This window comes from Planctomycetota bacterium, assembly GCA_033763975.1.
In the GTDB taxonomy this organism is placed as follows: domain Bacteria; phylum Planctomycetota; class Phycisphaerae; order Phycisphaerales; family UBA1924; genus RI-211.
The window spans coordinates 1-114,775 of sequence record JANRJM010000017.1 but is presented as its reverse complement, the minus strand read 5'-3'; the positions used below and the strand labels follow the sequence as shown (position 1 = coordinate 114,775).

General features: G+C 71.6%; 99 protein-coding genes and 2 tRNA genes (1 of these 101 cut by a window edge). 64 read left to right on the top strand and 37 right to left on the bottom strand.

Annotated elements, in window-relative coordinates:
- The 7 genes from SFY69_11060 to odhB all read left to right on the top strand — a co-directional run.
- Window positions 1-1,424, top strand: the 3' portion of a protein-coding gene (locus SFY69_11060) for a helix-hairpin-helix domain-containing protein (protein MDX2132578.1). The gene continues 163 nt to the left of window position 1, outside the view; only the last 1,424 of its 1,587 coding nucleotides appear in the window; the start codon falls outside the window, past its left edge; its stop codon occupies window positions 1,422-1,424.
- The gene (locus SFY69_11055; GenBank protein ID MDX2132577.1) at window positions 1,421-2,956 is read left to right on the top strand and encodes a hypothetical protein; all 1,536 of its coding nucleotides are present in this window, start codon (window positions 1,421-1,423) and stop codon (window positions 2,954-2,956) included. The genes SFY69_11060 and SFY69_11055 overlap by 4 nt, the downstream gene beginning before the upstream one ends.
- On the top strand, window positions 2,953-3,954 hold the full coding sequence (locus tag SFY69_11050) for a hypothetical protein (protein MDX2132576.1): 1,002 nt from the start codon (window positions 2,953-2,955) through the stop codon (window positions 3,952-3,954). The genes SFY69_11055 and SFY69_11050 overlap by 4 nt, the downstream gene beginning before the upstream one ends.
- A gap of 94 nt (window positions 3,955-4,048) precedes the next feature.
- Entirely contained in the window at window positions 4,049-17,293 is a 13,245-nt protein-coding gene (locus tag SFY69_11045) for a secretin N-terminal domain-containing protein (protein MDX2132575.1), read from the top strand.
- Window positions 17,290-17,820 (top strand): hypothetical protein, encoded by a 531-nt coding sequence (locus SFY69_11040; GenBank protein MDX2132574.1) that lies wholly within the window; start codon window positions 17,290-17,292, stop codon window positions 17,818-17,820. Before SFY69_11045 ends, SFY69_11040 begins: the two co-directional genes overlap by 4 nt.
- Before the next feature lie 119 nt (window positions 17,821-17,939).
- Window positions 17,940-20,735, top strand: coding sequence for a 2-oxoglutarate dehydrogenase E1 component (locus tag SFY69_11035; protein MDX2132573.1), 2,796 nt, complete (start codon window positions 17,940-17,942; stop codon window positions 20,733-20,735).
- 42 nt (window positions 20,736-20,777) lie between these two features.
- Complete coding sequence (gene odhB / locus SFY69_11030; GenBank protein MDX2132572.1) at window positions 20,778-22,043, top strand: 2-oxoglutarate dehydrogenase complex dihydrolipoyllysine-residue succinyltransferase; 1,266 nt, start codon at window positions 20,778-20,780, stop codon at window positions 22,041-22,043.
- A 29-nt stretch (window positions 22,044-22,072) separates the two neighbouring features.
- On the opposite strand, the gene SFY69_11025 is transcribed toward odhB, so the two are convergent.
- The 6 genes from SFY69_11025 to ndhC are packed head-to-tail and all read right to left on the bottom strand — an operon-like array spanning window position 22,073 to window position 25,937.
- The gene (locus SFY69_11025) at window positions 22,073-22,588 is read right to left on the bottom strand and encodes a low molecular weight protein-tyrosine-phosphatase (GenBank protein ID MDX2132571.1); all 516 of its coding nucleotides are present in this window, start codon (window positions 22,586-22,588) and stop codon (window positions 22,073-22,075) included.
- Window positions 22,585-23,583: a hypothetical protein gene (locus tag SFY69_11020; protein MDX2132570.1), complete on the bottom strand. Its 999-nt coding sequence runs from the start codon at window positions 23,581-23,583 to the stop codon at window positions 22,585-22,587. Before SFY69_11020 ends, SFY69_11025 begins: the two co-directional genes overlap by 4 nt.
- Window positions 23,584-24,249, bottom strand: a complete 666-nt coding sequence (locus SFY69_11015) for a hypothetical protein (protein ID MDX2132569.1) — start codon at window positions 24,247-24,249, stop codon at window positions 23,584-23,586. It abuts the gene before it with no gap.
- 25 nt (window positions 24,250-24,274) lie between these two features.
- A complete protein-coding gene (locus SFY69_11010) occupies window positions 24,275-24,964 on the bottom strand; it encodes a hypothetical protein (protein ID MDX2132568.1) in 690 nt (229 codons plus the stop codon).
- Window positions 24,965-24,995: 31 nt separating this feature from the next.
- The gene (locus SFY69_11005) at window positions 24,996-25,502 is read right to left on the bottom strand and encodes a DUF2752 domain-containing protein (protein ID MDX2132567.1); all 507 of its coding nucleotides are present in this window, start codon (window positions 25,500-25,502) and stop codon (window positions 24,996-24,998) included.
- Between the two features lie 33 nt (window positions 25,503-25,535).
- Complete coding sequence (gene ndhC / locus SFY69_11000; protein MDX2132566.1) at window positions 25,536-25,937, bottom strand: NADH-quinone oxidoreductase subunit A; 402 nt, start codon at window positions 25,935-25,937, stop codon at window positions 25,536-25,538.
- Window positions 25,938-26,224: 287 nt separating this feature from the next.
- On the opposite strand from ndhC, the gene groL (SFY69_10995) reads away from it, so the two are divergent.
- From groL (SFY69_10995) to acpS, 9 genes are all read left to right on the top strand, one after another.
- Complete coding sequence (gene groL, locus SFY69_10995) at window positions 26,225-27,940, top strand: chaperonin GroEL (protein ID MDX2132565.1); 1,716 nt, start codon at window positions 26,225-26,227, stop codon at window positions 27,938-27,940.
- A gap of 25 nt (window positions 27,941-27,965) precedes the next feature.
- The gene (locus SFY69_10990; protein MDX2132564.1) at window positions 27,966-28,178 is read left to right on the top strand and encodes a hypothetical protein; all 213 of its coding nucleotides are present in this window, start codon (window positions 27,966-27,968) and stop codon (window positions 28,176-28,178) included.
- Between the two features lie 62 nt (window positions 28,179-28,240).
- Complete coding sequence (locus SFY69_10985) at window positions 28,241-28,975, top strand: VTT domain-containing protein (protein ID MDX2132563.1); 735 nt, start codon at window positions 28,241-28,243, stop codon at window positions 28,973-28,975.
- A 4-nt stretch (window positions 28,976-28,979) separates the two neighbouring features.
- The gene (gene groES / locus SFY69_10980; GenBank protein ID MDX2132562.1) at window positions 28,980-29,270 is read left to right on the top strand and encodes a co-chaperone GroES; all 291 of its coding nucleotides are present in this window, start codon (window positions 28,980-28,982) and stop codon (window positions 29,268-29,270) included.
- Window positions 29,271-29,369: 99 nt separating this feature from the next.
- The gene (gene groL / locus SFY69_10975; protein ID MDX2132561.1) at window positions 29,370-30,995 is read left to right on the top strand and encodes a chaperonin GroEL; all 1,626 of its coding nucleotides are present in this window, start codon (window positions 29,370-29,372) and stop codon (window positions 30,993-30,995) included.
- A gap of 164 nt (window positions 30,996-31,159) precedes the next feature.
- Complete coding sequence (gene dnaJ, locus SFY69_10970; GenBank protein ID MDX2132560.1) at window positions 31,160-32,308, top strand: molecular chaperone DnaJ; 1,149 nt, start codon at window positions 31,160-31,162, stop codon at window positions 32,306-32,308.
- A gap of 29 nt (window positions 32,309-32,337) precedes the next feature.
- On the top strand, window positions 32,338-32,868 hold the full coding sequence (locus SFY69_10965) for a nucleotide exchange factor GrpE (protein ID MDX2132559.1): 531 nt from the start codon (window positions 32,338-32,340) through the stop codon (window positions 32,866-32,868).
- Window positions 32,869-32,891: 23 nt separating this feature from the next.
- Window positions 32,892-33,347, top strand: coding sequence for a zinc ribbon domain-containing protein (locus SFY69_10960; GenBank protein MDX2132558.1), 456 nt, complete (start codon window positions 32,892-32,894; stop codon window positions 33,345-33,347).
- A gap of 28 nt (window positions 33,348-33,375) precedes the next feature.
- Complete coding sequence (gene acpS / locus SFY69_10955; GenBank protein ID MDX2132557.1) at window positions 33,376-33,768, top strand: holo-ACP synthase; 393 nt, start codon at window positions 33,376-33,378, stop codon at window positions 33,766-33,768.
- A 45-nt stretch (window positions 33,769-33,813) separates the two neighbouring features.
- Here the strand turns inward: acpS and SFY69_10950 are convergent, their stop codons facing one another.
- Both SFY69_10950 and SFY69_10945 read right to left on the bottom strand, forming a co-directional pair.
- Complete coding sequence (locus SFY69_10950; GenBank protein ID MDX2132556.1) at window positions 33,814-34,866, bottom strand: hypothetical protein; 1,053 nt, start codon at window positions 34,864-34,866, stop codon at window positions 33,814-33,816.
- A 59-nt stretch (window positions 34,867-34,925) separates the two neighbouring features.
- Window positions 34,926-35,780, bottom strand: coding sequence for an SPOR domain-containing protein (locus SFY69_10945; protein ID MDX2132555.1), 855 nt, complete (start codon window positions 35,778-35,780; stop codon window positions 34,926-34,928).
- 96 nt (window positions 35,781-35,876) lie between these two features.
- On the opposite strand from SFY69_10945, the gene SFY69_10940 reads away from it, so the two are divergent.
- Window positions 35,877-37,337, top strand: coding sequence for an AMP-binding protein (locus SFY69_10940; GenBank protein ID MDX2132554.1), 1,461 nt, complete (start codon window positions 35,877-35,879; stop codon window positions 37,335-37,337).
- A gap of 102 nt (window positions 37,338-37,439) precedes the next feature.
- A complete protein-coding gene (gene fsa / locus SFY69_10935) occupies window positions 37,440-38,087 on the top strand; it encodes a fructose-6-phosphate aldolase (protein MDX2132553.1) in 648 nt (215 codons plus the stop codon).
- Window positions 38,088-38,197: 110 nt separating this feature from the next.
- On the opposite strand, the gene SFY69_10930 is transcribed toward fsa, so the two are convergent.
- Entirely contained in the window at window positions 38,198-38,668 is a 471-nt protein-coding gene (locus tag SFY69_10930) for a RidA family protein (GenBank protein ID MDX2132552.1), read from the bottom strand.
- A gap of 577 nt (window positions 38,669-39,245) precedes the next feature.
- On the opposite strand from SFY69_10930, the gene SFY69_10925 reads away from it, so the two are divergent.
- The gene (locus SFY69_10925) at window positions 39,246-40,280 is read left to right on the top strand and encodes a prepilin-type N-terminal cleavage/methylation domain-containing protein (protein ID MDX2132551.1); all 1,035 of its coding nucleotides are present in this window, start codon (window positions 39,246-39,248) and stop codon (window positions 40,278-40,280) included.
- Window positions 40,281-40,447: 167 nt separating this feature from the next.
- On the opposite strand, the gene SFY69_10920 is transcribed toward SFY69_10925, so the two are convergent.
- Together SFY69_10920 and SFY69_10915 are read right to left on the bottom strand one after the other, a co-directional pair.
- On the bottom strand, window positions 40,448-42,631 hold the full coding sequence (locus SFY69_10920; protein MDX2132550.1) for a hypothetical protein: 2,184 nt from the start codon (window positions 42,629-42,631) through the stop codon (window positions 40,448-40,450).
- 99 nt (window positions 42,632-42,730) lie between these two features.
- Window positions 42,731-43,375: a hypothetical protein gene (locus SFY69_10915; protein MDX2132549.1), complete on the bottom strand. Its 645-nt coding sequence runs from the start codon at window positions 43,373-43,375 to the stop codon at window positions 42,731-42,733.
- Between the two features lie 108 nt (window positions 43,376-43,483).
- Here SFY69_10915 and SFY69_10910 point away from each other — a divergent pair, with 108 nt between their 5' ends.
- Complete coding sequence (locus SFY69_10910; GenBank protein ID MDX2132548.1) at window positions 43,484-46,600, top strand: proline dehydrogenase family protein; 3,117 nt, start codon at window positions 43,484-43,486, stop codon at window positions 46,598-46,600.
- A gap of 40 nt (window positions 46,601-46,640) precedes the next feature.
- Here SFY69_10910 and SFY69_10905 read toward each other — a convergent pair whose 3' ends face one another.
- Window positions 46,641-47,153, bottom strand: a complete 513-nt coding sequence (locus tag SFY69_10905; GenBank protein ID MDX2132547.1) for a DUF1801 domain-containing protein — start codon at window positions 47,151-47,153, stop codon at window positions 46,641-46,643.
- A 41-nt stretch (window positions 47,154-47,194) separates the two neighbouring features.
- Window positions 47,195-48,058, bottom strand: coding sequence for a hypothetical protein (locus SFY69_10900; GenBank protein MDX2132546.1), 864 nt, complete (start codon window positions 48,056-48,058; stop codon window positions 47,195-47,197).
- A 94-nt stretch (window positions 48,059-48,152) separates the two neighbouring features.
- Here SFY69_10900 and SFY69_10895 point away from each other — a divergent pair, with 94 nt between their 5' ends.
- Window positions 48,153-49,304: a DNA topoisomerase IV subunit A gene (locus SFY69_10895; protein ID MDX2132545.1), complete on the top strand. Its 1,152-nt coding sequence runs from the start codon at window positions 48,153-48,155 to the stop codon at window positions 49,302-49,304.
- Between the two features lie 88 nt (window positions 49,305-49,392).
- On the opposite strand, the gene SFY69_10890 is transcribed toward SFY69_10895, so the two are convergent.
- Window positions 49,393-50,178 (bottom strand): hypothetical protein, encoded by a 786-nt coding sequence (locus SFY69_10890; protein ID MDX2132544.1) that lies wholly within the window; start codon window positions 50,176-50,178, stop codon window positions 49,393-49,395.
- Window positions 50,179-50,895: 717 nt separating this feature from the next.
- Between SFY69_10890 and SFY69_10885 the strand changes: the two genes are divergently transcribed.
- Window positions 50,896-52,998, top strand: a complete 2,103-nt coding sequence (locus SFY69_10885; protein MDX2132543.1) for a hypothetical protein — start codon at window positions 50,896-50,898, stop codon at window positions 52,996-52,998.
- Between the two features lie 24 nt (window positions 52,999-53,022).
- Here the strand turns inward: SFY69_10885 and SFY69_10880 are convergent, their stop codons facing one another.
- Window positions 53,023-53,733: a PhoU domain-containing protein gene (locus SFY69_10880; protein MDX2132542.1), complete on the bottom strand. Its 711-nt coding sequence runs from the start codon at window positions 53,731-53,733 to the stop codon at window positions 53,023-53,025.
- 111 nt (window positions 53,734-53,844) lie between these two features.
- On the opposite strand from SFY69_10880, the gene eno reads away from it, so the two are divergent.
- Complete coding sequence (gene eno / locus SFY69_10875) at window positions 53,845-55,155, top strand: phosphopyruvate hydratase (protein ID MDX2132541.1); 1,311 nt, start codon at window positions 53,845-53,847, stop codon at window positions 55,153-55,155.
- Between the two features lie 157 nt (window positions 55,156-55,312).
- On the opposite strand, the gene SFY69_10870 is transcribed toward eno, so the two are convergent.
- Both SFY69_10870 and SFY69_10865 read right to left on the bottom strand, forming a co-directional pair.
- Window positions 55,313-56,353 carry an MlaD family protein gene (locus SFY69_10870; protein ID MDX2132540.1) on the bottom strand — a complete coding sequence of 347 codons (1,041 nt, stop codon included), beginning with the start codon at window positions 56,351-56,353 and terminating at the stop codon, window positions 55,313-55,315.
- Entirely contained in the window at window positions 56,354-57,247 is an 894-nt protein-coding gene (locus tag SFY69_10865; protein ID MDX2132539.1) for an ABC transporter ATP-binding protein, read from the bottom strand. It abuts the gene before it with no gap.
- Here SFY69_10865 and SFY69_10860 point away from each other — a divergent pair.
- The 13 genes from SFY69_10860 to SFY69_10800 all read left to right on the top strand — a co-directional run bounded on the left by SFY69_10860 (window position 57,246) and on the right by SFY69_10800 (window position 74,567).
- On the top strand, window positions 57,246-57,845 hold the full coding sequence (locus SFY69_10860; protein MDX2132538.1) for an NUDIX hydrolase: 600 nt from the start codon (window positions 57,246-57,248) through the stop codon (window positions 57,843-57,845). The genes SFY69_10865 and SFY69_10860 overlap by 2 nt on opposite strands.
- 16 nt (window positions 57,846-57,861) lie before the next feature.
- Window positions 57,862-58,851 carry a hypothetical protein gene (locus SFY69_10855; GenBank protein MDX2132537.1) on the top strand — a complete coding sequence of 330 codons (990 nt, stop codon included), beginning with the start codon at window positions 57,862-57,864 and terminating at the stop codon, window positions 58,849-58,851.
- A gap of 85 nt (window positions 58,852-58,936) precedes the next feature.
- Window positions 58,937-59,854, top strand: a complete 918-nt coding sequence (locus SFY69_10850; protein MDX2132536.1) for a rhomboid family intramembrane serine protease — start codon at window positions 58,937-58,939, stop codon at window positions 59,852-59,854.
- Window positions 59,851-61,089 (top strand): tRNA guanosine(34) transglycosylase Tgt, encoded by a 1,239-nt coding sequence (locus SFY69_10845; GenBank protein MDX2132535.1) that lies wholly within the window; start codon window positions 59,851-59,853, stop codon window positions 61,087-61,089. The genes SFY69_10850 and SFY69_10845 overlap by 4 nt, the downstream gene beginning before the upstream one ends.
- Before the next feature lie 58 nt (window positions 61,090-61,147).
- Window positions 61,148-61,636, top strand: coding sequence for a preprotein translocase subunit YajC (gene yajC / locus SFY69_10840; GenBank protein ID MDX2132534.1), 489 nt, complete (start codon window positions 61,148-61,150; stop codon window positions 61,634-61,636).
- A gap of 48 nt (window positions 61,637-61,684) precedes the next feature.
- A complete protein-coding gene (gene secD, locus SFY69_10835; protein ID MDX2132533.1) occupies window positions 61,685-65,116 on the top strand; it encodes a protein translocase subunit SecD in 3,432 nt (1,143 codons plus the stop codon).
- Window positions 65,117-65,133: 17 nt separating this feature from the next.
- Window positions 65,134-65,853, top strand: coding sequence for a LysM peptidoglycan-binding domain-containing protein (locus SFY69_10830; GenBank protein ID MDX2132532.1), 720 nt, complete (start codon window positions 65,134-65,136; stop codon window positions 65,851-65,853).
- Window positions 65,850-66,899 carry an NAD-dependent epimerase/dehydratase family protein gene (locus tag SFY69_10825; GenBank protein ID MDX2132531.1) on the top strand — a complete coding sequence of 350 codons (1,050 nt, stop codon included), beginning with the start codon at window positions 65,850-65,852 and terminating at the stop codon, window positions 66,897-66,899. Before SFY69_10830 ends, SFY69_10825 begins: the two co-directional genes overlap by 4 nt.
- 47 nt (window positions 66,900-66,946) lie before the next feature.
- On the top strand, window positions 66,947-67,918 hold the full coding sequence (locus SFY69_10820) for a UDP-glucuronic acid decarboxylase family protein (protein MDX2132530.1): 972 nt from the start codon (window positions 66,947-66,949) through the stop codon (window positions 67,916-67,918).
- 90 nt (window positions 67,919-68,008) lie between these two features.
- Entirely contained in the window at window positions 68,009-68,623 is a 615-nt protein-coding gene (locus SFY69_10815) for a hypothetical protein (protein MDX2132529.1), read from the top strand.
- Window positions 68,624-68,801: 178 nt separating this feature from the next.
- A complete protein-coding gene (locus SFY69_10810; protein MDX2132528.1) occupies window positions 68,802-70,970 on the top strand; it encodes a DNA topoisomerase VI subunit B in 2,169 nt (722 codons plus the stop codon).
- A 31-nt stretch (window positions 70,971-71,001) separates the two neighbouring features.
- Complete coding sequence (locus tag SFY69_10805) at window positions 71,002-74,085, top strand: FAD-linked oxidase C-terminal domain-containing protein (GenBank protein MDX2132527.1); 3,084 nt, start codon at window positions 71,002-71,004, stop codon at window positions 74,083-74,085.
- Window positions 74,082-74,567, top strand: a complete 486-nt coding sequence (locus SFY69_10800) for a GNAT family N-acetyltransferase (GenBank protein MDX2132526.1) — start codon at window positions 74,082-74,084, stop codon at window positions 74,565-74,567. Before SFY69_10805 ends, SFY69_10800 begins: the two co-directional genes overlap by 4 nt.
- Window positions 74,568-74,586: 19 nt before the next feature.
- Here SFY69_10800 and SFY69_10795 read toward each other — a convergent pair whose 3' ends face one another.
- A complete protein-coding gene (locus SFY69_10795) occupies window positions 74,587-74,820 on the bottom strand; it encodes a CDGSH iron-sulfur domain-containing protein (GenBank protein MDX2132525.1) in 234 nt (77 codons plus the stop codon).
- Window positions 74,821-74,873: 53 nt separating this feature from the next.
- Complete coding sequence (locus SFY69_10790; GenBank protein ID MDX2132524.1) at window positions 74,874-75,800, bottom strand: AAA family ATPase; 927 nt, start codon at window positions 75,798-75,800, stop codon at window positions 74,874-74,876.
- 44 nt (window positions 75,801-75,844) lie between these two features.
- Between SFY69_10790 and SFY69_10785 the strand changes: the two genes are divergently transcribed.
- Complete coding sequence (locus SFY69_10785; GenBank protein MDX2132523.1) at window positions 75,845-76,795, top strand: hypothetical protein; 951 nt, start codon at window positions 75,845-75,847, stop codon at window positions 76,793-76,795.
- Window positions 76,792-77,187: a metallopeptidase family protein gene (locus SFY69_10780; GenBank protein MDX2132522.1), complete on the top strand. Its 396-nt coding sequence runs from the start codon at window positions 76,792-76,794 to the stop codon at window positions 77,185-77,187. Before SFY69_10785 ends, SFY69_10780 begins: the two co-directional genes overlap by 4 nt.
- 37 nt (window positions 77,188-77,224) lie before the next feature.
- Here SFY69_10780 and frr read toward each other — a convergent pair whose 3' ends face one another.
- Together frr and pyrH are read right to left on the bottom strand one after the other, a co-directional pair.
- Complete coding sequence (frr, locus tag SFY69_10775) at window positions 77,225-77,794, bottom strand: ribosome recycling factor (GenBank protein MDX2132521.1); 570 nt, start codon at window positions 77,792-77,794, stop codon at window positions 77,225-77,227.
- 188 nt (window positions 77,795-77,982) lie between these two features.
- Entirely contained in the window at window positions 77,983-78,741 is a 759-nt protein-coding gene (gene pyrH / locus SFY69_10770) for a UMP kinase (protein ID MDX2132520.1), read from the bottom strand.
- Window positions 78,742-78,833: 92 nt separating this feature from the next.
- On the opposite strand from pyrH, the gene SFY69_10765 reads away from it, so the two are divergent.
- The 9 genes from SFY69_10765 (at window position 78,834) to metG (ending at window position 89,646) form a co-directional block, all read left to right on the top strand.
- Entirely contained in the window at window positions 78,834-79,817 is a 984-nt protein-coding gene (locus tag SFY69_10765) for a VWA domain-containing protein (GenBank protein ID MDX2132519.1), read from the top strand.
- The gene (locus SFY69_10760) at window positions 79,814-81,043 is read left to right on the top strand and encodes a hypothetical protein (GenBank protein ID MDX2132518.1); all 1,230 of its coding nucleotides are present in this window, start codon (window positions 79,814-79,816) and stop codon (window positions 81,041-81,043) included. The genes SFY69_10765 and SFY69_10760 overlap by 4 nt, the downstream gene beginning before the upstream one ends.
- Window positions 81,040-81,837, top strand: coding sequence for a MotA/TolQ/ExbB proton channel family protein (locus SFY69_10755; GenBank protein MDX2132517.1), 798 nt, complete (start codon window positions 81,040-81,042; stop codon window positions 81,835-81,837). The genes SFY69_10760 and SFY69_10755 overlap by 4 nt, the downstream gene beginning before the upstream one ends.
- Window positions 81,834-82,268 (top strand): biopolymer transporter ExbD, encoded by a 435-nt coding sequence (locus SFY69_10750; protein MDX2132516.1) that lies wholly within the window; start codon window positions 81,834-81,836, stop codon window positions 82,266-82,268. The genes SFY69_10755 and SFY69_10750 overlap by 4 nt, the downstream gene beginning before the upstream one ends.
- Complete coding sequence (locus tag SFY69_10745) at window positions 82,265-82,684, top strand: biopolymer transporter ExbD (GenBank protein MDX2132515.1); 420 nt, start codon at window positions 82,265-82,267, stop codon at window positions 82,682-82,684. Before SFY69_10750 ends, SFY69_10745 begins: the two co-directional genes overlap by 4 nt.
- A complete protein-coding gene (locus SFY69_10740; GenBank protein ID MDX2132514.1) occupies window positions 82,668-85,391 on the top strand; it encodes a hypothetical protein in 2,724 nt (907 codons plus the stop codon). Before SFY69_10745 ends, SFY69_10740 begins: the two co-directional genes overlap by 17 nt.
- Entirely contained in the window at window positions 85,388-88,177 is a 2,790-nt protein-coding gene (locus tag SFY69_10735; protein ID MDX2132513.1) for a hypothetical protein, read from the top strand. The genes SFY69_10740 and SFY69_10735 overlap by 4 nt, the downstream gene beginning before the upstream one ends.
- Window positions 88,174-89,169 carry a hypothetical protein gene (locus tag SFY69_10730; GenBank protein ID MDX2132512.1) on the top strand — a complete coding sequence of 332 codons (996 nt, stop codon included), beginning with the start codon at window positions 88,174-88,176 and terminating at the stop codon, window positions 89,167-89,169. The genes SFY69_10735 and SFY69_10730 overlap by 4 nt, the downstream gene beginning before the upstream one ends.
- A 72-nt stretch (window positions 89,170-89,241) precedes the next feature.
- On the top strand, window positions 89,242-89,646 hold the full coding sequence (metG, locus tag SFY69_10725) for a methionine--tRNA ligase subunit beta (GenBank protein MDX2132511.1): 405 nt from the start codon (window positions 89,242-89,244) through the stop codon (window positions 89,644-89,646).
- Window positions 89,647-89,670: 24 nt separating this feature from the next.
- On the opposite strand, the gene SFY69_10720 is transcribed toward metG, so the two are convergent.
- From SFY69_10720 to SFY69_10710, 3 genes are read right to left on the bottom strand one after another with little or no spacing between them, the layout of a single operon-like run.
- Complete coding sequence (locus SFY69_10720) at window positions 89,671-90,606, bottom strand: hypothetical protein (protein ID MDX2132510.1); 936 nt, start codon at window positions 90,604-90,606, stop codon at window positions 89,671-89,673.
- Window positions 90,603-91,076, bottom strand: a complete 474-nt coding sequence (locus tag SFY69_10715; protein ID MDX2132509.1) for a hypothetical protein — start codon at window positions 91,074-91,076, stop codon at window positions 90,603-90,605. The genes SFY69_10720 and SFY69_10715 overlap by 4 nt, the downstream gene beginning before the upstream one ends.
- On the bottom strand, window positions 91,073-91,699 hold the full coding sequence (locus SFY69_10710) for a sigma-70 family RNA polymerase sigma factor (protein ID MDX2132508.1): 627 nt from the start codon (window positions 91,697-91,699) through the stop codon (window positions 91,073-91,075). Before SFY69_10710 ends, SFY69_10715 begins: the two co-directional genes overlap by 4 nt.
- Window positions 91,700-91,784: 85 nt before the next feature.
- Between SFY69_10710 and SFY69_10705 the strand changes: the two genes are divergently transcribed.
- From SFY69_10705 to SFY69_10680, 6 genes are all read left to right on the top strand, one after another.
- Window positions 91,785-92,090 (top strand): DUF4286 family protein, encoded by a 306-nt coding sequence (locus SFY69_10705; GenBank protein MDX2132507.1) that lies wholly within the window; start codon window positions 91,785-91,787, stop codon window positions 92,088-92,090.
- Window positions 92,091-92,135: 45 nt separating this feature from the next.
- Window positions 92,136-92,771: an RNA polymerase sigma factor gene (locus SFY69_10700; GenBank protein MDX2132506.1), complete on the top strand. Its 636-nt coding sequence runs from the start codon at window positions 92,136-92,138 to the stop codon at window positions 92,769-92,771.
- Window positions 92,768-94,003 carry a hypothetical protein gene (locus SFY69_10695; protein ID MDX2132505.1) on the top strand — a complete coding sequence of 412 codons (1,236 nt, stop codon included), beginning with the start codon at window positions 92,768-92,770 and terminating at the stop codon, window positions 94,001-94,003. The genes SFY69_10700 and SFY69_10695 overlap by 4 nt, the downstream gene beginning before the upstream one ends.
- A gap of 126 nt (window positions 94,004-94,129) precedes the next feature.
- Window positions 94,130-94,417, top strand: coding sequence for a bL35 family ribosomal protein (locus SFY69_10690; protein MDX2132504.1), 288 nt, complete (start codon window positions 94,130-94,132; stop codon window positions 94,415-94,417).
- Window positions 94,418-94,495: 78 nt separating this feature from the next.
- Window positions 94,496-94,873 carry a 50S ribosomal protein L20 gene (rplT, locus tag SFY69_10685; protein ID MDX2132503.1) on the top strand — a complete coding sequence of 126 codons (378 nt, stop codon included), beginning with the start codon at window positions 94,496-94,498 and terminating at the stop codon, window positions 94,871-94,873.
- An 80-nt stretch (window positions 94,874-94,953) separates the two neighbouring features.
- On the top strand, window positions 94,954-95,634 hold the full coding sequence (locus SFY69_10680) for a site-2 protease family protein (protein MDX2132502.1): 681 nt from the start codon (window positions 94,954-94,956) through the stop codon (window positions 95,632-95,634).
- Here SFY69_10680 and SFY69_10675 read toward each other — a convergent pair.
- Complete coding sequence (locus tag SFY69_10675) at window positions 95,631-96,707, bottom strand: agmatinase family protein (protein ID MDX2132501.1); 1,077 nt, start codon at window positions 96,705-96,707, stop codon at window positions 95,631-95,633. The genes SFY69_10680 and SFY69_10675 overlap by 4 nt on opposite strands.
- Before the next feature lie 73 nt (window positions 96,708-96,780).
- On the opposite strand from SFY69_10675, the gene SFY69_10670 reads away from it, so the two are divergent.
- Genes SFY69_10670 through galK form a run of 3 tightly spaced genes read left to right on the top strand, consistent with a single transcriptional unit; the run spans window position 96,781 to window position 100,032 of the window.
- Window positions 96,781-97,983: a hypothetical protein gene (locus tag SFY69_10670; GenBank protein MDX2132500.1), complete on the top strand. Its 1,203-nt coding sequence runs from the start codon at window positions 96,781-96,783 to the stop codon at window positions 97,981-97,983.
- Between the two features lie 37 nt (window positions 97,984-98,020).
- The gene (locus SFY69_10665) at window positions 98,021-98,815 is read left to right on the top strand and encodes a hypothetical protein (GenBank protein MDX2132499.1); all 795 of its coding nucleotides are present in this window, start codon (window positions 98,021-98,023) and stop codon (window positions 98,813-98,815) included.
- The gene (gene galK / locus SFY69_10660; protein MDX2132498.1) at window positions 98,812-100,032 is read left to right on the top strand and encodes a galactokinase; all 1,221 of its coding nucleotides are present in this window, start codon (window positions 98,812-98,814) and stop codon (window positions 100,030-100,032) included. Before SFY69_10665 ends, galK begins: the two co-directional genes overlap by 4 nt.
- On the opposite strand, the gene SFY69_10655 is transcribed toward galK, so the two are convergent.
- Window positions 100,029-101,969, bottom strand: coding sequence for an oligopeptide:H+ symporter (locus SFY69_10655; GenBank protein MDX2132497.1), 1,941 nt, complete (start codon window positions 101,967-101,969; stop codon window positions 100,029-100,031). The genes galK and SFY69_10655 overlap by 4 nt on opposite strands.
- A 111-nt stretch (window positions 101,970-102,080) precedes the next feature.
- Window positions 102,081-103,364 (bottom strand): amidohydrolase family protein, encoded by a 1,284-nt coding sequence (locus tag SFY69_10650; protein ID MDX2132496.1) that lies wholly within the window; start codon window positions 103,362-103,364, stop codon window positions 102,081-102,083.
- Window positions 103,365-103,543: 179 nt separating this feature from the next.
- Here SFY69_10650 and SFY69_10645 point away from each other — a divergent pair, with 179 nt between their 5' ends.
- The 3 genes from SFY69_10645 to SFY69_10635 are packed head-to-tail and all read left to right on the top strand — an operon-like array spanning window position 103,544 to window position 105,556.
- Window positions 103,544-104,593: a hypothetical protein gene (locus SFY69_10645; GenBank protein MDX2132495.1), complete on the top strand. Its 1,050-nt coding sequence runs from the start codon at window positions 103,544-103,546 to the stop codon at window positions 104,591-104,593.
- A 2-nt stretch (window positions 104,594-104,595) separates the two neighbouring features.
- Window positions 104,596-105,162 (top strand): RNA polymerase sigma factor, encoded by a 567-nt coding sequence (locus SFY69_10640; protein ID MDX2132494.1) that lies wholly within the window; start codon window positions 104,596-104,598, stop codon window positions 105,160-105,162.
- Window positions 105,155-105,556: a hypothetical protein gene (locus SFY69_10635; protein MDX2132493.1), complete on the top strand. Its 402-nt coding sequence runs from the start codon at window positions 105,155-105,157 to the stop codon at window positions 105,554-105,556. Before SFY69_10640 ends, SFY69_10635 begins: the two co-directional genes overlap by 8 nt.
- Before the next feature lie 23 nt (window positions 105,557-105,579).
- Here SFY69_10635 and SFY69_10630 read toward each other — a convergent pair whose 3' ends face one another.
- The 3 genes from SFY69_10630 to SFY69_10620 form a co-directional block, all read right to left on the bottom strand.
- Window positions 105,580-106,446 (bottom strand): pseudouridine-5'-phosphate glycosidase, encoded by an 867-nt coding sequence (locus SFY69_10630; protein ID MDX2132492.1) that lies wholly within the window; start codon window positions 106,444-106,446, stop codon window positions 105,580-105,582.
- 132 nt (window positions 106,447-106,578) lie between these two features.
- Window positions 106,579-106,971 (bottom strand): HU family DNA-binding protein, encoded by a 393-nt coding sequence (locus tag SFY69_10625; GenBank protein ID MDX2132491.1) that lies wholly within the window; start codon window positions 106,969-106,971, stop codon window positions 106,579-106,581.
- A 197-nt stretch (window positions 106,972-107,168) separates the two neighbouring features.
- Window positions 107,169-107,924, bottom strand: coding sequence for an endonuclease/exonuclease/phosphatase family protein (locus SFY69_10620; protein MDX2132490.1), 756 nt, complete (start codon window positions 107,922-107,924; stop codon window positions 107,169-107,171).
- Between the two features lie 53 nt (window positions 107,925-107,977).
- Between SFY69_10620 and SFY69_10615 the strand changes: the two genes are divergently transcribed.
- Window positions 107,978-108,184 carry a hypothetical protein gene (locus tag SFY69_10615; GenBank protein ID MDX2132489.1) on the top strand — a complete coding sequence of 69 codons (207 nt, stop codon included), beginning with the start codon at window positions 107,978-107,980 and terminating at the stop codon, window positions 108,182-108,184.
- 65 nt (window positions 108,185-108,249) lie between these two features.
- Here SFY69_10615 and SFY69_10610 read toward each other — a convergent pair.
- Window positions 108,250-108,310 (bottom strand) — tRNA-Ser (locus SFY69_10610).
- Window positions 108,311-108,578: 268 nt separating this feature from the next.
- Between SFY69_10610 and SFY69_10605 the strand changes: the two genes are divergently transcribed.
- Together SFY69_10605 and SFY69_10600 are read left to right on the top strand one after the other, a co-directional pair.
- Window positions 108,579-109,253: a DUF433 domain-containing protein gene (locus tag SFY69_10605; protein ID MDX2132488.1), complete on the top strand. Its 675-nt coding sequence runs from the start codon at window positions 108,579-108,581 to the stop codon at window positions 109,251-109,253.
- Window positions 109,253-109,678, top strand: coding sequence for a hypothetical protein (locus SFY69_10600; protein ID MDX2132487.1), 426 nt, complete (start codon window positions 109,253-109,255; stop codon window positions 109,676-109,678). Before SFY69_10605 ends, SFY69_10600 begins: the two co-directional genes overlap by 1 nt.
- 113 nt (window positions 109,679-109,791) lie before the next feature.
- Here SFY69_10600 and SFY69_10595 read toward each other — a convergent pair.
- Window positions 109,792-109,866: transfer RNA gene (locus tag SFY69_10595), tRNA-Met, on the bottom strand.
- Between the two features lie 122 nt (window positions 109,867-109,988).
- Between SFY69_10595 and SFY69_10590 the strand changes: the two genes are divergently transcribed.
- The gene (locus SFY69_10590; protein ID MDX2132486.1) at window positions 109,989-111,011 is read left to right on the top strand and encodes a DUF481 domain-containing protein; all 1,023 of its coding nucleotides are present in this window, start codon (window positions 109,989-109,991) and stop codon (window positions 111,009-111,011) included.
- Between the two features lie 64 nt (window positions 111,012-111,075).
- Entirely contained in the window at window positions 111,076-111,510 is a 435-nt protein-coding gene (gene mscL, locus SFY69_10585; GenBank protein MDX2132485.1) for a large-conductance mechanosensitive channel protein MscL, read from the top strand.
- Between the two features lie 89 nt (window positions 111,511-111,599).
- Here the strand turns inward: mscL and SFY69_10580 are convergent, their stop codons facing one another.
- The 5 genes from SFY69_10580 to SFY69_10560 all read right to left on the bottom strand — a co-directional run.
- Window positions 111,600-112,379, bottom strand: a complete 780-nt coding sequence (locus tag SFY69_10580; protein MDX2132484.1) for a hypothetical protein — start codon at window positions 112,377-112,379, stop codon at window positions 111,600-111,602.
- A complete protein-coding gene (locus SFY69_10575; GenBank protein ID MDX2132483.1) occupies window positions 112,372-113,517 on the bottom strand; it encodes a ferric reductase-like transmembrane domain-containing protein in 1,146 nt (381 codons plus the stop codon). Before SFY69_10575 ends, SFY69_10580 begins: the two co-directional genes overlap by 8 nt.
- Complete coding sequence (locus SFY69_10570) at window positions 113,514-113,669, bottom strand: hypothetical protein (GenBank protein ID MDX2132482.1); 156 nt, start codon at window positions 113,667-113,669, stop codon at window positions 113,514-113,516. Before SFY69_10570 ends, SFY69_10575 begins: the two co-directional genes overlap by 4 nt.
- Window positions 113,666-113,905 (bottom strand): hypothetical protein, encoded by a 240-nt coding sequence (locus SFY69_10565; GenBank protein MDX2132481.1) that lies wholly within the window; start codon window positions 113,903-113,905, stop codon window positions 113,666-113,668. Before SFY69_10565 ends, SFY69_10570 begins: the two co-directional genes overlap by 4 nt.
- A 572-nt stretch (window positions 113,906-114,477) precedes the next feature.
- Window positions 114,478-114,775 (bottom strand): helix-turn-helix domain-containing protein (locus SFY69_10560; protein ID MDX2132480.1); only part of this gene is annotated, 298 nt, incomplete at its 5' end.

Sequence of the window (114,775 nt, the reverse complement as noted above, 5' to 3'; positions counted from 1 at the left end):
TGCGATCACTCGCGTGGTCGGGCGTGCGGGGCGCGCTCGCCGAGGTGCAGTCCCAGCGCGATGCGATCCTCGACGGCGGGTCGCCGCAGCTCACCAGCGAGTGGGTGCTGTGGGAAGAGGGCGGGCGCCGCGGCGTCGTTCGCCTGCTGGAGATTTCGGACACGCCCGGTGATGTCGCCGCGAGCGAGAACGCGCGACTCGATCTCAACCGCGCCGACGCCCCCATGCTCGCGAAACTGCCCGGCGTTGGCGAGGACCTGGCGCGGGCGATTGTCGCGGCACGCGGCGCGGCGGGGTTCGCCTCGCCCGCGTCGCTCGGGGCAGTCGCGGGCGTCGACGCGCGGGCCTTCTGGGGCGTTTCGCCCGGCGCAGAGGGCGAAGAAGGCGAGGAGTCGAGCGACGGGCGCGACAGCGGCGGCGGGCGCACTTCGGCCCGCGACGACGCGGCGGCGACCGGCGACGGCGCCCCGGACGACTCGGCGCAGAACCCAGACGGGCGCGGGATGCGCCACCTCGTGACGACGTTCGCCTTTGATCCCGACACGTGGGTGGGCATCTCACGTGAAGGGCGGGGCGAGCGCGGGCGCGAGCGGGTGCACGCGTCGGCGGGGTGGAGCGACGAGGTTCGCGACGAGCTGAAGGGGCAGGTGTCGTCGGCGTGCCTCGACGCCCTGGCGCTCGTGCTGTCGCGAGGCAAGCTCGCGAGCGAGAGCGATGTTGTCGCGGCGATGATCGCCGCCGGCGTCGCGACGGAGACCTGGGCCGAGGTGCTCGATGTCGTCACGACGACCGACAACGAGTTCCGCCTGGGAACGGTGGACGTCGGCCGCGCGCCGCGCAAAGTGCTCGGGTGCATCCCCGGCTTTGACGAGAGCGCGGCAGATCGGGCCGTCTCCGTGCGACAGGGGCTCACCGCCGAGACGCTGCGATCGCCCGTCTGGCTGGTGACGCAGAGCGTGCTGACGCCCGAGGCGTTTGCGGCGGCGGCCCCGTGGGTGACGTCCCGGTCGATGGTGTGGCGCGTGCGGGTGGAGGCGTCGATCGAACGCGCGGGCGAGCGCGAGGGCGACGCGGCGCGCGTCGAGCGCCAGGCGGAATGGGAAGCGGTGATCGACGCCGCGGGTGATGAGGCGCGATTGGCCGACGTCGTCGACGTGACGCACGTGCCGGCGCAGATCCGCCGGGCGCGCCCGGCGCGCGCGGGCCGCCCCGAGCCGTCGAGCGAGCGCGCCCCCGAGCCGCCGTCGCCCGGGCGCGAGCCGGCCAAGGCCGACGACCGCCCGCCGGGCGCGCGGGAGGAGAAAGATCAAGCGCCGGAGAATCGTCCGGTCGATGTCGCGGACGGGGGCGCGCCCGAGCAGCCGGCGGGGCCCCCCGCGAAGCAGGATCGGCGGATCGGACGGTGGCGGGGAGGTTCTCGATGATGGGCGGCGCGCGCGACATGTCGCTGGTCGAACTGGACGGCGGACGCCTGACGGCGGTCGGCGTCCGCCTGAGCACGAACCAGGTGGATGTACGCGTGTGGCACGCGGCCGACCGCCCGGCGCACGTGAAGGCGGACAGCGCGCAGGAGGTCGGACAGTGGGTGCGCGACGAACTGCGCAAGGCCGAGGTGCCGCTCGGGCGCGTCGTGCTGGTCATCCCGAGAAATGACGTCGTTCTGAAGCCGCTGATGTTCCCCGCGCCGGCGGACGGCCCGCTACGCGAGAGCGACCTGGGCGGGATGGTGCGCCTGCAGATGTCGCGCCAGTTGACGGTCACGACCGAGGACACGCCGATCGACTTCGTCCCGCTGCGCAGCGCCGGGACGGGCGTCGAGGTGCTCGCCGGTGCGCTGCCGGCCGAGCGGCGTGCGTGGTGGGACCAGATGGCCGGGGCGGCGGGGATGGGTGTACGCCGGATCGCGCTGCGCTGCCTGGGCGTGGGCGCGATCTTGGGCGACCTGTCGGACCGGCGCGACGGCACGATCCTGGGCGTGGCGGTCGGCGCCCACGCGACCGACCTCGTGCTCGTCGAACGCGGCGGGGTGGCGATGGCGCGGGCGATCGACCTGGCGCGTCCCGATGGCGAGGGCGGGTTCGAAGCCTTCGCGGAGCGCATCAGCGTCGAGGCGCGGCGCACGCTCGGCAGCTTCCGCGCCGGGCGAGCCTCGTCGGGGGTCGAGGGTGTCTTCGTCATGGGCGAGGGCGAACTGTGCCATCGCGTCGCGCGGTTGTGCGGGGCGGCCCTCGACTCGCCCGGCCAAAGCGTGGGCCCGGGCGTGCTGGTCCGCGTTCCCTCGGCGATGCCCGAAGCGATGCGATCGGACTGCGCGGCGTTGCTCGGGCTCGCGCTCGAGACGGTCCAGGGACGCGTCTCGCTCGACTTCGCGAACCCCCGGCGCGCCCCGGACACGCGCGCCCGACTGCGACAGGCGGCCCTGGGCGGCGTGCTCGGGCTCATCGTGCTCTGCGGCGCGGGGTACGTCTGGGCCGACCGCGAACTGGGATCGATGCGGTCGACGCTGGGGGTGCTGCGAACGCGCGAGGCCGGGCTGCGCCGTGAATCCGAGAAACTGGCGCGCGAGAGTGCCCGCGTCGCGCACGCCGAGCGGTGGAAGGACGCGCGGGCGGACTGGCTTTCGCACATCGCGCACGTGACGGGGACGATGCCCGAACCCGGCCCGGCGGTGCTGGACGACCTGAGCGCCCGCGCCAAGGGCGACGGGGTGTACGCGCTCGAGGAGAAGAAGTCGTTCCCGTCGGGGAAGTGGTCGTCGCGGGTGGACGTGACGATCGATCTGGACGGGACGATCTCCGGGCGTCAGGTCGGGGCCGACCTGCGCGAGACGCTGCTGAGCCGCGGCGGGTACACGGTCGAGACGCCGACGGCGGACGTGCCCGAGCGGTTCCGGCTGGTGCTGCGGACGCGGTCGGCGACGGCGCCGGCGACGGGCGGAAAGGACGGTGCGCCGTGAAGATTCCCCCGGTGGTGCTGAAGGCCGGCGTGCCGCTGGTGGTCGCGGCGGTCCTGTGGATGGCGGTGGACTCGGTGTACCTGTCGCCGCGGGCGGCCCTGCGGCGCGACCTGGCGTCGATCGAGTCGTCGATCTCGTCGCTCGAGCGGACGCTGGACTCAGGGACGCAGGTGCGAGAGCGTGCGCGGGCGATGGGCGCCGGGCTGCTGGGGGTCGAGGCCGACGACGTGAGCGCGCGGTTCCGCGACGGGCTCGCGCGCCTGGCCGAGCAGCACGGGCTGCGCGGGGTGACGGTGGACACGGCGCGCCCGCAGGACGCGAGCAACCCGCTGCTGGGCGTCAAGGGCGTGCCGACCTCGCTGAAGCGCGATCTGCGCAAAGACGCCGACTTCGCGATCATCCGGGGCACGGTGCGGGGCACCGGCCCGTACGAAAAGGCGATGGCGACGCTCGCGGCGCTGCAGTCGCAGGCGTGGGTCGCGCGCGTCGAGGGCGTGACGCTGCGCGCCAGCGGCAAGCAGCGCGACGTCGTGGAACTGCGCGCCGAGGTCTCGACGATGCTCGCCCCGGCGATCGCGCGGCTCGGCGGCGTGGGCGCGTTCGAGCCGACGATCGAGCCCACGCCCGAGGCGCTCGCGAGCGCGGCGGTGCTCGTCGCGGGCAAGAACGTCTTCCGCAAGCCCGCGCCGGCGGCGCCCGACGCGCCCCCGGAGATCATCGCGGTCGCGCCCGTGACGCCGGCGCCACCGCCGCCCGTCATCGCGTTCGCGCCGTACGAGGACTGGCACTTGCACGGGGTGTTCGAGGGGCGGCTCGGGCCGAGCGTGCTGCTCGTGAACACAAAGACCGGCGCGAAGATGACCGTGGGCGTGGGCGGTGCGGTGCTTGACGCGGTGTTCGTCGAAGGGTCGGGCGAGCGCGCCGTGTTCGAGATCGGTGGGAAGCGGTTCGAGGTGACCAACGGACAGACACTCGCCGCGCGTCGTCCGCTCGGGTGAGGTAGACTGCCGGGTGGTGTCGCGGGCGATCGCGCTCGTTGGCGTGGTTCATTGCCGGGTTCCGTACGGGGAACGCGCAGACAGGGAGGTACCGATGCCCCGTGGAAAGGCTTCTCGGGTGGTCGTCGCCGCCGCGATGCTGAGTGTCGCCGGGTGGCCGATTTCCGTGTTCGCGCAGGACGCCGTGCCGGCGCCCGAACCCCAGCCGCCGGCGGATCTTCCCGCGAGCCCGGACCCGGTGCCGCCGGTCGACGGAGCGTCCGCCGCGCTCGCCGCCGCACCCGTAGCCGAGCAGCCCGGAGCGGCCCAGCCCGCGGACGCGACCGCCGAGAAGCCCCTCGACAAGCCCCTCGACAAGCCGGTCGAGCAGCCGGCGCCGAAGGCCGCCGGCGGGCCGCGCGACGGGGTGAAGTTCAACTTCAAGGACGCGCCGGTCGACCAGGTGCTGGACATCTTCGCGCGCGAGAGCGGCGTGCCGGTGATCTACGAGGCCGCCATCCCGCAGGGCTCGGTCACGTTCGTCAGCGGGTCGTCGTACACCTTCGGCGAAGCGCTCTCGATCCTGAACCTGAACCTCGCGCGGTTCAGCGTGCACCTGCGCCACGAGGGCAACTTCCTGTACCTCGCGACGCTCGCCGATTCGATGAAGCGCGCCGGCTCGCGCCCGGTCGACGAGAACGGTCTGGCGGCGATGACGCCCGACCAGATCGTGACCGTCAGCATCCCCCTGGAGAACGCGAAGGCCGACCAGGTCGCCGAGCAGGTGAAGGCGATGATCGGGCCCTTCGGGGGCGTGGTCGCGATCCCGGCGCAGAACCTGCTGATCGTGGTCGAGAGCGTCGGGCAGGTGCGGCGCATCCGCGAGGTCGTGGAGTCCATCGACGCGCGCCGCCCGGCCGACGCGGCGTTCCGCCTCTTCCCGCTCAAGCACGCGTCGTGCGACGCGGTGCTCAACGCGCTCAGGGGGTTGATCTCCGAGAAGCGCAGCACGGTGATCGTCGACAAGGACGGCGGGCAGCGCGTGGTGCAGGACCAGTCCATGCAGGGGCTGAACCTCGCGTCCGACCCGCGGACGAACTCGATCGTGGCGGTGGGGCCCGAGGCGAAGATCAAGCTGGTCGAAGAGGTCATCAAGCTGCTGGACGTGCCGGAGGGCACGGGCATCGCGTCCGCCGGCGACCCGGACTCGGGCGTCGAGCTGCGGACGTTCTCGCTGGTGACGGTGACGCCCGACGAGGCCGCCCGCCACGTGAACGCGCTGTTCGCATCGCTGGACCCCAAGCGCCGCCCGGCGGTGCTCCCGCTGGCGAGCGCGGGGAAGATCACGCTCGTAGGGTCGAAGGGGTTCGTCGCGCAGGCGTCGATGCTGCTGAGCGAACTGGACCCCGGGGCCGCGGCCGGGGGCGGGGGCAACGCGGAGCGGCTCGCGTCCATCGTGCGCCTGACGAACGTGACGCCCGCCGTGGCCGAGGGGCTGCTGACGCGCCTTGGCACGCCCCGCGTGCAGCAGACGGTGAAGGTGGCGCCCGGGCCCGACGGCACGTCGCTGATCGTGATGGGTCCGGAGCCGGACGTGCGGGGCGTGGAAGACCTGCTCCGCGCGATCGACGTGCCGGGCACGACGCCCCGCGACGTGCGGCTGGTGACCATCTCGCGCGGCGAGCCGGGCGCGATGCTCGAGCGCGCGCAGACGCTGTACAAGGAGAGCGGGCGGGCGGAGCGCGAGCCGGTGACGGCATCGCTCGACGCCTCGTCACGCACCGTCACGCTCGTGGGCTCGCGCACCGCGCTGGGCGAGTTCGACGCGATCCTCTCGCAGCTCCAGGCGACGACGGGTTCCACCACCGAGTCGCGGCGGTACACGCTGCAGCGGGCGACACCGAGCAGCGTCGCGGGGAAGGCCTCACGCCTCGCGCGGGCGATGCTCGCGCCCTCCGACGGCGGGGCCTACGCCGAGCCGGCGTTCGACGCGGCGGACGAACTGGGCATGCTCGTGGTCCGCGCGCAGCCCTCGCAGTTCCAGGTGCTCGACGCGCTGATCCGCCAGCTCGACGCGGCCGAGGCCGGCGGGCAGGACGTGCGGGTGATCCGGCTCAGCGGGGCCGAGCCCCAGGCGCTGCTGGCGCGCGCAAAGAAGCTGTACGAGACGCGCGTGCCCGGGTCGGGCGAGGCGGGCGCGCCGGCGGTGGGCGTGGAGTTCGACACGCGCACGGGCAACGTGGTGCTGAGCGGGCGCCCGGCGGACGTGCGCGTATACGCCGAGTCGCTGGCGCAGGCGCAGCAGCTCGTGCCGCCCGCGCGGACGACGCGGGTCATCGACGTGCGGAACACCGACGCGAAGACGATCGTCGAGTCGGTGCGGGAGATGGTGAAGAGCGCCGACCCGATCGACCCCGCGCGCGCGGTGCCCGAGCCGACGATCCAGGTCGTGGAGCGGACGAACTCGCTGCTCGTGACGGCGGAGGACGCGCAGCACGGCCTCGTCGGCGATTTCATCGCGCGCCTCGACCGCCCGGACGAGCAGGTGCTGCCCGCGCTCAAGCTGCTGCAGCTGCGCACGGCCGACGCGCCGGCGATCGCCGGGATGCTGACCGAGCAGTACGGCAAGCGTCCGCAGGCCGAGCGCCTCGCCAAGCCCGTCGAGGTGCGCGCCGACGCGACGACGAACACGCTGATCGTGTCGGCGCACGAGGACCTGTTCGCGGAGATCAGAGCGTTCGTCGAGGAGATCAACAAGGAGAAGCGCGACCAGCCCGAGCGCGTGACGGAGCTCTTCCCGCTGAAGGTGGCGAAGGCGACCGACGTCGCGACGGCGATGGACCGGCTCTTCCCCGAGCCCCCGATGCCGGTCGACCGGCTGGGGCGCCCGCAGCCCTGGCTGCGCAAGCCCAAGGACGTGTTCGTCTCGGCCGAGCCCAACAGCAACGCGCTGATCTTGGACGCCTCGCCCGAGCGGATGGAATCGCTGAAGGAACTCGCCGAGAAGCTGGACCGCGTGGAACTGCCGCCGCAGGCGGTGCTGCGGACGTTCCGCGTTCCGACGCAGAGCCTGGAGGCGGTCTCGCGGACGCTGCAGAGCATGGCGTCGCGGGGCGTGCTGACCGAGATCGCCCAGCCCGGCAAGCCGCCCGTGCAGGTGCTCATCGAGCCCGAGCCCAAGAGCGGCACGCTGATCGTCGCCGGCGACGCGAAGACGTTCGAGACGGTCGAGAAGCTGCTGAAGGACCTGTCGCTGGTGCCGATCGAGAAGTCGCTGCGGATCTTCCCGGTGGTGGCAGAGAAGGCCGGCGGCGTGCGAGAGCGCGCGGTCAAGATCTACGACGCGCAGGTGGCGCAGGTGCCCGGGGCGACGCCCATCGAGGTGACGGTCGACGAGACCAGCAACTCGCTCATGGTCGTCGCCGACGCCGAGAGCATGCAGCGATTCGCGCGCGTGATGGACGAGCTGAACCGCCAGGCGGGCCCGGCGCGCGAGGTGCGCCTGATCGACCTGAAGGTGGCCAAGGCGCCCGACGTCGTGGGCTTCCTGCGCGATCTGGTCGAGTCCAGCGAGTCGTTCACCATGCGGGGCGGCGCCTCGCCGGTCTTCGAGGTCATCGAGTCAACCAACCAGATCATGGTCGCGGCCCAGCCGTCGCAGATGCTGGTGATCGAGTCGCTCGCCCGCAGCCTCGATTCCAAGGCGGGCGGCGAACGCCCGCCCATGCGGATCATCCGCCTGCGCTCGACCGACGCGGCCAACCTCGCGTCGGTCCTGCAGCGCTCGTACGACGGACGCACGCCCGACGATCGCGGGCGCCGCCCGGTGACGATCGAGGCCGACCCGGCGACCAACACGCTGATCGTGTCGGCCCACGAGGACGTGCTGCCCGAGATCGAGGCGATCGCGACGCAGCTCAACGAGACGCAGGCGGCCGACGCCGAGGGGCGCGAGATCCGCATCTTCCCGCTGAAGGTGGCGCGCGCCGAGGAACTCGCCCAGACCATCGACCAGATGTACCCCGACCCGCCGATCCCGCTGGACCCGCGGACGCGCCAGCCCCGCCCGGACCTGCGACCGCCGCGTGAGGTGGTGGTGCGTGCCGACCGGGCGACCAACTCGCTGATCGTCGACGCGCCGTCGAAGCGCCTCTCGGGCTTCGAGCAGTTGGTGAAGAGCCTCGACCAGGCCAAGCTCTCAGACTCGGTCACGGTGCGGACCTACCGCGTGCAGCGGGCCGACCTGGCGGCGTTGTCGAGCACGCTGCGGGCGCTCGCGTCCGAGGGTGCGCTGGGCAACGCGGGCAGCATCGGCCCGGTGACGATCTCGACCGACGCGCCGACGCGCACGCTGATCGTGAGCGGGCCCGCGCCGGTGTTCAAGGCGGTCGAAGAGGTGCTGGCGAAGGTCGACGTCGGCGCGGACCTGCCCCCGACCGACATGAAGCTGTACGCGCTGACGGCCGCGCGGGCCGATCGCATCGCGACGATCGTCGAGCGCGTGCTGACGACGCGGGCGCGCGAGATGCGGGCGCTGGAGGGCAAGGCGGTGCCCGAGGGCGAGCGCCTGGTGGAGGTCGCGTCGGACGCGTCGTCGAACACGATCATCGTGTCGGCCCCGGCGCCGGTGCTTGCGGTCGCCGACGGCATCATCAAGGCGCTGGATCAGCAGTCTGTCGCGAGCGCGACCGAGGTACGCGTCTTCCGCCTGCAGAAGGGAGACGCGTCGGGCGTCGCCGGGGCGCTCACCACGGCCCTCAAGGCGCAGGACAAGCCGGGCGCATCGCCCGCGACGGTTTCGGCCGAGCCGGCGAGCAACACGGTGGTGGTCGTCGGCACGAGCGAGCAGTTGGACCACGCGGCGAAGCTGGTGGAGCAGCTCGACGCGAGCGTCGACCGCGAGGGGCTGGGCGTGCGGTCGATTCCGCTGAAGTTCGCGCGGGCCGAGGTGCTGGCGCCCGTGCTGGAGGGCGTGCTGGCGCGCGAGTCGGCGCTCGACCGGATGCCCGACTGGATGCGGGCGCAGGTGCTGTCGCGCGGGACGCCCGAGCCGCCCCGGGTGCGGGTGGTGGCCGACCCGCGCCTGAACGCGCTGGTGGTGAGCGGGCCGCGTTCGGTCGTGGACATGGCCGAGGACGTCGTGCGCGAGCTGGACGTGAGCGGCGCGGGGGCCGAGCCGTCGCGCGCGGTGCGGGTGATCACGCTGCGCAACGCCGACGCGCGGGAACTGTCGCAGAGCCTGGAGGCGATCTTCAAGGACGCGCCGGGGGGCGACCTGCCGCCGGTCATCCGCGTGGACAGCGCGAGCAACGCGCTGGTCGTCCGCGCGAGCGACGCGCAGATGAAGACGGTGGAGGAGTTGGCTTCGACGCTCGACGCCGCGGCGGTCGCGTCGAGCCGGCAGATGCGCACCATCGCCGTCGATCCGTCGCGTGTCGACGCCGAACTGCTGGCCCGCACGCTGCAGCGCCTGATGGAGCAGCAGGGCGGCATGAAGGTCGAGGTGATCTCGACCGAGGACCTGCTGAAGCGCGCCCGCCCCGCGGGCGAGGCGCCCGCCAAGCCCCGCACCATGGACGATCGGGGGTCTCGACGGCGGGGAGTGAGCGCCACCGTCGGCGCGGTGCTGGCGTCGATCATCGGCAACCCGGGCGCACTCGAAGCGCCCGCCACCCCGGCCGAGGACTTCCTGCCCGGCGATGCGCGGGGCGACGAGTTGCCGAATGAGCCGGCCGACGAACCGGACGCGGCACCGGACGATCAGCCTTCCGAGCCGCCGCCCGCGCCGGTTGCTCCTGCCGCGCCGGACGACACCGCCCCGACCCCGCCCGACGCGTTCGATGCGGAGAGCGGGCTGACGATCGCGGTCGACAAGTCCACGAACAGCATCATCGTCGTGGGCTCGCCCCGCCAGACCGACCGGCTGCTGCAGTTGGCGCGCGCGCTGGAATCGCAGTTGCCTGCCGAGCCCGTGGGCGTGCGCATCGTGCCGACGCCCGCGAGCCTCGACGCCGAGCAGATCGCCCAGACGCTGCGCCAGACGGTCTCGCAGATCGGGCGGATGTCGCCCGGCAACGCGGGCGGCTTCACGGGCCCGGTCAGCGTCGCGGTCGATCCGGCCGGGTCCTCGCTCATCGTGCTGTGCAACGACACCGACTTCGAGACCGTCGGCACGCTGCTCGCCACCTTCAGCGCCACGCCCGCCGGCGGGAAGGTCACGATCAAGGTCTACCCGCTCGCGAACATCACGGCCCAGCGGGCCATCCAGTCGGTGCAGGACCTGTTCTCGAACGCGCCCCGCGGGGCGCAGGCCCGGCGCGTGCGCGAGGTCGAACTCTCCCTCGCCGGCGAGGACGGCGTGGTCTCGGGCCGGCTCGACCCCGCGCTCGTGCGCCTCGCCAGCGACCCCGGCGGGGCGGGGCTCATCGTCGCGGCTCCCGACGAAGCGATTCCCGTCATCGACCGCCTCATCGCCACCATCGACCAGAGCCCCGTAGAAGGACGCCTGGCGATCCGGCGGTACGACGTCACGCACGCCAAGGCCGAGGAACTCGCCCGCACGTTCCAGACGCTTTTCGATGCGCAGCGCCAGGGCGCGGGGGGCGAGATCCCGCAGGCGCGGTTCATCGCCGAGCCCCGCACCAACACGCTGCTCGTGACCGCCAGCGAGGGGCAGCACCGCGAGGCGACGGCCCTCCTCAAGCAGGCCGACGCGGCCCTGACCGATCCGGACCAGGAACTCGCGATCATCACCCTGCGCCAGGCGGCGCCCAGCACCGTGCGCCGCATCGTCGACGAGGTCATCGGCGGGCGCGACCCGGGCCGCAAGGAGCGCGTGCAGATCGCCGGCGACGACGGCTCGAGCGTGCTGGTCGTGCGCGCGTCCAAGGATGACCTGGCCGAGGTCCGCGCGATCATCGCGCAGGTGGACCAGGCCGAGACCGGCGGGCTCCCGCTGCGCTCGATCAAGCTCGAGCGGGCCAACGCCGCCGAGGTGGCCCGGGCGCTGCAGCAGTTCTTCCGCGAGCGTGCGTCCGGGCGCGCAGGGGCCCGGGGCGTGAACCGCGTGGCCGTCGTGGGCGACACGCGCACCGGCACGATCATGGTCTCGGCCCCCGACGAGGAGTTCGAGCAGGTCAAGGAACTCGTCAGGACGTTCGACACGCCCGCGCCGTCGCAGGACCTCGTCTTCAAGGTCGTCACGCTCAAGCACGCGCGCGTGAGCGAGGTCTCGAACACGATCAAGACGATCGTCGACGAGATGCGCTGGGAGACGATGTGGGGCCCGCGTGAGGGCGACGAACGCGTGCAGGTGCACATCGAGACCAACGAGCGCACCAACAGCGTGGTCATCGTCGGGCGGGGCGAGACCATCGCCCTGGCCGAGAAGGTCATCGCGACGCTCGACCTGCCCGACGCCGAGCGCGCCGCCGTCACCGTCCGCAGCGTGAAGGTCCGCGGCGCGGACCTCACGGCCCTGCGCACCGTGCTGCAGCGCGCCTTCGCCACGCCCGGCTGGCGCTCGTGGCAGGGCCCGGACCCCGAGGCCATCACTGTTGAGATCGACCGCACGCAGCGTTCGCTCATCCTCGTCGGCAAGGCCGAACGCGTGAAGCAGGCCGAGGCGTACGTCACCGCCCTCGACGCCGGCCCGGAGGGGGGCAACCTCGCGGTCGAGAGCATCACGCTCGAGCACGCCCGCGCGGACCGGGCGGCGAACAGCCTGCGTCAGTTCTTCGCCGACCGCGCCCGCGCGCAGGGCATGGACCAGCCGGGCGTGAGCGTCGTGGGCTCGGCCGACGGCAACGTCATCATCGCCTCGGGCGAGCCCGACAACCTCGCCGTGCTCAAGGACCTGGTCGCGCAGATCGACCAGCCCGACGGGGGCAAGGACCGCCGCGTCGACGTGATCGTGCTGCGCAACGGCACCGCGGCGGACGTCGCGAACTCCCTGCGCGCGATGTTCGCACGCGGCACGCGCGAGGACGAGCGCGTCGTCATCACGCCCCAGCCGTCGACCAACGCCGTGATCATCTCGGCCCCGGCGGGCGTCTACCCGGAGGTCGTCGCGCTGCTCCAGCAGTTGGACGCCGCCCCCAAGGCCGAAGAGACCAACATCGAGACCGTGGCCCTGACCAGCGCCCGGGCGCAGGACGTGGCGCAGGCGCTGCGCACGGCGTTGCCCGCGAACGTGAAGGTGACCGTCACGCCCGTGGTGCGGAGCAACTCGCTCATGCTCACGGGCTCGAAAGAGGCCATCGCGATCGTGCTCGACCAGATCAAGAAGATCGACACCGAGCCGGTGCGCTCGGGGCTCGTCTTCCGGCGGTTCAAGCTCGTGGCGGCCGACGCGAGCGAGGTCTCGTACACCGTCGACCAGCTCCTGCGGGCCCGCCCCAAGAGCCCCAACGAGCCCTCCCCGAGCATCGACTACGCCCGGGCCGACAACACGCTCACGGTCTACGCCCCCGCCGACCAGATCGAGGAGATCGAGACGATCGTCCGCGAGCTCGACCAGGCGCCGGCCGAGGAACGCACGACCGAGTTCGTGAAGCTCAAGTTCGCGAACGCCACCCAGGCCGCCGGCGCGCTCCGCGTGTTCTACGGGCGCTTCGCAACGGAGGCCGCCTCTCCCGCGGCCCGGAACGTCACGATCCTCCCCGACGCGCTCTCGAACTCGCTGGTCATCCGGGCGGACGCGACGCAGTGGGAGGGCATCCGCGCGCTGCTCGCCAAGCTCGACACCGAGGAATACGACACGACGCGCCAACTGGCGGTCATCCCGCTCGTGCACGCCGACGCGACGAGCGTCGCGCGGGCGCTCAACGAAGGCCTGCGCGCCCCGCTCGAGGAGCAGCTCCGCCAGGCGCAGGTGCGCGACGCACGCGCCCGCGCCGGCCAGGGGCAGCGCCCGGGCGACCAGCGCCAGGAGCCCACCGTGCTGGTCGACGCCGAGGGCGTGCCCACCGTCTCGGCCGAGGTGCAGACCAACTCGCTGATCGTCTTCGCCGGCGGGCGCGAGCTCGAGCGCATCCGAGAGATCGTCCGCCAGCTCGACGTCACCGGCTTCGCCGACATGCCGACCCCGCGGATCATCCCGCTCAAGACCGGCAAGCCCTCCGCCGTCGCCGCCACGATCCGCGACATGTACCTGAACCGCCCGGGCACGGAGCGTGCCGGCGGCCCGCGCGCCGTGGTGATCATCGGCGACGACTCCACCGGCGCGCTCATCGTCCGCGCCGACGACGAGAAGTTCGCGCAGATCAAGGTCCTCGCCTCGACGCTCGAGCAGCAGGGCGAGGCCGGACGCGTCGCCCCGCACGTGCTGCGGCTCAAGCACATCGCCGCCGGACGCCTCCGCCAGACCATCCTCGCGACCTTTACCGAAACGGCCCGGTCGCAGGGCGAGACCATCGCCGTCGAGGTCGATCGCTCCGGCAACGCCCTCGTCGTCGCGTGCAGCCCGCGTCTGCTCGAACAGGTCCGCGCGATCGTCGAGGAACTCGACCGCCCCGTCGGCGGCGCTGAGCCCGGCGAGACCGCCGTGCCCGGCCTGGGCCAGACCGTCACGATCATCGATGTCGCGAACAACGACCCCGCCGACATCCGGCGCGTGCTGGTCGAGATGGGCGTGACGGCCCAGCAGCCCGCCGACCGGCCCGGCGTCGTCTCCGAGGCGGTCACCATCACCGTGCTGTCGTCGCGGCGCGCGATCGCCGTCGTCGGCGCACCGGGCGACGGGCGCGCGGTCGAGGCCGTCGTCCGCGCGATCGACGGCGCCCCGCTCGATCCGCAGCAACTCGTGATGGTCGTCCCGGTGAAGGTCGCGTCCGCGCAGACCCTCGCGGCGACGCTCAACGCGATGCTGAAGGTCGAAGACCCCGCGTCCGGCGTCACGGGCCCGGCCCGCGCGCTTGCCGAGCAGGTCCGGCGCCTGCAGATGGTGAAGGCGGGGGTCGATCAGCCCCAGCACGCGGTGGACCTCACCAAGCCCGTGCGCGTCCTGGCCGACGCCACGTCCAACTCGCTCATCATCGCCTCGACGCAGGGCAACATCGACGCCCTGCGCGAAGTGGTGAAGGCGCTGGACACGCTGGCCGGGGGCGACGCGGTGGTGATGCGGATCTTCCCGCTCGAGAATGCCGGCGCCACGCGCCTCAAGACCGTGATCGAGCAGCTCTTTGCGCAGGGCGAGGCGCTGCGTCGCCTCCCGGGCACGCAGCGCGCCGGCGTGCCCCCGACCGCGACGGGCCAGGCCCTCGCCGGGGAAATCGCGATCTCCGTCGACGAGCGCACGAACACGATGATCGTCGCGGGGCGCGAGGAGGCCGTGGCGCTCGTCGAGGTGCTCGTCAAGGATCTCGACTCCGACCGCGTGAGCAAGTGGGTGGAGCCGGTGGTGATCGCGCTCAAGCACGCCGACGCGCCCCGCCTGGCGCAGACGCTCAACGACGTGCTGGTGCGGGGCGTCAACACCTCGCCCGAGGCCGCCGGGCTGCAGCGCCAGTTCGGGCGCCTCCGCGTGGCGCAGGATGGCGCGCCCGCCGGCGCGGCACCCGTGGCGGCCGACCTCTTCGCGCCCGTCACCGGGCTCACCGTCACGCCCGAGCCCGCGATGAACGCGCTCATCGTCGTGGGCACGCCCGCGAACATCCAGGTCATCCGCGCGATGGTCGCGCAGCTCGACGTCGCGGGCGCGTCCGCCGCCAACAGCGTGCGGTTCTTCCCGCTCCGCTACGCCGCCGCCGATCGCGTCGCGGGCGTGCTCCGCGATGTCTTCCGCCAGCGCGCCGACCTGGCGCAGGAGCGCCCCGAAGACCGGCTGATCGTGACGACCGACGTGCGGACCAACGCGCTCGTCGTCTCCACCAGCGAGCGCGGCTTCTCCATCGTCGAGGGCCTGCTCAAGAACCTCGACGGCGAACAGACCAACTTCTCCGTCGGCCTGCACGTGCTCCCGGTCTCCAGCGGCGACGTCCGCCAGCTCGCCCCGCGCATCGAACGCCTCATGCGCGAGCGCATCCAGGCGGCGGCGCAGTCCGGCGGCATCCGCAACCCGCTCGACGCGTTCAGCATCGAGCCCGACACGGTGAACAACCTGCTCATCGTGTCGTGCAGCGACGAGAACCTCGTCGTCGTGAAGGAACTGCTCGCCGCCGTGACCGCCGGCAGCGACCGCCTGGCGCAGGGCGAGCGCGTGGACGTCGTGCAGCTCTCGCGCGCCCGCGCGGCCGAGGCCGCCCAGTCGCTCACGCAGCTCTACGTCGAGAAGGAGAACGAGCGCCGGGGCCAGGGCACCGTGCGCGTGGTGCCCAACGAGCGGCTGAACGCGCTCATCGTGAGCGGGTCGGAGCAGGACATCGTCGAGCTGCGGGCGCTCGCGAAGAAGATCGACTCGGTCGAGGTGGCGCAGCGCCAGCAGATCAAGTGGATCGAGCTCAAGAGCGCGAACGCCGGCGAGGTCGTCCGCCTGCTGCAGAGCGTGCTGGCCGGGCGCCCGGTGAGCGGCGGGACCAGCCCGGAATCGCGCCGGCAGGCGACGCGTCTGCAGTTCCTGCGAGACCGCATGCGATCCGACCTGCTCGGGCAGCGCGCCACCCCGCCCAGCGAGGCCGACATCGACGGCGCGATCAAGGACCTCGTGACGCTCAACGCCGATGCGCGGACGAACTCGGTGTGGATCACCGCACCCGAGCCGATGACGCAGCTCATCTCCGAGATGATCGAGGACATCGAGCAGTCCAGCGCGGGCGCTCGGAAGATCGAGCAGTTCCGCCTGCTGAACGCCGACGCCGTCCGCATGCGCGACCTGCTCCGCGACATCTTCCAGATGCGCCAGCAGGGCGACGCGCTCGTGCTCGTGCCGTCGAACTTCGGGGACGACCCGTCCGCGCTGGCGGGCGAGGGGCTCTCGGGGTCCGGCGTCACGCCCGTGCCCGACGAGCGCATGGCCCTGTCCATCGCGGTCGACCAGCGGACGAACTCGCTCATCGTCTCCGGCACGCCCGAGTACCTCGACCTCGTGCGCAAGGTCGTCGTCGAGCTCGACTCCATCAGCGCGAACGACCGCGAGCGCCGCGTCTACCAGCTCCGCAACGCGAAGGCCAAGGAGATCGAGCTCACGCTGCGGTCCTACTTCCAGGGCGAGTCCGACAAGGAGCGCCTCGTGCTCGGGGCCGAGCGCAGCGGGTCGCTCATGCGGCGCCTCGAGGAGGAAGTCACCGTCGTGGGCGACGAGTCCAGCAACAAGCTGGTCATCTCCACCTCGCCCCGCTACATGGAGTCGGTCCTCAAGATCGTCGAAGAGCTCGACCAGACCCCGCCGCAGGTCATGATCCAGGTGCTCCTCGCCGAGGTCTCGGTCGATTCCAGCGAGCAGTGGGGCATGGACGTCACCGTCGGGCCCTTCGGGGGCGAGGGCTACCGCGTGGGCTCGACCGCGCAGGGCGTCGGCGTCGCCACGGCCATCGGCGTGCCCAACCTCTCCGTCACCAGCGCCGACTTCGGCATCCTCATCCGTGCGCTCGAACTGCAGGGCAAGCTCGAGATCCTCTCGAACCCCCAGGTCCTCGCGAACAACAACAAGGAAGCCACCATCAAGGTCGTCGAGGACATCGGCCTCGCCGGCCAGACCCAGCGAGGATTCGGCTCCGACACCATCGTCTCCACCGTCGAACGCAAGGACGTCGGCATCACCCTCAAGGTCACGCCCTCCATCTCCGCCGACGGCTTCGTCCGCATGGAGATCGCCCCCGAGATCTCCTCGCTCACCCAGCGCACCACCCAGATCAACCGCGACCAGACCGCCCCCATCATCACCAAGCGCACCGTCGATACCGTCGTCACCGTGAAGGACGGCCAGTCCGTCGTCATCGGCGGGCTCATCCAGACCGCCGACGAGCAGCGCCGCTCCAAGGTGCCGCTCATCGGCGACATCCCGTTCTTCGGCATCCCCTTCCGCACGAAGCAGAACACGCAGACCAAGACCGAACTGCTCGTGATCCTCACGCCGCGCGTCATCCCGAGCGACACCGCCAACACCGACGAACTCGTGCGCGACGTGACCGAGCAGACCGTGCAGCAGCTCAACGACCCCACGCGCGTCGAGGAGTTCCTGGAGCGCATCCGCCAGGAAGTGAAGCAGCAGCGTGAGAAGCACGGGTACGTCGCGCCCCGTCGCCCGCCCGAGCCCGACGCGGGCGAGGGCTCGCCCGAACAGCCGCCGGACCCCGCGCCGGGCGATCCGCCCGCGCCCGGTGGTGGCTACGAGCCGCTGCGCACGCCCGTCGAGCCCCCGCCGCGGTCGGTCCTCATCCCCGGCGGCTCTCGCGCCACGCCCCCCGCGGGGACGCCGCGATGACCATCAACGTCTCGCCCGCCCCCGCGCCCCGCGCCGCGCGCCCGTCGCTCGTGCTGGCGATGTTGGCGATGATCCTCGTCGGGTGCCAGTCGGCCCCGAAGAAGGGCCCCGCGCGTCCCCCGCCCGCGGACATCCAGCCCACCCAGGTGCTGCCGTACTTCAGTTTCTTCGAGGACACCAACGGCAACGGCTACCTCGATTCCAGCCGCGTCACCATCTACCTCTTCTCGGACGCGTACAGCGATGCCTCGATCATGGTCCCCGGCACGCTCTCGCTGCGCCTCACCACGCGCGACGGGCGCGTGATCCGGGAATGGAAGTACACCGAGGACGAGACCGCGCGCCTCGTGCGACGCGGGCCGGTCGGCCCGGGATTCGTCTTCGTTCTCTCCCTGCTCGATAACGGCGGGACGGACGTCATCGACGATCTCAAGGGCGAACTCGTGGCCGAGATCCGTCTCGCCGACGGGCGTCCGCTCTCGTCCGTCTCGAACTCCGTGCGGATCGGGCGTTCCGGCCGCCCATAATCCACGCGGTCCGCCCCATGCCGGGGCCCTGAACATCCGATCCGGATGCCTACCATCGCGCCGATCCGCCTCCCCCAGGAACGGTCTTTGTGCGGGGCGGGCGGCATGCAGGAAGGCCCATGACCTCCTCCCAGAACACTCCCGCCCCCGCGGCGGTCCGTGCCGTGCCCGCGAGCATCAACTCGTGGAGCGCCGATTACCTCGAACAGGAGTACGCCCGGTTCCGCGCTGATCCGGAGTCGCTCTCCGCGGATCTCCGCGCGTTCTTCCAGGGGTTCGACCTCGCCCGTGCGGGCGCTCCCGCAGAAGCGTCCGGCGCGCCCGCGCCCGGTGGCGGGATCGACGCGCTCCGCGTCGCGTACCGCTCGCTCGGGCACCTCGCCGCCAACATCAGCCCCCTCGCCGCGCCCCCCGCCCGCCCCAGTGAGCTCGACGCGGCCCGCGCCGCCCTCGGCGACGGCGCCCGCACCGCCATCGACGCGCTCGAGCGTGCGTACTGCGGGTCTATCGGCGTGGAGTTCATGCACTGCGAGACTCGGTCCGAGCGCGACTGGTTCGTCGCCCGGTTCGAGGGTGAGCAGCCGACGATCGACGCGGACGAGCGCCGGCGGATCCTCGATGATCTCACGCGCGCCGAGGTCTTCGACCGGTTTCTGGGCAAGCGCTACCAGGGCAAGAAGCGCTTCAGCCTCGAGGGCGGCGAGTCCGTGATCCCGCTGCTCCGCGCGATCTCCACGCGCGCGGGCGAGCTCGGCTGCGAGGAGATCATCCTGGGCATGGCCCACCGCGGGCGGCTCTCCGTCCTCCGCAACTTCCTCGGCAAGGACCTCCAGCGTCTGTTCACCGAGTTCGAGGACTCGTGGGCGGGCGGCGAGAACGAGGGCGGGGGCGACGTCAAGTACCACCGGGGCTACTCGGGCGATCACGTCCTGCCCGACGGGCGGCGCGTGCACCTCTCGATGCTGAACAACCCCAGCCACCTGGAGAGCGTGAACCCGGTGGTCCTGGGCAAGTGCCGCGCCAAGCAGGACCGCGTGGGCGACACCGAGCGCCGGCGCATCGCCTCGCTGCTGATCCACGGCGACGCGGCGATCGCCGGGCAGGGCGTCGTCGCGGAATGCCTGGTGATGAGCCGCCTCGACGGGTACGCCGTCGGGGGCACGCTGCACATCGTCATCAACAACCTCGTGGGCTTCACCACCGACCCGACGGACTCGCGCTCGACGCGCTACTGCACCGACATCGCCAAGTCGATCAGCGCGCCGGTGCTGCACGTCAACGCCGACGATCCGGAGGCCGTCGTGCGGGCCGCACGCATCGCGGCCGAGTACCGCCACGAGTTCCGGCGCGACGTGTTCATCGACCTGGTGTGCTTCCGCCGGCACGGGCACAACGAGCAGGACGAGCCCACCTACACGCAGCCCCGCCTGTACGAGGCGATCCGCGCGCACCCCGGAACGGCCGAGGTGTACCGGCGCCGCCTCATCGGGCAGGGCGTCGTGACCGAGGCCGACGCCGGCGCCCTGGCCGACGCGGTCCAGAACGAGATGGACGCCGCCCAGACCGCGGCCAAGAGCACGCCGATGAACCCCGTGCCCCCGCCCGGCGGAGGGGTGTGGGAGGGCTTCAACGGGCGGTACGACTTCGCCTCGCCGGACACGGGCGTTCCCGCCGCGGCGCTCGCCGAGGTGTGCGCCGCGCTCGGGCGCGTGCCCGAGGGCTTCGCGGTGCACTCCAAGCTCAAGAACCTGCTCGCGTCGCGGGCCGCCCTCGCCAAAGGCGGGCGCGTGGCGCACGCCGACGCCGAACTGCTGGCGATCGGCACGCTGCTGCTGGAAGGCCGCCCGGTGCGCCTCTCGGGGCAGGACAGCCGGCGCGGGACGTTCACGCAGCGCCACGCGGTGCTGCGCGACGAGCGCACCGGCGAGCGGTACACCCCGCTGAACCACGTGCGCAGTGGGCAGGCCCGGTTCGACGTGTGGGACAGCCCGCTGAGCGAGTTCGGGGTGATGGGGTTCGACTACGGGTACAGCCGCGGCTCGCCCGGCACGCTGGTGCTGTGGGAAGCGCAGTTCGGCGACTTCGTGAACGGCGCGCAGGTGATGATCGACCAGTACCTCGCGTCGTCGGAGGTGAAGTGGAGCCGCTGGGCGGGGCTCACGCTGCTGCTCCCGCACGGGTACGAGGGGCAGGGGCCCGAGCACAGCTCGGCGCGCCTCGAGCGGTTCCTGCAGTTGTGCGCCGACGACAACATGGAAGTGGTCTACCCCTCGACCGCGTCGCAGATCTTCCACCTGCTCCGCCGCCAGGCGCTGCGGGCGTTCCGCAAGCCGCTCATCGTCATGACGCCCAAGAAGTACCTGCGGTTCGAGTCCAGCGACATGGCGGACCTCACGCACGGCTCGTTCCAGCACCTCATCGACGATCCGGCGATGGACGATCGCGCCGCCGCGGGCGTGCGCCGCGTCGTCTACTGCAGCGGCAAGGTCTACCACGAACTCGCCGAGAAGCGCGGGGCCTCGCGCGACGTCGCGATCGTGCGCGTCGAGCAGCTCTACCCCTTCCATACCGGCGCGGCCCGTGCCATCGACGCCCGCTACCCGCGCCACGCCGAACGCGTCTGGGCCCAGGAAGAACCCCGCAACCAGGGCGCGTTCCTCTACGCGTTCGATGAGTTCCGCACCCGCCTGGGCGTAGAACTCGCGTACGTCGGGCGCCCGCCCAGCGCCTCGCCCGCCACCGGCTCCGAGCACCTGCACAAGCAGCAGCAGGAGCGACTCCTCGCCGCGGCCGTCGCGCCCGGCCAACCGTCGTCCGTCAACGGGCCCGCCCACGCCGCCGCCATCGCGGAAGTCCGCGAGCCCCACGCCCCCGCCCCCCAGGCGGCGGGCAAGCCCGCCAAGTCGAAGCGATAACCCCACCGCGTGCCCCAAGGGCACGCCCGAGAGACCCCCACGATGCCCGTCGAGATCCTCATGCCCCAGGCCGGTGAAAGCGTCTCCAGCGGCGTGGTTTCCCGCTGGCTCAAGAACCCCGGCGACAGCGTGAAGCGCGACGAGACCGTCATCGAGGTCGAGACCGACAAGGTCAACCTCGAGGTCCCCGCGCCCAGCGCGGGCGTCATCGCCTCGCACAGCGTGAAGCCCGGCGACACCGTCGCCATCGGCCAGGTGCTGGGCATGATCGACGCCGAGGGCGCCCCCGCCCCCGCGCGAGAGCCCGCGCCCGCCGCCAAGGCCGCCGCGCAGCCCGCCCCGGTCGCCACCGCTCCCGCCGCCGCCCCGGAGGGCGCGTCGGCCGACGGCGGCGACGTTCGCGCCACCCCGCTCGCCAAGAAGCTCGCCCAGGAGCACGGCGTCGATCTCTCGAAGATCAACGGCTCGGGCGCCGGCGGGCGCGTGCGCGAGCAGGACGTGCTCGCCTTCGTCGAGTCCGCGTCGAGCGCCGCCCCGGCCCGCGCCACGCCCCCCGCACCGCAGGCCGCCCGCCCGGCCCCGTCGAACGGGCAGCCCGCGCGCGAGCGCATGTCGCCCCTGCGCCAGCGGATCGCCCAGCGGCTCGTGCAGGCCCAGCACACCGCCGCGATGCTCACGACGTTCAACGAGTGCGACATGGGGGCCGTCATGGACCTCCGCAAGCGCTACAAGGACGACTTCGAGAAGAAGCACGCCATCGGCCTGGGCTTCATGGGCTTCTTCGTCAAGGCGACGGTGCAGGCCCTGCGGGCCTTCCCCCTCGTCAACGCGTCCATCGTCGACGACAACGGGCACCCCGCGATCGAACGCCACGATACCTGCGACATCGCCGTCGCCGTCAGCACCCCCAAGGGGCTCGTCGTGCCCGTCATCCGCCGGTGCGAGTCGCTCTCGATGGCGGACATCGAGAAGTCGATCAAGGACGTCGCCACCCGCGCCCGCGACGGCAAGCTCACGCTCGACGAGATGCAGGGCGGCACGTTCACCATCACCAACGGCGGGGTCTTCGGCAGCCTCATGAGCACGCCGATCCTCAACCCGCCCCAGAGCGCCATCCTCGGCATGCACACGATCAAGAACCGCCCGGTGGAATACCCCGCCGGCAGCGGGCAGATCGCCCTGCGCCCGATGATGTACCTCGCGGTCAGCTACGACCACCGGCTCATCGACGGGGCCGAGGCCGTGCAGTTCCTGGTCGCCATCAAGAACGCGATCGAGGATCCCTCGCGCCTGCTGCTGGGCGTGTGATCGGGCGGGTGTGGCGGAGCGCTCGTCGGCTAGCCCGCGGTCGCGCGCGTCGGCCCCGTCGGCGGCGCCAGCCGCTCCAGCATCCCCGCGCACGCCGCGACGATCATCTGGTGCATGCGGTCGAAGCCCTCGTCCCCGCCGTAGTACGGGTCGGGCACGTCGAGGTGCACCTCGGGCAGACCCGCCATCGCCGGGTCGAACGACCGCAGCAAACGCACACGCTCGCGCGGCGCGTCGATCCTCGCCAGCCCGCGCAGGTTCTCGCGGTCCATCGCCACCAGCAGATCGAACGCCTCGAAGTCCTGCGGCACGCGGATCTGGCGCGCGCGGTGCTCGCACGCCAGGCGCAGGCGCTCCGCCACCGCCCGCGATCTCGGGTCAGCGTCCTCGCCCTCGTGCCAGCCTCCCAGCCCGCACGAGTCAATGTGGAACGCCCCGGCCAGGCCTCGCGCACGCACCATGTCGGCAAACACCCACTTCGCCATCGGGCTGCGGCAGATGTTCCCCAGGCACACGAACAGCACGCGCGTCGGCCCAACGCTCATTCCATGCTCCCCAGTTCGTGCAACGCCGCCTCGATCGCCCCCGCGATCGAGGCCCCCCCGGCCGGCGCTGTGGGCTCTGGCGCGTGCCCCGAGGCGAACCTTTCGCGGATCACCCGCGCGAACTCCGAGGGACGGTCGGCGCGGGTAAGCAGCGCTCGTCCGCCCAGTGACGCGGCGCCCGCGAGCGGGGGCACGATGACCGGCACGCCCCACGCGAGTGCGTCGTGCGCGTCGCACCACGCCGCGAACGAGGGTTCGGCGCCGCGGAGGCCGGCCATCAGCACCACATCGCACGCGTCGAACAACGACGCCGCGGGCCCGTCGGCCACGCGGATGGCGCGGAGATACCCGCCCTCGCGCACGTGGCGCTCGGCGCGGTCCATCCCCGGCGTGCGCGCGTCCGCGACGCCCTCGCACGCGATGCCCGCGACCGTGAGGATGCCGATCACCAGCGTCAGGGCCGCGGGCGAATCGGGCGTTGCGCCCACCAGCCCGATCCGCAGCGCCCCGCCCGCCCTGCGCGCGCGGCGCGGGCGCGGGGCGGGAAGCCCCGTCGGCCCGGGCGCGAGCGTCCGTCGGCACGACGTCAGCTCGCCGCTCTCGGGGTTCACGACGCGCGCCTCGCACGACCCCTCGTCCAGGCGCACGAGCAGGCGGCGTGACGGCAGGCCGGGCGTGGCGCTCAGCGCCCGACGCACGCCCGCCGACCACCACACCACGCCGTCCGGGTCCATCATGTCGAGCACGCGCTCGACGCCCCGCCGGGCGAGCCGGGGCACGCCTGCGGGCGGCGCGATCCGCGCGTCGACCCGCAGCGCGCACCCGCGGGCGTGGCGCACCGAATCGGTCCCGCCGAGGACCAGCGCGCGGTGCGTGCGGGCGGTGTCGATCTCGCGCAGCGCCGCGCACGCCCGCATCGCGGCGAAGACCGTCTCGTCGCGCGCGCAAGCGCCGGTCGAGGCGCCGGCGTCGAACACGTGGAGCAGAGATCGCACCTATTTCGCCCCGATGCCCCGCTCGGTCTCGTACTCGAAGAACAGACGCGCCACGCTCAGCCCCACCCGCTTGGCGAAGTCCTCCTCCAGGCGCGCCACCTCCGACATGCTCACCGGGTTCGTCGCCGGGGGCGTCATCCGCACCTCCAGCTCGTACCCCGCCGACGGCGCGGCGGGCCAGCGCACCCCGTCCGGGTTCACGCAGTCCACCACCCGCACCAGCACCTTCGCGTACGGCTCGATCGACTGACGGTCCGACGTGAGCTGGAACCTCTTCACGCTGATCAGCACGATCACCTCCGCCTGCGCGTTCGAGCCGATCGTCGCGGCGTCCAGCAGTTCCGCACGGTTCTCGCCCGACGCCACCGCCAGCCCCGCCCCGGGGTCGCGCACCTGCGTCAGCGCGCGCTTCTCCAGCAGCACGTCGCCCGCGGTCTGCGCGATCGTGCGACGCAGCGTCTGGCGCGGCAGGTGGCTCCCGCGATCGTCCACGAAGAACAGCGTCATCCGCTCACGCTCGAGCGTGTGCATCGCGGGGGTCTTGGGCTCGCCCTTCGCGATGATGTACGCGGGGCCCAGGATGTTGCACGCCGGCAGCACGGTGCCGATGACGCACAGCCCCCCCAGCGCCGCGATGGTCGTCCTTCGCCATGTCGTCGTCCGCATGCCAGTTCTCTCCGCGCCGGGCCGCTCAGTACGTCGGGTAGTACGGTTCCTCGTGCGCATAGAAGGGCCAGGTCGCCCGGTCGATCAGGCGCGACAGCAGCGCCGACTGCACGACCTCGCGCCGGATCTGCTCGGGCCCGTCGCCCCGCTTGTCGGGGAACTTCACCTGCACCGTGCGCTCGAAGATCGCGATCTCGGGCGTGCCCGAGCGCGGGTCGTACACCGAGACCAGTGCCGCCGCCACCGCGTCCCACGTGTACGCGTCGCCCGGCGCGTGCAGGCGATACTCCGTGACCTCGATCAGCACGAGCCGATCGACCCCGCCCATCGCCTCCGCCAGTTCCGCCTTGGGCGCCAGCGCCCACGCGGGCGTGTTGTACTGGTACCGCAGCACCGACGCCGCCGGGACGTACCCGCCCGCGGGCGGCACGTTCGTGCCCGCCGACAGCCGGTCCACCGCGCGCGTCGCGAGCGTCTCGACCAGCAGCGGGAAGTCCCCCTGCACCGAGCGCGGCGCCGACACGAACACCGCGAACGACCGCCCCGCCAGCACGTCGCTCTCCGCTTCCACCGTCTTGGTCGCGTCCTTGCGGTAGTTCTCCGCCACCGCGCCCACCAGCGAGCATCCGCCCAGCCCCGCGCCCAGCACGACGCCCGCGCCCAGCCCGCCGGCGATCATCAGCCTGCAGATTCTTGTCGCACTGTGTCCGCGCATCGGTGCTCTCCGGGTGTCGTGCCGCCGCTCATCAGGGCACGGGGGCGTTCGCCCCGTCCGGCCACGTCGCGTACTTGTACGCCCACGCGGCGATCGTCAGCCCCGCGAGCACCCACAGCACGCGGGGCGTGATCACCCGCCCCGCGACCGTCCCCAGGCGCGAGCCCGTGACCGCCACGTGCAGCGACAACCAGAATAGCGTCGCCGCCGTCAGCGCGCACACCAGCCCCATCGGCTGCGCCACGAACGCCCGCACCAGGTTCCCGTCCGCGGCGTGCGCCACCGCCGTCGTCATCCCGCACGTCGGGCAGGGCTTGTCGAACGCCACCACCCACCCGCACGCGGGCAGGCCCAGGCCCCGGTGCGTGCCGTGCCCCTCCGCGGCGGGCGCCAGCGATGCGCCGACCGCGAGCATCGTGATGCTGAGGACCGCCAGCAGAACGCCCGCCGCACGCGCACCCAGCCCCGCGCATACGCGTCCCCCGCCGCGCCCGGGGGCGGGGCCGGTGCGATCCGGGCTGAACGGGGTGCTCGCCAAGCGGGTGGCCTCCCGTCGCACGCGGTCCGGCGATCAGTCGAACTTGAACACGCCCTTGCGGAACCCGTAGACGTACGCCACCACGGTCGTGAACAGGAAGAACAGGATGCGCCCGAGCCACAGGAACGACTCGGACGACATCGGCTCGAGGTTCGGGAAGGTGGTCGCCCAGGGATAGAGGAAGATGATCTCGACGTCGAACACGAGGAAGACCATCGCGATGAGGTAGAACCGCACGTTGAACCGCTTGCGGGCCGTGCCCACCGGGTTCATGCCGCTCTCGTACGACTGGCCCTTCACGCGTCCGGCGCGCCGGGGTCCGAGCATCTGGCTGAGCACGACGTTCGCCACGCCGAACGTGATCGCCATGAGCACGATGAGGGCGACGGGAAGGTACGAAGGCAGGTCGGTGCGGCCGACGGTCGCTGAGAGCATGGGCCCATGATAGCGGGTGCGCACCCGCGGCGGCACGCGCCGACGAGACGGGCCCTGTCGGCACCCGCGCCTGCCAATCCGGCAGCCTCCGGCCACGCGCGAACCACCCATACCACCCGCGATGCGTCCGGGGGCGTCCTGCGGGGCGTGCCTCGGCGGGCCGGGTTGGCACGAGCGTTGCCAATCGGTCCTTCGCCCGCACGCGGTCGCGGCGGGCCATGACGCACGCCGGGCCGGCGCGGGCCGACCTCGCAGCGCATCCGACCTCACGAACGGGAACTCCCTCGATGGCAGCCAAAGACCTCGTCTTCGACCTTGACGCCCGTCAGTCCCTGCTCGCCGGCGTGGAGAAGCTCGCCCGGGCGGTGAAAGCCACCCTGGGCCCCCGCGGGCGCAACGCCGTGATCGACAAGTCCTGGGGCGGGCCGACCGTCACGAAGGACGGCGTGACGGTCGCGGAGGAGATCAGCCTCAAGAACAAGAACGAGGACATGGGCGCCCGCCTCGTGAAGGAGGCCGCCAGCAAGACCAGCGACGAGGCCGGCGACGGCACGACGACCGCGACCGTGCTCGCCGAAGCGCTGTTCCGCGAGGGGCTGCGCCACATCGCCTCGGGCGTGGACGCCAACGCGCTGGTCCGCGGGATGAAGATCGCCGTCGAGACCGCCGCCAAGGAGATCGACGACCTCGCCACGCCCGTCAAGGGCAAGGGCGACATCCAGAACGTCGCCGCCATCTCGGCCAACAACGACCCGGAGATCGGCAAGATCATGGCCGACGCCTTCGAGAAGGTCGGCAAGGACGGGGTCATCACGGTCGAAGAGGGCAAGAACATCGACACCGTCGTCGAGGTCGTCGAGGGCATGCAGTTCGACCGCGGGTACCTCTCGCCGAACTTCGTCACCGACGTCGAGGGCATGGCCGCCGAGTACGAGAAGTGTCTCGTGCTCGTCCACGAGGACAAGATCGAGTCGGCGACCAAGCTCGTGCCCTTCCTCGAGAAGGTCATGCAGGCCAAGAAGCCCGTGCTGATCATCGCCGAGGACGTGACCGGCGAGGCGTTGTCCACGCTCGTCATCAACAAGCTGCGCGGCACCGTGCAGATCTGCGCCGTGAAGGCCCCCGGCTACGGCGACCGTCGCAAGGCCATGCTCGAGGACATCGCGATCCTGACCGGCGCCACCGCCGTCATGAAGGACCTGGGCCTGGAGCTCGACAAGGTCGAGATCAAGCACCTGGGCATGGCCAAGCGCATCGAGGTCGACGCCGACAACACGACCGTCATCGAGGGCGCGGGCGAGACCAAGGCCATCCAGGCGCGCATCGGCCAGATCCGCGCCGAGATCGAGAAGGCCACCAGCGACTACGACCGCGAGAAGCTCCAGGAGCGACTGGCGAAGCTCGCGGGGGGCGTGGCGGTGGTGAAGGTCGGCGCCGCGAGCGAGGCCGAACTGAAGGAGAAGAAGGCCCGCATCGAGGACGCGCTGCACGCGACCCGCGCCGCGGTCGCCGAGGGGATCGTCCCCGGCGGCGGCGTGTCGTTCATCCGCGCCCGCAAGGCGCTGGAGAACCTCAAGGAGTTCCGGGCCGCCTTCGGACGCAACGAAGAAGCCACCAGCGACGACATCGGGCGGTTCAAGTACGACCTGGCGGCGGGCATCCGCACGGTGCTCAGCGCCCTGAGCGTCCCGCTGCAGACCATCGCCGACAACGCCGGGGCCAAGGGCTCGGTCGTCGTCAGCAAGGTCTCCGAAGGCAAGGGCAACTTCGGCTACAACGCCCTGACGGGCGAGTACGGCGACCTGGTTGCCATGGGCGTGATCACGCCCGCGAAGGTCGACCGCCTCGCGCTCATCAACGCCGCGAGCGTCGCGAGCATCCTGCTCGCCGCCGACTGCATCATCACCAGCAAGCCCGAGCCCAAGGAAGCGCCCGCGGGCGGCCCCGGCGGCGGGATGGGCGGCATGGGCGGCATGGGTGGCATGGGTGGCATGGGCTTCTAACACGCTCGCGACAAAGGACCTCAGCATGGCGAAGGCGTCAGACCTCATGAACAAGTCGGGCAGCGCGGGCTTTGGGAGTCCTCTCCCGCAGCCCGCGCCCGAGGCGACCCCGGTCAAGGAGGAGTTGACCGGGGCCGCCCGCCCGCCCGAGCGCGGGCACGGCCCGGACGTGCACGCCGGCAAGGGCGGGAAGGCCAAGGGCGGCGGTGGCGGGTCGTCGGCGCGGCCGAAGGTCTGACGCGAGGGGGACCCGCGCCTTCCGAAACGGCAGGCCCGGAGGAGTCATGGCAGGCCCTGTGATTGGAGCAGATTCTCGACATCTTCCTGCACGTCGACAAGCACCTCGCCGCGTTCACAAGCGAGCACGGGGCGGGGTGGGTGTACGCGCTGATCTTCGCGATCATCTTCCTCGAGACGGGCGTGGTGATCATGCCCTTCCTGCCGGGCGATTCGCTGCTGTTCGCCGCGGGCGCGCTGGCGGCGAGCCCGGAGAAGCCGATCGACGTCTGGATCGTGTCGGCGGTGATCTTCGTGGCGGCGGTGGTGGGGGACGCGGTCAACTACCACATCGGGAAGTTCCTCGGCCCGCGGATCTTCCGGGGCGAGCTGCACGCCCCGCCGGGCGCGCCGTGGTGGCGCCGCGTGCTGTCGCGCGCGTTTCGCAAGGACTACCTGGACAAGGCCAACGTGTTCTACGCGCGCCACGGGGGCAAGGCGGTCGTGCTCGCGCGGTTCATCCCGATCATCCGCACGTTCATCCCGTTCGTCGCGGGCGCGGGCGCGATGCACTACGGGAAGTTCATCTGGTACAACATCACCGGCGCCATCGCGTGGATCGTGGTCTGCGTGGGCGGCGGGTACGTGTTCGGCAACCTGCCGTTCGTGAAACGCAACTTCGAGTCCGTGCTGCTCGGGGTCATCTTCGTGTCGCTGCTGCCCATGATCATCGGGTGGCTGCGGTCGGTCATCATCGCTCGCAGGGCGCAACGGGCCGATTCGGGCCCGAGGCCCGTCCCAGGAACTGAGAAGGAGTAGGAACATGGCGATCAAGCCGCTGGAAGACCGTGTGCTCGTGAAGCCCGCCGAAGCCGAGACGAAGACCGCGTCGGGGATCTACCTCCCCGAGGCGTCGAAGGAGAAGCCCGTGAAGGGCGAGGTCGTGGCCGTCGGCCCCGGCAAGCGCCTGGACAACGGCAAGCGCGGCGAGATGTCGGTCCGCCGGGGCGACACGGTGGTGTACGGGAAGTACGCCGGGACCGAGGTCGAGATCAAGGGCGAGAAGCACCTGATCCTGCGCGAGACCGAGCTGCTGGGCGTGATCGAGGGCTAGCGACGGATCTGAACGCGAAGACCGCGAAGGCCGCGGAGAGCAGAGCCTCTTCCCCGCTTCGTGTGCTTCGCGCCCTTCGCGTTGAAAGGACTGGTTGACATGAGCACGAAGCAACTGCTGTTCAAAGACACGGCCCTGACCGAGATGAAGCGGGGCGTGGATCGCCTGGCCGACGCCGTCAAGTGCACGATGGGCCCCTCCGGGCGCCACGTGGTGATCGAGAAGTCGTACGGCGCCCCGCACATCACCAAGGACGGGGTGACCGTCGCGAAGGAAGTCGAGCTCCCAGAGCCCTTCCAGGCGATGGGCGCGAAGATGGTGCACGAGGTGGCGAAGCGCACGGCCGACAAGGCCGGCGACGGCACCACCGCCGCCACCGTGCTCGCGCACGCGATTTTCACCGAGGGCCTGCGCCTCGTCGCGAGCGGGGCGAGCCCGGTGCAGCTCCACCGCGGGATCAACGGCGCGGCGGGTGTCGCGGCCGAGGCGATCGACGCGATGGCCACCAAGTGCAAGGGCAAGGACGACTACCGCAAGATCGCGATGGTGTCGTCGAACTTCAATACCGAGATCGCCGACACGATCGCCGAGGCGATCGACCGCGTCGGGGCCGACGGCGTGGTCGAGATCGAGGACGGCAAGGCCGCCCAGACCACGCTCGAGTACGTCGAGGGCATGCAGTTCGACAAGGGCTACCTCTCGCCCTACTTCATGACGAACCCCAAGACCGGCGAGGCCGTGCTCGAGGACGCGTACATCCTGATCTACGAGAAGAAGATCAGCAGCCTGCCCGACCTGCTCCCCCTGCTCAACAAGGTCGTGACGGTCGGCAAGCCCCTGCTCATCATCGCCGAAGAAGTCGAGAACGAGGCGCTCGCGACGCTCGTGGTGAACCGCCTGCGCGGCATGCTCAAGATCTGCGCCGTGAAGGCTCCGGGGTTCGGCGACCGTCGCAAGGCCATGCTCGGCGACATCGCCGTGCTCACCGCCGGCACGTTCTTCAGCGAGGACATCGGCCGCCAGATCGAGTCCATCGAGCTGTCCGAGCTCGGTCGCGCGAAGCGGATCATCATCACCAAGGACGACACGACGATCATCGAGGGCGCGGGCAAGAAGGGCGACATCAAGGCGCGCGCCGAGCAGATCAAGGCCCAGCACGACAAGTCCACGAGCGACTACGACCGCGAGAAGCTCATGGAGCGCCTCGCGAAGCTCACGAGCGGGGTCGCGATCGTCTCGGTGGGCGGCGCCACCGAGATCGCCATGAAGGCCGCCAAGGACATGGTCGACGACGCGCTCAAGAGCACCCGGGCCGCGGCGAAGGAGGGGTACGTGCCCGGGGGCGGCGTCGCGCTGCTCCGCACGCAGGAGGCGATCCTCGCGGCGTCGAAGAAGGTGAAGAACCCGGACGAGCGCCTGGGCTACGAGATCGTCGCCCGCGCCGTGGAGGCCTGCTGCCGCCAGATCGCCGAGAACGCCGGGTACGACGGCGACCTCGTCGTCGAGACGGTGAAGGAAGGCGGGAAGGGCGGGAACGCGTACGGCTTCAACGCGGCGACGGGCGAGTACACGGACCTGGTGAAGGCCGGCGTCATCGACGCCGCCCTCGTCGCCAAGACGTCGCTCGTCAACGCCGCCAGCGTCGCGGGGCTCATGCTCACCACCGATGTGCTCGTGACCGACCTCAAGGACGAGAAGGCGCCCGCGGAAGGCGCGGTGGCGTAACCGCGCCCCTCGCACGCGCACGCGTTGCAACCTTGCGGGCTCGACCGTAAACACGGTCGGGCTCGATTGACCAACGGGCGGCTTCGGGCCGCACGAACCCGCTCCGGATCGCCGGCCGGCGGAGACGGTGGAACACCAACGCCACTCTCGGACGTACCCACTCGATGCCCACCGCACGCGACTACTACGAAGTGCTCGGCGTCGAGAAGACCGCGGACGCGGAGGAGATCAAGCGCGCGTACCGGCGCCTGGCGATGAAGTACCACCCGGACCGCAACCCGGGCGACGCCGAGGCCGAGAAGAGCTTCAAGGAGTGCGCGGAGGCATACGAGGTTCTCTCCGACGACCAGAAGCGGAAGATCTACGACCAGTACGGGCGCGAGGGGTTGAAGGGCGCCACGGGCGGGCCCGCGACGCACGACTTCACGCGCATGGACATCGAGGACATCTTCTCGATGTTCGGGGACATCTTCGGCGGGGCCGGCGCGGGGCAGCGGGCGCGCCGCGGCCCGGCCCGCGGCTTTGACCTCGAGACCGAAGTCTCCATCTCGCTGGAGGAAGTGCTGTCCGGCTGCGAGCGCGAGGTCCAGTTCACGCGCCTGGACGTCTGCGAGACCTGCACGGGCACGGGGGCCAAGGCCGGGAGCAAGCCCGTGCAGTGCCCGACGTGCGGCGGGCAGGGGCGCGTGCAGCAGTCCGGGCTGGGCGGGATGTTCCGGATGGTGACGACGTGCCCTGCGTGCGCGGGACGGGGGCAGGTGATCCGTGATTTCTGCGAGTCGTGCCGCGGGAAGGGCCGGGTGCCACGCAAGCGTGCGCTGGTGGTGCAGATTCCCCCGGGGATCCGCGACGGGCAGGCGGTGCGGGTGCAGGGCGAGGGCGAGCCCCCGCCGCCGGAGGCCTCGCCAGGCGGGCAGGGGCCTCGGGGCGATCTGCACGTGGCGGTGCGGGTGAAGGAGCACGACATGTTCGTGCGCGACGGGGATAACCTGCTCCTCGAGATGCCGATCAGTTTCAGCCAGGCGGCGCTCGGGGCGGATGTGCAGGTGCCGTCGCTCGACGGGCGGGCGGACCTGACGATCCCGCGCGGCACGCAGTTCGGCGCGACCTTCCGGATCCACGACAAGGGGCTGCCGAACCTGCGGACCGGGCGACGGGGCGACCTGCTCGTCGCGGCGAAGGTCGAGATCCCGCGCAAGCTGTCGTCCAAGCAGGAGAAGCTCCTGCGCGACTTCGCTGAGACGGAGGACAAGAGCGTGCTCCCCGAGAGCACCGGGTTCTGGAAACGCGTGACCGACCTGCTGGGAGGCTGAGCGGCGGCGGCCGCGACGGAGGCGACACCATGCCCGACGACACACCCGATCAACCCGACCCGCGCGAGTGGGACATCTCCGACACCGGCGACACCTCGTCGCTGGAGGGGCGCATCGGCCAGCTCGTCAACGAGCTCGAGGACGCCAAGGCCCGCACGCTGCGCGTCATGGCCGACTACAACAACTACCAGCGCCGCGCGCTCCAGAACGAGCGCCAGGCGCGCGTCGACGGCGTCGCGACGGTGGTCAAGAGCGTCGTCGGCGTCATCGACCACTTCGACGTCGCGCTCACCGCCGACCTCAGCAAGGCGAGCGCGGCCCAGATCGTCGACGGCGTCCGCGTCATCCGCGAGGAACTGATCAAGGCGATCGGGCAGCACGGCGTGCGCCTCATCTCGCCCGCGCCGGGCGATGTCTTCGAGCCCGGCAAGCACGAGGCCGTCGTGCAGATGCCCTCCGACGACGTCCCGTCCGGTCACATCGTGCAGACGTTCCAGGCCGGGTACGCGATGGAGAACGACCGCGTCCTGCGCCCGGCGAAGGTGGCGGTGGCCCCGTAAGCGGGCCCTGGAGTTCGCTCTCGATGCCCACGTACGAGTACCGCTGCACCGCGTGCCGCCACGAGTTCGAGCAGTTCCAGTCCATCAAGGCGCCGACGCTGCGCACCTGCCCGTCGTGCGGCAAGAAGGCGCTCGAGCGCCTCATCGGCACCGGCGGCGCGGTGATCTTCAAGGGGTCCGGGTTCTACCAGACCGACTACCGCTCCGAGTCGTACCGCGAGGCGGCGAAGAAGGACGCCCCGCCCGCCGCGACGGCGGCGGACGCGCCCGCCCCCAAGCCGGATTCCGCCAGCGCTCCGGCGGGCGCATCGGCGAACGGAAAGGGCAAGCCCGAGACCTCGGGAACGCAGGGAGCCGCCGAGAAGGCGCCGGCCAAGTCGCCCGCGGCCGGGTCGCCCTCGTCCTCGGATGCGAAGTCGGGGAGCATGTCCCGGGCGAGGAAGAAGCCCGCGCGCTCGGGCGCGAAGCGCACGCGGTGAGCAACGAACCCAGACAGGCGGTGCGGCGGTGCGGATCATCGGGCACGGCGTAGACCTGGTCGAGATCGCCCGCATCGGCGCGATGCTGGAGCGCCATCCCGACCGCTTCCCGGAGCGCGTGTTCACGGCGCAGGAGCGTTGCGACGCCATGCCGCAGCGCCGGCGCGTCGAGCACCTCGCCGGCCGGTTCGCGGCGAAGGAAGGCGTGCTCAAGGCGCTGGGCACGGGCCTCACGCAGGGCATCGCGTGGACGGACGTCGAGGTCGTGCGCGACGGCGCCGGCAAGCCGCTGGTGCGGCTGCACGGGGCGGCGGCGGCCCAGGCTGCCTTGCAGGGCGTCCGGGAAATCCTGCTCTCGATCTCGCACACCAAGACGCACGCGATCGCGTCCGCGATCGCGGTTGGGGATGGCGGCGCGTAACGCCTGGGCGAGCGTCGCTTCTCGCGAGCAAGCCTCGGAGGCGGGCTACTTCGGCGCGGGCGTGCCGGCGGCGCGGGCGGCGTCCTGCTTCGCACGCAGCGCTTCGACGTGCGGCACGAACTCCTTCGCGTACCACTCGCGCCACGCGGGAACGTCCCACCCGAGCTGCTTCGTCGGGGCGCCCATCACGCGCGACGTGAAATCGGTGAGCGTGGTGAACATGTCGACGTGATACGTGACCACCACCGCGTCGATCACCCGCAGCACGACCCCCTCGGTCACGACGCTGAGTTGCGGATCGAACGCCACGGCGTTCGGGCCCACGACCGGCGTGAGGTCGCTCACGAACGCGGTCTGCTGCCCGACCATGATCCAGCCCAGCGAGCCGTTCGGCCCGCCGACGCCGAACCCGGCGGTCTGCGCCTGCGGGGCCGACGCGGGCTGCCCGGTGATGAGCGCCGCGATCATCCAGGGCACGGCGTCGTACATGTCGATCCCGCCGGCGAGCTTCGCGGCCGAGACGCGGGTCGCGCGGTTGCCGGCGCGCATTCCTTCGAAGATCGAGTACTTGACGGGATCGGGGATCTGCCCCTGCGCCGCGACGCGCGCCTTGAGGCGGCGGGCCGCGTCGGCGCGAACTTCCTCGTCCGCGTCGAACACGCCCATCCACGCGATGGCCGCGTCGCCCTCGCGCGAGGCGGCGTCCTGGAAGTGATCGAGCAGCGCGGTGCGGACGTCGGCCTTCTCCTTCTCGAACAGCGTGATCATGCTCGGGAAGATCGCGGGGTCCGTGAACTCACGGACCTTGACGATCCCCTCCTGGCGCATCTGCACGTTGCGGATCGTCCCGAAGTGGCGCGCGCGGATCTTGCGGAGTTCCTTCTCCGCGGCGACCCGGGCCTTCTGCTGCTCGGCGTACCGCTTCGCGACGCTGCTCGAGGGGTCGATCGCCAGGCGCTTCATCCATTCCGGGGCCTCTTCCGCGCCCGCCGCGGGCGCCGGGGCGTCCGGCTGCGCCAGCGCCGGCAGGGGCCCGAGCAGGGTGGCGAGCGCACCGGAAACGAGCAACACACACGCGAGCGGCTTGGACTGTGGCATGAACTCCTTCGACGCCCGAGGGCGTACTTCGTTCCCGCGGTTTGGCGCGGGGCCGGGGGCTATTCCCCGGCGGTCGTCGTCACGATGGCGCGGCCGCCGATCGACGTCCGCACCGCCTCCGCCGCGGCCTTGGTCGAGTATCGCCCCACCCGCACCGCGTGCAGCAGGCGGCCCCGGCTGTCGCGGATGATCACCACCCGCACCTCGCCCCGGGCCCGCACGCCCGCCGCCGCCCGGTCCGCCGCGGCCCGCGTCGAGAACGCGCCCACCTGCACGGTGTGCATGCCCCCGGACGCCGCCGAGCCCGAAGAGCCCGCCGCCGGAGGAAAGGACGGGATGTTGCCCGCCAGGCGATCGCCGATCGCGACGCGCAGTTGAACGTCGGACGCGACCTTGTCGCGGGCGCGCTCCCACAACTGGCGGGCCTCGGCCTTCTCGCCCTGCGCGTGGCGTGCATCACCCGCGTACATCAGCGCGCGGGCGGCGTCGTCGCCCGTCAGCCGCGTCGAGGCCCGCAGGAAGTACGTCGCCGCCGAGCCGTGCGTGCCCTGCTCGGCCGCGAGCGACCCGAGGGCGGCGTTGGCGCGTCCGGCGATCCCCGGGTCGGCGTTCTCGGTGAGGGGCGTCAGGTGTCGCTGGGCGTCGCCCGCGCGTCCGAGCCGATAGGCCGACAGCCCGGCGTACAGGGCCGCGGTTTCTCGACGCACGCCGCGCGACGACGCCTCCTTCGACGCGGCGTCGTACGCCTCCGCGAAGCGCCCCTGGTCGTACAAGGCGGCGTACCCCTGGGCGGGCGTTTCGGCACGCGACTTCGCGCACCCGGGCGCCGCGAGGCCTGCCAGCACGCCTCCGACGAGCGCCAGGGCGAACCCGAGGTAACGGACACGGTCCCACAACGTGCGATGAATCGTCATGACTCGCCCCCAGGCGGAGAACGCCCGGCCGCCATGCCGGGCAGTTGGTAGCATAGTCCCCGAGGCTGTCATGGCACCCCGCACGGACGCGCACGCGTGAGCATTCACTGGCCGATCATCAGGCAACTCGTCCGTACCCCGACGCGCCCCGTGCTCGTTGACGACACCCGCACGTTCCGCGCCATCGACCTGCTCGTGGGGGCGCTGCACGTCGCGGGCACGCTGCGGGGCGTCTCGGCAACGCCGACCGTGGGGATCCTGCTCCCCACCGGGGGCGGGTTCCCGCTCGCGGCGCTGGGCGCGTGGTGGGCCGGGAAGGTCGTCGTCCCGTTCAACTACCTGCTCAAGCGAGAGGAACTCGAGTACGTCGTGCGCGACTGCGGCACCGACGTGATCCTCACCGCACGCCCGATGATCGAGTACATGGGGTACGAGCCCCCGTGCGAGCGGCTGCTCTACCTCGACGAGATGAACTTCAAGAGCGTGCCCGAGCCCGTCTGGCCCGCGACCTTCGACGACGACGACCTGGGCGTGCTGCTCTACACCAGCGGCACGAGCGGTCGCCCCAAGGGCGTCATGCTCTCGCACGGGAACATCACCGCCAACATGCGCCAGGTTCTCGGCTTCATCGACATCGGGCGCGAGGACGTGATCCTCGGCGTGCTCCCGCAGTTCCATTCCTTCGGGCTCACGGTGCTCACGCTCATGCCCCTCGCGGGCGGGCTGCGCGCGGTCTACACGGCGCGGTTCGTTCCCGCGAAGATCATCAAGCTCCTGCGCGAGCATCGCCCCACGGTCTTTGTCGCGATCCCCTCCATGTACACCGCGCTGCTGAGCGTGAAGGACGCCTCGCCCGAGGATTTCGCGTCGCTCCGCTACGTCGTCTCCGGGGGCGAGCCCTTGCCCGAGGCCACGTTCCGCAAGTTCCGCGAGCGATTCGGCGTGACGATCAACGAGGGCTACGGGCTGACCGAGACTTCGCCGGTCACGAACTGGTGCCGTCCGCAGGAGTGGAAGCCCCGCAGCGTCGGCTCGCCCCTGGCGGGCATCGAGCAACGCATCGCCGACGACGCCGGACGCGCGCTCCCCATCGGCGCCGAGGGCGAGGTGCAGATGCGCGGGCCCAACATCATGCGGGGGTACTACCGCCTGCCGGCCGAGACCGCCGCGGCGTTCACCCCCGACGGGTTCTTCCGCACCGGCGACATGGGGCGCCAGGACGAGGACCGCCACCTGTACATCACGGGGCGCATCAAGGAAATGATCATCGTCGGGGGCGAGAATGTCTTCCCCCGCGAGATCGAGGAAGTCCTGAACCGGCACGAGAGCGTGCAGGCTTCGGCGGTGGTGGGCATGACCGACCCCATGCGGGGCGAACTCCCCCTCGCGTTCGTCGAACTGCGCGAGGGTGCGTCGTTCGACGAGGGGGCGCTCAAGGCCTGGTGCCGCCAGCACCTCGCGGGGTACAAGGTGCCGGTGCAGATCCGCCGCATCGACGTGCTGCCCCGCAACCCTACGGGCAAGATCCTGCGCCGTGAGCTGCGGGATCGCGTCTAGCCCCGCCTTCCGGGGCGGTGCTGGCATCCGTGGGCGAGGCCTGTGCGTGCCCCGGACACCGAATCGACAGCGCCCGCGCACCGTCGCACGTACCATCGCCCAATGCACATCTACCTCGATTCGGCCTCGCTCGACGAAGTGAAAGCCGCCCACGACCTGGGCATCCTTGACGGCGTCACCACGAACCCCTCGCTCATCGCCAAGGAGCGCGTCGACTACGCCCAGCGCCTCGCGCAGATCTGCGAGGTCTGCAAGGGCCCGGTCTCCGCCGAGGTCGTCGCGACCGACTTCGCCGGCATGATGCGCGAGGGCGAGGCGCACGCGCGGATCGCCCCCAACATCGTCGTGAAGCTGCCCTGCACGCTCGACGGGCTCAAGGCCTGCAAGGCCTTCAGCGAGCGCGCCATCAAGACCAACCTCACGCTGTGCTTCCAGCCCCTGCAGGCGATGCTCGTCGCCAAGGCCGGGGCGTTCCTCGTCAGCCCGTTCATCGGTCGCCTCGACGACGTCGGCGAGGACGGCATGGAACTCATCCGCAGCATCCGGGCCGTGTACGACAACTACGCGATGCCCACGAAGATCCTCGCGGCGTCCATCCGCCACACCAACCACCTGCTGCACTGCGCCCTCGCCGGCGCCGACGTCGCCACCTGCCCGCTCAAGGTGATCCAGGAGTGCATGCGCCACCCGCTCACCGACATCGGCATCGAGCGCTTCGTCGCCGACTACAAGAAGGCTTTCGGCGGGTGATGTCGGCACGAGCCCGAAGCGAGAACGAGCCCGAAGCGCCAGCGAGGGCCGATTTCAAGGATTGTCTTTGGTTCCGCCCGCCGCCGGCGCGCCGGGCCCGTGAACCCCTGTCACGCCACCTCTACCAGGAACTCGATCTCCACCGGGCTGCCCAGCGGCAGGGCGACCGACCCCACGGCCGCCCGCGCGTGCCGCCCCGCGTCGCCGAACACCTGCACCAGCAGTTCGCTCGCCGCGTTCGCCACCTTGGGCTGCTCGGTGAACGTCGCGTCCGACCAGACCCACACCCCGAGGCGTACGACCTGCCGCACCGCGTCCAGCGTGCCCGCGGCCGCACGAATCTGCGCCAGGCCGTTGAGGCAGCACTGCACCGCGCACTCCCGGGCGGCCTCCAGGCCCACCACGCTCGGCACCGCCCCGCTGGCGACCAGTTTCCCGTCCCGCAGCGCGATCTGCCCGGACACCCACAGCAGGTTGCCGACGCGCCGGGTGGGGGTGTACGCGGCGACGGGTGCGGGGGCCGCCGGCAGGACCAGGCCGAGTGCGGCCAGCGATTGTTCGGGCGATGTGTGGGATCCCATGATGTCCTTTCGAGTCGGTGAGTCGGGTGGGTGGGGGCAGGGCGGCGGGGGCCGCGTCGAAATCCTGACGACTCTGGGAGGATCCCGCAACCCCCCGCCTTGACTCGCGTAGCGGATCTGGTATTCTCGCCCCTTCTGGCAGGTTCACGACGGTCTCACGTGCATCCGATGGTTCAATGCTCTGGTTGGCGAGGCTGAGCCCTTGCCGAACTTGTTCCCGCACGGGACACCGCACCGGAGCCTGCCGACATCTCGGACTGGAACGCGCGTCGCGGTCGCCGGCATATCGACGATCCGCCGAGCGACACGTCTCGCGTTCCACAGCCGGCGTGCGGGTTGTGTTTTCACCCGTCGCGCCGAGTCAGGCAGGCCCGTTCACGACGTGCCGCCCGCGGGTTCGCCCCGCCACCCAGCCCCTTGCGGGGCCGGTCGGCAGCGAGCCAGGCGCGGCTTCAGGTCGGGAACGAGCGGAAGCGGTCGTCGATGTTCGCACGTGTGGCCCACATCCGGGTGTACGCGGGGCGGAGTGTCCCGCGCCGGACCCCTGAGCAATCAGGACCCGGGCCAAGGAGTTCCCATGAAGAAGAAGGCCTTCACGCTGATCGAGCTGCTGGTGGTGATCGCGATCATCGCCCTGCTCATCGGCATCCTGCTCCCCGCCCTCGGTAAGGCGCGCGCCTCGGCCCGCCAGATCAAGGACAGCACGCAGGTCCGCGGCGTCCACCAGGGCATGGTCCTCTGGGCGCAGAACAACAACGATCAGTACCCCCTCCCGAGCGCCATCGACAAGAGCACGACCGCCGCGACCGCGACGGTCAACCCCGCGCAGCCGCGCGACATCCCGCGCCACATCACCTCGGTGATGATCTACAACGGCTTCTTCAGCCCCGAGCTGTGCGTGAGCCCCGCCGAAGTCAACGGCGACATCAAGGTCTACGACAAGTACGAGTACTCCGAGCCCGCCGGCGCCGCCGCCACGGACAAGAAGCTCGCCCTGTGGGACCCCCGCTTCCGCGCCCTGCCGAAGGACGCCGCCATCACCGGCGGCACGCCCGCGCAGCAGGTCACTGATCCGGGTGGCTTCTCCTACGCCTACCAGATCCCGTTGGGCGGCCGCCGCGCCAAGTGGAGCAACACGTTCCAGTCCACCGAGACCATCCTCGGCAACCGCGGCCCCGGCTACACGGCCAACGGCTCCGGCGCCACCCTCACGTGGGTGCTGAGCTCGACCGGCACCATCGACACGGCCAACTTCGCCACGCCCGTCGGCATCAACTCGAACACGCTGCTCATCCACGGCGGCCGCACCACCTGGGAAGGCAACGTCTGCTACAACGATAACCACGTCAACTTCGAGACCCGCGCTGATCCCGAGACCCTGCCCTTCACCTTCAACAGCCTCCCGGCCGGGCAGAAGACCCAGTTCGACAACATCTTCGTGAACGAGAACGACAACACCCGCCTGCAGACGGGCACGGGCGCGACCATGACCAGCGCCGACAACGTTGCCACCAACAACTTCCTCCGCAACTGGAGCCACACCGGCACCACCTTCACCAACCCGGGCGGCGCGATCTCGTCCTCCGGCAACGTCCAGTTCTGGTTCGACTAAATCACCCGATCACCCGATCGGCTGAGTGAATGATCCCAACGCCCGGGCCGAAAGGTCCGGGCGTTGTCTTTTGGGGGTTTCGTTCATGCGAGCCCGAAGCGCCGGCGCGGGTCTGGGGTCTGGCTCGCTCGCGCTCCGGGCTCGTTCCGCCGGGCTCGTGCAGAGGCTTACTCCACGTTGAGCGACGCGATGAACGTCGCGAGGTCGCGTTGGGCTTTTTCCTGGGCCGCCCGGGTCTGGGCGAGGTCGTTCTCGATGGCTTCCAGGCGCGTCTCCTGGTCGTTGAGTTTCTTCATGTAGCGCGAGTACAGCTCGTTGGTGCGGTCGATGCTGCCGATGTTCTGACGCACGCGGCTCTGGTCTTCGCCGATCTCCCGGCGTTCCGTCTCCAGGGCCGAGAGTCGCTGCGTGAGCGCGTTGATGTCGCTCTGGCGCTTCGCGGCGTCGCGTACGGCGGCGACGACGGCGTCGGAGACCTTGCCCTGGCGGGCGTACGCCGCCAGACGCGTGAGATCGAACGAGACGATCGCGAAGGTCTGGCGCTCGACGCGCCGGAAGGCGAGGTCGAGCGAGGCGGCCTTGCCGGCGGGCACGTCGAGCGAGAAGCGGAGCGTGTCGGCGGTCGTCTCCGCGGGCTTCGCGGGGCCCACGAGTTCCCAGCCGTCCATCTTCGGGTGCTCGATCAGGATCGTGCGCGGGCGCTGCGTGTCCTTGTTGGACATGGCGTAGATGGTCCGCGACGTGACGAGGGTGGAGCTCTCGAGCAGGCCCCCCGCGATGCGGAACTTCTGGAGTTCCTGCGTCGGGCGCGAGGTGGTCTCGGCACGCACGTCGAGGTCGACGGCGTAGGCGAGCAGGCGATCATCGCCCGCGGGCACGTGCGAGACAACCGCGTCGCCGGCGTACGTCCCCGCGTCGTAGACGGCGATCGGGCCGGGCATGAGCGGCGCGCCGGTGGAGTTGGTGACGCGCACGCCCCGCATGGGGTGCGCGGGGTTGTCGGCCGCGTTGTAGATGCTCACGCGTCGCCCGTCGATGCCCGTGTTGGTGATGAGCAGCATGGCCGAGCGCTGGCGCTCGACGGTGACGGGGTGGGAAATCTCGAACTGGAAGACCTCGCCGGTCTCGACGCCCCGCCCGACCCCCGCGCCGGCGTAGTCGGCCATCTCGCCCGAGGACAGGCGCTTGTCGAGCATCTCGGCGGCACGTCCGGCGGCGGGCGCCGGGGCGACGGGCGCGCCCATGGAGAAGGCCTCGTCACGTCTGCCGCGGGATTGGAGCGAGCGCCCCGGGGCGGCGTCGACCTCCGCCAGCTCGGCGGCGGCTTCTTCGCCTCCGTCGTACGCCCGCGCGAGCGCCCCGGCCTCGGTCGGCACGGCGAGTTCCGGGCGATCAAGGTACAGCGGCTCGTACAGGTCCATGCGGAAGCTCACCGGCCGCCCCGAGACGAGCGACAGCCCGACGTTCGTCCAGTCTTCGTCGGTGGTGTTCTCGACGATCGCCCAGCCCTGCAGCGTGAAGCGGTCGGCGGGCGAGGCCGAATCGCCGGGGCCGGTCTGCGGCGCGTCGGGCAGCACCAGGCGGTAACTGGTCTTCCACACCGGCGATTCCTGCACGTACGCGACGACGATCTCGCGCGCGTCCTCGCCCGAGAGGTGGATGTCCACGGTCTTCGTGCGGTCCGCGCGGTGCTCGGCCAGGGCGGCCAGAGCCTTGGCGAGTTCGTCGGCGAGGGCCGCGTCGTCGAGCTTGGCGCCGCGGATGTCGTACAGGCTGACGCTGCGGATGCCGGTGGGCGTCAGGACGTTCAGGAACGGCACGCTGATCGGCTGCTGCGCGTTGCCCATCGCCTGGGCGCGCATCTCGGTGCCGATGATCGTGCCGCTGAGGTTGCCCTCGGGCAGCGCGAGCGTGACGCCCGAGCCCCGCAGGCGGGTGAGCATGGCGGGGAGCGTGGGGTTGTCGGACAGGTCGACGCCGAAGGAGGCAAGGCGCCGGTCCAGCGGCTCGCGCGAGGCGTAGGAGATGCCGTCGACGCGTCCCTTGCCGCGGGAGAGGTCGAGCACGACCATGGACTTCAGGATGTCGTTGATCTGGTCGGTCTTGAAGCGGAGCTGGATCAACACGTCGTCCTGCACCAGCCCGCGCCGCTCGAACGAGGCCACGCCCGAGCGGTACAGGGTGATGCGCCGGATCGGCAGGTCGGCGGCCTGCGCGACGGGAGCCGCGCCGCCCGCGGGGGCGCTGCCTGCGGCAGCGCGCGGCGCCGGCTGGGCGTGGCTCACGGGCGAGAACGCGGCGAGTGCGAGGGTGGTGCCGGCGACAAGGGCGAGCAACGTCGGGACGCGCATGGGGTGTCTCCTGGGTGTGCGGCGCGCACAGCGTACTCATCGGACGCGCGACGCCGCACACGTGTTCGATTGCTTGTGACGCGTGCGTGACACGGGCGGCTACTGCCCGCGCTGCAGCATCTCGTAGACCTCGAGGGCGACGCCCTTGAGGTCTACGCGGTTCTGAAGCCGCGCGATCGCCTCGCTCCGGCGACCGGATTTCGCCAGGATCACCGCGACCAGCCCGTCGTGGTCGGGGTACATGTACCAGTACCCCTCGCCCTGCCAGCGCTGCGGGCCGGCGAGCATGATGGACGACGCCTCCGCGAGGCGCCCGGCGGCGTGCGCTTCCTCGGCACCGCGGAACGCCAGGCGCCCCAGGCGCATCCAGAACAACTGCGAGTTGTCGTCCTTGGGCAGCTTCGCGTCGAGCAGCGAGGCGGCGTCGAGCACGGCCCCGGCGAACGCCGTGGCGTCGGCCGAGGGCGTCGGGGGCCCGTTGCGGAAGGGCGACCCGCTCGCCGCCGATTCCAGCATTTCCTGCCCGAGGTCGATGCACTCGTCGAGGCGGAGCGTCCCCGCGGCCCAGTCCGCCGCGATCTGCTGGGCAGCCGCCGCTCGCCCGCCGGCCGGCGACGCCGCGAGGGTACTGGCCCGGAAGGCCGGGTCGGAGGGCTTGCACGCGGGCAGGGCGAGCAGCATCCCCGCGGCGACCAATGCCAGCGCGCGGACGGGGGCTCGTCGGAATGGATGGGTGTCAGGCACGCGGGACTCGTACCGCCACGAGGCCGAACGGGTTGCGGGGGCGGTTGCGGGAGGGCGGGCGCCCGGTGCGTCGGGATACGCTTGCGCAAGTCTGTATCCGGGAGGCGTATGGCGTTCTTCTCGCGCAAGTCCAAGCAGCCGCAGGCGGTCGTCGTCGTTCCAGCCCCCTCCGCCGGCGTCGCTGCCGGCCCCGCCTCGACGGGCGGGAGCGAGGCGCGGGTGCTCGAACTGGGGGGCGACATGCTCGCCCGTGCGCGGGCGCACAAGTCGAGCCTGCTGTCGTCGAGGTTCTACAGCGACGCCCTGATGGAATGGTCCATGAAGGACCCCAACTTCAAGGTCCAACTGTTCCGGTTCGTCGACTGCTTCCCGATGCTCAAGACCCCCGAGGACATCTACGACCACCTGACCGACTACCTGAGCCAGCCGGGCGTCACCGTGCCGGGCGTGATCGACGCGGCGATCAAGGCGGGCAAGCTGGCGAAGGGGCTGGCGGCGTCGCAGATCGGCAAGCAGATCACGGGGATGGCGAGCAAGTTCATCGCGGGCACCGACGCCGCGAGCGCCCTGCCCGGGCTCAAGTCGCTGTGGGACGACGGGATCGCGTTCTCGGTCGACCTGCTGGGGGAGGTGTGCGTCTCGGACGAAGAGGCGGACCACTACCAGCGCAAGTACCTCGACCTGGTGCAGAACCTGCCCGGCGCGGTCGCCGCCTGGCCGGGCGTGGCGCGCCTCGAGAGCGACCACCTGGGCCCGATCCCGCGGACGAACGTCTCGATCAAGATCTCGGCGCTCTCGGCCCGGTGCGACCCGATCGACACCGAGGGCTCGATCGCCGAGGCGATGCGCCGCATCGTGCCGATCCTCGAGACGGCGCGCGACCGGGGCGTGTTCGTGAACTTCGACATGGAGCACCACGCGCTCAAGGACCTCACGATCGACCTGTTCATGCGCTGCCGCGAGCGGGTGGAGTTCCAGGGCGGGCTGGCGATGCAGGCGTACCTGCGCAGCGGGCCCGACGACGCGCGCCGGGTGTGCGAGTGGGCGCGCCGCACGGGCAAGCAGGTCACGGTGCGCCTGGTGAAGGGCGCGTACTGGGACGCCGAGACGATCAAGGCCGAACTGCACGGCTGGCCCGTGCCGGTCTGGAGCGAGAAGTGGCAGACCGACGCGTGCTTCGAGCGCATGACGGGTGTCTTCCTCGACGCGTGCCCGCGCACCGCCGGTGAGGGGGGCGTGAAGCTGGCCCTGGGCAGCCACAACGTGCGGTCGATCGCCGCGGCGCTCGCGGGCGCCGAATCTCGCGGCCTGCCGCACAGCGCGATCGAGATCCAGATGCTGCACGGCATGGCCGACCAGCTCAAGTACGCCGCGGGCGAGATGGGCCTGCGCGTGCGCGAGTACGTCCCCGTGGGCGAGATGATCCCGGGGATGGCGTACCTCGTGCGCCGGCTGCTGGAGAACACGAGCAACGAGAGCTGGCTGAAGGCCGGGTTCCTCGACAACGCCGACCCCGCCGTGCTGCTGCGCGCCCCCGCCCCGCCCGCGCGCGAGCCCGGCGCGGGCGTGCTGACGCTCTCGCCGGAGGTGATGCCCGAGCGGCACAACCTCTCGCCGGTCGTGCCGGGCGTCGCGCCCCGCCCGTTCTTCAACGAGCCCCTGCGCGACTTCGCCGACGCCAGGCAGCGCGAGGCGTTCGGGGCGGCGGTGGCGAAGGCCACCGTGCCGCGCATCGCCAACGACCGCACGCCCGAGCACGCGCGCGAGATGGTCGCCCGCGCCGAGGCCGCGTTCCCCGCCTGGCGCGACGCCGACCCGGCGCTCCGCGCCGCGGTGCTCGTGCGTGCCGCCGCCCGCATGCGCGCCGAGCGCGACGGCCTATCGGGCGTCATGATCAAGGAGGCCGGCAAGGCCTGGCGCGAGGCCGACGCCGACGTCTGCGAGGCCATCGACTTCTGCGAGTTCTACGCGCGCTGCGCCGTGCCGCTGTTCCAGCGCCAGCGCCTCGGCAGGTTCATCGGCGAGCTCGACGAGCAGTGGCACCAGCCCCGGGGCGTCGCGGTCGTCATCGCGCCGTGGAACTTCCCGCTCGCGATCTGCTGCGGCATGGCCGTCGCCGCCCTCGTCACCGGCAACACCGTCATCGTGAAGCCCAGCGAGCAGACGCTAGGCATCGCGAGCATCATGATCGACATCCTGCGCGATTCGCTGCGCGAGGTGCTGGCCGAGGCCGGCGGCGCCCGCGTGCGCACCGACGACATCGTGCAGTTCTGCCCGGGCCCGGGCAGCAGGACGGGCGCGGCACTCGTCCGCGACCCGCGCGTGGCGCTCATCGCCTTCACCGGCTCGCGCGAGGTCGGGCTCGACATCCTCAACGCCGCCGCGCCGCCGTCGCCCTTCGCCCGCGCCGAGGGCGCGCCCGCCCCGGCGCCGACGCACGTCAAGAAGGTCGTCTGCGAGATGGGCGGCAAGAACGCGCTGATCGTCGACACGAGCGCCGACTTCGACGAGGCCGTCCTCGCCGTGCGGTACTCCGCGTTCGGCTACCAGGGGCAGAAGTGCTCGGCCTGCTCGCGCTGCATCGTGGTGGACCCGCAGGGGCCCGACGGCCCGGCGTTCACCGCGTTCCGCCGCCGGCTCACCGAGGCCATGAAGGCCCTGGTCATCGGCGACCCCACCCGCCCCGGGACGGACGTCGGCCCGGTGATCGACGCCGACGCGAAGGCCAAGATCGAGGGGTACATCGAGCGGGCGAAGAAGTCGGGGCTGGAGTTCGCGTCGCTGCCGCTGCCGCCGGACATCGGGGCGATGAAGGCGGGCGTTTCGCAATCGCTGGAGTTCGTCTCGCCGCACGTCTTCTGGCCCGTGCCGCCCGAGCACGAACTGGCGCAGGAAGAGATCTTCGGCCCGGTGCTGGCGATCCTGCACGCGCGCGATTTTTCGCACGCGCTCGACCTCGCGAACGCCAGCGTCTTCAAGCTGACGGGCGGGGTGTTCACGCGCAAGCCCTCGAACATCGAGCGGGCCCGGCGTGAGTTCCGCGTCGGCAACCTCTACATCAACCGGGGCATCACCGGCGCGCTCGTGGGCCGCCACCCGTTCGGCGGGTTCGGGATGTCGGGCGTGGGCACGAAGGCCGGGGGCCTCGAGTACCTGTACCACTTCGTCGAGCCGCGCAACTGCGCCGAGAACACGATGCGCCGCGGGTTCGCGCCCGAGCTGTGAGCCCGGTGGGTGCGCCGTGGTGCGCGGGTCCGGCCGAGCGTCACATCCGCTCGAACCCCACGCCGACCGCCTGCTTGACGAGCGCCGCCACCCCGGGCCGCGTCGCCATGTCCGCGTCGTGGAGCTTGATGTGGCGCATGAACGCCCCGGAGCCCTCGAGCAGCCCGTGCGGGTCGTCGAGTCCCACGCCGGGGAGCACGAGGTTGATGCCCTTCTTCGTGCGTGCGAGCGCGGCGAACGCTACCCCGTCCTTGAAGTAGCACGCGTTGCCCCACTTGACCACTGACTCGCACCCTTTCACAGCCCGCACGATCATCGCGTCGGCGGCGCGGGCGATGGAGCGATGGGGCTCGGGCAGGCGATCGATCGCGACGTGCCCGGGCTCGCCATAGTCCGATCGTCTCGTCGCGCTCGCGGGAGCCTTCGATGGGAAGGCGTGCGTCGAGCCGGATCGCGTGGGGCGAGGGGCCGCCTTCTTCATGCGCCCGCCCGAAGCCCCGGCGGACTTCTTTTTCGCCTTCTTCTTCTTTTTCTTCTTCGCCTGCTCCGCCATGCGAAACTCCTCCACCGCGACGCCGTCCGCGACATCGCATGCTATGGATTCGACACGTCGCGCGCCACGAGGTCGAAGAACTTCGCCCGCCGCTCTTCGTCCAGCAGTCGGTAGATCTTTCCCAGCACCGCCCGGCGCTGCTCGGGCGTGGGCTTGGCCTTCGATTCCTTCACGTACGCGATCACCACGTCGCGGATGGCCTCGCGCTGCTCGGGCGTCGGGTCGAGTGCGCCGTACAGCCCCTCGATGCGATCGCGATACGGCTTGATGATCCGCTCGTACGCCTGGCGCACCTCGTCCTGGAAGAGCTGGAACGCGAGGCGCGTGCGCACGCGCTCTCGCGCGCGTTCCGACGTGTCCTTGCTGTTGCGCAGCTCCCAGTCGATCCACGCGTTCCAGTACTCGTCCGTCAGCCGGCGCAGCGACGCCGCCTGCTCGGTGGTGAGCATCCCGGCGATCTCCGCCAGCAGGGGCTCGCGCGGCTCGCCCGCCTCGAACTCGTGCCAGAACTCGCGGACCAGGTCGGCCGCACGCTCGCGGTCTCCCGCCTGCGTCGCGTCCGAGATGACCCGCACCCGCTCGATGTCCTCGATCATGCGCGTGCCCAGTCGCACGGCCCGGTCCGACGCCACGCTCTTGGCGCGCTCGCGCACGTCGGGCTCGAGATCGAGCAGCGCCAGCGCCGCGTCCTCCGGGCGCCCTTCCACCCGCCGCAGGTTCCCCCGCGCGTCGCGCTGCACGAGCGTCGTCTTGACCTCGCGGGGCACGTCGGGCCCGCGCAGGGTGGGGGGCGGTTCGGCGCTCGGCGACTGCTTCTGGCCCGGGTCGGTCGCGGGGGCCATGGACTGCGCCAGGGCCGACGCGCCGCACGCCGCGAACGCCACGCACACGAGAATCCGGTTCATGGCGACCAGCATACCGCGCGGGCGGCCCGCGCCCGCCGCCCGCTTCTACACTGGACCTTCCAGCCGCAGGGCCCCAGCAACGGAGTGCGAACGCATGGCCAAGAAAGCCGCCCCGAAGAAGTCCGACGCCAAGGCGGGGGGCGCCGCCCTCAAGGAGCGAGACCGCGTCACCCTGGGCAAGCTCACGGGGCTGGCCTCCACGGTGGCGAAGACCGCCAAAGCCGGGAAGGAGCCCCGCCTCGACATCCCGCTGCGCACCAAGAGCAACACGACGTGGAGCAAGAAGCAGAAGATCCTGCAGATGGGCGACGCCACCGCCGAGCGCGAGCTGTTCAACCTGAACCAGGCCAAGCAGTTCATGCAGACCATGCTCCACGCGAGCACGATCAAGAAGCTCATCGACGAGGGCAAGACTTCCAGCCTGCGAGGTGTGTTCTACATCGCCAAGCACACCGTCGCGGGCACGAAGGAGAACACCTTCGACACCCAGGACGAGTCCGACCCCATCCTCGAAGACCTCGAGGTCTCGCTCGGGGCCCTGCGCGAGGAACTGCACATCTTCGCCGAGAACCGCGGCGTCATGGCCGGCAACATCACCATCGTCGACGGGGGCGATGTCATCGACTGCCGCCAGACCGGGCGGGGCGGGCACGGCATCCCCAGCATCGTCGAGCCCGACATCTTCGAGTTCGGCAAGTGCGAGGCCGAGTTCGTCCTGCATGTGGAGAAGGGCACCGTCTGGAATCGCTTCAACGAGGACCGCTTCTGGGAGAAGCACAACTGCATCCTCACCCACGGCGGGGGCCAGCCCCCCCGGGGCGTCCGGCGGCTCCTCCAGCGATTCAACCAGGAGCTCAAACTCCCCGTCATCTGCCTGCTCGACTGCGATCCCTGGGGGCACTACATCTACAGCGTCATCAAGCAGGGCTCGATCTCGCTGGCGTTCGAGTCTTCACGCCTCGCCATCCCCGAGGCGAAGTTTCTGGGCGTTCGCGCCAAGGACTTCGTCGAGTGCGATCTTTCCGACGCCGTCAAGATCGAGCTCAAGGACACCGACATCAAGCGCGCCAACGAGATCCTCGCCTACCCCTGGTTCGCCGAGCACAAGGGCTGGCAGAAGGAGATCCGCATGCTCCTCGACAACGGCTTCAAGATGGAAGTCGAAGCCATGCTTAACAAGGACATCTCGTACGTGACCGAGACGTACGTGCCCGAGCGGCTCGCCGCCGAAGACTGGCTGGAATAGGCGCCGGCCCTGACCGATCCGCCCTCTGAAAACGCCCGGAGCGCCGGCGAGGGCCCGTCTCCGTGCGACGCGAGCCCGATCGCTCCCACTACGGCCTTGAGAACATCCGCAGAACGTTCCCCTCGCGCAGCACCAGTGAACGGGCCGCCACCGCCTCCACAACAAACGTACGCTCCCGCGCCGGAATCGTGGTCACCTCGCCGTTGAGGTCCTGCGCCTGGCGCGCGGGCTCCACCAGGACCAGGTTCGCCCCGTCGCGCCTCCACGTCCAGTCGTGCGCTCCGAGCCCCTGCGCCGCGTAGACGAGTTTTCCGTCGGTGAAGAACACGAGCGCCATTGTGCCGTCGGGGTAGACGCTCACCCACGCCCCCAGCAGCGGATCGCGTCGCGCGGGTGCCGCCTGGCCGCCGGGCGTTCCGCCGTCCGCGGGGCTCCCCTCGGGCGAGCCCTCGGCGTTGGCCGGCGGCGCGGGCGGGACGTCCACCGGCCCGCCCCCCAGGTCGAGGAAGGGCATCACGCTGTCGATCCGCCCGATGGTGCCGCGCAGCGAGGCCAGGTGCGAGTCCAGCCGCTGGAGCGAGGTGTTGATCGAGTTCAGCACCGCGAGCTGCTGCTCGAGGGTGGAGAGCGACGAGTTGGTGGAGTCGATCCGCCCCAGCCCCTGCTCGACATTCCCGAGCAGCGCGTTGGTGGTCTCCAGTCGGGTGAGCTTGTCCTCGACAGAGTTGAGTCGCTCGTTGGTCTGCCCGAGCGTGGACTGCACCGAGTCGAGCTTCGCGTTGGCACCGCGGATCTCGTCGCGGATCTCCCACGCGACGCACCCCGGGAGGACCGCAACGCACATCGCCAGCACCAGCAGGATGGACGTTCTCATGCGAAAGCGTACCGCGCGTCCGGACGATCGGATGAATCGTCGAGACGGACGGCGCCGATGCCCGATCAACCTGAGAGATCGTTCATCTCAAACGGAGGCTCGTTTCATGCGCCACACCGGCACCGCGCCCTGGGGTTGGACGTTCATCGCCTGCGCGCTCGGTCTGGCTGTGTGGGCCAGCGCGTTCCGACAGATCGGCCTGTGGGCGAGGACGTCCAGCGGCGGGACGCAGGTGACGGTCAACCAGGGTGAGCTCGTCATCGGGTACAGCCGCTACGCCACCGTCGCCAGCCCTCTGCAGTTCGTGTGCCGGCAGTTCGGGGCGGGCACGGTGCGCCTGAACTGGCGCCCGTACCACGTCGCCGAGGCGCCGTGGCCGTTCCCGTCGGGCTACAGGTACTTGCACGTGCCCCTGTGGGTGGCCGCGGTGCCGGTCGGCCTTCTGGCGGCCCGGCGGTGGGGGATGTACCGGGCTCGGCGCGTCCTCGCCGGCGCCTGCCCCTGCTGCGAGCATCCCACCCTCGCACACCCGAACGCAGGGCGAATGTGCCCGGAATGCGGCTGGGGCGTCCAGCCTGTCGCGCACCAGGCCGCGGTTGCCGGCGCCCTGCGGGATGCCCCGGGAAACCCGGACGGATATCGTCCGTACAAAGGTGGGGCGCGGAATCTCGGAACATCCTCTCTCCCCGCGCCTCAAACACTCTCATGAACCCTGAGATGAAGAGCCGTTGGATCCCGCTCGCCGCGTGCGCCGCGCTGGTGATGGTCGCCGGCACGCCGATCTCGAGGGCTGACGACGACAAGAACAAGAACCCGCGCGCGAAGATGGTGGAACGCGCGCGCCAGCAGGCGCCGCGTGCCGAGCAGCCGCGTCCCGCGCCGCGTGTCGAGGCGCCCCGGGCGGCTCCCGCGCCGCGCGCCGAGCCGCCGCGCGCCGAGCCTTCGCGTCCCGCGCCCAGTTCGAACCCGCGCGCCCGGATGATCGAGCGTGCCGGCCCGACGCCCCCGCCGCGCTCCGACGACCGCCGCGCCGCGCCGGCCCCGGGACCTCGCGCGCCGCAGGCGGCCCCCGCGCCGCAGGCACCCAGGGCGCGCACGCCGCAGGTTGGTCCCGCGCCGCGCTCCTCGTCCAGCGTGCCGGGCGGGTACGTCGCGCCCCCGAACCCCCGCCAGCGCATGCTCGAGCGGACCGGGCCTCAGCCGCGAACTTCTCCGCCTCCGATGCAGTCGAGCACGCCCTCGGACCTGTCCGGGCCGGACCGCGCGCCCACCCGGCCGGCGACGCCCCCGCCCAGCGACCTCAAGATGGACCGCTCCACCGTCGGGCGAGGGACGGTGGAGCGAGCGCCGACCAACCCGCGGTTCCGAATGATGGACCGCGCGCGTGACTCCGCCTCGAACGCCGATGCGCCGCGCGTCGCCCCGCCCTCCACGTTCACCGGGCCCGACGGCGTGGTGAAGAACGTCCCGCAGAACCGCCCGCCGGCGGAGGTCGTGCGCACCGATCCCAGCACGCGCACCGGCCCGGCACGCCGCATCTTCACGCCGATCGACCGGGCCGCAACTCGCCCCGCGGAGAAGGCCGAGCCCAACGCGGTCGAGGTCGTCTCGCGCGAGCGGACCCCGAGCACGCGCACCGCGCCCGAGTCGTTCACGTACGCATCGACGCACCCGCGGGCCCGCATGGTCGAGCGATCGGTCGCCGTCGCGGCCCAGACGCCCGAGCGTCTCCACGACGGGCGCGGGCACGATTCGTACCGGGGCCACCATTCCGAGCGGCACTGGGATCATCACGATGACCACCGCGGCTACGGGCACGGGCACGGCTCGTACGCCCACTACCGGCATTCCCGCGGCTACCGGCACTGGGAAGACGATTGCGACTGGATCCGTCCCCGTTCCTCCGGCTGGGGCATCTCCATCGGCTTCGGTTCCGCCGGGTGGGGCGTCTCGGTCGGGTACTCCAGCGGCTGGTCGCACTGGTATCGCGACCCCTGGTGCGACCCGTGGTACACGACCGTGTCGTACCGCTCGCACTGGTACGGGCACCGCTACCACTACGCCCCCTGCCCGCCGTCCTGGCGTTCGTGGCACCGCTGCGGGTTCGATCCGTGCGGCGCGTGGTGCACGCCCGTCGTAATCTGCCGCCCCGTGTCGTACTGCGCCGTGATTCCGGCCGTCCCCGCGTACAGCGCGTGGTGCGAGCCCGCCGTGCCGTGGTACGACGCGGGCTCGGTGTATTCCGCCTCGCTGGGCGCGGAGGCGATCTACACCGCCTCGGCCGCGCCGGGCGTCTCCACGTATCTCGACATCCCCGTCGCCGACGACTCGGGCACGCAGTGGCGGGACCTGCCGTCCGACTGGTTCGAACCCGTACCGGCCCCGGCGCTCGCCGACGAACGCGTCGCCCCGCCCGCCGCCGACGCCCCGCGCGCGTCGGTGGTGTACCGCGCGTCCTCTCGCGGCGGCGTGCTCGACTGGTCGGACACGCCCGTCCGCGTCATCGAGACCATCCGCGGCTCCACGCTGGGCGAGCGGGCCGCTGTTGCCGGGCGGTACCTGGGCAAGTCCGTCGCCGGCGCCTGGGAACTGGTGCTCGAGCGTGCGGAGAGCGACGCCTCGGGCGGGCAGGTGCTGTACTGCCGCGCACGCGGGCGCAGCGAGGCCCCGTCGCCCGTCGTCGTGCTGCTGCTGAGCGAGCCCACGCGTCCGCTCGCGCCCGGCTCGATCATCGCGGTCACCGGCGTGCTGAGCGAACTCTCGGTCGAGGACGCGCCCGAGGGCGTGCTCGTGCTCGACGGCGTGCGCGTCGCCGACTGACAGCCCCGCGGGTGGCCGCGGGCCTCAGCCCGCGCTGGTGCGTCCCACCTGCACCCAGCTCGTGGGCATGTGGCGGACGATCGACCCGGTGGTCAGGTAGATCACCTGCTCGGCGACGTTCGTGCAATGGTCGGCGACGGTCTCGCACGCGCTTGCGATCTCGTGCAGCAAGAACGCGAAATCGGGACGCATGGCCCCGGTCGCCAGCCTGTTCTCCGCGTCGCGGAGCACGGCGTCCTTGAACGCCGTGACGGCGTGCTGGCTCTGCAGCACGATGTTCGCGAGCGCCGGGTCGCTGCGGGCCATCGCGGTGTTCGCGTCGCGGACGATGCCGATCACGCTGTTGGCCATCACGCGGAACGTGTCCGGGAAGGGCGGCTGATCGGCCGGGGCATCCTTCGCGAGGGTCGCGATGTCCGTCGCCACGTCCGCGGCACGCTCGAGCTCGTTGTTCACCTTCACGACCATCAGCACCGCCCGCAGTTGCTGGGGCGCCAGTTCCGCCCCCTGGCGGGTGGCGTCGGTGAGGAGCGCGACGCACGCGTGCTCGATCTCGACGTCGTGCCGGTCGATCTCGTCGTCCTGGGCGATCGCCCACGACGCCCGCTCGATCGAGCGATCGAACAGCGCCTCGAAGGCGCCCTCGAGCATGGCCTGCACACGGCGCCCCTGGGCGACAAGATCGCCCTTCAGGGCGTCGGCGCGTGCGCTGAATCCCTCGGCCGACGTCGGCATGCGTACCTCGGGTAAAACATAGCCCCCCCGCGGACGCGCCGTCGATTCGGGTCCGCCGACACGCCCGCGAACTGAGTATCCTCGTCCCGCTCAACGACGAGGGAGGCACTCATGGCATTCGCGATCGACCACGTTCACGCCCGTCAGATCCTCGACAGCCGCGGCAACCCCACCGTGGAGGTGGACGTCATCCTGGAGTCCGGCGAGACCGGGCGGGCGGCGGTTCCCAGCGGGGCCTCGACCGGCGAGCACGAGGCGGTGGAGCTTCGGGACGGGGACAAGAAGCGCTACATGGGCAAGGGCGTGCTCAAGGCCGTGCACAACGTCAACTCGGTGATCGCGCCCGCGATCGTCGGCATGGACGTGCGCGACCAGGAGGGCATCGACGAGCAGCTCAACCGCCTGGACGGGACGACGAACAAGGGCAAGCTCGGCGCGAACGGGATCCTCGGGGTGTCGATGGCGTGCGCGAAGGCGGCGGCGGAGGGCTCGGGCCTCCCGCTGTACCGCTACCTCGGCGGGAGCGCGGCGAAGGTGCTGCCGGTGCCGATGATGAACATCCTGAACGGCGGGAAGCACGCGGACAACACGGTGGACTTCCAGGAGTTCATGATCCAGCCGTGGGGGTTCGACGACTTCCTCGAGGCGACGCGGGCGTGCGTGGAGATCTACCACACGCTGAAGAAGGTGCTGCACGACAAGGGGCTCTCGACCGCCGTGGGCGACGAGGGCGGGTTCGCGCCGAACCTCAAGAGCAACGAAGAGGCGCTCAAGATCATCGAGGAATCGGTGGACAAGGCGGGGTACGACCTGGGCGAGCAGATCTTCATCGCGCTGGACCCGGCGATGAGCGAGCTGTGGAACGAGGCCGCCGCCGACAAGAAGAACAAGAAGCAGGGGTACAAGCTCTTCAAGAGCACGGGCGAGGTGATGTCGACCGACGGCGTGATCCAGATGTGGGCCGACTGGTGCAAGAAGTACCCGATCCGCTCGCTCGAGGACGGGCTGGCCGAGAACGACTGGGCCGGGTGGAAGAAACTCACGGAGAAGCTGGGCGCGAAGGTGCAGCTCGTGGGCGACGACCTGTTCGTCACGAACCGCAAGTTCCTCCAGCGCGGGCTCGACGAGGGGTGCGCGAACGCCATCCTCGTGAAGGTGAACCAGATCGGCACGCTCTCGGAGACCTTCGAGGCGGTGAACCTCGCGCTGCGCAACCGCTACGGCGCGGTGATGTCGCACCGCAGCGGCGAGACCGAAGACTCGATCATCGCCGACCTGGCCGTCGCGACCAACTGCGGGCAGATCAAGACCGGCGCCCCATGCCGCTCCGACCGCAACGCGAAGTACAACCAGTTGCTGCGCATCGCCGAGCAGCTCGGCGAGCAGGGTGTCTACGGCAGCGTCGTGTGGAACCGGGGCTGATCCGCCAAGCAGCCGAATCGCTCCGAGCCCGAAGCGCAAGCGAGTGCTCCTCGTCGCGCTCGCGTCAAGCGCACGCAAGGGCTTCTCCCCTCGCAGTTCCGCGCGCGCCCAGCCCCGCGTGCGGCGGCAATCCCTCCCCAGTCCCCAGTCCCTTCGCTCACAGCTTGAGCTTCACGCCCTCGGCCTTCATCTGCTGCACCAGCAGGTTGAGTTCCGTCAGCACGCCGTCCAGGCGCCGGGCCGCGCTGTTGAGCGAGTTGTACAGGTCCGGGTTGCGGGCGAGTTGCCCGGCGGTGCCCTCGCCCGCGTTGATCGCGCCCAGGGCGGTCTGCAGTTCGGCGGCGGCGGCGTCGACGCGCCGCAGCGTGTTCGACGCGTCCTGCGCGAGCCCGGCGGCCTGGCGATCCACGTTCTCGGCCACGATGCCAACCTTCTGCGCCGTGATGTCCACCGAGTCCGCCGTGGCCGTCCACGCCTCGAGAAACGTCTGGAGGTCGGCGAGCACCACGCCCGCGCGGGTGACGGTGTCGCGCACGCCCGCGCGGATCTGATCGTCGGCGAGCCAGGACTGCGCCGCGGCCCCCACGCCGTCGAGGCGCGCGACGACGCTGGCGATGTTCGGCGTGGCGCCGGCGTCGACCTCGCCCGGCGTCCGCGGGCGGAGCATCGCGTTCACGAGTTCGCCCGTCTGCGTCCAGGTGTCGGCGAGCCGGTCGAACTTGTCGGCCGACGCCGTCAACCGGTCCAGGGGCTTCTGGAACGAGCCCGCGATGCGATCGAAGAACCCGCCGGTGGCCGTCGACGCCATGCGCCCGCCGTCCCGCACGAACGCCTCCGCCGCGACGTTCGTCGCGTCGCGCACGGTGAACTCGAGCGCCGAATCGCCGATGAGGCCCTTCTCGACCGTGACGGGCGAGGTGGTGGGGATCTTGACGTCCTCGCGCACCTTGATGAGGAGCGCCGCGCCCTCGGGCACGACGTCGGTCTCGAGCACCTGCCCGACGCGCACGCCGTTGACCGTGACGGGCGAGGTCGGCCCCAGCCCGCCCGCGGAGGGAAGGACAACGGTGAAGCGGTAGTACCGGGTGCCCAGGTCGCTCATCTCGCCGAAGAGGATGAGCACCGCCGCCAGGCCGGCGACCGCGCCAAGCGCGAACACGCCCGTCAGAAAATCGCGCAGCAGCGGATGCTTGAACATCTACCGGGTCTCCGAGAGCGAGGGCGAGGCGGGGGTCGGGGCGTCGGGCTCGTCTTCCTCCCGCACGTACGTGCCCGACAGGAAGTGTTGCACGCGCGGATCGGGCGAGCGGGCGAGGTCGTCGAGCGTGCCCGACGCCGCCACCTTCCCGCCCAGCAGCATCACGACGCGGTCGGCGATGGTCCGGGCGCTGGTGAGGTCGTGCGTGACGACGATGTTCGTCACCCCCAGCGTGCGGCGGAGCTTCAGGATGAGCTGGTTGATCCCGTCGGATCGCACGGGGTCCAGGCCCGTGGTCGGCTCGTCGTACAGCACGACGCTGGGACGCAGCACGATCGCCCGTGCGAGCGCCACGCGCTTGCGCTGCCCGCCCGAGAGCTGCGAGGGCAGCCGATCGTCGAACCCCACCATGTCCACCACGTCGAGCGCCTCGTGCGCCCGCTCCACGCGCGCCCGCTCCGAGAGGTCGGTGTGCTCGCGCAGCGGGAAGCAGACGTTCTCGAGCACGGTCATCGAGTCGAACAGCGCTCCCATCTGGAACAGCAGCCCGATCTCCAGGCGGATCGAGAGCCACTCGCGCTCGCGCAGCGCGTCCACACGTCGCCCGCGCACGTACACCTCGCCCGCGTCCGGACGCAGCAACCCCACAATGTGCTTGAGCGTCACCGACTTCCCGCACCCCGACGGGCCCATGATCACCGTCGTCTTCGCGGGCTCGAAATCGATCGACACCCCGTCGAGCACCACCTGCGGGCCGAACGACTTGCGCAGCCCCACGAGACGGATGATCGGCGCGGCGGCGCCCGCCGTTCCCGCGCTCGCCCTCTGGTTCTCGTCGGTGCTGCCCGTGCTCATCGCGCGGCCCATCGCGTGCTCGCCACTACAATCTGCCATGTTAGGCGACGCGAACTTTCCGACCGCTCTCCCCACACGCATTCTTCATCACGGCGCCAAGTTCGATTTCGTCCAGGCCTCGCTTCCCGCGCGCGACGGCACGCCGATCACCCGCGAGTTCATCCGGCACCCGGGCGCGGTCGTCATCCTGCCTCTGCTCGAGGATCACGCGGGCCCTCGGGTCGTCCTCATCCGTAACTGGCGCCTCAGCCTTGCCCGCGCCATCCTCGAGCTTCCCGCGGGCACGCTGGGGAGGGGCGAAGACCCCCGGCACGCCGCGGCCCGGGAACTGCGCGAGGAAACCGGCTTCGCCGCCGCAACTCTCGACCCCATCGGGTGGTTTCACACCTCGCCAGGCCTGTCCGACGAGGTGATGTGGGCGTTCCTGGCGCGGGGGTTGACCGGGGGTGACGCCCGGCCGGAGCCGGACGAGCACATCGTTGTCGAGCCGACGCCCCTGGGGAGTGTGCCGGCGCTCATCCGGCGCGGGGTGTTGTCCGATGCCAAGAGCATGCTGACCATGTTCCTGGCGGCGAACGCGCCCGCGATGCCCGCGGCGGCCAAGGCGGCGTGGACGCGGGGGATGCTCGAGGCGTGATGTCGGAGCGGCTTGCATGACCGGGCGCGGGGCACACGACGAGACGCGGACGCCGGCGCCCCCGCCGGGAGCCCGCGGATTGCGGTCGCCGGGCGCGGGCGAAGACCCGATCGTCTGGTCGTTCCCGCTGATCCCGGGCGTGCTGCGCGTGCACGCGCTGGTCCCGATCTGGATCGGCGCCGAGTTGGTGACCTGGCTGCGGCGCGACGCCGTGGGGCTCGTGCACGTCGTGGCGGTCGTCACATCGCTGCTGGTCATCGCGGCGTTCCGCGAACTGTTCCGTGCCTCGGTGGCGCGACGCCTGGGGTGCGAGAGCGCACCGTCGGTGCTCTGGCCGCTGGGCGGGCTGTCGCCCACGCCGATCTCGCCGGGCGGGCCGTCGCCCCTGGCCGAGTGCGGCGGGCTGGTCGCCGGGGTGTTGCTCGTGCCGGCGCTGGGGTCGCTGGTGCTGGCGTCGGGGGCATCGCCCGAGGCGCTGCTCCCCTCGCCGCTGGACCCGCGCATCACCGCGGCGGGATTGCGCTCGACCTGGCAGGTGTGGGCCTGGTGGGCCTACTACGCGAATCTCATCATGCTGGCGGCGAACCTGCTGCTGCCGATGTCGGCCTTCGATGCCGGGCGCGTGGTGCAGTCCTGGGCCCGGCGCGCCCGGGACGACTACCGGGCGCTCGCCCTGCGCATCGGGCTCTTCGCGGCGCTGGCGGTGTTCGTGATCGGCGCCAGCGCGGGCGAGACGCGCCTGATGGCGGTCGCCGCGCTGGGGGGGCTGGCGACGTACCTCGACACACGGCGCCTCGAGTTCATCGCGCTGGGCACGCAGACCATCACCGTGCGCGACGTGCCCGCCGAGCGCCCGGCCCCGGATGTGAGCCTCGAGGCGGAGCCCGCCCCGCCCCCGGACCTCGACGACGTGCTCGCCCGTATCTCGCGCGACGGGATGGCCTCGCTCACGCCCCAGGAGCGCCGGGTGCTCGAGCGTGAGACCGAGCGTCGGCGGCGACGCTAAACTCCGCGTCTAGACCGGAGCACGGACGTTCCGGGCCCGGCGCGACCGCGCCGGACGCCGCGTCCGTTCGGGAGGCGACGCCGCGATGGGGATCTACGACCGCGAGTACGTGTGGGGGTCGCGCCGGCGTGCCCGGCCGGCGATGTGGTCCGTCAACACCTGGATCATCATCGCCAACATCATCGTCTTCGTCGTGGATGTCATGTCGCGCCAGTCCAGCCTCCCCATCCGGGCGTTCGGCTACTTCTCCACCTACAAGGTCACGAGCCAGGGCGGGCTCGAGTTCTGGCGGTTCCTCACCTTCCAGTTCCTCCACGCCGACATCATGCACATCGCCTTCAACATGTTCGGCATGTACATGTTCGGCCCGATGGTCGAGGCCCACCTGGGGCGCAAGCGCTACCTCGCGTTCTACCTCACCTGCGGCATCGCCGGTGCGCTGTTCTACCTGCTCCTCAACGCGGGGGGATACCTCGCCTCGCAGTGGGGGTTCCGCGTGCCGTTCCTGCTGTTCAACGACGTCAAGACCCCGCTGGTGGGCGCGTCCGCGGGCGTGTTCGGCGTCATCCTCGCGTGCGCGTACATCGCTCCCAACATCGTCGTGCAGCTGCTCTTCCCGCCGATCCCCCTCAAACTCCGGACCATGGCCTACCTCTACGTCGGCATCGCCGCGATCTCGGTGCTCTTCCAGAGCAACAACGCCGGGGGCGAGGCGGCCCACCTCGGGGGCGCCGCCGCGGGGTTCGTGCTCATCCGGCGCGCGCACCTGCTCCGCGATTTCTTCGACGTCTTCACCGACTCGCGCAAGTCCGCGCGCCCGCCCGCCCGCGCGCCCGACGTTCCCTCGCGCCCGCCCGCACGGCGCGCCACCACCGAGGAAGACGCCGAGGTCGACCGCATCCTCGCCAAGGTCGCCTCGCAGGGCCTGCACAGCCTGACCGACGCGGAGAAGTCGCTCCTCCGCCGCGCCACCGAGGCCCGCCGCTCGGGCGGCGTCGCGTGAGCGCCCTGCGCTTCGAGATCTTCGCACGCTCGGGCGCCCGCCGCGCGCGGCGCGGACGCGTCACCACGCGCCACGGCTCGTTCGACACTCCGGCCTTCATGCCCGTCGGCACCCGCGCCAGCGTCAAGGGCATCGTCCCCGACTGGGTCTCACGCACCGGCGCCCAGATCCTGCTCGCGAACACCTACCACCTGCTGCTCCGCCCGGGCTCCGATCTCGTCGCCCGCCGGGGCGGGCTGCACCGCTTCATGAACTGGGACGCCCCCATCCTCACCGATTCCGGCGGGTATCAGGCCTACTCCATGGCCGACGTCAACCGCGTCGACGACGACGGCGTCACCTTCAAGTCCATCATCGACGGCAGCATGGTCCGCCTCACCCCGGAACGCGCCACCCACGTGCAGAACGAACTGGGCGCCGACATCATCATGGCCTTCGACGACTGTCCGCCCGCGCAGGGCGCGGACGACGCCGACGCCCCCGACGCGCGTCTCTCTCGCGTGCTGCGGCGCGATCGGGTCGCGCCCGGCGCCGACTTCCAGAAGCGCCTCGACATCGCCAACGAGCGCACCCTCCGCTGGCTCGAACGCTGCAAGGCGTCGCACGCCCGCGCCGACGAGCAGTCGCTCTTCGGCATCGTGCAGGGTGGCACCGACGAAGCCCGGCGCGCGTGGTGCGCGGAGCGCGTCACGCAGATCGACCTGCCGGGCTACGCCATCGGCGGGGTCGCGGTGGGCGAGCCGCCCGACGAGATCGCCCGGGTCGTTCGGGCCACCGCGCCGCTCCTGCCGCTCGATCGCCCGCGCTACCTCATGGGCGTGGGGTACGAGCGTGACCTCCTGAACGCCGTGCTCGCCGGTGTGGACATGTTCGACTGCGTGCTCCCGACGCGCAACGGGCGGAACGCGAACGCGTTCACGCCCGCGGGCCAGATCCGCCTGCGCAATCAGCAGTTCGCCGAAGACGACGGGCCGATCGATCCCGGGTGCGACTGCCCGGCCTGCCGCCCGAGCGCCCACGGCTGGAAGACCCCCGACGCGCGGCCCTTCACGCGGGCCTACCTTCGCCATCTGTTCATGGCCGGCGAAATGCTGGGTCCGATCCTCGTGAGCCTGCATAACCTACGGCACTTCCAGCGGTTCATGTCCGACGTGCGGGAGGCCATCCCGACGGACGACTGGGCCGCGCTGCTGGCGCGTTGGCCGGCTGCCAGGGGCGCGATCGTCGCCCCGTGATGGCGAACCTGGTTCGGGTGGGCGCGGGGGCATGGTCCCGCGTCGGGGAAACTGGACGATGACGAACGTGGACTTCGGGCTGTGGATCGTCGCGCAGGCCGGCACTGAGACACCCGGCACAACCGCCGGCCCCGTGGTTCCGATCGGGGTTCGCGGTTCCGACGCGACGACCGGTGCCGCCCCGGTGACCGGCGCGCCGACGCCCGGCGGCCCTCCCCCCGGCCCGGCGCCCAAGTCCGGGATGGACCCGATCTTCTGGATCCTGCCCGCCATGCTGCTGGTCATGGTGCTGGTGAGCGTCTTTGGCGGTCGCAAGGAAAAGAAGCGCCGGCAGGAACTCCTCGCGGGGATCAAGCGGGGCGACCGCGTGCAGACCATGGGCGGGATTATCGGAACGATCGCCGAACTGGGAGACGACGACGTGGTGCTGCGGCTCGAGGAAGGCCGCGTGCGCGTGGCCAAGAGCGCGATCCAGGGTGTGTTGCAGTCCACCCGGGCGCCGGGCGCCACGGTGGAGTCCAAGCCCGAGGTCAAAGCACCCGTCTGACACGTCCGTCGCGCCGCCCGTTCCGCCCGTTCTACGGTACCCCCCTCCATGAAACGCACCTGGACCACTCTCGCTCTTGTTGTCGCCGTGCTGCTCCTCGCGATCTACGCGATCGTGCCGCCCGAGCAGAGCCTTCGCCGCGGGAAGGACCTCGCGGGCGGCGTGAGCATGATCTACGCCGTGCAGATCGGCCCGTCGGAAGATCACCGGGAGATCATGCCCCGCCTGATCGACGCGCTGAAGCGCCGTCTGGACCCCACGGGCGTCATGGAGGTGCAGATCGTTTCGATGGGCCGCGACCGCATCGAGATTTCGATGCCGCTGCCCAACGACGAGGTCAAGGCGCTGAAGGCGGCCTTCGAGCAGGCGCTCGCCGAACTCGGGGCGGCCTCGCTGAACGCGGCCCGCGTCGACCTGATGGTGAAAGCGCCCCCCGCCGACCGAGCGTCGACGCTGGCGTCGCTCTCGGCCGGCAGCGACTCGCGGCGCGCACTGCTCGAGAAGGCGGTCGCGGCGTGGGACGCCTACCAGCAGGCCAAGCAGGCGTACGACGCGGCGCCCGACGCCGCGGCGAAGCGAGCCATGGAACTGGGCGTGGGCGCGGCGCTCATCGCGTACGAGGACGCCCGCGACGCCGCGATCCGCGGGGCGGTCTCGGCCGAAGAGATCCTGGCGATCGTGAACGCCTCGAAGACCAAGCGCAGCGTGTCCGGCAAGGACGGCGCGGTGCAGCTCGACAGCGCGCGCGAGGTCGCCGAGCGGCGCGTGCGTGCGGCCCATCCCGAGGCCGCCGCCGACATCGACCGCCTTCTCGCCCTGCACAGCGCGTACGAGGCGCGGCGCAAGGGGTTCGACGACCCGCAGGACGTGGTGCGGTTGCTCCGCAACGCGGGCGTGCTGAGTTTCCGGATCACGGTGAAGCCCGGGGAGTATCCCGGCGAGCAGCAGGCGCGCGACGAACTGCGTGAACGCGGCCCGGGCGCGATCTCCGCGACCGACGTCAAGTGGTGCCGGATCAACGAGATCCAGACGTGGATCGAAACGCCCGAGCAGGCCCGCGCCTTCAACGAGGACCCGAACTACGGGGCGCGGTACTTCGGCGGCATGGGGTACGTGGTCGAGCCCTTCGGGGGCAGCTACTACATGCTCTGCTGGGACACCCGCGCCGCGCGCCTGACGCAGGAAGAGGGATCGTGGGCCGTGGCACGCTCCTACCCGGGCGTGGACAGCTACGGGCGCGCGTCGATCAACTTCCAGATGAACACGAACGGCGCGATCCTGCTGGGGCGCCTCACGGGCGACCACATCGGCGATCAGATGGCCGTGCTGCTCGACGACGAGGTGTACACCGCCCCGAACCTGCGCGGGCGGATCAGCTCGAACGGGAGCATCGAGGGCAAGTTCAGCCCCGAGGAGATCCAGTACGTGGTGCGCGTGCTGGGCGGTGGTTCGCTCCAGGCCAAGCTCGTCCCCGAGCCCCTGAGCATCAACGCCGTCGGCCCCGAGCTCGGGGCCGACAACCTCCGCAAGGGCGTTGTCTCGGGCATCTACTCGATCATCATCGTCGCCGGGTTCATGATCCTCTACTACTTCAGCAGCGGCGTCGTGGCGGTCGTGTCGCTCTTCGTCAACTCCATGATCATCGTGGGCGCCATGGCGGTGTCGCAGGCCGCGTTCACCATGCCCGGCATCGCGGGCCTGATCCTCACCTTCGGCATGGCCGTCGACAGCAACGTGCTCATCTACGAACGCGTCCGCGAGGAGCTGCAGCGCGGCGCCGACCTCAAGACCGCGATCCGCCTGGGGTTCGATCGCGCGCTCGCCTCGATCGTCGACGGCAACGTCACGAACCTCATCGTCTGCGTCGTGCTCTACTACCTCGGCACGACCGAGATCAAGGGCTTCGCCGTGACCATGGGCGTGGGCGTCGTGGCGACGCTCTTCTCCGCCCTCGTCGTCAGCCGGCTGATCTTCACGCTCATGCTCGCCGCCGGGTGGCGCAAGACGTCCATGCTGCCCATGGCGCTCCCGGGGATCCAGCGCCTGCTGACGCCCAACGTCAACTGGATCCGCCTGCGCTACGTGTTCGCCGTCGTCTCGCTCATCTACGTCGGGCTGGGCATCGGCCTGATCGCGTATCAGGGCAGCCGGATGCTCGACAACGAGTTCCTGGGCGGCACCGTCGTGACGCTGCAGCTGGGGAGCGAGGACGCCCGCGTCACGATGCGCCGCCCGGACGTCGAGGCGCGGGTCCGCCAGGTCGCCGAGGAAGCGCCGGCGGGCGACGAGCTGCGCAAGCTCGCCTCCGCCGAGGTCTACCCGATCGACCCGGAAGCGGACGGCGTGACGTCGGACCAGTTCCAGATCAAGACGGTCATCGAGAACAGCCGCGCCGTGCTCGACGCGGTGCTGCCCAAGTTCCGCGACGTCACGCGGATCAAGCCGCCGCTGGACTTCCGCGGGGCCGACGTGCGCGCCGGCGCCCAGGCGCCGGTGTTCCCCATCGACAAGGAGGTCCTGGGACAGAACATCGACCGCCCCGAGGTGACGTGGTCGGTGCGAGGGTTCATGGGCGGGGCGGCGATCGTCATCGACGACATCTCGCCCCCGGAGGCCGTGCGCGATCTGGCCGAGCGGGTGCACAGCGAGCGGCAGACGGCCGAGTTCTCGGACACGCTGTCGCGCAAGGTCGAGGTGCAGCCCCTGTCGGGCACCGACGACGCCGCGACCGCGGCGGTGATCCTCGTCTACGCGCCGGATTCGACGCTGTTCGAGAGCCAGGCGCGGTGGGAGCGGGATGTTCGCGACCGCGAGTGGACGCTGGTGCAGCGGGCGCTGACGCGCGCGACGACGCCGGCGAGCGTGCAGAACTTCTCGGCGAGCGTCGCGAGCACGTTCCGGGCCGACGCCATCACCGCGTCGCTGGTCAGTTTCCTGCTGATCGGCGTGTACATCTGGGTGCGGTTCAAGACGCCCAGGTACTCGCTGGCCGCCGTGGTCGCGCTCGTGCACGACGTGGTGACGGTGGTCGGGCTGCTCGCGCTGTGCGAGATCTTGTACGAGTGGGAGGCGACGCAGGGATTCGCGATCGCGATCGGGCTGCTGCCCTTCAAGATCGATCTCAACGCGGTGGCGGCGCTGCTGACGATCGCGGGGTACTCGCTGAACGACACGGTCGTGGTGATGGACCGCATCCGCGAGAATCGCGGGAAGCTCCCGCACGCGACGTCCGCGATCATCAACCTCTCGATCAACCAGACGTTCAGCCGCACCGTCATCACGGGCGGCACGACGATCGGGTCGTGCCTGATCCTCTATGCGATCGGCGGCGAGGGGATGCGTTCGTTCGCGTTCTGCCTGCTGACCGGGCTCATCGTGGGCACGTACTCGTCGGTGGCGGTCGCGGCCCCGCTGGTGTGGTCGCGGAAGTTTGACCGCGAGTTCGCCGCGATGGGGGGCATCACGCCGCAGGCCGTGTAGGCCGCCTTCCGGGAGCAATGGCCCTGCGAGACGCCGCGCCCAAGTTCGCCGCCGGGCTGGCCCTGCTCGCGATCCTCTGGATCGTCGTGTACTGGTCGTGGCCGGCCGAGCCGCCGGTGACATTCGCGCAGGAGCCCGCGCCCGAGGACGACCGAACCGGCGGCGGGCTCCCGCCCGAGCCCCGCGAGGCGGGGCCCGGGCTGACGCCTGCGCCAACGCCGCCCCCGGCCCCCGCGCCGGAGGAAGTGCAACCCGAGAAGCCGGCGCCGCCAACGCCAGCGCCGCAGAAGCCCGCGCCTCCGGCCGTTCGCGCGCCCGAGTTTGACGACTACGTGATCCGCGAGGGCGACACGCTCGCGTCGATCGCGCGTCGCCGGTACGGGCGGAGCGAACTCGCGGAGGCGATCGCGCGTGCGAACCCGCTGATGGACCCGAACCGGCTGAAGGTGGGTCGCACCATCCGCGTGCCGCGCGACCCGTCGAACGTGCAGGGCGAGCCGCTGCCGGGCCAGCCGGACCCGTCGCCCACGCCCACCCCGCCGCCGGCGGGCGCCGAGCGGACGTACGTCGTGAAGTCCGGCGACACGCTGTCGGGCATCGCCAAGTCCGTGTACGGCGATCCTCGCCTGGCGGGGGTCATCTTCGACGCCAACCGCGACGTGCTCGACGACGAGCACTCGCTGAAGATCGGCCAGACCCTGCGCATCCCGCCCCGCCCCGCGAGCGACCCCCGATGAGCACTACCACGTACATCGTCACCGGCGGCGCCGGGTTCATCGGCTCGAACCTCGTCGCGGAGATCCTGCGCCGGCGCCCCGAGGCGCACGTCGTCGTCGTCGACCCGATGCTCTCGGGTTCGTTCGCGAACATCGTGGAGGCGTTGGCACGCGCCGGGCTGCGCCCGTTCCGGGGCGAGGTGCTCCCCGAGCACGCCGGCAACATGGACTGGCCCCACATGCTCCGCACCACCCGAGCCGCGGGCGTGTTCCACCTCGGGGCGATCACCGACACGACGGTGACCGACGAGCAGCGGATGCTGCACGCCAATCTCGGGGGCTTTTACGCCGACCTCGAGACGGGCATGCTCGCCGCGTGCCACGCGACGGACGTGCCGCTCGTGTACGCCTCGTCCGCCGCGACGTACGGCTCGCCCGCCGACGCCGCCGACCGTACGCCCTTCCCCGAGCACGCCGCCGGGCGCCCGAGCAACGTGTACGGCTTCAGCAAGTGGCTGATGGAGCAGGAGCACGCGCGCTTCGAGCGAGAGCACGCCGGCACGGCGCAGTCGATCACCGGCCGGGCGACGATCGTCGGGCTCCGCTATTTCAACGTCTTCGGCCCGGGCGAATCGCGCAAGGGGCACATGGCGTCGATGGTCTACCAGCTCGCCACGCGCCTGCTGGCGGGCCAGGCGCCCCGGCTGTTCACCGACGGCACGCAGGCCCGCGACCAGGTGCCCGTCGAAGACGTGGTCGACTGCACGCTCCGCGCGTCGGGCCTGTTCGGCGCGTCCCCGATCCGCTCGGGCGTGTACAACCTGGGCTCCGGGCGCGCCACGTCGTTCAACCAGATCGTCCGCTGCCTGCGCGAGGCCCTCGAGATCCCCGCGGGCACGCTCGAGACCGAGTACTTCGAGATGCCCCCCGCCGTGCGCCGCTTCTACCAGGACTTCACCTGCGCCGACATGCGTCTGGCGGCCGAGGGACTCTCCTGGCGCCCCGCCCGCGACCCCGAGCGGGCGATCGTCGAGTACGCGCGGCTGCTGCGTGCCGGCCGCGCGTAAACTCGCGTCCGGCGCAAGGCCGGACACTCGAAGGGGGGCAGACTCACATGAAGATGCGTCGGATTCTCGTCACCGGCGGCGCCGGGTTCCTGGGCTCGCACCTGTGCGACCGGCTTGTGGAGCAGGGGCACGACGTCATCTGCGTCGACAACTTCTTCACCAGCCAGAAGATCAACGTCGCGCACCTGCTCGCCAAGCCCAACTTCGAGCTCATCCGCCACGACGTCACGCACGCGCTCTGGCTGGAGGTCGACGAGATCTACAACCTCGCCTGCCCCGCCGCCCCCGGGCACTACCAGTACAACCCCATCAAGACCATGAAGACCAGCGTCATGGGCGCGATCAACGTGCTGGGCATGGCCAAGCGCTGCCGCGCCAAGGTGCTGCAGGCCTCCACCAGCGAGGTCTACGGCGACCCCGAGGTGCACCCGCAGCCCGAGACCTACCGCGGGAACGTCAACCCCATCGGCCCCCGCGCCTGCTACGACGAGGGCAAGCGCGCCGCCGAGACCCTCTTCTTCGACTACCACCGCACCAACCGCGTCAACATCCGCGTCGCCCGCATCTTCAACACCTACGGCCCGCGCATGCACCCCTTCGACGGACGCGTCGTCTCCAACTTCATCCGCCAGGCCCTCGCCGGCGACGACCTCACCGTCTTCGGCGACGGCACGCAGTCCCGCTCGTTCTGCTACGTCGACGACCTCGTCGACGGGCTCATCCGCCTCATGAACGCCCCCGACGAGGTCACCGGGCCCATCAACCTCGGCAACCCCGTCGAGTTCACGATGAACGAACTGGCGCAGAACATCGCCACGCTCGCGGGCTCCAAGTCCAAGGTCGTCTACAAGCCCCTCCCGCAGGACGACCCCACGCAGCGCCAGCCCGACATCACCCTCGCACGCCAGCACCTGCACTGGGAGCCCCGCGTCCCGCTCCGCGAGGGCCTGATGAAGACCATGGCCTGGTTCCGCACGATCGACCTGCGCCAGTACCGTCCGCCCACCCCCAACTTCTGAGCCCTCCCCCGCCCGGGGGCTTGCCCGCCCTCGCCGGAGTGCGCGGCCGGCGGTCGCGTGCCGCCCCGAACGCCGCGGTACCATCCCTCGATGTCCGAGCGACGGCTGATCCTCTCCGACGGCGGGCTCCCTTCGCTGGTCGCCGCCGCACTCGCCGCCGACGAGGCGCTGCTCGCCGGGGCGGGCGATCACCCGCTCGTGGTTCCGACGCCGGCCTTCCCCTGCGGCGAGATCTACGCCGACGCGATCCGCCGCCAGTGCGAGCGTCTGCGCCTCGACCTCCTCCCGCCCGTCCAGCCCACGCTGGCCTCCGCCGACGGCGAGGGCGAGACGCGCGACCTCCTCGCCGCCACCTACGGCGCCGCCCGGGCCGGCGCGAGCGTGGTGGTCTGGCCCGTCACCGCATGGCGCGGCGAGGGCATCGATATCGATCGTCTCGCGCAGGCCGCCGACCGCGCCCTGCTCGTGGGACGCCTGGTCGCCCTCGACGCATCGACGCACGCGATGCCGTCGATCCGGGTCGAGACCCCGCTGCTGGACTTTTCCGACACGCAGATCGTCGATCTCGCGGCGGACCTGGGCGCGCCCATCGAGGCGGTCTGGTGGTGGAGCGCCGAGCACGCCGAGGCCGCCGCCGAACGCGCCCGCTGGAAGCGGGCGCTCGAGCGCGTAGGTTGGCCCGCCGCCCGCCCGGCCCGCGTGTAGGTCGGGCACGGCGTCGGGTCCGCGTGCCCGGCACGCCGCGTCCCACGACCGGGCTCGTGGGCGTATCTTTGGGACGAGCAAGCGTCCGCCCGCACGATGGATCGTGCGGCATTCCAGCGAGGGTTCACGGATGGACACGCCCCCGACGGTCACCCCGACTTCCGCCCCAACCGCAGCCATGACGCCAGGTGAGGAACTCGAGCTGGAGCGAGCGCGCGAGCGCGTGTCGAAGCGCAAGTCCGCCGAGGGGCCCCGCGCCACGGCGGAGTCCATGGCCTCGCGCCAGCGCGACATCTCCGTCTCCGAGTTCTTCGCCAAGAACCGGCACCTGCTCGGGTTCGACAACCCGCGCAAGGCCCTCCTCACGACCATCAAGGAGGCCGTCGACAACTCGCTCGACGCCTGCGAGGAAGCCGGCATCCTGCCCGAGGTCGCCGTCGTCATCGAAGACCTGCAGCCCGATCGCCCCGCGAACGCCAAGTCCTCGCGCTACCGCGTCACCGTCGTGGACAACGGCCCGGGGATCGTCCGCCGCCAGGTCGAGAACATCTTCGGACGCCTGCTCTACGGCTCGAAGTTCCACCGCCTCAAGATGTCGCGCGGGCAGCAGGGTATCGGCATCTCCGCCGCGGGCATGTACGGCCTGATCACCACGGGCAAGCCCATGATGATCCAGACCCGCCCCGACGCCCGCAAGCGTGCGCACCACATCGAGCTCGCGATGAACACGAAGACGAACCGCGCCGAGGTGACGCACGACGAGGAGACCGACGACTTCCCGCTCGCGCGCCTGCGCGACCTGCCGGGCGTCCGCGACCTCGCCCACCGGGGCGAGTTCCTCTCGCGCGAGGCCTTCCCCACGGGCACCAGCGTCACCATCGAGCTCGAGGGCAAGTACCAGCGCGGACGGGGCAGCGTGGACGAGTTCCTCGAGCTCACCGCCATCGCCAACCCGCACGCGAAGTTCACCTTCGTCCGCCCCACGCGCGCGACCGACGACGACGACCAGCAGGACTCGCGCCAGTCGCGCCTCGACGCGGCGACCACCCGCGCCGGCAACGCGCCCGCGGGCGACCCGGGCGAGATCGACCCGAACGTCATCACCGAGGACTTCGGCCCGCTCGCCGTCTTCCCGCGTGCCGTGCAGACGCTCCCGCCCGAGACCAAGGAGATCCAGCCGCACCCGCGGGGCGTGGAACTGGGCACGCTGCTGCAGATGCTGAAGGACTACCAGGAATCGCACAAGGCGGGCACGCTGTACAACTTTCTGCAGGAGCAGTTCTGCCGCGTGTCCGCCTCGACCGCCGCCGACTTCTGCGAGCAGATCGACGTCACCAGCCGCACGAAGGTCGCCGACATCGAGCCCCCGCAGGCCGAGGCGCTGTACAAGGCGTTCCAGACGGCCAAGCTGGCACCGCCCCCGACGGACTGCCTCGCCCCGATCGGCGTGCAGCAGTTGCTGAAGGGGATGTTCAAGGGCGTGCGCGCCGAGTTCTACGCCGCCAGCTCGCGCGAGCCGGACATCTACCGCGGGCGCCCGTTCCTGATCGAGACGGCGATCGCGTTCGGGGGCGAACTGCCGTCGGACGAGTCGGCCCGCGTCATCCGGTTCGCGAACCGCGTGCCGCTGCTCTTCCAGCAGTCGGCGTGCTCGTCGTTCAAGGCCGTCGCGGAGACGAACTGGCGCAACTACGACCTGCAGCACCCGCGCGGGGCGCTGCCGATCGGCCCGCTGGTGATCATGATCCACATGGCGAGCGTGTGGGTGCCGTTCACGAGCGAGAGCAAGGAAGCGATCGCCGACTACGACGAGATTCGCAAGGAGATGAAGCTCGCGCTCATGGAGTGCGGGCGAAAGCTCGGCACGTACCTCCGCAAGCGCGCGAAGATGAAGCGCGAGGGCGAGCGTCGCGACGTCTTCGAGCGGTACATCGGCGAGATCGCCAAGGCCGTCGAGGCGATCAGCGGCGACGACGCGAAGACGCTCTACGACGCGCTGCTGGCGCAGGCGCGCAAGCGCACCGCCATCGCCGACCTCGAACTCGACGACGAGGGCAAACGCATCCGGGACGAGAACCCCGCCGACCAGGAGGGCGTGCTGATCGTCGGGCAGCCCGAGCCGCCCCCGGCGCCCGACCGTGCCGAGGGATCCCCCTCCGCAGCACGAGCCCGTGGCGCGAGCGAGGGTTCTTCCCCTCCTGCTCCTTCTTCCTCCGGCCCTGTACGAACCCGCAGCACCGGCGAAAAGTCTCCCCCCTCCGCCCCTCCCGCCCGCGCCGCAAAGCCCAAGGTTCGCCTCGTGAACGGCAAGCTCGTCCCCGCCGAAGACCAGCCCGGGCTGTTCTGAGCCCGTCGCGGGCAATCTACAGTCCGCCCGCATGGAGCTGCCCGTCCTGCGAACCCAGCCCGGCGCCGCCAACCTCGAGCGCGCCCTCACCAACGCGATCGCCGGCGAGGTGCGCTTCGACCAGCACGACCGCATGCTCTACGCGACCGACGCGTCGCTCTACCAGGTCGAGCCGCTCGGCGTCGTCATCCCCGCGAGCACCGACGACGCCGTCGAGGCAGTTCGCGTGTGCGCCGCGCGGGGCGTGCCGATCCTCCCGCGGGGCGGCGGAACGAGCCTCGCCGGGCAATGCACGAACCGGGCCGTCGTCATCGATTTCTCTCCGCGCTGCGCCCGCGTGCTGGAGGTCGACGCCCCCGCCCGGCGCGTCCGCGTCGAGCCGGGCATCACCGTCGACGACCTGAACGACGCGCTCGCGGCCCGGGGCGGTGAAGACGCCTCGCTCTTCTTCGCCCCCGACCCCGCCACGAGCCGGCACGCGAACATCGGCGGGTGCATCGGCAACAACGCCGCCGGCGCACGCTCCGTCCGCTACGGGCGCACGAGCGAGAGCCTGCTGGGCGTGGATGTCTGCCTGGCGGACGGCACGCGCCTGACGCTCGACGAGGGCGCCGCGTCGCGAGATCCGCGCGTCGCACGCCTCACGCGGGCCGTGTGCGAGATCGTCGCACGCCACCACGCGCAGATCCGCGAGCGATTTCCCAGGACGATCCGGCGCAACGCCGGCTACGCGCTCGACATGATCCTCGACCAGATGCAGCGGGCCGGCTGGAGCCCCGGCGGCGCGATCGACGAGCGCGTGTGCGCGGGCGTCAACCTCGCGCACCTCGTCTGCGGCAGCGAGGGCACGCTCTGCGTCACGCTCGGCGCGTCGCTGCGCCTGCACCCTCGCCCGCGCGCCAAGGGGCTCATGGTGCTCGGCTTCCCGGGCGTCGACGAAGCCATCGAGCGCGTGCCCGCCATCCTCACCACCGCCCCCTCCGCCGTCGAACTGCTCGACGACATGGTCGTCGACCTGGCGCGGGCGAACGCCGAATACCGGCGGTACGTCGACCTGATGCCCCAGCCCGTCGAGGGCCCGCTCAAGGGCGTGCTCTACGTCGAGTTCTTCGCCGACTCGGCCGACGATGTGCGAGAGCGCTTCGCCGCGGTGCGCCGCCTCTGCCCGGGCGTCGCCGCCCAGGAGCACGTCGACGCCGGCGCGATGCTCAACGCCTGGAAGCTCCGCAAGGCGGGCGAACCCCTGCTGCACGGCATCCCCGGGCACCGCAAGCCCATCACGTTCATCGAGGACAACGCCGTGCCCGTCGAACGCCTCGGCGAGTTCGTCCGGTCGCTGCGCGAGATCGTCACGCGTCACGGCACGATCGCCGCGTACTACGCGCACGCCAGCGTGGGCGTGCTGCACGTGCGCCCGCTCATCGACCTGCACGACCCGCACGACCGCGTCCGCATGAAGGCCATCGCGCTCGAGGCCGCCGACCTCGCCCGCAGCCTCGGCGGGGTCATGAGCGGCGAGCACGGCGACGGACGCATCCGCTCGCCCTTCCTCGAGCGCCACTTCGGCCACGACCTCATGGGCGCCTTCCGCGACGTCAAGCGCCTCTTCGACCCCGCGAACCTGCTGAACCCCGGCAACATCGTGGACATCGCCGGCGACAGCCCCCGCCCGCTCGAATCCATCACCTGGAACCTCCGCGCCGACCTGTCCTCGCCCGAGCCCGGCCCGCGCCGCCCGGAGGTCGACTGGGGCGGCGTCGAGACCTACTTCGACTACGCCGACCAGCACGGCTTCGACGGCGCGGTCGAGATGTGCAACGGCGCGGGCGTCTGCCGCAAGAAGCAGGGGGGCACCATGTGCCCCTCGTACATGGCGACGCTCGACGAGCGACACTCCACCCGCGGGCGGGGCAACGCGCTGCGGCTCGCCATCACCGGCCAGTTCGAGCAATCTCCCGGCGAAGCCGCGCCCCGCGCGGGCCGCCCGCGCCCGGCGTGGAACGACCCCGGCACGAACGAGACGCTCCGCCTGTGCCTGTCGTGCAAGGCCTGCAAGACCGAGTGCCCGAGCAACGTGGACATCGCGCGCCTGAAGGCCGAGTACGCGGCCCAGCAGTACCGCGAGACCGGCGCGCCCCTCGCGCACCGCATCATGGGCGAGATCCGCACGCTGAACCGCCTGGGCGCTCTGGCGCCGCGGATCGCAAACTTCGGCGCCGCGTTCGGCCCGGCGCGCGCGCTCGCCGACATCGTGCTCGGGCTCGATCCCCGACGGTCGCTGCCGCGCTTCGCACGCTCGCTCGCCGCGCGATGGGACGAGGAGCACGCGGCCCGCGCACAGGCCGGGCTCGCCGACGGCTCACCCCCGCCGGGCGCCCCGCGCGTCGCGCTGTTCGGCGACTGCTTCACCATGTTCAACGAGCCGGGCATCGGCCTCGCCACGCGCCGCGTGCTCGAAGCCTGCGGCTACGAGGTCGTCCTCGCCGACGCCGGCTGCTGCGGGCGCGCGAAGATCTCCCTCGGACTGCTCCCGCAGGCCATCGACGAGATCGACGCCACCATCGAGCGTCTCGCGCCCGTCGCCGCCGACCCGCGCGTCGTCGCGATCCTCGTGGCCGAGCCCTCGTGCCTGTCGGCCATCAAGGACGACTGGCTCGCCCTCAAAGTGCGTGCCGAGCGAACCACCCGCGCGACGATCGCCGCCAAGGCCTTTCTGCCCGAGGACTTTGTCGAGTCGCGCTGGACCTCGCATCCGCGGGCGCCCGCCTTCCGCCGGCCCACCGCCGACGTCCTCCTGCACGCGCACTGCCACCAGAAGGCCCTGTGGGGCGCGAACACCAGCGCCGCGCTGCTCCGGCGCGTCGCGCCGGGGCGGCTCACCGTGCTCGACACCGGCTGCTGCGGCATGGCCGGCTCCTTCGGCTACACCCGCGACCGCTTCGACCTCTCGCAGAAGATCGGCGAACTGGCGCTCTTCCCCGCGTTGCGCGGCGCGCCCGACGCCATCGCCTGCGCCACCGGCACGAGCTGCCGCCACCAAGTGCACGACGCCCTGCACCGCGACGCGCTGCACCCCATCGAAGTCGCCGCGGCGCTGTTGGAGACGCCCGCATGACCATCCGCGTCCGCCCCGCGACGCCCGACGATGTCGGCGTCATCCTCGAACTCGTCCGCGATCTCGCCGTCTACGAGCGGGCGCCCAACGCCGTCGAGACCACGCCCGTGATGCTGCGCGACGCGCTCTTCGGCGAGCGCCCCGCCTGCGAGGCGTTCATCGGCGAGGTCGACGGCGTCGCGCAGGGCATCGCCGTCATCTTCCACAACTTCTCGACCTGGACGGGACGCCGCGGCGTGTACCTCGAAGACCTCTTCGTCCGCCCCGCCGCCCGCGGGCACGGCCTTGGGCGCGCCCTGCTGCGCGAGGTCGCCCGCGTCGCCCTCGCGCGCGGCTGCCCGCGCGTCGACTGGCTCGTCATCGACTGGAACGAGCCGGCCATCGGCTTCTACAAGGCCCTGGGCGCCACGCCCCTCTCCGACTGGACCATCTTCCGGCTGCAGGGCGAGGCGCTCGCCAACCTCGCGCACGAGCCCGGCTGAGCACGCCGCCCGACGCCCGCTACAGCGGCCGCTGGTCGATCACCGTCTTCGTCACGTGGTCGTAGGTGTACAGCACGTCGGCCTGCTCGCTCGTGCGGCATGCCTTGTGCGTCCCGTCGCACATCGGGAACCGCCCCGACAGCCCGCACGCGCACACGAAGATCGGCTTGAGGTTGCCCTGCTCGTCGCGCGGAAAGTCCGCCGGGTCGATGCGGACCGGGCCGGTGGCGTCGAGTCGGATGAGTCGCGGCATGGGTGTCGTCCTCGTGGCGTGACGGGCGGCGTGAACGGCCCGCCGAACGAGGCCTACACGATCGGCGGGAGCGATCGCAGGATATCCGTGACGACGCGCTCGCTCGACGCGGCGTCGGCGATGGTCCCGCCCTTGGGCACCACGCGGTGCGCGCACACCGCGACGACGTTCTCGACGACGTCCTCGGGCAGCGCATGGTCGCGCCCCGCGAAGAGCGCCGACGCCCGGGCCGCCTGCGCGAGCGCGAGCGACCCGCGGGGCGAGAGCCCGTGCAGCAGGCGCGGGTCACGCCGGGTCGCGTTCGCGAACGCGACGATGTACTCCAGCAGCGGGCGCGCGATCGTCACGCGGTCGACCGCCTCCTGCAGTGCCAGCAGGTCGGCCCGCGAGATCGCCGGCCGGAGCGAGTGCAGGGGCGAGTTCGCCGGGCGATCGCGCAGCACGCGCGATTCCTCGTCCGGGCTGGGGTAGCCGATGCTCACGCGCATCAGGAACCGGTCGAGCTGGTTCTCGGGCAGGGCGTACGTCCCCTCGAAGTCGAACGGGTTCTGCGTCGCGATCACCATGAACGGCGCCTCCAGCGCCAGCACCCGCCCGTCGACCGTCACCGTCGATTCGGCCATCGCCTCGAGCAGGGCCGCCTGCGTCCGCGGGGGCGTGCGGTTCACCTCGTCCGCCAGCACCACGTTCGCGAAGATCGGCCCCTTCTTGAACGTGAACGTCCCCGTGCGGGCGTCCAGCACTTCCACGCCCAGGATGTCGCTCGGCAGCAGGTCGGGCGTCAGTTGCACGCGGCTGAACGTCGCGTCGATGCTCCGGGCCAGCGCCGTCGCCAGCACCGTCTTGCCCACGCCCGGCACGTCCTCGATCAGCAGGTGCCCGCGCGCCAGCAGGCACACGATCACGCGGTCCACGACGTCCTGCTTCCCGAACAGGACCGAGGCGACGTTGTCACGCAGTCGGGATATGGCGTCGTGCATGCGGGCGGCTGCGATGATAGCCGCCGCCGGATACGCTGCGCGCAATGCAGCCCGATTCGGCGCCAGCCGAACCCCCGCCGCCCCCGACCCGCCCGCTCGACGTCGAACTGGGCGGCGACCTGCGCTGTGCCCGCTGCGGGTACAACCTCCGGGGCCTCTCCATCCGCGGCACTTGCCCCGAGTGCGCCACCCCTGTCCGCGCCACCATCCTCACCAAGGTCGACCCCTACGCCGACGAACTCCGCCCGCTCCGCACGCCCCGACTCACCGCCCTCGCCCTGCTCGTGTGGGGAATCGCGCCGGGTCTCGCCGCCGCGCTCTTCTGGTCGCTCCGCGTGGCGGGCCCCACGTGGGGGCCGGACGGTTGGCTCTCGCCACCGGTCCTTGGCGTCGTCTTCATCGCCCTCTCAGGTCTGGCGGCGCTCGCGCTCGTCCGCCCGCACGCCGGCATCCGCCCGCGCGACGTCGTCGTCACGCTCTGCGGCGTGGCGCTCTACATCCCCCTCGTCTGGGCCCTGTGGCGGCTCCACGCCGGCCCGTTCGCCGGCCACCTCGGCGTCTACGGGAGCGACGCGACGCCTCTCCCCGCCCGCCTCTGGACGCGGGTCGTCGCGAACGTCTGCATCGGCGCCATCCTGCTGCTGCTCCGCCCCAACGCCCGCACGCTCGCCGCCCGCAGCATGCTCATGCGCGCCGGACGCGTCGACCGCCAGACCATGCTCGCGCTCGCCGCCGTCGCGGGGGTGCTCCTGCTGGGCGACCTGCTCCGCCTCGCCGGAATTGGCAGTAGCCTGGGCCCCCGCGAGATGCTCGATCAGGCCGGGCAGGTCCTCACGCTCATCGGCTCGCTGCTGCTCACCATCGGCCTCGTCGGCGTCGCCTACGACTGCGTCCGTCTCTACCCTGTGCTTACCGAGGCCCCGCTGTCGTTCGGGCAGATCATCGCGGCCCGCCCGGCCGCACCCCGGGGCGCCCAGAAAGACCCGCCCCGATGAAGCAGGCGCAGCGAGACCGGTTCGACGCTCTCCTCGAAGAGGTTATCGACGCCCTGCCCCGCGGCGTTCGCGCCCTGCTCGACGAGATTCCCGTTGTCGTTGATGACGTGCCCGACGCCGCCCTGCTCCGCGAGATGGGCGAGGACGATCCCCTCGCCCTGCTCGGGCTGCACACCGGCGTCGCTTTCACCGAGCAGAGCGTCGAGCACCACGCCGAACTACCGGCCGACATCCGGCTCTTCCGCGAGGGCATCGTCGATCACGCGGGGGGCTGGGACGGGCCCGACGCCGACGACGCCGTCCGCGAGCAGATCCGCGTCACGCTGCTGCACGAGATCGGACACCAGTTCGGGCTCGACGAGGACGACCTCGACCGCCTGGGGTACCAGTAGCCTCCCGGGGCCGGCGGCTCCGCCGGTGAATCGGCGCTCACAGCGTCATGACTTCCTTTGTCTTCTCGTCGATGCGCTGATCCACCGCGTCCTCGTACTTCTTGAGCAGCGTCTGGATCTCTTCCTTGAGGGTCTCGATCTCGTCCTCGGGAATGTTGTGCCCGGGCTGGTTCTTCAGGGCGTCGGCGTGCTTGTTCGCGTCGCGCCGCGCGTTGCGGATGACGACCTTGGCCTCTTCGCCCATTTTCTTGATGCGGGCCGCGTCTTTCGCGCGGCGCTCGGCCGACATCGGGGGCACCATCAGCCGGATCTGCTTGCCCTCGCTGATGGGGTTGAGCCCCAGCCCCGACTTCTCGATCGCCTGCTTGATCGCCGCGATCGACGCCTGGTCGAACGGCTTGATGAGCAGTTGCGTGGGCTCGGGCACCGACACCGACGCGATGCTCTTGAGGTCCGACTGCGACCCGTAGTACTCGACCTTCACGAACTCCACCAGCGCCGGCGACGCCCGCCCCGTGCGTACCCCTCGGAGTTCGGCCTTCAGGTAGTCCAGGGCCTTCTCCATGTGCTCCTCGGCCTCGAGCAGGATCGTGTCAGGGTCCGACATCATGCATCTCCGAACCGGCGGGCCGAGTTCCCACGAAACCCGATCCCGCGCCGTGCGTCAGTCTACGTCACTCCCCGCGGGTTCTCACGCAACCTTCGGGGCCCGCGAGCGGTACAGCGATACGGGGCCATGGCTGGTCCGTGGGGCGTCGGCCCGCCCGCGCCCGCCCGTGCCGGGGGTGCCCGCCGCTACGCCGAGTGCAGCAGCGTGCCGATCGGCTCACCCCGCGCCACCCGCGCGATGTTCCCGGGACGCTTGAAATCAAACACGATCACCGGAATCCGCTGCTCGCTGCACATCGCCAAGGCGGTCATGTCCATCACGCGCAGGTTCTTGGCCATCGCCTCCGAGAAGCTCAGCGACTCGAACTTCACCGCCGTCGGGTCCTTCTTGGGGTCCGCGCTGTAGACCCCGTCCACCTTCGTCGCCTTCAGCAGGATCTCGCACTCGAGCTCCGTCGCCCGCAGGGCCGCGCACGTGTCCGTGGTGAAGAACGGGTTGCCCGTCCCCGCCGCGAGGATCACGACCCGCCCCTTTTCCATGTGCCGCAGCGCGCGGCTGCGGATGAAGGGCTCCGCCACCGCGCGGATCTCGATCGCGCTCATCGCCCGGCAATCAACCCCCAGCGACACCAGTTTTTCCTTCAGCGCCAGGGCGTTGATCACCGTGCCCAGCATGCCCATCTGGTCCGCCGTCGCCTGGGCGATGTGCCCCTGGGCCGCCAGTTCGGCCCCGCGGATGATGTTCCCCCCGCCCACGACCACCGCCAACTGCACCCCGTCGGTGCGCGCCTCGCGGATCTCCCCCGCGATCGCGTCCAACTCCGAGGAATCGATCCCGAAGCCCCCGGGCTTGCAGAACGACTCGCCGCTGATTTTGAGAAGAATCCTCCGGTAGGCGCGGCGGGCAGAATCGCCCCCCCCGCGCGTCCTCGTCGCCGTGCCCATGCGAGTCACTCCATCGACCCGAGCGGTCTGCCAAGCGTACGCACGCGGTGGTCCGATACACTCCCCGGGCCGCCCACAGGGCGCGTTCACGGATGAACACCACGCCGACCCAGCACGCCCCGCCGCAGATCGGCAACGACCGTGACGCGGTGATCCCGCCGACTCTCGGCGAGCTCCTCCTCCGCTGGATCGGCAGCGCCGCCGTGCTCGCGCTTCTCGCCTCCCTCGGGCTTCACCTGGCCGGCTGGCAGATTTCCCGCTTCATCCAGATCGGCCCCTCGACCCGCGCCCAGCAGGGCGGCGAGGACGACGGCTCCGTCGAGATGGCCATTCTCTCCCAGGGCGAACTCGACGCCATCATCGGCAGCGCCATCGACGCCGGAACGCCCAGCGTGCCCGACGCCCTTCCCGAAGACGTCGGCATGACCGCCGACATCCCCGAGGCCATCGGGGGCGAGGGAGAACTCGGCGGCGAGCCCGGGCAGATCGGCGAAGTCGGCGACGTCGGCGGCGGGGGCGACATCGGCGGCGGGGGCGAAGGGTCCGGCCTGGGGGGCGGCGGGGGTGGCGCGTCGTTCTTCGGCGTCGAGGCCACCGGTCACCGCTTCGCGTACATCGTCGATGTCTCCGCCTCCATGGACGACGTCCGCATGAACGCCCTGCGGCGCGAACTCATCCGCTCGGTCGAGGCGCTCCTCGAGACCGCCCAGTTCATGATCATCAAGTACTCGTCCGACGCCAAGCAGATCGGCGACGTCGAGGGCTGGCAGGAGGCGTCACCCGCCGTGCGCCGCGCGATGCGCGCCCACATCGACGGGCTCCTGGCCGAGGCCAACACCTTCCCGGTCCCCGGCTTCGAGATCGTCGCCGCCCGCCGCCCACGCCCCGACGCGATCTACTTCATGACCGACGGCGAGTTCAGCGACGACGACACCACCCGAATCATCGCCATGGCCAAGCAGATGAAAGTGCCCGTGCACGGTATCTGCCTGGGTTCTCAGGAAGGCGAGACCCGCATGCGCGCAATCGCCCGCGCCACCAAGGGCACCTTCACCTTCGTGAGGCTGGACCGATGACCCCCCGCCCGCGCGCGATCTTGCTCGCCGCCGGCGTGTGCCTGTGCACCGCGCCCGCCACGCGTGCGCAGGCCCCGGCAAGCGAAGGCCCGGCCCGGGCATCCGCGCCCGACCCGCCGGCCCAGGTCCTGCGCCTGCGCGGCGGGCAGGCGCTGCGGGTCCGCGTCGTCGAGTCGACGCCCGAGGCGCTCGTCGTCATCGCCGAGGGCCGCCGCACCCTCATCGGATGGGAACGCGTCGCCGATGTCCCGAGCCTGCCGCCCGAGATGCGCACGCTGGCCGATGACGCCTGGCGGGCCGCGTCGCGCGTTGGCCGGGGCGACTACGTCACCGCCGAGCCGCTGTTGGAAGAGTTGTTCCCCGCGATGCGGGGCTTGGTGGGGCCCACGCCCGCCGCGGTCGCGTCGGGCCTGCTCAAGTGCCGCCTGGCGCGCGGCGCGGTGGTGGGGGCGGTCGAGCCCATGCTCGCGCTGGCGGCATCCCGCAGCGAGGGCGACCAGTCCTGGCTGCCCGCCGAGCCCCCGTCCATCAGCGCGCCGGGCGACCGCCTCGCGTCGGGCCTCGCGTGGGACGAGCAGTTGCGCCTCAGCCCCGGCGTGCCCCCCATGTGGGCCCCGCTGCCCAGCGTCCGGGCGCAGGCCCAGCGGGGCGACGCGCTCGCGAGCGGCCTGGGCGACGGGAGGGGCGCGCGCCTCGCCCAGATCTACCTGCACGCGCTCCGACACGAGGCCGGGCTCCCCACCCGGTTGGCCCCGCGGCCCGACGCCGACGAAGGCGTGCTGCTCGCGCACGACGTCGTCGCCGCCCGCACCGGCGACCCGCCCGCCCGCGCCGCGGCCGTCGTCGCCCTGCGCGCCCGCCTCACGCCCGACACCCCGGCGTGGACGCGCGCCTGGCTGCACGCGGCGGTCGGGCGCTCCATGATCCGCGAGCTCGAGACCGAGACGAAGCTGCTGGGCGTCGCCGAACTGCTGCGCGTGCCCGCCCAGTTCGAGCGCGACGTGCCCTACCTCACCGGGCTGTGCCTCGCCGAGGCCGCCGTCACGCTGCACCAGTTGGGCGAGCCCGACGCCGCGAACTCGCTGTACGCAGACCTGACCGAACGATTCGCCGGGCACCCCGTGCTCGCGTGGGACGCCCTGGCGCCGCTGCGTGCCCAGGCCCGACGCGCATCGCCCGCCCCAACCGAGCCAGACGACGCACCAACCGCAGGAGGTCCCCCGTGATCGACGTGACCGCCCAGGCCTCCTTCGCGCTGCTCGCGCAGGCCCCCGCCCCCGAGCCCGAGACCACCCGCTCGCTGCTCGACTACATCCGCGCGGGCGGGCTGCTGGGGTACATCCTCATCGGGCTCTCCATCTCGTCGCTCGCGCTGGTGATCCTCCAGTTCATCCGCCTGCGCGCCGACGCCTGGATGCCGCGCGACGTGCAGGACGCCCTCACCCGCCTCGTCCGCGAGCAGGACCTCGACGGCGTGCGCCGCTACTGCGACGACCCCGCCAACGCGAGTTTCCTCACCGCCGTCATCGGCCGCGCCCTCGCCCGCTGCGGACGCAGCGCCTTCGGCTTCCTCGAACTGCGCAGCGCCATCGAAGAGGCCGGCCAGATCGAGGCCGACCGGCGCTACCGCACGAACGACGGGCTCCAGCTCCTCGCGGCCCTGGGCCCGATGCTGGGCCTGCTGGGCACCGTCATCGGCCTCATCGGCGCCTTCGGCAGCCTCGCCGACCTCGAGGGCGCCACCCGCTCGCGCGAGCTGGCCAGGTTCATGTCCCTCGCCCTTGTGAACACCGCGCAGGGCCTGGCTGTCGCCATCCCCTGCACCGCGTTCTACTTCTACTTCAAGCGCCGCATCGACCGCCTCGCGACCGACGCCGGTACCGTCGTCGAACGCATCGTCACGCCGCTTGAAGGGCGCGGCGCGCCCGACAAGCCCGCGCCTCCCCGCGCGGCCCAGCCCGCGCCGGTCCAGCGCCCCGCGCCGCGCCCCGACGCCCCCCGCGGGGTGGGTGCCCCGTGAGGTTCGGCCGCACCATCCACGAGGACACCGCCGAGTTCGACCTCACCGCGATGGTCGACGTCGTGATGCTGCTCGTCATCTTCTTCGCGTTCACGGCGCAGTTCACGCGCACGCTCGCCACGCCCGTGGACCTCCCGCGTGAGCAGGGCGCCCGCGAGGCCGCCGGCGCCGCGCCAAAGGCCCTCGTCATCGACATCACCCGCGACGGCTCGTTCCTCGTCATGGGGCAGCGGGCCGACCCCGAATGGCTGGTGCAGTCCGTCGCACGCGACGTCCGCGCCGCCGGCGGCGGGCAGAACCTCGACGTCATCGTCCGCGCCGACCGCGCCGCGTCCGCGGCTCACCTCAACACCCTCGCCGGCGTGCTCTCCCGTGCGGGCGTCCGCACCTGGCGCCTCGCCACCTCCGCCGAGGAGGGCCCCCGCCCATGAACTTCGCCCGCTCCACGGGCCGCGGGCACGGGCACACGCCCCGCCTCCCGCTCGTCGCGATCATCGACGTCGTCCTCTTCCTGCTGCTGTACTTCTGCTATGTCGCCGACCTGACGCCCGAAGAACGCCACCTGGCCAGCGCCATCCAGGCCGACACCAGCCCGGGCGGCGCGTCGGGGGGCCTGGTGCCGCAGGTCCTGATCGTTGAATCCGCGGGGGGCCGCGTCCGGTACAGGATGGGCGAGCGCGTGATGGAGTCGCGCGAGGCGCTGGGGGCGGTCCTCCGCAGCCTGCCGACTTCCGCGGGCATCGTCATCCGCGTGAACGCCGACGTTCCCGTGGGTGCCGCGGCCGCCGCGGTCGCGGCCGGTCGGGAGGCGGGTTTCACGAAGATCAGCTATGTGCCCGGGTCGTAGCGTCCAACTCCTCGCCTTCTGCTCGCTGCTGGGCGTGCTCGCGCCCGCCTCGACACTGCTCGCCCAGAGCGAACCCACCGGCGACGAAGTTCTGGAGGCCTACCTCGCCGACCACGGGCTCGAGCGCGTGCTCGCCGCCCACCTCCGCAGGCGACTGTCCGAGGGCGCCCCGGAAGACCGCGTTGAGGCGGCCGAGTCGCTGGGCCGCCTGTACGTCCGCATGCTGACCGGCACGACCGACGCCGCCCGGCGCCAATCGCTCGAGGCCGAGTCCCGCCAACTGCTCGAGATCGTTCCCGAGGCCGAGTCGTACGAACTGCGCATCAACCTCGCGAAGGCGACGTACCTCCAGGCGGAGGAACTCGCCGAGCGCGACGCGCTGAAACTCCTCTCGCCCGCGGACCGGGCCGAGGCCGAGCGCGTGCTGCGCACCGTGCGCCCCGTCTTCGACGAACTCGGCGCCAAGCTGCACCGCAAGATCGAGGTGCTCGAGGCGCGCGAGCCCAACGCGCGCGACGCCGACCTCGAGGCCATCCGCGCCGAACTCTCCGACGCACGCCGCCTGCGCTCGCTCGCCCGCTACTACGCCGGCTGGTCGGGGTGCTACCTCGCGATGCTCACCAACTCGCCCCGCGACGCCCAGGCGGCCCTCGTGGACTTCGGCGCCATCCTCAACGCCGTCCCCGGGCGCCCGGCGAGCGTCGAACGCATGCCCAAGGACCTGCTGCGCTACGAGCACGTCGCCCGCGCCTGCATGGGAGCCGCCCTGTGCGCCTCGCTGCTGGGCTCGCATGTCGAGGCCCAGCGCTGGCTCGACGAACTGGAACGCGCCGAGGACCTGCCCCCGAGCGTCGCCGAGCAGTTGTTCGCCCGGCGCATCCGCGTCGCCGCCGCCGCCGGCTACTGGGCCGACATCGACCTGCGCGTGAAGCGCCATCGCCTCGTCGACGACGAACTCGGGCGAGAGGATCCGCGCCTCACCGTCCCCGAGGCCCGCCTGCTCGCGATTGAATCACTCCAGGCGGCCCGCAGCCAGGACACCCGCCCGGGCCTGCGCCCCATCGCCGAGCGATGCGCCCAGATCGCCCTCGCCGATCTCGTCTCTCGCGCCGAGGTCGGGCACGTGCTCGACCTCGTCCGCCTCTTCGGCACCGCGCCCATCGGCGAGAAGGGCTTCATCGTCGGCTACGTCCGGGGCCTGCAGACGTACGAACGCGCCCGCGAGTCGCACCGCGCCACGGGATCGGCCGAAGAGCCCGCGACCGACGCCGCCACCTCCAACCTCTACCGCGAGGCCGCCGAGTTGCTCGGGGCGGCGCTCGACGCCGCCGACGCACGCGACTTTCCCGCCGAACTCCCGCGCGCCCGGGTGCGCGAAGGCCTGGCGCTCTACTACGCGGGCGCGTTCGCCCCCGCCGCCGAGCGCTTCCAGCGGGCCGCGCAGGGTGCCCCGCCCGACGTGCGGCGCGACGCGCTGTGGTACGCCATCGTGTCGCTCGACCGCGCGGTCGAGCGCGGGCTGGCGTCGAACATCGAGCCGCGCGACCGCCTGGCGACGCTGTACCTGCAGGAGTTTCCGGGGTCCGACAACGCCGCCCGCCTGCTCCTGCGCCAGACGCGCGCCGATCGTCTGAGCGACGCGAAGTCCGTCGAGGTGCTGCTCGCGGTGCCGGACGATTCCCCGCTCTTCGAGGCGTCGCGTCGCCAGGCCGCCCGCCTGCTGTACGCGCTGTTCAAGCGGGCCTCGCCCGCCGATCGCGACTTCGCCGCCCTGCGCTTCGCGGACGTGGGGGAGTTGGCCCTTCGCCTCGAGCGTGCGCGGGCGCTGGCGGGCAACGACGAGGAATCGCGTCGGGCCGCAGACGCGGTGGTGCTCCGCGTCCGCCAGCTCGCCGACGCGCTGCTCTCGCTGGCGGCGCCGGACGTCGCGCGTGCCGAGGCCGCGATGCTGGCGCTCGACGCCGTGCAGTCGCACCACGGTCTCCCGCTCGATGAACTGCAGTCCGAGCTGCGATTTCGCCGGTTCCAGATCGCGCTCGCGAAGGACGACGAATCGCAGGCCCGCCGCCTGCTCGATCTCCTCCGCCAGGACCCCGACGGGTTCTCGCGCGGCGCCGACCGGCTCATGCTCCGGCGCGCCCAGCTCCGCTGGAAGGACGCGCCGCACGATCCCCAGGCCGCCCGCGATGTCGTCGGCTTCGGCCTGCGCGTGCTCGACGAACTCGAGGGCGCCGGCGAGGGCGTGGTGCTCGCCTCCGTCCGCGAGTCCGTCGCCGACGCCGCCGCGGCACTCTTCCGCGCCACCGACGACCCCGCCATGCGCGAGCTCGCCATCCGCACGGATCGCGCCCAGCTCGAGAGCGGGCAGCGCACCCTCGCCTCGCTCCGCCGCCTCGGCGAGTTGCTCGAGCGCGACGGCGACCCCGCCGGTGCCCTCAGCGCGTGGAACGAGGTGCTGCTCAGCACCGAGAGCGCCAGCGACGCCTGGTTCGAGGCCCGCTACCACTCGCTCCGGCTCATGGTCAAGACCACCGACCCCAACACGCACGCCGCCTTCGAGCAGTTCATCGTCCTTCACCCCGACCGCGGCCCGGAGCCCTGGCGCTCCAAGTTCCAGGAGCTGGAGCTCGCCCGCCCCGCCCCGCCCGCACCACCACCCGCGCCCGCTCCCGGGACACCCGCTCCCACGGAGGCACCCCCACGGTGAGCGACACCCAGCGCAGCCCGGCGCAGCAGTTCTTCGGCGCGGACGTGCGCTCCGATCCGCGCAGCCTGCTCGCGCTGCCCGACGGCCCGTACCTCGACCAGGACGTCCTCGACGCCCTGCACGCCCGCCTCGCCACCATCGACGCCCACCCCAACGCCAACAGCGTGCTCGCCGATGAAGTCCGCATGGCGCTCCACGCCGCCGCCGCCCGCCTGCTCATCGCGGCGTCCGACGCGCCCGCCAACGACACCTCGCTGCGCGAAGAACTCCTCCGCGCGGTCGGTGTTTCCGGCGGGTGGAATCGCGACGCCATGCGCCGCGTCACGCTCATCGCGCAGTCGCACGGCATCGACGCCGACCAACTGATGGCCGCCGTCGCAGACCTGACGCGTGCGCCCGCGTCCCCGCCGCCGCCTCGTCTCCGACTCCGAGAGGCCGCGCCGCCGCTGCCCTCGCCCCCGCCGCAAACCGCCGTCGCGCCCGCCGCGCGACGTATCGATGTGCCTTCGAGCACGCCGCCAGTCCCGATCGGCGCCGACGAGTTCCCGCCCATCGAGACCGGCAACCGCCCGGTGAAGGTGCTCGTCGTTGCGGGCGCGGCAATCGTCGGCGTGGTGGTGCTCGTCGCGATCGTGGGCGTCCTCATCCTGCTCGGCACGCCCTCCGCGCCCCCGGGCGCCACGCCTCCGCCGCCCACGCCCGAAATCGCGCAGGCTGCGCCCCCCGTCGCGCCGGCCGGGGCCGATGCCCCCGCGCAGTTGTTCCCCGCGCCGCCCCCGCAGACGCCCGCACCAACGCCGCCGCCCACCCCGGCGCGCGTGGGCGACTTCACCGACGTGCTGCGTGAACTCGACGCGAGCGTGCAGGCGCTGGAGCTCGATCCCGACGCCGCCCTCGACCGCTACGAGCGGGCCTGCCGGCGCGTGGAGGTCGAATGGGTGACCGGCAGCCCCGACGCCGTCGTCGCCGCCGTCGCCTCGCAGGTCGAGTTCGTCTACCGCGCGTCCGACAGCGCCTCCCGCGGCGCCATCGCGGTTGCCGCGGCCATCCCTCCCGACGCCCGCGCGGCCTCCGCTCCCGTCAGCGCGTCACTCGTCTCGACGCAGACCTGGCGGGGCGGGCTCGCCGCCCGGTTCCTCCGCGAGCGCGACCTGCCCACCCCTGTCCGCGACGCCTGCCGCGACGCCTTCGCACGCGCATTCGCGGGCGGATCGGCGCCCGCCGAGACCACCTTCCGCGCCGGCGCGCTCGCGTCGCTCGCGGCCCTGCCCGCCCGCCTGCTCGTGCCGCCGAACGCCGACGAGCGCACGCTCCGCGACGCGGACCAGGCGTGGGACGCGTACCTCGCGACCGCCCGGGCCCTGCAGGGCGATGGCGAGTCGCTCGACCAGCGCTTCGGCGTGCAGGCGATGGACCAGCTCATGCGCGAAGCCCCCGAGCCATTCCAGAGCCGCGCCGTGTTCGACGCGCTCACCCGCCTCACGGCGACGCTGTCCTGGCGCGAGGGCGACGCCACGCGGAACGCGCTGCTCGGCTGGTTCGGCTCGCCCGCGATCAGCGGCGCCGACCTGCACGCGGTGACCGCGGCGATCGCCACGAAATCCGGCGCGCCGGGCGTGGACTTCACGATGGTGCTCTCCCCGGGCGCCACCGACTCCCAGCGATCGGAACTGCGCGAACGCTACGGGAGCGTGTGGGGCGTGCTCGCGGGCCCGACGCGATCCGAACTGCTCGACCGCTGGATGACCCTCGCGCGCGAGGCGCTCGTGCCGCCGCCGGGCACCCCCGCCGGCGACATCGCCGCCGCGACAACCCTCGCGCGCCTCAACGAGGCCGCCACCCTCCTCTGGGCCGGTCGCACCGAGGGCGTGGCGTCGCTGATTTCCGCGGCACCGCTCCAGCCGCCCGCCCCGCCGACGCCCGGCGCGTCGGCGCCCGCGCTGCTCCGGTCCGACGCCGACGTGCTCACGACCACCTGGGCCGTGCGGTACCTCAGCGCCGGGCAGGCCATCCCCCCGCGCCGCGAGATCCTCAATCAGATCTCGCAGCCCCCCTCGCCGCTCGAGGCCGACATCATCGCCGACGAGGCGATGCGCGGCTCGCCCGTGCAGGTGCGACAGGACGCGCGGGCGCTGGTGCTGCGCTACTCGGGCGAGGCGACCATCGTGAACGCCCTGCTCGAACTCAGCCCGACGCTGCCCGCCACGCGCGACAACTCCAACCTGCTCGCCCAGGTCTGCCTTTCCCCGCTCCCTTCTCCGCGCAGCCCGCAATGGCGCGTCGCGGTCCGGCGGGCGCTCGTCGAGCGCCTCATCGAACTCGTCACCGACGAAGGCGAACTCGCGTTCTTCGACAAGGCCGCCGCCGAGATCGCGACCTCGTACCTCGGGCGACTGGGCGACACCGCCGCGGACGCCGCCGAGCCTCCTCCGCCGGAAGCCTCCGCCGCCACGCTCCGCGCCCGCATGCGCCGCGACGCGGAATCGCTGCTCGTCACCGGGCGCGAGCCGTTCGGCCTGCTCGAGCTCGACGCCCGCCGTGCCGCTCGCGTGCAGGTCGCCTCCGGACGCATCCAGGCCTTCGCCGCCGAGCAGGTGTCGCTGTGCGAACTCCTCGCGTACATGGTTGCGTCCGAGCGGGCCGATGCCGCTTCCGAGGCCAAGGCCGCCCTCGCCGACCTGGAAGCCTCCCGCGCCGGCGCACGCCACGTCTTCTCGCAGATCGAGGCCGGTGAACGCGCGATGCTCCGACTCAACCTGCTCCGCTTCGGTGGGGGTGCCTCATGACACGCCGGCTCGTGCCCGCCGTCATCCTCGCCGCCGCCGTGGCGGCCCACGCGCAGCCCGCGCCCCCGACGCCCCCCGAAGCAGCCGGGCAGGCGATCCCGCCCGCCGAACCGATCGAGCGACGCCTCTCCGACCGGCTGCTGGCGCTGGCGCCCACAGATCCCGAGGCGTATCTGCTCCTGGGCGAAGAGGCCGCCGCCGAAGCGCCAGACGCCGATTCGCGCGAGCTCGCGACCACCCTGCTCGTGCTCGCGTTCGAGACCGGACGGGCGGCCCCTGGCTCCGGGTGGATCAGCGCCGCCGCGTGCCTCGCGCTCGCCGACCTCACCCGCGACGAGGGCGAACGCCGGTGGCTCGTCGCGCTCGCGCGGACGTTCGACCCGCGCCACGCGCCCCCGCCCTGGATGCAGGCCGGCCCGCCCACCGCCGTCGAGTCCGACGAGTACCAGGCCGTGCTCTTTCTCGGGCTCGTTCGCAGCGGCGAAGGGCTCCGCGCCCGTCAGTTGCTCGCGCGGCCCGCGGTGCGAGCCTCGCTCGACCGCTACGACACGCTGCTGCGTCGCCTGGGCGCGGGCAGCGTCTCGTCGCTCTCGCGCGAGGCCGAACGCTGGCCCTGCCCGGAGTGCGGCAACGACCGCCTGCTCAAGCGCGGGCGTGCCGACCCGCGCATCTGCTTCCATTGCGCGGGCAACCCCGGCCCCCGGCTGACCCGCGCCGAACTGCTGGCGCACCTGCGTTTCGAATCCTGGGTGCTCGAGGGAACCCAGCGCTCCTGGGCCGCCCAGGTCGTGACCGATGCCGGGGCGCCCCTGCACGATCCAACCCCCGATGGCGTGGCCCGCGTCTTCGAAGTCGACCCGCGCGCCGTCTACTGGCGCGACGGCCGCTGGGTCCGCACGCCCGACGGCTCAGAACCCGCCGAAGAACCCGCCGACGCGCCGAGCAACGAGCCCGCGACGAGCACGCCCGCGCCCAGCACCTCCGGCTCGTAGCGCACCGCCCGCCCGGCGCAACGCGCACCTAGAGTCGGCCTCGCCCGCGCCGGGCGATCGGGAGTGTTGCCCATGTCCGAGGTCGCACCGTCCGCCGCGGGCCAGTCCGCCGGCGAGCCCCAGCCCAAGCCCACCATCACCTTCGAGGAGTTCGCCAAGGTCGACCTCCGCGTCGCCAAGGTGCTCTCGTGCGAGCCGCACCCGACCGCCGACCGCCTGTACAAACTCCAGGTCGAAGACGGCTCGGGCACGCCCCGCCAGATCTGCGCGGGCATCCGTCAGTACTACCAGCCCTCCGACCTCGTCGGCGCCACCATCGTCATCGTCGCCAACCTGGCGCCCCGCAAGATCCGGGGCGAAGACTCCAACGGCATGCTCCTCGCCGCCAGCGACGCCCCCAAGGACGCCGGCGTCGAACGCCGCGTCGTCGTGCTCACCACGCGCAGCGAGATGCCCCCGGGCTCGATCGTCTCGTAGTTCCGCCGAACCCAGGCACCCGCTTCAGGGCTTGCGCCCCGGCCGACCGCCCGGACGCCCGGGACCCTCTTCGCCGCCCCGTCCCTCGAGCACGCGCCGCACCACATCATCAATGCGTTCGGCCGCATCTGTGTCGCGCTGGCGCAGTTCGCCCTTCATCGACTCGATGCGCTTCTCGAGCACGGTGATCTCGTGCGCCATCAACTTCGAGCGAGCCTCGTTCTGCGCCACCATCGTCTCGCGCAGACGCGCGGTGGGGGCCTTGAGGTCCTCGCCCGCGCTCTGCGCCCGGCGCACCTCGCGGATCGCCTCGATAACCTCGACCCCGGCACGAACCTCGTCGACGCGCAGCGCGAACAGCGTGGGATCGCTGTTCCGCAGGCGGGCCGCGTCCTGCAGTCGCGGCGCGATGCGCCCCAGGAACCGGTCCGCCGCCTCGGGATCAACCTCCCGATACTGCTCCAGGCGCTTCGCGAACTGGGGCATGACCTCGCCCAGGAACTTCAGAACTCGCGTGCGTGACTCGGGGGTCAGGGGCTGCCCGGGGCCCGCCAGGCCCCAGCCCTCCCCTTCCCGAGGCCGCGGACGATCGTCGCCCGGCCCCGGCCCATCCGGTCCGTCCGGCCCGAACCGCCGCTCCGCACCCTCGCCCCGCGGGCCCTCGCCCCGGCCCGGCTCCAGGCGCGCGCCCATCCGCAAGATCCCCTCGAGCCCGCGCACGACCTCGCGCGGCTCTTCCCCGGCCTCCAGACGCGTCAGCGCGTCTCGTATCCGCTGCTCGCGCTCGTCCATCTCGTCCAGCCAGCGCTCCAGCCGCCGCTTGAGTTCTTCGCCGTTCCCGAACCCCGCGCGCGGCACGTCCGCCGGCGGAGGTGGAGCCCCCCCCGGGCCCGCCGGCTGCGCCGCAGCCGCGCCGCACGCCATCACGAGCACCAACGCCGCGACCATCGGCTTCCTCACAGCGCGCCTCCTAGCACATCGTCCTCGTCCAGCGACCGCACCGACTCCGCCAGGGCGTCCGCCTCGCTGAAGAGCACGGTCATCGCGCGGTCGTCGAACACCAGCGACAGATCCTCGTCCGACACGTCCGCCAGCGACGCGACGACCGGCGGCGCCCCGGGCTCCCCGCCCAGACGACCCAGGATCGCCGTGCCCGCCACCGCCGCCAGACCCAGCACCGCGGCCACGCGCAGGCCCGCCCGCCACCCGCCGCCCGCGCGGTGGCGCCCCGCCGGGCGCACCGAGCCGACTTCGTCCGGCGCATGCGCAATCGCCATCACCGGCGCGGCTCGCAGCCGCCCCACGGTCGCCGCCGTCAGGCGCGCCTCGAACCCGGCGTCGGGCTCGGCGCGCTCCGCACGCGCCAGCGCGTCGAGGCGGGACGCCATCAGGGCGTCGGGCGTGTCGTGTGTGTGTTCGTTGTGCGTCATGTCGTGACCTCCCCGCGAACCTCCGCCGCTTCCATCATTTCCCGCAGCTTGCGCAGCGCCCGGTGGTGACGCGCCAGCAAGGTGCCCAGGGGCTCGCCCAGCATCTCGGCCATCTCCTTGAAACTCATGCCCCCGTGGTGACGCAACTCGATGACCTCCCGGTCCGCGTCCGCCAGACGATCCATCGCGCTCCGCAGCGCGTCCAACTCGCTCCCGCCCGTCGCGGCATGCCCGCTCGCCGCCACGCCCTCCACCGCCTCGCCCGCCGCCATCTCCGGACGCCGCCGCACCGACCGCACATGGTCGCGCACGCGGTTCATCACCACCCGGAACAGCCACGCCTCGAACCGGCCCTGTTCCACGTACTCCCCGCTCGACAGCTTCGTCGCAACCGTTGCGAGCACCGATTGCGTGATGTCCTCCGCCACCTCGCGCTTCCTGCAGCGGCTCTTCGCGAGCGCGAAGATCCGCCGCCCGTACATCCCCACCAGCACGCCCCACGCCTGCTGGCTCCCGCCCGCCGCCTCGCGCAGCACGCGCGCCAGGTCGGCGTCGGGTCCGTCCCCTCCGGACGGCAGCGCAGAGCCGACGGCTTCTTCGTGCCGGGGATGTTCATGCCCCATCGCCTGTCGAACTCCTTGCCCGGCGCACAACGCCGCCGCCGCCCGCTCATTGCCTTTTCCCGGCGCCCGAGCCTAGGTTTCCCCCGTGCACCAGGTCGTCTACACGGTCGCCGCGTTTCTTCCGGACGATGCCGTTCGTCAAGAGTATGTTCGGTGGCTTCAGGACGGGCACACCGCCGCCGTCGTCCGGGGCGGCGCGCTCGCCGCCGAGGTCGTCCTCGTGCTCGAGCCCGCCGCACCACCGCAGGTCATCACGCGGTACGTCTTCCCTGACCGGGCGGCTTATGACCGCTATGTCGCGGAGGTCGCCCCCGCGCTGCGGGCCGAGGGCGTCCAGCGCTTCGGCACGCGGGGGGTGCGATTCGAACGCACACTCGGAACGATCCTGTAGTATTGCCGGGCGTCCTTCAATCAGCGCCGTGCGGAAAGGGGCCGGGTGGAGCAGGCCAGCGACGAAGTACTGTTCGAGCAGTATCGGACCGGCGACCGGGGCGCCCTCCGAACGCTCATCGAACGCCACCAGGCGGAACTCATGCGGTTCCTCATCCGCCTGGCCGGCGACGCCGCCGGCGCCGAGGACGTCTTCCAGGAGACCTTTCTCCAGATTCACCTCTCCGCCGACACATTCGACCCCACGCGCCGCTTTCGTCCCTGGCTTTTCACGATCGCGGCGAACAAAGCGCGCGACTACCTCCGTAGGAAGGGACGGCGGAGGATGCTGGAACTCTCCGCCCCGGTCGACAACGGCTCCGACGACTCGGGCACGTCCTACGTCGACCTGATGGAGATCAACCTGCCCGGGCCCGACGCCCGGCTCGACGCGGAGGAGACAAGCCGGCTCGTCCAGGAAGCCCTCGACGAGATGCCCCCGCTCCTCCGAGAAATCCTGCTCCTGGCCTACTTCCAACGCCTCAGCTACGCACAGATGCACGACGAACTGGGAATCCCGCTCGGCACCGTGAAATCTCGACTCCACGCGGCCGTCGCCGCGTTCGCGAAAAAGTGGGACGCGCTCGCCCGCGCACGAGGTTCGACAGAAGACCACCCCAGGACGCCGCCTCACACGCCATGACCACCGACCACGCCCATCCGACCGACTTCAATCAGCACCGGCTCTCTCCCGCCGACCAGCACGCTCTCGACGACATCTGCTCCGCAGGCTGGGACCCGCGCCGCGTCTCGGACGAGCGCCGACACCGGGCCGATCGCATCGTCTCACTCCTCTCCCTGCTCGATCGCGCCGATCCCGGCCTGCGCGCCCGCGACCCCGCAACCCTCGCGGATGTCACCATGGCTCGCGTGCTCCGCGCCGCCCCGGCCCGGGAGCCGGCCCTTTCCACCGACGACCAGGACGCCCTCGACGCCTTCGTCACCGAACGATTCAGCCCCGAGCGCGTCCCCGCTTCGCTCCGCCCACGCGCCGAGCGACTCGCCCTCATCGGCTCGCTCCTCACGGCCTCGGCCGGGCCCGCCATCTCCAACCCCTCGCTCGTCGAGCGCACGCTGTCGGGCGTGCCCATCCGCGTCCGCCGCCAGGACCGCTCCTCGCGCGCCGTGTTCGGCGGCTTCCGCCTGGGCGATCTCGTCTCCGTCGCCGCCACGCTGCTCATCGCCTCCTCCATCCTCGTCCCGATGGTCTCCACCGTCCGCTCGCACCAGGCCCGGGGCGCGTGCGGCACCAACTACGCCACGCTCGCCGGTGCCTTCGGCATGTACTCCAACGACTATCGCGACCAGTTGCCCGTCGCCGCCGCCGGCCTTGGTGGCGGCGCGTGGTGGGAGGTCGGCGGCGGGCCCGGAAAGTCCAACTCCGCCAATCTCTTCCGTCTGCCCAAACTCCAGTACACCACGCTTACGGCGATGGCCTGCCCGAACAACGACGCCGCCCCCGCCGGCCGCTGCCCGACGAACGCCGAAGACTGGTCCTGCATCTCCGAGGTTTCGTACAGTTATCAGAACATGTTCGGCGAGAGCCGCCCGCGCTGGTCGCAGGGCCCCCGCCTCGTCATCCTCGCCGACGCGTCGCCCGTCGTCCGCAGCGTCCTGGCCGGGTCCGCCTGGGTCGCCGGGCAGAACTCCGCCAACCACGGCGGCAAGGGCCAATGGGTCCTGCGCAACGACGGCTCGGGCGGCTGGGTCACCTCCCCGGTCGTCGACGGCGACAACATCTGGCTGACCACCCCGATGCAGCTCGCCGAGCAGACCGCGCTCGAACTGGGGCGTCGCGGCGTCCGCGAGGGCTTCATCGAGATCCGCGGGCGCGAGTTCCCCTCCTCCGAGGAAGACGCGTTCCTCACGCCGTGACCCGCTCCCCGGCGAACGCGCCCGCCCACGGGTGGTAGAACCCGGCGGGGCTGACGCCTAGCATCCTGACCCTGCCCGGCGCGACTTTTCGTGTCGGGCGGTCGAATCGCACGCGGAGCCCGCTGGATGTCCAAGAACAAGAGCCACAAAGGCCTGCTGAAGCGCATCCGGATCACCAAGACCGGAAAGGTCCGTCATCGCATGGCCGGTCACAAGCACCTGCGCTCGGGCAAGGGCGGACAGCGCCTCCTCCAGATGCGCAAGGACCCGTACATGGCCTCGGCGGACACGAAGCGCCTCGAGAAACTGCTGTACCGCCGACTGCGCGGGCGAACGCAGCCCAAGTCGGCGATGCGCCGCAGCCCCTCGCCCGCCCAGCGCCGCGCCGCCCGTCAGGCCGCCAAGAGTTCGTAACCGATCCCTGCCCGTCGGGCTTGAAGCCGGAGGGCCGCCCCTCCGCCCCGCACGCGGCGTGATTGAAGGAGCCTCGAGATGCCTCGTGTCCGCAAAGGCGCCGCCCGCGCCCAGGCCCGCAAGCGTGTCCTCCGCAAGGCACGCGGGTACTTCGGCGTCAAGTCCAAGAACAAGTACCACGCCGTCAACGCGCTCGTCCGCGCGGGCGTCTACCGCTTCCGCGACCGCCGCCGCGTCAAGCGCGACTACCGGCGCCTCTGGGTCACGCGCATCACCGCCGCCTGCCACATGCGGGGCACCCGCTACAGCCTCTTCCTCAACGGCATCAAGCGCAGCGGCATCCTCCTGAACCGCAAGATGCTCAGCCAGATCGCCATCGAAGACCCCAAGCTCTTCGACACGATCTGCCAGAGCGCCGTGCAGGCCAGCCGCGCCACCCCCGCCAAGACCGCCTGAGCCCCGTCCCCCGGCGGGCCCCGCGGCGCTGTCGCCCACGCGCCTGAGATATTTCGCGCGCGTGCAGATACGCTCCGCCCATGACCGGCTGGTGGCTCAGCGACATCTGGCACCTCAACCCCGTCTTCGCGCTCGCGTGGCTCGGTTGGGTCATCGTCTCCATCACCCTCCACGAACTCGCCCACGGCTGGGTCGCGATCCTCTGCGGCGATGACGTCCCCATCCGCTCCGGGCACATGACCTGGAACCCCACCGTCCACATCCCATTCCCCTGGGCGTGGATCATGCTCGCGCTCTTCGGATTCACCTGGGGGCTCATGCCCGTCCAGCCCGCCAACTTCCGCGGGCGCTACGACGACGCCAAGGTTTCCTTCGCCGGCCCCGCCATGAACCTGCTGCTCGCGGCCGTCTGCCTCGTGCTCGACGTCGCCTGGCTCACGTTCATGACCTCCACGCCCGATCCCTTCCACGCCAACGTCCACACCGTGCTCTGGACCGGCCTCATGATCAACCTCATGGGCTTCATGTTCAACCTGCTCCCCGTCCCCCCGCTCGACGGCTCGCACATCCTCCGCAGCCTCGTCCCCGCCTACCGGCGCATCTGGGAAGGGCCCAACGCCGCCATGTACGGCATGGCCGCGTTCGCCGCGCTCTTCCTCTTCGGCGGGCGGTACGTCTGGGAGGCCGTGCACACGACCGCGGCCTTCGCCGTGCGCGCAGGGCTCACGCTCGCCGGCGGTGACTGGCGATCCCCCATCTAGCGAGCCGGCCGGCCGCCCGCACGGCGGCGCCCCGTCGGCTCGACGCTCCCCGCCAGCCCGCACAACTTGTACAGCACGCGCGCGCCGACGTTCGCGTCCCACTCGGGCGAACCCTTCGCACCCGGCGCGACCTCCACGAGATCAAAGCCCACCACCGTGCGCCCGCTCGCCCGCAACGCCTCCAGCAGCAGCGACGCCTGGTGGAACGACAGCCCCCCCGGCACCGGCGTGCCCGTGTGCGGGCACAGCGACGGGTCCAGCGCGTCGATGTCGAACGACACGTACACCTGGCGCGGCAGCGACCGGATGATCTTCGCCGCGAGCACGCTCCACCGCTCGCCCTCCAGCAGCGCCTCGGCCAGTTCATGGTCGTACCAGACCCGCACCCGCGACCCCTGCTCGAGCGCGAACGCGCGCTCCCGCTCGCCGAAGTCGCGGATGCCCACCTGCACCACGTGCGCCACGCCCGCGAGGCGCGTCAGCACGTTGTGCATGATCGACGCGTGCGACCACGCGAACCCCTCGAACGCCTCGCGCAGGTCCATGTGCGCGTCCACGTGCAGGATGCCCACACCCGGGAACCGCCGCGCCACCGCGCGGATCGCCCCGAACGGCACCGAATGCTCGCCGCCCAGCACCCCCGGAACGCGCCCCGCCTCCAAAATCTCGCTCACGCGCGCGTCGACGATCTCGTTCACGCGCTCGCACGCCGCGTTCACCTTCGCCAGCGACCGACGCACCGACGCCGGCACCGGCGCGTCCGGCTCGACCCCGCCCCGCGCGATGATCGGGTCCGCGGCCCGGCGCGCCTCCGCGTTCGCTCGCCGGATCTTCGCATCCTCCGGCTGCATCACGATCCCGCGCTCGTACACCCGCCCCAGTCGCGGGTCGAAGAGATCCACCTGCATCGACGCCTCGAACACCGCGCGCGGCCCGCCCGCCGTGCCTCGCCGGTACGACGTCGTCGCGTCGAACGGCACCGGCACCAGCACCACCCCCGCGTCCGCCGCGTTCTCAGGCAACCCAAAGATGCCCGCCCCGGGCTGCGCCGCGGCGTCAGGATCGAACGGCATGCGTCACCTCCACTCGTGCAGGACGCCAGCGTAGCCGTCCGCCTCCCCGCGCACGCGATACGCTGGCCCTCGCGTGCGGTACCTCTTCGTCATCATCGACGGCGCCACCGACGAGCCCTCCGAGGCGCTCGACGACCGCACGCCGCTTGAGGTCGCCCGCACGCCGCGCCTCGACGCACTCGCGCAGGCCGGACGCGTCGGCATGGCCCGCTTCGCACCGCTCGAGGTCGGCGGCGACGACTGGGCCTGGCTCACCGGCGTGCTCGGCGAAGACCCTCGCGTCGTCCCGCTCCCCGGCGGCGCCATCCGCGCCCACGCCTGGGGCCTCGGCCCCGTCCCCGGCGTCCCGCTCTGCCTCGACCTCCTCGGCGAGGGCGAGTCCGACCAGACGCAGGGAATCGCGCAGTGGTGCCACGCCATCAGCCAGGCCGAGACCCGCGCGCTGGTCGAGGCCGTCATGAGCCGCCTGCGCGCCTCGCTCTTGGACCCCTGCGGCGCCTGGACGGTCTCGCACGTCCGCGCGGGCGCCGCCCTGCTGCTCGATCAATCCGGCGAAACCTGGGACCGCGTCACCTGCCCAGGCCCGTCCGCAGTGATCGGACGCGCGTGGGCCGACCTGGGACCCACCGGACGCCGCGCCCCGGCCCAGGTTCTCGCCCGGTGCATGCGCGAGGCCCGCGCCGTCCTCGGCGTCCACGAGGTCAACGCGGCCCGGCGTGAGCAAGGCCTCCGACGCGCAACGCTCGCCTGGGTGTGGGGGGGTGGCCCCGCGCCGGCGCCCCGCACCCCCGACCGACGCCGCGTATTCCTGAGCGAGTCCGACGATGCGTGCGCCGTCGCGAGCCTGCTCGGGTGGACCAGCGAGCCCGTCGCGCCCGGCGCCCTCGCCGATCGCACGCGCGACGCCGCCGGGCACGACGAGGTTGTCTGCGTGCACGACGCCTCGGCCGCCCGCGCGACGCGCGACGTGCGCGACAAGGTCGACGCCCTCGAACGCCTCGACGCCGACCTCCTCGCGCCGGCGCTCGACGCCCTCGCGGAGCGCGCCGGCGATGACTGGCGCGTCCTCGTCACGCCCGGACGCCGCGTCGAGGCCTCCACCGGGCGGGTGCTCGACGCGCACGTACCCTTCGTCGTCAGCGGCGCCTGGATCCGGGGCGTGGTGCCCCGGCGCCTGACGGAAGCGGACGCGGCAGAGGGAGACCTGCAGGTCGACCCCGGGCACACGCTGCTCGAGTTCGTCCTGAAATCGGGACTGACCGGCCGCCGGCGCTGACCGCCTCGCCGACCGGCGACCCCACGGGGAGCACGCGATGCCCAGCGATCCCACGCCACCCGAAGAGCCCGCGCCCGACGAGAACGCCCCCGCGCCCGACCCGTCCGCCCCCGATTCGGACGTCTACGAACTCGAGCCCCATCCGCACCCCGCCGGACCGCAAAAGGACAGCCTCCTCGAGGGCTTCGACGAAGACGCCGACTTCGAACGCGACCCGGAAGTCGACGCCGCCCTCGGCCGACCCCGCGCGAAGAAGAAGCCCCGTCCCGCCGCGGGGCCCGTCGGCGCCCGCGTTAGCGGCGGCGTGCCGCACGACGACGAAGACGACGACCACCCGTCCGGCGGCGCGCTCGTGCTCCCCTCAAAACTCGACCCCGAGATCGTCGTCGGCGCCGCCATCGCGGTGCTCGTCGTCGCCGCGGCGGTGGGGGCCGCCACCGCCGACGCCGCGCGTCTCGCGGCCGGTGTGTCCGTCGTCTACTTCGCCATGCTCGGCTTCGGCGTCGGGGTGGGCGCCATCCGACTCGCGGCCCACTTCCAGGGCGTCATCGTCGGCTCGTGGTCGCGTGCCATCGCCGCCATCGCCGGCTCCGTCGCGGCGTTCCAGTTGGTCAACGCGCTGACGCTTCCGGCGCTCGGCGCCTGGGGCCGGCTGCTGCTCATCCCCGCCGCGGCGTGCGCCTACATCCTCACCCTGCACGCGCTGCTGCGTCTCCCGCGCGAGCGACTCACGCTCGTCGCGGGCCTGCACGCGCTCGGGGCGATCGCCGCCTGGACCGCGCTGGTCGCGTACGACTGGATCGCCGACGCCGGCGCCGGGGCCGCCCGGTGAACGCCCCCGCTCGCGCGCGGGCCGCGTTCGAACGCGCCTTCGCCCGCCCGCCCGAGGTCATCGGCTCCGCGCCGGGCCGCGTAAACCTCATCGGCGAGCACATCGACTACTGCGGCGGGCCCGTCCTCCCGATCGCGATCGACGCGCGCTGCGCCGCGTGCGTCGGGCCGCCGGGCGAACCCGGCTTCCTGCGCGTGCTGGCCGCAGATTCGGGCGAGATGCTCCGCGTGCCCGCAGATCTCTCGCCCGAGAGCCTGGCCCTCGCCGCTCCGGCCTGGCGCCCGTACGTCCTGGGCACGCTCGCCGAACTCCACGCCGAGGTCCGCGGCATCGCTCCCGAAGGCCCCGATGCGAACCACGCCTGCGACATCGCCTTCGCGGGCGATGTGCCCCTGGGCGCGGGCCTCTCGAGTTCCGCCGCTCTCGAAGTGAGCGTCGCCACCGCGTGCGCCGCGTGCCGCCGCCTCTCCATCGAGCCCGTGCGCCTCGCGCTCCTCTGCCAGCGCGCCGAGCACCGCTACGCGGGCGTGCCCTGCGGCATCATGGACCAGGCAGCCTCCGTGTTCGGACGAGCCGGGCACGCCATGCGCATCGCCTGCGACCGCGTGCAGATGGGCGACGCGTCCGCCATCTCGTACGTGCCCGCGCCAGACCCCGCGTCGTGCGCGCTGCTCGTCGTGAACACCGGAGTGCGCCACGCCCTCGCCGACGGCGCGTACGCCGATCGCCGCGCCGCGTGCGAGACCGCCGCCCGCGCGCTGGGCGTGCGCGTGCTCTGCGACGCCCCATCGGGCCCGCAGACAGACGCCGCAATCCTCGCCATGCCCGACACCATCCGCCGCGCCGCACGGCACGTCCTGAGCGAGCGCGACCGCGTGGACGGGTTCATCCGCGCGCTCGCGGCCCGCGACTGGCCCGCGCTCGGCGCGATCATGCTCGCCTCGCACGCGTCGCTGCGCGACGACTACCGCGTCTCGTGCGACGAACTCGACGCCGTGGTCGACGCCGCACGCGAGCACCCGGGGGTCTACGGCGCTCGCCTCACCGGCGCGGGCTTCGGCGGGAGCGCCGTCGTGCTCGCCCGCCGCGACGCGGCCGACAACGCGCGGGCGCACATCGCCTCGCGCTTCGCCGCGCGGTTCGGGCGCGCGTGCACCGTCACCGAGGTCCGTGCGTCCGACGGTGCGCGGGCGAGCGCCCCGCCGAACGCCGGCTAGTGCCCGCCCGTGCTCGGCTCGGGGGCGTCGGCGCCGGCGTGCATCCACTTCTTCAGCAGCGGCGAGAGCGCCAGCACGATCAGCGCCGAGACGCACGCCGCGATGCCGATCTGCCCGAACACCGAGCCGTACACGCCCACCGTCTCCTGCGGCGGGGGCAGGGCGCCAGAGCCATCCTCCCCGTGCGAGACCCCCGTCAGCGAGGCGATGGCGCCGGCCAGGTAGTTCGAGAACGCCGTCGCCAGGAACCACCCGCCCATCACCGTGCTCACCATCCTCGCCGGCGACAGGCGCGTCACCATCGACAGCCCCACCGGCGACAGACACAACTCGCCCGTGGTGTGCAGCACATACCCCAGCGCCAGGAACATCATCGAGGTCATCCCTCGATCGGACGCGTTCGACGCCCCGTACCAGAACGCGATGAACCCCAGGCCGAGCTGCGCCAGCCCGAGCGCGAACTTCACCGCCGTGTTGGGCTCCAACTTCAATCGTCCCATCAGCCCCCACAGCGCCGAGAAGATCAGCCCGAAGATCATGATGCCGACAGGGTTCACCGCCTGGAAGATCGACGCCTTGACCTCCTGGCCTCCGTACTGCTTGCCCACGTGCTCGGGCAGCACCTGCCATGACACCGTCGGTCGCTCGCCCCGCAGGAACGCGTCCTCGTTCTCCTTCCGATACGCCTCCACCAGCCCGTCGATTTCCGTCAGCACCACCGTGCTTCCGTCGGGACGCTTGAGCCCCACCAGCGCCTGGTTCGCCGGCACCTCGACCGTCGTGCCGACCTGCCCCGGCGTGAACGTCTCGGCGTCCACGACGCGGTTCACGTTGCGGTCCGTGAAGTTGTTCACGCTGCTGCCCGCCTGCTCGAAGAACGCCCAGAACAGCATCGAGAAGAACATCAGGATCAGGACGACGAACAGCCGCTCTCGCTCGATCTTCGGCGAGCGCAACGCCTCGAACAAGATCATCCCCAGCGCCAGAATCCCGAACCCGGACAGCGCATACCCCGCCAGCGTGTTGCGGCTCACCAGGAACGCCAGGATCGGCACCGCGACGATCACCCCCGCGTACACCAGCAACTGGGCGAACCCGAAGGAAAGTCGCGGCGCGCTTCCCGCGGCAGGGGCCGGCAAACGCCCCACATGCTTGGGCAGCCCGCCCTTGCCCAGCGCCGCCGTCGCGGCACCCGCCGCCACCAGCAACGCCAGCCCCACGGGCGAGTAGATCGCCAGCATGAGCGGATCGTTCCATTGCACCACGACCATGCTGCCCGCGGTGGCCAGCGCTCCGACCACGATCAGCCCCTGCGTCACCACCGTCGGCGCCACAAAGATCGCCACGCCGATGAGCATGCCGATGGTCGCGAGCCCGAACCCGTAGTGCCAGCCGTACGTCTCGCCGACGTACCCGCACAGCAGCGGCGCAAGCGCCGCGCCGAGGTTGATGCCGATGTAGAAAATCGTGAAGCCCGCGTCGCGCTTCCCGCTGCCCTTGGGATAGAGCTGGCCCACCATCGTCGAGATGTTCGGCTTGAAGAACCCGTTGCCGCAGATCAAGAGCGCCAGCGCCACGAAGAAGGCGTACTCGTTCTCCACCGCCATCAGCAGGTGCCCCGCCGCCATCAGCAGCCCGCCCAGCACCACCGCCTTGCGCGCTCCGAGCAGTTTGTCGGCGAGCAGCCCGCCGATGAAGGGCGTCGCGTACACGAGCGCCGTGTACGCCCCGTACACCGAGTACGCCTCCGTGTCGCCGTAGCCCAAGAACCCCTTGATCATGTAGAACACGAGCAGCGCCCGCATGCCGTAGTACGAGAACCGCTCCCACATCTCCGCGAAGAAGAGCGTGAACAGACCCGTGGGATGCCCGAACATCTCCGGACCCGAGCCGGGGGCGGGCTGGGAAGCGGCTGGCGAAGTAGCGGCGGCGCTCATGCGAGGGGTGCTCCGATGATGGCGGTTGCGAACCTCAAGCCGTCGAGCATACAGAGAGCGCCCGCACAACGCGAGGGGTTCACGTTTCGCCCGCGCCGCCCAACCGCCGGGCTACCCGCCCCCGACCGGCCCGCCGTGCCGCCGGACCCCCGCCGCCCACACGCCCTCGATCCACCGGTCGTCCCACGCGTACAGCAGGTACGACAGCGGGTCGGGCGCATCGCGCCACCCCGCGTCCGGGCGGCACACCACCACGTCCGCATCGCCCCCGGCCCGCAGTTGCCCGCACCCCTCCAGGCCCAGCACCGCCGCGTTCCCCGCGGTGATCTGCCACCACGCCTCCGCCGGCGTCGGCACGCGCGGCCCGTCAGAGGGCCGCCGCGATTGCCCGTCCGCCACCGCCTCCGCCGCCTCGATCATCGCCCGCCCCACACGCACCATCGACCGTTCCGGCCCGCCCGCCACGTCGCTCCCCAAGCACACGCCCACCCCCGCCTCCAGCGCCCGCGCCCGGCCAAACGTCCCCGCCCGCAAGAACCGGTTCGCCGTCGGGCAGTGCGCGATGCTCGCCCCGCGCCCCGCGATGAGGCGGCGTTCATCGTCGCTCAGGTGGATCCCGTGCGCCAGCAGCGTTCGCCCCCCCAGCAGGCCCGCCCGGTCGTACACGCTCGCGTAGTCCGGCGCGTCGTGCAACTCCCGCACCGCCTCGCATTCCTCGATCGTCTCGCTCACGTGCGTCTGCACCAGCCAGCCCGTCGCCTTTGCCAGCCGCCCGGCGCCCGCGAGCAACTCCGGCGAGCACGACAGCGCAAAGCGTGGCGTCACCGCAGGCGACACGCGCCCGCGCGCCCGCATCCCCGCCGCTTCGCGCAGCGCTCGCTCCGCCGGCACGAGCAACTCCGCCGGCCCGCCGCGATCCATCAGCACCTGCCCCACGTGCCCCGCCATCCCCAACTCCGCGAGCACGTGCAACGCCGCCGTTGCCCCCGGCGCGTGGCTCGTCGCGTACGCCGCCACCGCCGTCGTTCCGAACGACAGCAGGCTCCGCGCCGCCCGCTCGGCCTGCGCGGCCGCCTCCCGCTCGTCCGCCCACGACGCCTCGGCCGGGAACACCATCCGCGCCAGCCATTCGAGCAGCGGCATGCCGGTCGCGCCGATCACCCCGAACTGCGCCAGGTGCACGTGCGCGTCCACGAACCCCGGCGCGATGAAGTAGTCGCCGCCGCCCACGTCGGCCCGCGGCCCGCCCTCTCCCACGATCACCTGCTCGATCACCCCGCCCCGCACGACGACCCGCCCGAACGCGAGCGAGACGGGCGCACGCGGGCCGTCGCCCACAGGCAGCAGCAGTTGGCCCTCGAAGACGACGTCGCTCGCGGTGGGGGAGGAATGCATGCCCGCCGGTATAGTTACCCCGCGAGCCGACGCACGCCCATCCGCCTCTTCCCGCGGCGCGCCCGCACGACCCGACGAGATTTCCCGGCTTTCTTCGGATGCGTCCTCCTCGGCGGCGTCTGTTCCTCGACGGGGCGGAACTTCCCGCCCTGCCCCGCACCCCACGCAGGAGCACGACGATGTCGCACCGACCGATCCGTTCGCTGGCCCTCGCACTGCTGCTCGGCTCCGCCGGGCTCGCCTCGGCCCAGCCCGCCGCACCACAGCCGCCCGACGCCCGCGGCGCCCTCTCCCCGGCCATCCCCGCCGACCCGACCAACGCGGCCCTCGTCTACTGGCGCATCTGGGCGACCGAGCCGGCCGACCTCGCCGACAAGGTCCGCGAGGCGTACTCCTCCGGCACGCCCGTCGATCCCGCGAGCGACCTGGCGCGCACCCTCCGCGAGAACTCCAACGTCGTCGAGTCCCTGCTCTCCGCCTCGCGCCTGCCCGAGTGCGACTTCGGTGTGCAGTACACCTCCGGCCTGCTCGCCGTCGTCCCGCACCTCTCGAAGATCCGCGCCTCCGCCCGCCTGCTGGGCGCCGACGCCTCGCTCGCCACCGCCGAAGGCCGCACCGACGCCGCCGTCGAGCGCACCGCCGGTGTCTACCGCGTGGCGCTGCACGTCTCGCGCGAGCCCGTGCTCATCTCGTCGCTGGTGAGCGCCGCCGTGACCGGCGTCGGACACGCCGAGGTCGCCGCCCTCGCCAAGTCCGGGCGGCTCACCGCCGCGCAGGCCCGGACCATCCTCGCCGAACTCGACCGCTACGACCAGCGCGACCCCTTCGGCATCCGCCGCGCTCTCGCCACCGAGGGCGAGGTCCTCGCCGACTCGTTCCGCCGCGTCGCGACAGGCCCCGACGCCGGCGAGGCCCTCGTGGACACGCTGACGCGCGTGGGCGTCGACGCGGGCGGCGCACCCAACCTCGAGGTGCTCCGCGTGCTCGACGCGGTCGGCGCCAACCGCGAGATCGCCCGCACCCGCTCCTACTACGCCGACATCCTCCAGGCCTTCGACGCCCCCGACGCCGAAGCACGCATCGCCGACCTCGAGGCCCGATCCCAGGCCCTGGAGTACGGCCCGCTCGCCCCGGTCATCGGCGCCTCCGCCTCGCGCCTCCTCCAGGCCGACCGCAAGAACCGCGCCGAACTCGACGCCACCCGCGCGATCCTCCGCGACGTGAAGTAACCATGCCGCACGATCGCGACACCCTGCTCCGCACGGCCCGGGGAGATCCCGCCGCCGCCCGGACGCTCTGGGCCTCACACGCCCCGGTCGTCCGGGCGTTCGCGCGCGCCGTGCTCGGGGCCGCCGATCGCGACGCCACCTGCGACGACGTCGTGCAGAACACCTTCTGCCGCGTGCTCGAAACCCCGGAGCGCACGCTCGCGAGCGTCGAGAACGTCCGCGCCTGGCTGCTGGGCGTCGCGCGCCATCTCGCCCTCACCCACGCCCGCTCCGCCGCACGCGAGCGACGCCGCCGCCGGGCCGCGCCCGCGCCGGGCACGCACGCATCCCCGGACCAGTCCGCCGACATCGCCCGGGCGGTGGAAGCACTCCCCCGACGCCTGCGCGAGCCGGTCGTGCTCCGCCACGTCGCGGGCCTCTCGTTCGACCAGATCGCCCTCTCGCTCGACATCCCCCGCACGACCGCGTTCTCGCGGTACCAACTCGCCCTCGACACCCTCCGCGGCACGGTGGCCGCCCCGCCCCGCCCCGCACGCGCGAACAATGCACTGGAGGTCCGCCATGCCTGACCCGCGCGCCACCGACTTCGAATCGCGCCTCGACGACTGGGGGCGCTCCGCCGCGAACGACCAGCCCGCCGGCGATCCCGCCTTCACCGCGTTCGCCCGGCGCGTCACGCACCGGCGCTGGAAGACCCGTCTGCCCGCCATCGGCGCCGGCGCCGCCCTCGCGCTCACCGCCGCCATCTCCATCGCCCTGCTCACGCGTCCACCCGAGCCGCTGCACCTGCGGCCCCGGGTCATCACCCTCGCCCCGCCCGCAGACGCGCCCCGCCCAGTGCCGCCGGTGCGCGTGGCACGTGTCCCGACGCGCGACGCAAGCGTCCGCTGGACGCCCTCGAACCTCCGCGTCGGCACGCTGCGTTCGCCCGAGGCCGTCCGCGACTGGTTCGCCAGCCGCTGACGGCGGGCAATCATCCTTGCGCCTTACCCGAGCCACGCCGCCGCCAGCCGTCCGGCAAGCCGCGCGTTGTCCCTGACCAGCGCCACGTTCGCCTCGAGCGTCCGCCCGCCCGACACCTCGTGCAGCCCCGCGAGCACTCGGGGCGTCACGTCGCGCCCGCTCGCGCCCCCGGCCCGATTCATCGCCTCCGCGAGCCACGCGCGCCACTCATCCGGCAGGATCTCGGCCTCTGTCGGCACCGGGTTCGCCACCAGCACGCCCCGCCCGGTCCGCGCCAGTTCGCACCGCAGGAACCGGGCCAGGTCCGCCTCGTCGTCGAACCGCGCATCCACCCGCGCCCCGCTCTCGCGCTGATAGAACGCCGGGAACCGGTCCGTGCGGAAGCCCACCACGCACACGCCCAGCGCCTCGAGCAACTCGCGCGTCCCCTCGACGTCCAGCAGCCCCTTCACCCCGCTCGACACCACCGCCACCGGAAACCGCGTGAACGCGCCCAGGTCCGCGCTGATGTCGATCGAGCCGTCCCCGCGGTGCAGCCCGCCCAGCCCGCCGGTCGCGAACACGCGCAGCCCCGCCGCCGCGGCGATCTCCATCGTCGCGCTCACCGTCGTCGCGCCGTGCCCGCCCCGGTGCATCACCACGCCCAGGTTCGACGCGTTCACCTTCGGCACGTCGCCCGCGTCCAGCAGCGTCCGAAGCTCCGCCTCCGTCAGCCCCGCCACCGCCCGCCCGCCCAGCACGCCGACGATCGCCGGCTCGCCCCCGCCCGCGCGAACCACCTCGCCCAACTCGCGCGCCAGCCCGAGCGCCCGCTCCCGCGGCACGCCGTGCAGCAGCAGCGTCGTCTCCAGTGCCACCCCGCGTGGGCCCGCCCGTCGAAGTACGTTCATGGCCCAGTCTACCCGGCGTGCGCCGCCGAACGAGTCAACCCGCGCCGCCGTCGCGCAACAAAAAACCCGCCCTCGCGGCGGGTATGGATCGTGCACACTGTCCGACGCCCCGATCGGGCTCGGCCGCGATCGTCAGACCATCGACTTCAGGCCCTTGAGCGGGCGGATGCGGATGGCCGTGCTCGCCGGCTTGGCCTTGAACGTCTTCTCCGTCTTGGTGAACGGGTCGATCCCGCGACGCTCCGGCTGCGAGGGCTTGAACACGCTCTTCACCCGCATCAGCCCGGGCACCACGAACATCTTCGGCTTGTCCTTGCCCGGCTTGGCGAGGTCAACCGCCATGATCTTGCCCAGCACGTCGAAGACGTTCGCCACGTCCTTGCGCTTCAGGCCCGCGTGCTCCGCGAGCAGGTTGAACAGCTCACCCTTCTTGCGAGGCTTCGCGCTCGCCACGATCTTCGTGGGCTTGGGCGCCGGCTTCGGTGCGGCCTTGGGTGCGCTCTTCGCGGCAACTTTCTTCGCCATCTGGGATCCTCCCGGTGCGGAGCCTTCGCTCGCACGCCTCTGCGGAATCGGCGTGTATTCGCCGGACGAAGGCGTTCTTGTAGCACCTCCCGATGAGGCGTGCAAGGGGCCCCCGCGTTCAATCCGCCTGATTTCGTGCGTTTTTTCGGCTGTTTCCACCGCGAGCCTGCACACATTCACAAAGTCGCGCGCGTTTCTCACGCAGAAAACAGCCCGTTGCCACGCTCACCGCCCGCCGCGCAGCGCCCCCGCAGCGTCACGATCAGCGGGCTGTGATCCGACAATCCCTCTGTCCGGCACGCGTGCGCGAACCGCGCGTCGATCACCGCATCCCACAGCGGCGCAGTCACATACGCCGCGTCCAACCGCCCCGCGCCCCACGCGCCCGCCCACGACACCTCCCGCGCGCCCGGGTGCAGATGCCGCCACGCGTCACGCATCCCCAGCGTCAAAAACTGCCCCAGCAGCGCCTCACCCTTGAAAAACAGCCCGTCCTGCCCGCGTCGCCCCGCGTTCATGTCGCCCAGCACCATCACCCGCCGGTCGCACGCGGTCCGCGCCAGGTCGATCAGGTGCCCCCAGAACGCCGCCTTGCGCGCCCACGTCGTGTCGTCCGGCGCGTGCACACCCACGATCGTCATGTCCAACGCCGGGCACCACGCCTCCAGCCACCGCCCTTGGAACCCCGCCGGCGACGCCGCCGCGCCCCCCAGAGGCCAGCGGCTCGCCAGCAGCACCCCGTTCCCCTCCACGCCCCCCGACACCACCTGGTGCTCCAGCCCCGCGTCCGCCAGCACCCCGCGAATCTGCGACCCCCGCGTCACGCGGAACTCCGTCACCACCAGCACGTCCGCGCCCATCTCCCGCAGCGCCAGCGCGATCGGCGCCGTCCGCGCCGCCCCGCCCCCGTGCAGGATGTTCCACGCCACAAACCTCGTCGTTCCCTCGCCCATCGCGCGAGCGTAGACGTGTGGTACCCTCCACACCGCGGCACGGAGATCTTGCCATGGGCGACAACAAGGACGTCCGCACCAAACTCGAAGGCCAGTTCAAGGCCTACCACGAGCACCTGACCAAACGCGACAAGTATCCCAACGCGCAGGACAAAGCCTTCGCCCAGAAGACCATGGACAACGTCCTCAAACAGATCCGCGACCTGAATAAGAAACTGCCCAGCCCCATGGCCTGCACGATCTGCAAGAAAGTGCACTGAGCCCGCCGCGCGACAGACGCGCACCGGCGGCCGTCGACCTGCTCAACGTCTGGGCGAAAGTGAAGTGCCGAGGGGCGGACTCGAACCGCCGACCTCCGGGTTATGAATCCGATTTTCTCGCATGGCCGAGCCACGCCGTAAACGCTTGATTCGTCAGAGTATACCGCACTATCGCACGGATCGCAAGCCGGGATAATCCGGTCAAGTCATGCCCGGTTCTGGACGCGCCAAAGGGGGTCGAGAATCCGAATCCGGTCAATACCGGATTGCGCACAGCGCTTCGGGTGTCCGATGAGAGTGGCATGGGATTCGCGGACCTGCCCGCATAGTGCCCGACGTCGGGACGTCCTAGGGTTCCTTCCCGCCGAAGAGCGGATGAGCCGGAGAGTTTGCCGTGAAGAGTCTGGTCGGTCTAGGCGCGTATGGGATTCCCGAGGCTTGTCGCTTCGCGAGGGTCAACGTGCGCACCGCGAATCGCTGGATGGGGGGCGGAGGGCAGGATCGCCGCGATCGACTGTTCAAGCCCGACCTTCCACCCGTCGATCGCCGCTACGCCCTCTCCTTCCTCGACCTCGTCGATCTCCTTGTGGTGGGCAGGTTCCGGGATGAGGGCGTCTCACTCCAAACGATCCGCCGCGTCTACGGACGGTTGCGGGACTCGCTCGGCACACCACACCCGTTTAGTCATCGACGCCTTTTCACCGACGGGCGGACGATCTTCATGGAGACGGTGGACCTCGTCGAGGGGGATTCGCACCTGCAAGAGGTGTTGAGCGGACAACGGGCGATGCCCGAGATCTTGAAGCCGTACTTGAAGCAAATCGAGTACGCTCCCGACACGCAAACCGCTGCACGCTGGCACATCGCGAATGGAGTCGTCATCGACCCCGCGCGTTCCTTCGGGAAGCCCGTCATCGCTTCCGAAGGGACTACTACGTTCGTCCTCGCCCGGTCGTACTTCGCCAACGGTGAGGACGCCGACCTTGTTGCCGACTTGTTCGACGTATCGCCCGAAGCGGTCAGGCAGGCTGTTGCGTTCGAGGGCGAGTTTGCTCCCTGTGCTGCGTGATGGACTTCTTCATCGACCGCAACGTGCCCGAAAAACTGGCCCGAATGCTTGGGCACTACGACCGCGCGCACAACGTCGTCTATCACGATGATCTCTTTGAGAAGACGACTCCCGATACCGAATGGCTAGAGGCGATTGCGAAGCGCGCGCCGGTTCCCGTTGTTGTCTCGGGAGATGGGCGAATCCTCCGCAACCAAGCGGAACTTCAAGTTCTTCGCGGCATCCCGATCACGTTCTTCCTGTTTGCGGGAGGCTGGTTCGATCTCAAGTGGGAAGAGTTTGCATGGAAGGCGATCAAAGTTTGGCCCGAGGTCGTGAAGGCAGCAAGTCCGCCACGCCCGAGCGTCTACAAGATCCCTGTTACCGCATCGAAGGTTGAGTTCGAGGCGCACACCCGCGATCTCGGAAGTGCGAAGCGCAAGTAGATCTCGCTTTTCCGAACATACCACGCCGCCCCCGGACACTGAATCGACTCGACGTACACCGCCCGCGCGTGGACCTCGCGGACGAGCACGCGATCGTCGGACCCTATCGGTAATGCCGAGGGGCGGACTCGAACCGCCGACCTCCGGGTTATGAATCCAGCGCTCTAAACCAGCTGAGCTACCTCGGCGTTGCGGCGTATTCTACGCACGAGCGCCCCCGGGTCGATCCCACAGGCCGCTCGATCCGCCGGGTCCATCCGCCCCGCGCACGCCCTCCTAAACCCGACCGCCCGCCCCGAAAGGAAGCCCCATGGCCATCCGCCGGACGTGTCTCTTCTCCCTTCTCGCCGCGCTCGGCGGCCCGGCGATCGCAGCCCCACACGCCGCCCCCTGCGTCCAAGACGAGGTCGTCCTCACCTCCGGCGAGCGCCTCCGCGGCACGATCCGCGCCGTCTCCGATTCCTCCCTCACGCTCGACCACGCCGTGCTCGGCACGCTCACCATCCCGCGCGACGGCGTGGAGTCCTTCCGACGCGACAACGAGCCGCCCGCCGCTGACGCGTCCGCGCCGCCGGTCGATCCCTCCGCGCCGGCCGCCGTCCCGACCGACGTCCCGCCCCCCGGCGCCGACATGCCGCCCGACGAGCCCGACGCGCTCCCGCAGCCCACCTCCTGGCTCCGCGGCTGGAAAGGCGCCGTCAACCTCGGCGCCAACGGCTCCGAAGGCAACAGCGACAACCTCTCGCTCCGCGGCGTCGTCACCGCCAAGCGCACCACCGAGCGCCTCGAAACCACCGGCTCCATCGGCTACGTCTACGCCGCCGACGCCGGCACCACCAGCACCAGCCGGGGCGAGGCCTTCATCCGCAACGACTGGAACATCCCCGACTCGCGCTGGGGCTACTTCGCGCAGGCCAAGGCCGAGTACGACGAGTTCCAGGACTGGGACTGGCGTCTCTCGACCTCCGCCGGCCCGAGCTACCAACTCGTCAAGACCGACTCGACCTCGCTCCGCCTGCGCGCGGGTGCCGGCGCCGCCTACGAGATCGGCGGCGACGACGAAGGCCTGGAACCCGAGCTGCTCGCCGGCGCCGACTTCGAGCACAAGTTCACCGAGCGCACCCGCTTCTTCGCGTCCGCCGAGTTTTTCCCCAGCCTGAGCGACTGGCCGCAGCACCGGGCCAATGCATCCGCCGGGCTCGAAGTGCTCCTGGACCCCGACAGCAAGACCAACCTCAAAGTCGGCGTCACCGACCGCTACTCGAGCGACCCGGGCGCGAACACCCGGCGCAACGACGTCGACTTCTTCGTCACGCTCGGCTGGGAGTTCTGAGCCCAGGGCGTGCACACCCTGCCGCGGCGCAGTATCCTCCGGCCCTCCCAGAGGAGCACACCCGATGAGCATCGTCAAAGAGTTCCGTGACTTCGCCGTGCGTGGCAATGTCTTCGACATGGCCGTCGGCGTCATCATCGGCGGCGCCTTCGGCAAGCTCGCCGGGTCGTTCGTCTCCGACATCATGATGCCGCCCATCGGCATGGCCGCCGGCAAGGTCGACTTCAGCGATCAGAAGCTCATCCTTCAGGAAGCGGCGCCCGAGGTCAAGGACGCCGGCGGCGTCGTCACCCAGGCCGCCATCGCCGAAGTCGCCATCACCTACGGCAAGTTCATCTCGGTGTGCATCGACTTCTTCCTCATGGCCCTCGCCGTCTTCATCCTCGTGAAGATCGTCAACAAGCTCAAGGGCCCCGTCCCCGCGCCGCCCCCGCCCGGCCCCACGCCCGATCAGAAGCTCCTCACCGAGATCCGCGACCTGCTCGCGCGCCAGCAGTAGGCTCCTGCTGCGCGCCGCGATGCCTTCTGCCGTGGCGTCGCGGCTCTGCGTTCACCGGTCTCTCGTGCCCGCTCCCCAGTCCCGCTGCCTCACAGCCTCCGAATGTCGCTCGTCGACACCCGCAGGCGCAGCAGCCCCGCGCGCTCTTCAACCTCGCCCGTCACCTCGACCGGGTCCGCGATGAACGGGTACGCCGCTTCGTCCAGCGCCCCGCCGTCCGCGCCCTCGAGCAGGTAGAACGTCATCGCGCCCGATTCATCGCGCGTCACCAGCGACGGCGGGATCCCGCCCGTCACGCACAAGATCGCGCACTCCTTGTGCGTCTTGCCCGTGCCGGGCTTCATCGCGCCCAGGTAGCACTTGGAGTCCACGATCTCCCCGCGCAGCGTCATGCGCCCCAGCCGCCGCGCCTCGGGCGCCGGCGCCGGCGCGCCGCCCGCCGGGCTGATCGCCCCCTCGCCCGGCTCGAGTTCGATCATGAACCGCTCGTCGCGATGCAGCAGCCACCCGGAAATCGTCACCCGCTGCCCGTCGAACGGCGCCGCACGCTGCCCCCCGGAGAACTTCCCGACTTCCACGATCAGCAGCGTTCCCGGCTTCCCATCGCCCCGGTCCTCCGCCTCGAGCATCGGGTAGGGCGTCGCGCGCAGCGTGCCCTCAAACGTCCGCAGCCGCCCGTCGTCCCACACCGCCCCGCCGGGGTCCGGCTGCGTCCACGCCAGCGCCAGCGCCATGAACCCCAGCGCCCCCAGCACCAGCGGCACAACCACCTTCAAGAACCGCTTCTGCCCGGGCGGCACCGGCAGATAGCCCACGTAGATCTCGTCCGGCCCCGCCGCCGCACGCGTCTCGTCCGTCGAACTAGGCATGCTCGCCCCCCGCGCCCGACGCCTGCGCTCCATCCGACGCCCGCGCTCCATCCGACGCGCCACCCGACGATGCCCGGCCCGATCGTTCCACGTCGTTCACCCGCGCCGGCTCCACCGGCGTCCCCGGCGCATTCGCCTTGGGGTTCACCAGCACCCGGTCCCGCACGATCCGCACCTGGTACGTCGCGACCTTCTCCACGAACGGTGGGGGGGCGCACCCGTCCTGCGGGCGATACTGCCACCCATGCCACGGGCACGTGATGCACCCGTCGATCACCTTCCCCTCGCCCAGCGGCCCGCCCTGGTGCGCGCACAGGTTCGTCACCGCGCTCACGCCCCCCGCATGCCGGAACACCGCGATCCGCTCGCCCCCCGCCGCGCACACCGTCCGCGCGCGACCCTCGGGGATCGTCGACGCCGGGCCCGCGTCGATCCATCCGTCCTCCGCGCTCGGCGCGTTCGCGCTGTCGTGCGATACCTCGCGCCGTCCCGCCGCCAGGTGAAGCCCCGTCACCAGGCCGACCCCCGCGAGCACGACCGCCGTGGCGCCCCACCCGCGATCGGCCTGCAGCGCGCCCAGCGCGACATGCCCGACGAGCAGCGCGTACGCCCCGTAGACGAGCATGTGCAGGCGCTTCCACGCAGAGGCCGACAGGCTCTTCAGCCAGAAGTCGTGGCTCGTCGCCGCCAGCAGGAACATGATCGTCAGCGCCGCCAGCCCGAGCGTCTGGTACGGGAACGTCCGCAGCGAGCCGAACCCGGTGTTGATCGACAGCAGCGACACCAGCGGGTTCAGCACGCCGAACCCGTGGTAGTAGCCGATCGCCACCACGCCATGCACCAGCGAGATCAGGAACGTCATCACGCCCAGGTGTCGCCGGTTGTACAGCACCGGCAGGAACCGGCGGTGCAGCCGCGCCAGCGGCCCAATGCACAGGATCAGCGTCAGCAGCCCGAACCCGCACGACCCCAGCGCCCGCATGACCAGCACCTCGTCGCTGATCGAGTGCGCACCCGTCCAGATCACCTTGCCCACGCCCACGAACGCCGCGATGTACGCCACCGCGCCCGCCGCCATCACCGCGTCGTACACCCGCTTGTGCGGGCTCCACTGCACCCACGTATAACCGACGCTCACGGGGCCCCCTCCGCCGCCCGCTGCGCGCCCGACGCATCCAGCGCCGCCTCCGCCCGCGCCCGCGACACCACCGCCGCCACCAGCAGCACGATCGCCGCCGGCCCGAGCACCAGCCACGCCCGCAAGTGCCACCGCCGATGCGACCGCGTCATGCGTGCGATCCCCCGCCCGACGCGCCGCGCGGCGCCCAAACCCACTTCCGCAGCATCACGGGCCACAACGCCGCCACGCCCGGGAAGATGAGCGCCCGGAACAGCACCCCCGACCCCGCGGCCCCCGCATCCACACGCTGCACGCCGCGCACCACGAACGCCAGCGCGAACACCACGCCCACGCCCGCGTACGCCGCCGCCACCAGCACCACGATCTCCGCCACCTGCCGTGCCATGCACATCCCCACGCGGCCACCGCGGCCTGTGCCGCCGGCGCCCCGCTTGGATGCTACTGGACCCGAGAACGTCACACCACTACCCGCACACGCCCTACCCGGGGCAAACCCCGCGGCGTCGGCGCGCGCACTTCGCGTCATGTCCGTGTCCAGCACCCCGCTCGGCGTCTCGCCTCGGAGCCCCGCTACGGGGTCCCTCTTCAGGGCCTGAGTACCGGGTCTGCCGCGATTGGAATTCGCGCCGCACGCCCGCGGCGAAGCCGCGTCGTCCGCTTCGCCCGCGCACTGCAAGCGGAGAGGGGGGGAGTCGATGGGCGCGGTCTCTCCTTCGAGCCGCCAATCGTGCATTATTGCCTAAACCACTGCAAAAACAGGCCTTCGGAGAAGCGGTTCGAATAGCCATCTCTTGGATCGGCGCGATTCGGAGCTGCTGTTCTGGGGACACTTTTGGGGACAGTTTTGAGTGCGTAATCGAACGATATCGCGGGCCCGAGGACGGGCAGGAAACTGAACAATCGGAGAACCGCCCCAGCAAGACCTAGTCGCTTGTGGCGTAGAGCATTTGCACACGGTCACGCAGGGGGGATCGGTGTGTTGCGCGCCTCCGCGAGGCGGTAGCCCACCCCAGGCTCGGTGACGATGAACCGCGGCTGTGCGGGATCGACCTCCAGCTTCTTGCGAAGCTCTCCCGCGTACACACGGAGGTACTGCACGTCGCTGGCGTGCTGGGGACCCCAGACCTCCTTGAGGATCATCTGGTGGGTGAGCACCTTGCCCGCGTGCTTGACCAGGAACGCCAGGAGCTTGAACTCCATCGGCGTCAGGCGGACCTCGCGACGTCCGGGGCTTTCGCGGTCGGTGGCCTGATCG

Excerpts from the sequence above, each read along its gene's own strand:
- SFY69_11055 (MDX2132577.1), top strand. The coding sequence starts at position 1,421 with ATGATGGGCGGCGCGCGCGACATGTCGCTGGTCGAACTGGACGGCGGA.
- SFY69_11045 (MDX2132575.1), top strand. The coding sequence starts at position 4,049 with ATGCCCCGTGGAAAGGCTTCTCGGGTGGTCGTCGCCGCCGCGATGCTG.
- SFY69_11040 (MDX2132574.1), top strand. The coding sequence starts at position 17,290 with ATGACCATCAACGTCTCGCCCGCCCCCGCGCCCCGCGCCGCGCGCCCG.
- SFY69_11035 (MDX2132573.1), top strand. The coding sequence starts at position 17,940 with ATGACCTCCTCCCAGAACACTCCCGCCCCCGCGGCGGTCCGTGCCGTG.
- odhB (MDX2132572.1), top strand. The coding sequence starts at position 20,778 with ATGCCCGTCGAGATCCTCATGCCCCAGGCCGGTGAAAGCGTCTCCAGC.
- SFY69_11025 (MDX2132571.1), bottom strand. The coding sequence starts at position 22,588 with ATGAGCGTTGGGCCGACGCGCGTGCTGTTCGTGTGCCTGGGGAACATC.
- SFY69_11015 (MDX2132569.1), bottom strand. The coding sequence starts at position 24,249 with ATGCGGACGACGACATGGCGAAGGACGACCATCGCGGCGCTGGGGGGG.
- SFY69_11010 (MDX2132568.1), bottom strand. The coding sequence starts at position 24,964 with ATGCGCGGACACAGTGCGACAAGAATCTGCAGGCTGATGATCGCCGGC.
- ndhC (MDX2132566.1), bottom strand. The coding sequence starts at position 25,937 with ATGCTCTCAGCGACCGTCGGCCGCACCGACCTGCCTTCGTACCTTCCC.
- groL (MDX2132565.1), top strand. The coding sequence starts at position 26,225 with ATGGCAGCCAAAGACCTCGTCTTCGACCTTGACGCCCGTCAGTCCCTG.
- SFY69_10990 (MDX2132564.1), top strand. The coding sequence starts at position 27,966 with ATGGCGAAGGCGTCAGACCTCATGAACAAGTCGGGCAGCGCGGGCTTT.
- groES (MDX2132562.1), top strand. The coding sequence starts at position 28,980 with ATGGCGATCAAGCCGCTGGAAGACCGTGTGCTCGTGAAGCCCGCCGAA.
- groL (MDX2132561.1), top strand. The coding sequence starts at position 29,370 with ATGAGCACGAAGCAACTGCTGTTCAAAGACACGGCCCTGACCGAGATG.
- dnaJ (MDX2132560.1), top strand. The coding sequence starts at position 31,160 with ATGCCCACCGCACGCGACTACTACGAAGTGCTCGGCGTCGAGAAGACC.
- SFY69_10965 (MDX2132559.1), top strand. The coding sequence starts at position 32,338 with ATGCCCGACGACACACCCGATCAACCCGACCCGCGCGAGTGGGACATC.
- SFY69_10960 (MDX2132558.1), top strand. The coding sequence starts at position 32,892 with ATGCCCACGTACGAGTACCGCTGCACCGCGTGCCGCCACGAGTTCGAG.
- SFY69_10950 (MDX2132556.1), bottom strand. The coding sequence starts at position 34,866 with ATGCCACAGTCCAAGCCGCTCGCGTGTGTGTTGCTCGTTTCCGGTGCG.
- SFY69_10945 (MDX2132555.1), bottom strand. The coding sequence starts at position 35,780 with ATGACGATTCATCGCACGTTGTGGGACCGTGTCCGTTACCTCGGGTTC.
- fsa (MDX2132553.1), top strand. The coding sequence starts at position 37,440 with ATGCACATCTACCTCGATTCGGCCTCGCTCGACGAAGTGAAAGCCGCC.
- SFY69_10930 (MDX2132552.1), bottom strand. The coding sequence starts at position 38,668 with ATGGGATCCCACACATCGCCCGAACAATCGCTGGCCGCACTCGGCCTG.
- SFY69_10925 (MDX2132551.1), top strand. The coding sequence starts at position 39,246 with ATGAAGAAGAAGGCCTTCACGCTGATCGAGCTGCTGGTGGTGATCGCG.
- SFY69_10920 (MDX2132550.1), bottom strand. The coding sequence starts at position 42,631 with ATGCGCGTCCCGACGTTGCTCGCCCTTGTCGCCGGCACCACCCTCGCA.
- SFY69_10910 (MDX2132548.1), top strand. The coding sequence starts at position 43,484 with ATGGCGTTCTTCTCGCGCAAGTCCAAGCAGCCGCAGGCGGTCGTCGTC.
- SFY69_10905 (MDX2132547.1), bottom strand. The coding sequence starts at position 47,153 with ATGGCGGAGCAGGCGAAGAAGAAAAAGAAGAAGAAGGCGAAAAAGAAG.
- SFY69_10900 (MDX2132546.1), bottom strand. The coding sequence starts at position 48,058 with ATGAACCGGATTCTCGTGTGCGTGGCGTTCGCGGCGTGCGGCGCGTCG.
- SFY69_10895 (MDX2132545.1), top strand. The coding sequence starts at position 48,153 with ATGGCCAAGAAAGCCGCCCCGAAGAAGTCCGACGCCAAGGCGGGGGGC.
- SFY69_10890 (MDX2132544.1), bottom strand. The coding sequence starts at position 50,178 with ATGAGAACGTCCATCCTGCTGGTGCTGGCGATGTGCGTTGCGGTCCTC.
- SFY69_10885 (MDX2132543.1), top strand. The coding sequence starts at position 50,896 with ATGAAGAGCCGTTGGATCCCGCTCGCCGCGTGCGCCGCGCTGGTGATG.
- SFY69_10880 (MDX2132542.1), bottom strand. The coding sequence starts at position 53,733 with ATGCCGACGTCGGCCGAGGGATTCAGCGCACGCGCCGACGCCCTGAAG.
- eno (MDX2132541.1), top strand. The coding sequence starts at position 53,845 with ATGGCATTCGCGATCGACCACGTTCACGCCCGTCAGATCCTCGACAGC.
- SFY69_10870 (MDX2132540.1), bottom strand. The coding sequence starts at position 56,353 with ATGTTCAAGCATCCGCTGCTGCGCGATTTTCTGACGGGCGTGTTCGCG.
- SFY69_10860 (MDX2132538.1), top strand. The coding sequence starts at position 57,246 with ATGTTAGGCGACGCGAACTTTCCGACCGCTCTCCCCACACGCATTCTT.
- SFY69_10865 (MDX2132539.1), bottom strand. The coding sequence starts at position 57,247 with ATGGCAGATTGTAGTGGCGAGCACGCGATGGGCCGCGCGATGAGCACG.
- SFY69_10855 (MDX2132537.1), top strand. The coding sequence starts at position 57,862 with ATGACCGGGCGCGGGGCACACGACGAGACGCGGACGCCGGCGCCCCCG.
- SFY69_10850 (MDX2132536.1), top strand. The coding sequence starts at position 58,937 with ATGGGGATCTACGACCGCGAGTACGTGTGGGGGTCGCGCCGGCGTGCC.
- yajC (MDX2132534.1), top strand. The coding sequence starts at position 61,148 with ATGACGAACGTGGACTTCGGGCTGTGGATCGTCGCGCAGGCCGGCACT.
- secD (MDX2132533.1), top strand. The coding sequence starts at position 61,685 with ATGAAACGCACCTGGACCACTCTCGCTCTTGTTGTCGCCGTGCTGCTC.
- SFY69_10830 (MDX2132532.1), top strand. The coding sequence starts at position 65,134 with ATGGCCCTGCGAGACGCCGCGCCCAAGTTCGCCGCCGGGCTGGCCCTG.
- SFY69_10825 (MDX2132531.1), top strand. The coding sequence starts at position 65,850 with ATGAGCACTACCACGTACATCGTCACCGGCGGCGCCGGGTTCATCGGC.
- SFY69_10820 (MDX2132530.1), top strand. The coding sequence starts at position 66,947 with ATGAAGATGCGTCGGATTCTCGTCACCGGCGGCGCCGGGTTCCTGGGC.
- SFY69_10815 (MDX2132529.1), top strand. The coding sequence starts at position 68,009 with ATGTCCGAGCGACGGCTGATCCTCTCCGACGGCGGGCTCCCTTCGCTG.
- SFY69_10810 (MDX2132528.1), top strand. The coding sequence starts at position 68,802 with ATGACGCCAGGTGAGGAACTCGAGCTGGAGCGAGCGCGCGAGCGCGTG.
- SFY69_10805 (MDX2132527.1), top strand. The coding sequence starts at position 71,002 with ATGGAGCTGCCCGTCCTGCGAACCCAGCCCGGCGCCGCCAACCTCGAG.
- SFY69_10800 (MDX2132526.1), top strand. The coding sequence starts at position 74,082 with ATGACCATCCGCGTCCGCCCCGCGACGCCCGACGATGTCGGCGTCATC.
- SFY69_10795 (MDX2132525.1), bottom strand. The coding sequence starts at position 74,820 with ATGCCGCGACTCATCCGACTCGACGCCACCGGCCCGGTCCGCATCGAC.
- SFY69_10790 (MDX2132524.1), bottom strand. The coding sequence starts at position 75,800 with ATGCACGACGCCATATCCCGACTGCGTGACAACGTCGCCTCGGTCCTG.
- SFY69_10785 (MDX2132523.1), top strand. The coding sequence starts at position 75,845 with ATGCAGCCCGATTCGGCGCCAGCCGAACCCCCGCCGCCCCCGACCCGC.
- SFY69_10780 (MDX2132522.1), top strand. The coding sequence starts at position 76,792 with ATGAAGCAGGCGCAGCGAGACCGGTTCGACGCTCTCCTCGAAGAGGTT.
- frr (MDX2132521.1), bottom strand. The coding sequence starts at position 77,794 with ATGTCGGACCCTGACACGATCCTGCTCGAGGCCGAGGAGCACATGGAG.
- pyrH (MDX2132520.1), bottom strand. The coding sequence starts at position 78,741 with ATGGGCACGGCGACGAGGACGCGCGGGGGGGGCGATTCTGCCCGCCGC.
- SFY69_10765 (MDX2132519.1), top strand. The coding sequence starts at position 78,834 with ATGAACACCACGCCGACCCAGCACGCCCCGCCGCAGATCGGCAACGAC.
- SFY69_10760 (MDX2132518.1), top strand. The coding sequence starts at position 79,814 with ATGACCCCCCGCCCGCGCGCGATCTTGCTCGCCGCCGGCGTGTGCCTG.
- SFY69_10745 (MDX2132515.1), top strand. The coding sequence starts at position 82,265 with ATGAACTTCGCCCGCTCCACGGGCCGCGGGCACGGGCACACGCCCCGC.
- SFY69_10740 (MDX2132514.1), top strand. The coding sequence starts at position 82,668 with ATGTGCCCGGGTCGTAGCGTCCAACTCCTCGCCTTCTGCTCGCTGCTG.
- SFY69_10730 (MDX2132512.1), top strand. The coding sequence starts at position 88,174 with ATGACACGCCGGCTCGTGCCCGCCGTCATCCTCGCCGCCGCCGTGGCG.
- metG (MDX2132511.1), top strand. The coding sequence starts at position 89,242 with ATGTCCGAGGTCGCACCGTCCGCCGCGGGCCAGTCCGCCGGCGAGCCC.
- SFY69_10715 (MDX2132509.1), bottom strand. The coding sequence starts at position 91,076 with ATGACGCACAACGAACACACACACGACACGCCCGACGCCCTGATGGCG.
- SFY69_10710 (MDX2132508.1), bottom strand. The coding sequence starts at position 91,699 with ATGGGGCATGAACATCCCCGGCACGAAGAAGCCGTCGGCTCTGCGCTG.
- SFY69_10695 (MDX2132505.1), top strand. The coding sequence starts at position 92,768 with ATGACCACCGACCACGCCCATCCGACCGACTTCAATCAGCACCGGCTC.
- SFY69_10690 (MDX2132504.1), top strand. The coding sequence starts at position 94,130 with ATGTCCAAGAACAAGAGCCACAAAGGCCTGCTGAAGCGCATCCGGATC.
- rplT (MDX2132503.1), top strand. The coding sequence starts at position 94,496 with ATGCCTCGTGTCCGCAAAGGCGCCGCCCGCGCCCAGGCCCGCAAGCGT.
- SFY69_10680 (MDX2132502.1), top strand. The coding sequence starts at position 94,954 with ATGACCGGCTGGTGGCTCAGCGACATCTGGCACCTCAACCCCGTCTTC.
- SFY69_10675 (MDX2132501.1), bottom strand. The coding sequence starts at position 96,707 with ATGCCGTTCGATCCTGACGCCGCGGCGCAGCCCGGGGCGGGCATCTTT.
- SFY69_10665 (MDX2132499.1), top strand. The coding sequence starts at position 98,021 with ATGCCCAGCGATCCCACGCCACCCGAAGAGCCCGCGCCCGACGAGAAC.
- SFY69_10655 (MDX2132497.1), bottom strand. The coding sequence starts at position 101,969 with ATGAGCGCCGCCGCTACTTCGCCAGCCGCTTCCCAGCCCGCCCCCGGC.
- SFY69_10650 (MDX2132496.1), bottom strand. The coding sequence starts at position 103,364 with ATGCATTCCTCCCCCACCGCGAGCGACGTCGTCTTCGAGGGCCAACTG.
- SFY69_10645 (MDX2132495.1), top strand. The coding sequence starts at position 103,544 with ATGTCGCACCGACCGATCCGTTCGCTGGCCCTCGCACTGCTGCTCGGC.
- SFY69_10640 (MDX2132494.1), top strand. The coding sequence starts at position 104,596 with ATGCCGCACGATCGCGACACCCTGCTCCGCACGGCCCGGGGAGATCCC.
- SFY69_10635 (MDX2132493.1), top strand. The coding sequence starts at position 105,155 with ATGCCTGACCCGCGCGCCACCGACTTCGAATCGCGCCTCGACGACTGG.
- SFY69_10630 (MDX2132492.1), bottom strand. The coding sequence starts at position 106,446 with ATGAACGTACTTCGACGGGCGGGCCCACGCGGGGTGGCACTGGAGACG.
- SFY69_10625 (MDX2132491.1), bottom strand. The coding sequence starts at position 106,971 with ATGGCGAAGAAAGTTGCCGCGAAGAGCGCACCCAAGGCCGCACCGAAG.
- SFY69_10620 (MDX2132490.1), bottom strand. The coding sequence starts at position 107,924 with ATGGGCGAGGGAACGACGAGGTTTGTGGCGTGGAACATCCTGCACGGG.
- SFY69_10615 (MDX2132489.1), top strand. The coding sequence starts at position 107,978 with ATGGGCGACAACAAGGACGTCCGCACCAAACTCGAAGGCCAGTTCAAG.
- SFY69_10600 (MDX2132487.1), top strand. The coding sequence starts at position 109,253 with ATGGACTTCTTCATCGACCGCAACGTGCCCGAAAAACTGGCCCGAATG.
- SFY69_10590 (MDX2132486.1), top strand. The coding sequence starts at position 109,989 with ATGGCCATCCGCCGGACGTGTCTCTTCTCCCTTCTCGCCGCGCTCGGC.
- mscL (MDX2132485.1), top strand. The coding sequence starts at position 111,076 with ATGAGCATCGTCAAAGAGTTCCGTGACTTCGCCGTGCGTGGCAATGTC.
- SFY69_10580 (MDX2132484.1), bottom strand. The coding sequence starts at position 112,379 with ATGCCTAGTTCGACGGACGAGACGCGTGCGGCGGCGGGGCCGGACGAG.
- SFY69_10570 (MDX2132482.1), bottom strand. The coding sequence starts at position 113,669 with ATGACGCGGTCGCATCGGCGGTGGCACTTGCGGGCGTGGCTGGTGCTC.
- SFY69_10565 (MDX2132481.1), bottom strand. The coding sequence starts at position 113,905 with ATGGCACGGCAGGTGGCGGAGATCGTGGTGCTGGTGGCGGCGGCGTAC.